92 protein-coding genes and 1 tRNA gene (1 of these 93 running past the window's edge) are annotated in these 115,343 nt (G+C 45.2%); 57 read left to right on the top strand and 36 right to left on the bottom strand.

What is annotated here, in order from left to right:
* Positions 1-247: 247 nt before the first annotated feature.
* From HQM11_09110 to HQM11_09120, 3 genes are all read right to left on the bottom strand, one after another.
* Positions 248-2,341 (bottom strand): hypothetical protein, encoded by a 2,094-nt coding sequence (locus tag HQM11_09110; protein MBF0351181.1) that lies wholly within the window; start codon positions 2,339-2,341, stop codon positions 248-250.
* Positions 2,342-2,680: 339 nt separating this feature from the next.
* A complete protein-coding gene (locus HQM11_09115) occupies positions 2,681-3,688 on the bottom strand; it encodes a helix-turn-helix domain-containing protein (protein MBF0351182.1) in 1,008 nt (335 codons plus the stop codon).
* A gap of 36 nt (positions 3,689-3,724) precedes the next feature.
* Positions 3,725-4,501, bottom strand: a complete 777-nt coding sequence (locus tag HQM11_09120) for a 16S rRNA (uracil(1498)-N(3))-methyltransferase (GenBank protein MBF0351183.1) — start codon at positions 4,499-4,501, stop codon at positions 3,725-3,727.
* 111 nt (positions 4,502-4,612) lie between these two features.
* Here HQM11_09120 and aroQ point away from each other — a divergent pair, with 111 nt between their 5' ends.
* From aroQ to HQM11_09180, 12 genes are all read left to right on the top strand, one after another.
* The gene (aroQ, locus tag HQM11_09125) at positions 4,613-5,053 is read left to right on the top strand and encodes a type II 3-dehydroquinate dehydratase (protein ID MBF0351184.1); all 441 of its coding nucleotides are present in this window, start codon (positions 4,613-4,615) and stop codon (positions 5,051-5,053) included.
* A gap of 184 nt (positions 5,054-5,237) precedes the next feature.
* On the top strand, positions 5,238-6,206 hold the full coding sequence (locus HQM11_09130) for a PDZ domain-containing protein (protein MBF0351185.1): 969 nt from the start codon (positions 5,238-5,240) through the stop codon (positions 6,204-6,206).
* A gap of 157 nt (positions 6,207-6,363) precedes the next feature.
* Positions 6,364-6,990 (top strand): nucleoside 2-deoxyribosyltransferase, encoded by a 627-nt coding sequence (locus tag HQM11_09135; GenBank protein ID MBF0351186.1) that lies wholly within the window; start codon positions 6,364-6,366, stop codon positions 6,988-6,990.
* Between the two features lie 223 nt (positions 6,991-7,213).
* Positions 7,214-10,075 (top strand): Hpt domain-containing protein, encoded by a 2,862-nt coding sequence (locus HQM11_09140; protein MBF0351187.1) that lies wholly within the window; start codon positions 7,214-7,216, stop codon positions 10,073-10,075.
* A 28-nt stretch (positions 10,076-10,103) separates the two neighbouring features.
* The gene (locus tag HQM11_09145) at positions 10,104-12,398 is read left to right on the top strand and encodes an MMPL family transporter (GenBank protein MBF0351188.1); all 2,295 of its coding nucleotides are present in this window, start codon (positions 10,104-10,106) and stop codon (positions 12,396-12,398) included.
* Between the two features lie 23 nt (positions 12,399-12,421).
* Positions 12,422-14,203, top strand: coding sequence for a cation:proton antiporter (locus tag HQM11_09150; GenBank protein MBF0351189.1), 1,782 nt, complete (start codon positions 12,422-12,424; stop codon positions 14,201-14,203).
* Positions 14,204-14,265: 62 nt separating this feature from the next.
* Positions 14,266-18,741 carry a hypothetical protein gene (locus HQM11_09155; GenBank protein MBF0351190.1) on the top strand — a complete coding sequence of 1,492 codons (4,476 nt, stop codon included), beginning with the start codon at positions 14,266-14,268 and terminating at the stop codon, positions 18,739-18,741.
* Positions 18,742-18,986: 245 nt separating this feature from the next.
* A complete protein-coding gene (rfbD, locus tag HQM11_09160) occupies positions 18,987-19,868 on the top strand; it encodes a dTDP-4-dehydrorhamnose reductase (GenBank protein ID MBF0351191.1) in 882 nt (293 codons plus the stop codon).
* Positions 19,869-19,964: 96 nt separating this feature from the next.
* Positions 19,965-20,684 (top strand): ABC transporter permease, encoded by a 720-nt coding sequence (locus HQM11_09165; GenBank protein MBF0351192.1) that lies wholly within the window; start codon positions 19,965-19,967, stop codon positions 20,682-20,684.
* A gap of 6 nt (positions 20,685-20,690) precedes the next feature.
* The gene (locus HQM11_09170) at positions 20,691-22,061 is read left to right on the top strand and encodes an ABC transporter ATP-binding protein (protein ID MBF0351193.1); all 1,371 of its coding nucleotides are present in this window, start codon (positions 20,691-20,693) and stop codon (positions 22,059-22,061) included.
* A 55-nt stretch (positions 22,062-22,116) separates the two neighbouring features.
* A complete protein-coding gene (locus tag HQM11_09175) occupies positions 22,117-25,941 on the top strand; it encodes a glycosyltransferase (GenBank protein ID MBF0351194.1) in 3,825 nt (1,274 codons plus the stop codon).
* Between the two features lie 5 nt (positions 25,942-25,946).
* Entirely contained in the window at positions 25,947-28,340 is a 2,394-nt protein-coding gene (locus HQM11_09180; protein ID MBF0351195.1) for a hypothetical protein, read from the top strand.
* Between the two features lie 2 nt (positions 28,341-28,342).
* On the opposite strand, the gene HQM11_09185 is transcribed toward HQM11_09180, so the two are convergent.
* Both HQM11_09185 and HQM11_09190 read right to left on the bottom strand, forming a co-directional pair.
* Entirely contained in the window at positions 28,343-29,497 is a 1,155-nt protein-coding gene (locus HQM11_09185; GenBank protein ID MBF0351196.1) for a hypothetical protein, read from the bottom strand.
* A 43-nt stretch (positions 29,498-29,540) separates the two neighbouring features.
* Entirely contained in the window at positions 29,541-30,302 is a 762-nt protein-coding gene (locus HQM11_09190; protein ID MBF0351197.1) for a Uma2 family endonuclease, read from the bottom strand.
* Positions 30,303-30,489: 187 nt separating this feature from the next.
* Between HQM11_09190 and HQM11_09195 the strand changes: the two genes are divergently transcribed.
* The 4 genes from HQM11_09195 (at position 30,490) to HQM11_09210 (ending at position 34,834) form a co-directional block, all read left to right on the top strand.
* On the top strand, positions 30,490-31,437 hold the full coding sequence (locus HQM11_09195) for a hypothetical protein (protein MBF0351198.1): 948 nt from the start codon (positions 30,490-30,492) through the stop codon (positions 31,435-31,437).
* A 3-nt stretch (positions 31,438-31,440) separates the two neighbouring features.
* A complete protein-coding gene (locus HQM11_09200) occupies positions 31,441-32,412 on the top strand; it encodes a polyprenyl synthetase family protein (protein MBF0351199.1) in 972 nt (323 codons plus the stop codon).
* 244 nt (positions 32,413-32,656) lie between these two features.
* Positions 32,657-33,610 carry a TerB family tellurite resistance protein gene (locus HQM11_09205; GenBank protein ID MBF0351200.1) on the top strand — a complete coding sequence of 318 codons (954 nt, stop codon included), beginning with the start codon at positions 32,657-32,659 and terminating at the stop codon, positions 33,608-33,610.
* 57 nt (positions 33,611-33,667) lie between these two features.
* Positions 33,668-34,834 carry a fused response regulator/phosphatase gene (locus HQM11_09210; protein MBF0351201.1) on the top strand — a complete coding sequence of 389 codons (1,167 nt, stop codon included), beginning with the start codon at positions 33,668-33,670 and terminating at the stop codon, positions 34,832-34,834.
* An 80-nt stretch (positions 34,835-34,914) separates the two neighbouring features.
* Here the strand turns inward: HQM11_09210 and HQM11_09215 are convergent, their stop codons facing one another.
* Entirely contained in the window at positions 34,915-36,411 is a 1,497-nt protein-coding gene (locus HQM11_09215) for an outer membrane protein transport protein (GenBank protein MBF0351202.1), read from the bottom strand.
* A gap of 233 nt (positions 36,412-36,644) precedes the next feature.
* Between HQM11_09215 and HQM11_09220 the strand changes: the two genes are divergently transcribed.
* The 4 genes from HQM11_09220 to HQM11_09235 all read left to right on the top strand — a co-directional run bounded on the left by HQM11_09220 (position 36,645) and on the right by HQM11_09235 (position 40,723).
* Complete coding sequence (locus HQM11_09220) at positions 36,645-37,256, top strand: hypothetical protein (protein ID MBF0351203.1); 612 nt, start codon at positions 36,645-36,647, stop codon at positions 37,254-37,256.
* Between the two features lie 11 nt (positions 37,257-37,267).
* Entirely contained in the window at positions 37,268-38,437 is a 1,170-nt protein-coding gene (locus tag HQM11_09225) for a pyridoxal phosphate-dependent aminotransferase (GenBank protein MBF0351204.1), read from the top strand.
* 822 nt (positions 38,438-39,259) lie between these two features.
* Positions 39,260-39,619 (top strand): PilZ domain-containing protein, encoded by a 360-nt coding sequence (locus tag HQM11_09230; protein MBF0351205.1) that lies wholly within the window; start codon positions 39,260-39,262, stop codon positions 39,617-39,619.
* A gap of 9 nt (positions 39,620-39,628) precedes the next feature.
* On the top strand, positions 39,629-40,723 hold the full coding sequence (locus HQM11_09235; GenBank protein ID MBF0351206.1) for a hypothetical protein: 1,095 nt from the start codon (positions 39,629-39,631) through the stop codon (positions 40,721-40,723).
* 2 nt (positions 40,724-40,725) lie between these two features.
* On the opposite strand, the gene HQM11_09240 is transcribed toward HQM11_09235, so the two are convergent.
* Together HQM11_09240 and HQM11_09245 are read right to left on the bottom strand one after the other, a co-directional pair.
* Positions 40,726-42,186 (bottom strand): sigma-54-dependent Fis family transcriptional regulator, encoded by a 1,461-nt coding sequence (locus HQM11_09240; GenBank protein MBF0351207.1) that lies wholly within the window; start codon positions 42,184-42,186, stop codon positions 40,726-40,728.
* Positions 42,187-42,191: 5 nt separating this feature from the next.
* Entirely contained in the window at positions 42,192-43,433 is a 1,242-nt protein-coding gene (locus HQM11_09245) for an S-layer homology domain-containing protein (GenBank protein MBF0351208.1), read from the bottom strand.
* A gap of 245 nt (positions 43,434-43,678) precedes the next feature.
* Here HQM11_09245 and HQM11_09250 point away from each other — a divergent pair, with 245 nt between their 5' ends.
* Both HQM11_09250 and HQM11_09255 read left to right on the top strand, forming a co-directional pair.
* The gene (locus HQM11_09250; protein MBF0351209.1) at positions 43,679-44,656 is read left to right on the top strand and encodes a metallophosphoesterase; all 978 of its coding nucleotides are present in this window, start codon (positions 43,679-43,681) and stop codon (positions 44,654-44,656) included.
* Positions 44,657-44,675: 19 nt separating this feature from the next.
* The gene (locus tag HQM11_09255) at positions 44,676-46,232 is read left to right on the top strand and encodes a response regulator (GenBank protein MBF0351210.1); all 1,557 of its coding nucleotides are present in this window, start codon (positions 44,676-44,678) and stop codon (positions 46,230-46,232) included.
* On the opposite strand, the gene HQM11_09260 is transcribed toward HQM11_09255, so the two are convergent.
* The gene (locus HQM11_09260) at positions 46,220-47,047 is read right to left on the bottom strand and encodes a hypothetical protein (GenBank protein MBF0351211.1); all 828 of its coding nucleotides are present in this window, start codon (positions 47,045-47,047) and stop codon (positions 46,220-46,222) included. The two genes, HQM11_09255 and HQM11_09260, sit on opposite strands and share 13 nt — an antisense overlap.
* A gap of 156 nt (positions 47,048-47,203) precedes the next feature.
* On the opposite strand from HQM11_09260, the gene HQM11_09265 reads away from it, so the two are divergent.
* Complete coding sequence (locus tag HQM11_09265; GenBank protein MBF0351212.1) at positions 47,204-47,692, top strand: DUF3015 family protein; 489 nt, start codon at positions 47,204-47,206, stop codon at positions 47,690-47,692.
* 88 nt (positions 47,693-47,780) lie between these two features.
* On the opposite strand, the gene HQM11_09270 is transcribed toward HQM11_09265, so the two are convergent.
* A complete protein-coding gene (locus HQM11_09270) occupies positions 47,781-48,809 on the bottom strand; it encodes a glycosyltransferase (protein ID MBF0351213.1) in 1,029 nt (342 codons plus the stop codon).
* A gap of 342 nt (positions 48,810-49,151) precedes the next feature.
* Between HQM11_09270 and HQM11_09275 the strand changes: the two genes are divergently transcribed.
* The 5 genes from HQM11_09275 (at position 49,152) to HQM11_09295 (ending at position 52,807) form a co-directional block, all read left to right on the top strand.
* Positions 49,152-49,424 carry a hypothetical protein gene (locus HQM11_09275; protein ID MBF0351214.1) on the top strand — a complete coding sequence of 91 codons (273 nt, stop codon included), beginning with the start codon at positions 49,152-49,154 and terminating at the stop codon, positions 49,422-49,424.
* Between the two features lie 131 nt (positions 49,425-49,555).
* Positions 49,556-50,287: a response regulator gene (locus tag HQM11_09280; protein ID MBF0351215.1), complete on the top strand. Its 732-nt coding sequence runs from the start codon at positions 49,556-49,558 to the stop codon at positions 50,285-50,287.
* Between the two features lie 22 nt (positions 50,288-50,309).
* The gene (locus HQM11_09285; GenBank protein ID MBF0351216.1) at positions 50,310-50,684 is read left to right on the top strand and encodes an FxsA family protein; all 375 of its coding nucleotides are present in this window, start codon (positions 50,310-50,312) and stop codon (positions 50,682-50,684) included.
* 121 nt (positions 50,685-50,805) lie between these two features.
* Positions 50,806-51,426, top strand: coding sequence for a riboflavin synthase subunit alpha (locus tag HQM11_09290; GenBank protein ID MBF0351217.1), 621 nt, complete (start codon positions 50,806-50,808; stop codon positions 51,424-51,426).
* Between the two features lie 163 nt (positions 51,427-51,589).
* Complete coding sequence (locus HQM11_09295; GenBank protein ID MBF0351218.1) at positions 51,590-52,807, top strand: MltA domain-containing protein; 1,218 nt, start codon at positions 51,590-51,592, stop codon at positions 52,805-52,807.
* 12 nt (positions 52,808-52,819) lie between these two features.
* On the opposite strand, the gene HQM11_09300 is transcribed toward HQM11_09295, so the two are convergent.
* From HQM11_09300 to HQM11_09320, 5 genes are all read right to left on the bottom strand, one after another.
* Positions 52,820-53,461 (bottom strand): flagellar motor protein MotB, encoded by a 642-nt coding sequence (locus tag HQM11_09300; GenBank protein ID MBF0351219.1) that lies wholly within the window; start codon positions 53,459-53,461, stop codon positions 52,820-52,822.
* Positions 53,462-53,476: 15 nt separating this feature from the next.
* A complete protein-coding gene (locus HQM11_09305) occupies positions 53,477-54,136 on the bottom strand; it encodes an OmpA family protein (GenBank protein ID MBF0351220.1) in 660 nt (219 codons plus the stop codon).
* 27 nt (positions 54,137-54,163) lie between these two features.
* Positions 54,164-55,000, bottom strand: coding sequence for a MotA/TolQ/ExbB proton channel family protein (locus HQM11_09310; protein ID MBF0351221.1), 837 nt, complete (start codon positions 54,998-55,000; stop codon positions 54,164-54,166).
* Complete coding sequence (gene nadE, locus HQM11_09315) at positions 54,997-57,024, bottom strand: NAD(+) synthase (protein ID MBF0351222.1); 2,028 nt, start codon at positions 57,022-57,024, stop codon at positions 54,997-54,999. Before nadE ends, HQM11_09310 begins: the two co-directional genes overlap by 4 nt.
* A 179-nt stretch (positions 57,025-57,203) precedes the next feature.
* The gene (locus HQM11_09320; protein ID MBF0351223.1) at positions 57,204-57,986 is read right to left on the bottom strand and encodes a TatD family hydrolase; all 783 of its coding nucleotides are present in this window, start codon (positions 57,984-57,986) and stop codon (positions 57,204-57,206) included.
* A gap of 196 nt (positions 57,987-58,182) precedes the next feature.
* Here HQM11_09320 and HQM11_09325 point away from each other — a divergent pair, with 196 nt between their 5' ends.
* The 11 genes from HQM11_09325 (at position 58,183) to HQM11_09375 (ending at position 69,420) form a co-directional block, all read left to right on the top strand.
* Complete coding sequence (locus HQM11_09325; protein MBF0351224.1) at positions 58,183-58,500, top strand: hypothetical protein; 318 nt, start codon at positions 58,183-58,185, stop codon at positions 58,498-58,500.
* A 21-nt stretch (positions 58,501-58,521) separates the two neighbouring features.
* Entirely contained in the window at positions 58,522-59,235 is a 714-nt protein-coding gene (rnc, locus tag HQM11_09330) for a ribonuclease III (GenBank protein MBF0351225.1), read from the top strand.
* Positions 59,232-59,975, top strand: coding sequence for an rRNA pseudouridine synthase (locus HQM11_09335; GenBank protein ID MBF0351226.1), 744 nt, complete (start codon positions 59,232-59,234; stop codon positions 59,973-59,975). The genes rnc and HQM11_09335 overlap by 4 nt, the downstream gene beginning before the upstream one ends.
* A gap of 16 nt (positions 59,976-59,991) precedes the next feature.
* Positions 59,992-61,614, top strand: a complete 1,623-nt coding sequence (locus tag HQM11_09340) for a DUF342 domain-containing protein (GenBank protein MBF0351227.1) — start codon at positions 59,992-59,994, stop codon at positions 61,612-61,614.
* 27 nt (positions 61,615-61,641) lie between these two features.
* Positions 61,642-62,481: a pentapeptide repeat-containing protein gene (locus HQM11_09345; protein MBF0351228.1), complete on the top strand. Its 840-nt coding sequence runs from the start codon at positions 61,642-61,644 to the stop codon at positions 62,479-62,481.
* Complete coding sequence (locus HQM11_09350; protein MBF0351229.1) at positions 62,478-62,936, top strand: hypothetical protein; 459 nt, start codon at positions 62,478-62,480, stop codon at positions 62,934-62,936. Before HQM11_09345 ends, HQM11_09350 begins: the two co-directional genes overlap by 4 nt.
* A 351-nt stretch (positions 62,937-63,287) precedes the next feature.
* Positions 63,288-65,015 (top strand): Na/Pi cotransporter family protein, encoded by a 1,728-nt coding sequence (locus HQM11_09355; GenBank protein MBF0351230.1) that lies wholly within the window; start codon positions 63,288-63,290, stop codon positions 65,013-65,015.
* A 23-nt stretch (positions 65,016-65,038) separates the two neighbouring features.
* Entirely contained in the window at positions 65,039-65,806 is a 768-nt protein-coding gene (locus HQM11_09360; GenBank protein ID MBF0351231.1) for an SDR family NAD(P)-dependent oxidoreductase, read from the top strand.
* 21 nt (positions 65,807-65,827) lie between these two features.
* Complete coding sequence (gene xth, locus HQM11_09365; GenBank protein MBF0351232.1) at positions 65,828-66,601, top strand: exodeoxyribonuclease III; 774 nt, start codon at positions 65,828-65,830, stop codon at positions 66,599-66,601.
* Between the two features lie 213 nt (positions 66,602-66,814).
* A complete protein-coding gene (glmS, locus tag HQM11_09370) occupies positions 66,815-68,659 on the top strand; it encodes a glutamine--fructose-6-phosphate transaminase (isomerizing) (GenBank protein MBF0351233.1) in 1,845 nt (614 codons plus the stop codon).
* Positions 68,660-68,733: 74 nt separating this feature from the next.
* A complete protein-coding gene (locus tag HQM11_09375) occupies positions 68,734-69,420 on the top strand; it encodes an enoyl-CoA hydratase/isomerase family protein (protein ID MBF0351234.1) in 687 nt (228 codons plus the stop codon).
* A gap of 189 nt (positions 69,421-69,609) precedes the next feature.
* Here HQM11_09375 and HQM11_09380 read toward each other — a convergent pair whose 3' ends face one another.
* Positions 69,610-70,887, bottom strand: coding sequence for a nitronate monooxygenase (locus tag HQM11_09380; protein MBF0351235.1), 1,278 nt, complete (start codon positions 70,885-70,887; stop codon positions 69,610-69,612).
* A gap of 158 nt (positions 70,888-71,045) precedes the next feature.
* Positions 71,046-71,825: an SDR family oxidoreductase gene (locus HQM11_09385; protein ID MBF0351236.1), complete on the bottom strand. Its 780-nt coding sequence runs from the start codon at positions 71,823-71,825 to the stop codon at positions 71,046-71,048.
* A 64-nt stretch (positions 71,826-71,889) separates the two neighbouring features.
* Between HQM11_09385 and folB the strand changes: the two genes are divergently transcribed.
* Positions 71,890-72,261 (top strand): dihydroneopterin aldolase, encoded by a 372-nt coding sequence (gene folB / locus HQM11_09390; GenBank protein ID MBF0351237.1) that lies wholly within the window; start codon positions 71,890-71,892, stop codon positions 72,259-72,261.
* On the opposite strand, the gene psd is transcribed toward folB, so the two are convergent.
* From psd to HQM11_09430, 8 genes are all read right to left on the bottom strand, one after another.
* Positions 72,251-73,111 carry a phosphatidylserine decarboxylase gene (gene psd, locus HQM11_09395; protein ID MBF0351238.1) on the bottom strand — a complete coding sequence of 287 codons (861 nt, stop codon included), beginning with the start codon at positions 73,109-73,111 and terminating at the stop codon, positions 72,251-72,253. The two genes, folB and psd, sit on opposite strands and share 11 nt — an antisense overlap.
* Before the next feature lie 5 nt (positions 73,112-73,116).
* Positions 73,117-74,928 carry an ATP-dependent zinc metalloprotease FtsH gene (gene ftsH, locus HQM11_09400; GenBank protein ID MBF0351239.1) on the bottom strand — a complete coding sequence of 604 codons (1,812 nt, stop codon included), beginning with the start codon at positions 74,926-74,928 and terminating at the stop codon, positions 73,117-73,119.
* 282 nt (positions 74,929-75,210) lie between these two features.
* On the bottom strand, positions 75,211-76,059 hold the full coding sequence (locus HQM11_09405; protein MBF0351240.1) for an indole-3-glycerol-phosphate synthase: 849 nt from the start codon (positions 76,057-76,059) through the stop codon (positions 75,211-75,213).
* 20 nt (positions 76,060-76,079) lie between these two features.
* Positions 76,080-76,451 (bottom strand): response regulator, encoded by a 372-nt coding sequence (locus HQM11_09410; protein MBF0351241.1) that lies wholly within the window; start codon positions 76,449-76,451, stop codon positions 76,080-76,082.
* Positions 76,452-76,845: 394 nt separating this feature from the next.
* On the bottom strand, positions 76,846-77,895 hold the full coding sequence (locus HQM11_09415) for a hypothetical protein (protein MBF0351242.1): 1,050 nt from the start codon (positions 77,893-77,895) through the stop codon (positions 76,846-76,848).
* Between the two features lie 399 nt (positions 77,896-78,294).
* The gene (locus tag HQM11_09420; GenBank protein MBF0351243.1) at positions 78,295-79,194 is read right to left on the bottom strand and encodes an ROK family protein; all 900 of its coding nucleotides are present in this window, start codon (positions 79,192-79,194) and stop codon (positions 78,295-78,297) included.
* A gap of 21 nt (positions 79,195-79,215) precedes the next feature.
* The gene (locus HQM11_09425) at positions 79,216-80,991 is read right to left on the bottom strand and encodes a DHH family phosphoesterase (protein MBF0351244.1); all 1,776 of its coding nucleotides are present in this window, start codon (positions 80,989-80,991) and stop codon (positions 79,216-79,218) included.
* Between the two features lie 5 nt (positions 80,992-80,996).
* Positions 80,997-83,267 carry a PAS domain S-box protein gene (locus HQM11_09430; protein MBF0351245.1) on the bottom strand — a complete coding sequence of 757 codons (2,271 nt, stop codon included), beginning with the start codon at positions 83,265-83,267 and terminating at the stop codon, positions 80,997-80,999.
* 295 nt (positions 83,268-83,562) lie between these two features.
* Between HQM11_09430 and HQM11_09435 the strand changes: the two genes are divergently transcribed.
* The 3 genes from HQM11_09435 to bamA are packed head-to-tail and all read left to right on the top strand — an operon-like array spanning position 83,563 to position 87,969.
* A complete protein-coding gene (locus tag HQM11_09435) occupies positions 83,563-84,822 on the top strand; it encodes a 6-phosphofructokinase (GenBank protein MBF0351246.1) in 1,260 nt (419 codons plus the stop codon).
* 9 nt (positions 84,823-84,831) lie between these two features.
* Positions 84,832-85,506 (top strand): ABC transporter ATP-binding protein, encoded by a 675-nt coding sequence (locus HQM11_09440; GenBank protein MBF0351247.1) that lies wholly within the window; start codon positions 84,832-84,834, stop codon positions 85,504-85,506.
* 60 nt (positions 85,507-85,566) lie between these two features.
* The gene (bamA, locus tag HQM11_09445; protein ID MBF0351248.1) at positions 85,567-87,969 is read left to right on the top strand and encodes an outer membrane protein assembly factor BamA; all 2,403 of its coding nucleotides are present in this window, start codon (positions 85,567-85,569) and stop codon (positions 87,967-87,969) included.
* On the opposite strand, the gene HQM11_09450 is transcribed toward bamA, so the two are convergent.
* Positions 87,966-89,975: a PAS domain S-box protein gene (locus HQM11_09450; GenBank protein ID MBF0351249.1), complete on the bottom strand. Its 2,010-nt coding sequence runs from the start codon at positions 89,973-89,975 to the stop codon at positions 87,966-87,968. The two genes, bamA and HQM11_09450, sit on opposite strands and share 4 nt — an antisense overlap.
* A gap of 422 nt (positions 89,976-90,397) precedes the next feature.
* On the opposite strand from HQM11_09450, the gene HQM11_09455 reads away from it, so the two are divergent.
* From HQM11_09455 to HQM11_09490, 8 genes are all read left to right on the top strand, one after another.
* Positions 90,398-90,910, top strand: a complete 513-nt coding sequence (locus HQM11_09455) for an alpha/beta hydrolase (protein MBF0351250.1) — start codon at positions 90,398-90,400, stop codon at positions 90,908-90,910.
* 134 nt (positions 90,911-91,044) lie between these two features.
* Complete coding sequence (locus HQM11_09460; protein ID MBF0351251.1) at positions 91,045-91,485, top strand: hypothetical protein; 441 nt, start codon at positions 91,045-91,047, stop codon at positions 91,483-91,485.
* A gap of 32 nt (positions 91,486-91,517) precedes the next feature.
* The gene (locus HQM11_09465) at positions 91,518-93,032 is read left to right on the top strand and encodes an NADH-quinone oxidoreductase subunit C (GenBank protein ID MBF0351252.1); all 1,515 of its coding nucleotides are present in this window, start codon (positions 91,518-91,520) and stop codon (positions 93,030-93,032) included.
* Positions 93,033-93,041: 9 nt separating this feature from the next.
* Positions 93,042-93,794, top strand: coding sequence for an NADH-quinone oxidoreductase subunit NuoB (gene nuoB / locus HQM11_09470; GenBank protein MBF0351253.1), 753 nt, complete (start codon positions 93,042-93,044; stop codon positions 93,792-93,794).
* Positions 93,795-93,813: 19 nt separating this feature from the next.
* Entirely contained in the window at positions 93,814-94,728 is a 915-nt protein-coding gene (locus HQM11_09475; GenBank protein MBF0351254.1) for an NADH-quinone oxidoreductase subunit H, read from the top strand.
* Positions 94,725-95,366, top strand: coding sequence for a hypothetical protein (locus tag HQM11_09480; protein MBF0351255.1), 642 nt, complete (start codon positions 94,725-94,727; stop codon positions 95,364-95,366). Before HQM11_09475 ends, HQM11_09480 begins: the two co-directional genes overlap by 4 nt.
* A gap of 34 nt (positions 95,367-95,400) precedes the next feature.
* Entirely contained in the window at positions 95,401-96,858 is a 1,458-nt protein-coding gene (locus HQM11_09485) for a hypothetical protein (protein MBF0351256.1), read from the top strand.
* A gap of 26 nt (positions 96,859-96,884) precedes the next feature.
* A complete protein-coding gene (locus tag HQM11_09490) occupies positions 96,885-98,894 on the top strand; it encodes a hydrogenase (protein ID MBF0351257.1) in 2,010 nt (669 codons plus the stop codon).
* Between the two features lie 293 nt (positions 98,895-99,187).
* Here the strand turns inward: HQM11_09490 and HQM11_09495 are convergent, their stop codons facing one another.
* The 5 genes from HQM11_09495 to HQM11_09515 all read right to left on the bottom strand — a co-directional run bounded on the left by HQM11_09495 (position 99,188) and on the right by HQM11_09515 (position 104,871).
* Entirely contained in the window at positions 99,188-100,312 is a 1,125-nt protein-coding gene (locus tag HQM11_09495; protein MBF0351258.1) for a DUF3187 family protein, read from the bottom strand.
* Between the two features lie 208 nt (positions 100,313-100,520).
* Positions 100,521-101,504: a hypothetical protein gene (locus HQM11_09500; protein ID MBF0351259.1), complete on the bottom strand. Its 984-nt coding sequence runs from the start codon at positions 101,502-101,504 to the stop codon at positions 100,521-100,523.
* Between the two features lie 63 nt (positions 101,505-101,567).
* Positions 101,568-102,869, bottom strand: coding sequence for a hypothetical protein (locus HQM11_09505; GenBank protein MBF0351260.1), 1,302 nt, complete (start codon positions 102,867-102,869; stop codon positions 101,568-101,570).
* A 40-nt stretch (positions 102,870-102,909) separates the two neighbouring features.
* Entirely contained in the window at positions 102,910-104,304 is a 1,395-nt protein-coding gene (locus HQM11_09510) for a FecR domain-containing protein (GenBank protein ID MBF0351261.1), read from the bottom strand.
* A 485-nt stretch (positions 104,305-104,789) separates the two neighbouring features.
* Positions 104,790-104,871 (bottom strand) — tRNA-Leu (locus HQM11_09515).
* A 442-nt stretch (positions 104,872-105,313) separates the two neighbouring features.
* On the opposite strand from HQM11_09515, the gene HQM11_09520 reads away from it, so the two are divergent.
* The 5 genes from HQM11_09520 to HQM11_09540 all read left to right on the top strand — a co-directional run bounded on the left by HQM11_09520 (position 105,314) and on the right by HQM11_09540 (position 109,701).
* Positions 105,314-106,282 (top strand): AAA family ATPase, encoded by a 969-nt coding sequence (locus tag HQM11_09520; GenBank protein MBF0351262.1) that lies wholly within the window; start codon positions 105,314-105,316, stop codon positions 106,280-106,282.
* A gap of 285 nt (positions 106,283-106,567) precedes the next feature.
* Positions 106,568-108,208, top strand: a complete 1,641-nt coding sequence (locus HQM11_09525) for a c-type cytochrome (GenBank protein ID MBF0351263.1) — start codon at positions 106,568-106,570, stop codon at positions 108,206-108,208.
* Positions 108,209-108,316: 108 nt separating this feature from the next.
* On the top strand, positions 108,317-108,760 hold the full coding sequence (locus tag HQM11_09530) for a c-type cytochrome (protein MBF0351264.1): 444 nt from the start codon (positions 108,317-108,319) through the stop codon (positions 108,758-108,760).
* A 29-nt stretch (positions 108,761-108,789) separates the two neighbouring features.
* A complete protein-coding gene (locus HQM11_09535; protein ID MBF0351265.1) occupies positions 108,790-109,227 on the top strand; it encodes a hypothetical protein in 438 nt (145 codons plus the stop codon).
* A gap of 30 nt (positions 109,228-109,257) precedes the next feature.
* Entirely contained in the window at positions 109,258-109,701 is a 444-nt protein-coding gene (locus tag HQM11_09540) for a cytochrome c (GenBank protein ID MBF0351266.1), read from the top strand.
* Positions 109,702-109,722: 21 nt separating this feature from the next.
* On the opposite strand, the gene HQM11_09545 is transcribed toward HQM11_09540, so the two are convergent.
* Genes HQM11_09545 through HQM11_09560 form a run of 4 tightly spaced genes read right to left on the bottom strand, consistent with a single transcriptional unit; the run spans position 109,723 to position 113,556 of the window.
* Positions 109,723-111,162, bottom strand: a complete 1,440-nt coding sequence (locus HQM11_09545) for a c-type cytochrome (GenBank protein MBF0351267.1) — start codon at positions 111,160-111,162, stop codon at positions 109,723-109,725.
* A gap of 14 nt (positions 111,163-111,176) precedes the next feature.
* Positions 111,177-111,980 (bottom strand): uroporphyrinogen-III C-methyltransferase, encoded by an 804-nt coding sequence (gene cobA / locus HQM11_09550; GenBank protein MBF0351268.1) that lies wholly within the window; start codon positions 111,978-111,980, stop codon positions 111,177-111,179.
* 28 nt (positions 111,981-112,008) lie between these two features.
* A complete protein-coding gene (locus HQM11_09555; GenBank protein ID MBF0351269.1) occupies positions 112,009-113,205 on the bottom strand; it encodes a protein nirF in 1,197 nt (398 codons plus the stop codon).
* Positions 113,206-113,211: 6 nt separating this feature from the next.
* Positions 113,212-113,556 (bottom strand): cytochrome c, encoded by a 345-nt coding sequence (locus tag HQM11_09560; protein ID MBF0351270.1) that lies wholly within the window; start codon positions 113,554-113,556, stop codon positions 113,212-113,214.
* A 115-nt stretch (positions 113,557-113,671) separates the two neighbouring features.
* On the opposite strand from HQM11_09560, the gene HQM11_09565 reads away from it, so the two are divergent.
* On the top strand, positions 113,672-114,427 hold the full coding sequence (locus tag HQM11_09565; protein ID MBF0351271.1) for a Crp/Fnr family transcriptional regulator: 756 nt from the start codon (positions 113,672-113,674) through the stop codon (positions 114,425-114,427).
* Here the strand turns inward: HQM11_09565 and nirJ are convergent.
* Positions 114,393-115,343 carry the 3' portion of a heme d1 biosynthesis radical SAM protein NirJ gene (gene nirJ / locus HQM11_09570; protein MBF0351272.1) on the bottom strand. The gene runs 243 nt beyond the window's last position, so only the last 951 of its 1,194 coding nucleotides appear in the window; its start codon lies beyond the right edge, outside the window; it ends in the stop codon at positions 114,393-114,395. The two genes, HQM11_09565 and nirJ, sit on opposite strands and share 35 nt — an antisense overlap.

The raw sequence follows: 115,343 nt of genomic DNA on the forward strand, positions 1-115,343 counted from the left end.
CATGAGCTTGGGGTAAGGCAGCATCAATGATTTCAGCGATACGCATACGGTTTAGCCAATGCAACACTAAGGGCTCGTGCGTAAATAACCTGTATAGTTTGAGAGATTCAGTCCTGATCATGTCCACAGGGGATATGGGACGAGATCCCTCCTGACGACACCATAGTGTAAATCTTATTCTTGCACGAGCCCTTAATTCAAAAACAGTCTCAAAAATAAGCGAAAGGACTGCTGAACGCTTACGTTTTTATTTCTTACTCAAACACAATTCACAGCGTTGAATATAGATCTGACATGCCCGATCTTCTGGCAATTGAAGGGCGCATTCCCTGAAGATGTTCAACGCCTCTTCAAAGTTGTTCAAATAATATAGAGAAACCGCGGTTTCAAAAGGCTTAATGATCTTCTGTTTGCTGATACGAATCAGTTCAGGATCGCCATCAAAGACTTCCCAGAGTGTGACAGGTTCTGATTTTCCTTTGACATTCACTCGATCAATCACCCGCAAACAATAGTCACCGGGATTTTTTAACCGATAGAAGGTGTATTCACTGATCAAAAGCGAAATTCCATACTGTTTTGTTAAACTTTCAACCCTTGACGCCAGATTCACCGCATCACTGATGACAGTGCTTTCCATGTGTCCATGCTCTCCGATAATCCCCAGCATCAAATCCCCGGAGTTGAGTCCAATCCCGATCTGGATGGGACTGCGACTGGTTTGAATACGCATCGTGTTATAGTCATGCAAGGCCTTCAGCATCCCGATTGCGGCGCTTAAAGCAGAATCAGCGTCTTCGCCAAACAGTGCCATGATGGCATCACCAATGTATTTGTCGATGAATCCGCCGTGCTGTCGGATCACCGGCCCCATCACCTGTAGGTAGGAATTGATGAACCGAAAATTATCACGAGGTTCCATGGTTTCTGAAATAGTCGTGAATCCCCTGATATCTGAAAACAGGATCGTCATATCCCGTTGTACGCCATCACCAAGATTCACTTCTGTGATACTCGATTTGTTGAGATATTTCACAAAATCGTGCGGAACAAATTTTCTGAAAATATCACTCATACGCACAAGGCGTTGGGATTCTTCCAACTGAAGCTGTAAGGCCATTTCCCGTTCTTCTTTGAGAATGCGCATACGATGTGCCAACCCTACAGAGAGAATCAGCACTTCGAGAAACGCGCCCATATAAATGCCGTATTCTGTAAAAAAACTGGTTTTTACCCACCCGACGTAGCGCAAGATAAAGGGTGGGGTACTCGCCAGCAAAGTGATCCACGCTATGACAAAATATTTTGACGCGATTCCACTTTCAGGCTGTCTCAGACAATGAACTCCGGCACTCAATAAAAAATAGGCTCCTGTGGGAATCACGACCATAAGCAATATTAAGGATTCCCGGTAGGATGTGAACCATAAGGTAACCATCCCTCCCAGACATAAAATGATCATTGTTTGGATAACTTTATCCCATTTAGGCGCATACCTGGCTGTTTCCAGAAAATGTTTGCTGAAAAGGAGGACAAACATGCAGGTCAAAATAGTTATTTCAAGGAATATCCGATGGGTATAATAGAGGTTGTTCCAGATCAGAAGTTCACTAAAAAAACCGTTCAACAGAGTGCTTTCCGTCAGCAGAAACACAAGATACAGCACATAAAACAAATAAGTTTTGTCTCGTATGGCAAAAAACATAAAAAAATTGAACACCCCAATGATAAGCAAACTTCCAAAGTAGAATCCCCACAGCATTTGTGAATGCCGATCTGTTTCAATAAAATGGATGGGTGACCATAATTGAAAAAATAACAGGATAGGGTGTTCAGATTCAATTCTTACATAATACGTTTGATCGGACTTCGGCGGAACTTCAATGGAAAACAGGTTCAGACGGTGTTTAATGTCACGTTTGCTGAAGGGGTAGGCAAATCCGGATTTTTTTATATTCCAGGAACCATCTGTTTGAGGCAGATATAAGTGAATGCTGTCATGCTCTGTATTCATTTCCCACAGCAGACTTTGGGTGAACCCTGTCGGATTTTGAAGCTGGACCCGAATCCATAAGGCGTTATCCATAAAACCAAAACTTGGCACATCGTCATGGTTTGCCTGGAATTGTTTCTGATGTTCTTCTGCAAGAATATCGTTCAAGGTCCAATGGAGTGGAGATTCCATAACCTCCAGAAAGGGTCCCAAAACATACTTTTGCTGATCCTGTCCAAGAACCAGAGGTGCGCTCCAAACTTCAATGCTTGAGCAAAAAAAAGAGAGGAATCCCAAGAAATAGGCCAGATTCCATAAACAGAAGGGATGTTTCTGATAAAGTTTCATAATGATCTGCTGTGCTTATTCATTTTATTGGTAAGGAATACTCAAAAAATAACTTCCATAACTTTTCAAAAGACATTTCCTGCCGGGCATGCGTAGAGACGTGCTATAGCGCGTCTCTACAGACCCGGGCAAGGGGGTGTGTTAAAAAACTTTGGGCGGTTATTCTTTTGTCGTTCCTAAAATAACGTGAGTTCGGGATAAGAATTATCCTGAAATAGACATCCCCCTAACCCCCTTCCAATGGGGAATTATGAAGCAATCCACCGAGAGAATCCCGCTTTGAGGGGGCTTGGGGGGTGTCAATGCGGATTGAATCCGCTTTAGTTTCTTATCCCGAACTTACGTTAAAATAGGAGCAAGATTCGAAATCTGGCGATTTTTTAATTTTTGTCGGTAATGGTTGGGCGATAAACCCGTGTAGCGTTTGAATAGTTTACGAAAGAATCCGATATTTTCATAGCCGAGAGCATACCCGATTTCCTCAATACTTTTTTGAAAGTTTTCCAGTTCTTTTTTTGCGGCATCGACCCTCAATCGTTGAAGATAGACAACAAGCGAATCACCCGTGGCTTTTTTGAAACGCCTCTTGAAATTCCGGGTACTCATTGCCGCACGATTTGCCACTTCCTCCAACGTGATAATGTTCGCGTAATGAACTTCCAACCACTCCTGAACCGCTAGAATTTCCTGATCTTTGTGAGACTTTTGGGCACGAAAAATCACATACGGGTTTTGGGACGTTCTGTCGAGATCCAGCACAAAAGTTTTGGCACAGGACGCGGCTGTTTCATAACCGCAAAATTTTTCAATCAGATAAAAAGCCAGATCAAAACACGCGTAGTTTCCTCCGGAACAAAAAAGTCTGCCGGCATCCGTCATGATTCTTTCCGGGTGGAGTCTGACCTGTGGATACCTTTCCTGAAATTGTTGCGCACAGGCCCAGTGGGTTGTCGCGTCTTTACCATCCAACAATCCTGTTTCAGCCAGAATAAAACTTCCGGTACACAAGCCGGCAATGCTGGCACCTTTTTCAAAATGCTCATGCAACCATGGCAGGACATATTGGGAGACTTGAGAATCTCGCCGTAAATGCAATCCCATGCTGGGTATGAAAATTAAATCTGTATCAGAAATTTCCCCCAAAGAACAATGAGGAATAATGGGCATCCGGTTGATACATTTGACGGGTTGACCATCCAGGGAAACAATTTTCACATCAAATGCGGATTTTTGCATGAACTGTTGTGGCAGGTTCCAGTCAATTCCAGTAGCACACAGAACATCCATGAGTCCGGTAATGCATGAAGACAGCGAATAAGGTAACGCCAGAATTGTCGCTTGGTACATGAAGCCTCGAGAAATATGGAATTGTTGCTCAATTCGCTAACTTGTCAGTGTCCCATAGCGGCTTGAACGTTCATGAAAATTCAAATCACCCAACCAGAACTGAAAAATCGAGACGGCGGCAATAGCCGCGGTTTCAGCTCTTAAAATTCGTGGTCCCAATGGAATCGGCTGAACATGGAACTGCTCTGCCAGTACGTATTCCTCAGGATGAAAACCACCTTCGGGTCCAACAAAAATTCGATGAGGCGTGGAATGCAGACTCTCAATTGAAAGGGATTGTGGCTTCCAGAGAGGAACATCTGGTTTGAGAATCCATGTCTGTGCCTGGCCCAATCCGGTGTTCAAGGCATTTTCCAGGGAGGATGCCCACAATATTTCAGGAGGAGATGTTCTGCCGCATTGTTTACAGGCTTCCTGCACGATTTTTCTCCAGCGTTCCAGGGCCTGCCCGGGGCTGGAAACCAGAGCTTTGGGGGTATGACAGGAATGGAATATCAAAATTCTGGAAACACCCAGTTCGGTAGTTTTCTGCAAAATCAGATCGAGTGCTTTTTCTTTCACCAACGCTTGAACCAGTTCCAGATCAAGCGGTGAGTCATCAGGCGTTTTGATGGATGAAAGAACTTGAAATTCAAAACTTTTTCTATCCACCGATGTGACTCGCACCAGAAAGCGTCGTTGGCGGATATCCTGAAGTTCCAGCATTTCATGCACCCGAACCCGGCGGACAGTCAAAATGTGATGGGCTTCTTCTCCTGATAAAATATATGTTTTTCCCTCTTCCAATTCCTGATCAAATAAGAAATAAGACATAATGTGATCCTGAAACTTGACTGAAACCTTTAAGATGTTTATTGAAATAAAACAGAGCGCAATGTTTCACAACTGACGGATCTTCCGCAATACATAAAAGAGACACGATTTATGGAAAAAACGGTTTTGCTGTTAAATGGCCCCAATCTGAATTTATTAGGAACCCGGGAACCTGAAGTTTATGGACACACAACCCTTAAAGAAATTGAACAGCATATCAATGGAATTTTTTTAGCCCATCAGATTCAATGCCAGACCTACCAGTCCAATATTGAAGGAGAAATGATCAATTGGCTGCATGCGCATCGCACTGCGGATTTTCTGATCATCAATCCGGGCGGCTATACCCATACCAGCATTGCCCTGCGCGATGCCATCCTGGGAATTGCGGTTCCGTGTGTGGAAATTCATATTTCCAATATTTTCAAAAGAGAGTCGTTTCGCCACCATTCCTATATTTCAGACATTGCGGTTGGCTGCGTGATGGGACTGGGAGTCTATGGTTATGAATTGGCGGCACAATATGCTTTAAAACATCTTCAATCTCCATAGGAACGTTCAAAAAATAACAGGGAAAACTTTCTGGTTACGAACGGGACGTTCGTAACGGTTCCATGACCCACCTCCGGTGGGTGCGAAGCAGAGCTTCGCCTGGTGAATAACGTGCCCCACGGGACGTAGGGCACGAGCAAACTTTTACAACTTATTCTTTTGCCATTCCATAGGTACTGTTTTTATGCGATTTTCACCCACACTGATTTTGAATTATACTCTGTTGCTTCTGAGTGTCCTGACGTGTCATTCTCTGGGAAGTTTGTCGGGGAACATCATTCGCCAGCAAATTCTCAACCGTCCCTATCAGAAAACATTCGCGCCCAGGGTTTCTGCCCCACCGGCAATCAGAGACACTGTTTTGGAAAAAGCCGAATTTGAACCGATACTGAACAGAAACATGTTCGGTGCGCAACGAGCTGCTGTAGCTGTGGCCAGCACTACGGAAAGCATGACATCGCTCAAAATATCCCTGGTGGGAACCATGCTTTATCCCAGCATATCGTTTGCGTTTATCAGTCTTCAGGGACGTGAGCAGGATTATTCTGTGTTTCCGGAAGGAAGCTGTTTTGATCCATCTTCCATGCAGATCGCTGAACTATGTGAAATCAACCATGTCATGATCATGAAGATTGAAAATCGTAAAGTCACCCTGACATATCATGGCAAGACAGAAATCCTGATCATGCCTGACGCTCAGGAAACCAGCTTTGCCGCAGTGTCCGCAGCGGCGGCGGTTTCATCGGAGTTTGAACCCAAAAATATCACTTCGACCGGCAATAGTGTCGCACCGCCACCCATAGCGTCCGGCGAATCAGCGGCACCGGATGACGAACAGACCGTATTTCATTTCAAACGGGAATGGGTGGATGAGCAACTGGCAAATTTTGACAGCCTGTTGCGTGACGCCCGGGTGGTGCCGACCACAAAAGATAGCAAAACATTATTTATGTTCAAATTCATCAAGCCCAAAAGCCTGTATGAAACCCTCGGCTTAAAAAAAGGAGATGTCATTCTTGAAATCAACGGACATTCCATTGACAATATCTCGAAGGCTCTCAGTTTGCTGGAAGTTTTACGCTCAGAACGGGAAATTGTTCTGACCGTCGAACGGGATGGTCAGCCCCGAACCTTCAATTACTATATTGATTAACCCCGGGTTGGCCATTTTGTTTTCCAGAATTCCATGACGCATAGGAGGGATCCCTTATAATTCTCATTTGGCTGCAAACCGCCGCATCGCAGCTTAGTTCAACAACGTGAGGGATCTTTACAAACTAAAGTTTTCAGATTCTAACCATGAGCGAAGTATGCCACAAAAAACCATGATTTACTGTTCAGGTCCTTTGTTTTCACCTGAGGAAATTGCCAGCATGACAGCCATTTCCCGGATTCTGGAACAACATGGTTATGACACCTTTCTGCCTCACAGGGATGGCTTTGAACCTTATGTGCTCCCCAAACTGGGAAAGGCCTTAGGATTGCTTCCGGAGGCGGTCAGTTCCGCCATTGATCAGGCGATATTCGCATTGGATGTGTATCAGATTGTCGAACGTTGTGATGTTCTGGTGTTCAATATGAATGGTCGTGTTCCCGATGAAGGCGGAGCGGTGGAAGCTGGAATCGCCTTTGCCTGCGGAAAGCCGGTGGTGCTGTTCAAACAGGATTATCGCACGGTGTTTCATGGCAGAGATAATTCGATGATCACAGGACTATCCCACAAGCCACCGGTATCAGACCTGCAAAGGCTTCCTGAACTCATCCGGGCTCTCCCGGAAAACAGGCCCACCTCGACACCTCAGTTATCTTCAACATTGATGAAAACCGTTCAAACAGGAAAAAAACTTTGGACCATCCGGTCAAAACTCACTCCGAAGCAAAATTTGCATGACCGCGAGCTGATGGATGAAATCCTCAAAATCTGTGAAGAAAAATAGTAATCGTTGAGCTATCAGTATTCAGCTATCAGTGTTTATCCATTTCGGAAGCATTATGACTCAATAGCCGAAAATATCGATTGGCTTCCAGGCTTTGAGAATTCTTGAAAACTAATAACTGACGGCTGAACGCTTACGAAAAATAAGGGTTGATCAAGCCGGATTAAAACGATAGGGGATAAAAAAGGGGAATTGCATAATTCGTGTGAAAATAAGGGGAAATATGAAAATCAAACTGATCCTTGTGACATGGTTGTCACTATTCATCGCACTGACTGACGCATGGGCGCTACCTCAGAGTGAATCAAAATGTGATTCCTGTCTGATCAAAGTCCATTCACTGGAAAAACCGGTCGATCTGGCCGGCAACTGGCTGTTTACCCGGGAGGATCGTGAAACCAACAAGGATGTGGAAATCGACACGTCCGACTGGGTGCTTGTCAAGGCTCCGGGCCCCTGGAAAAAAGCCTATAACGACCATGAGGTTTATCGTGTCGGCTGGTATCGTGGCGTGCTGGAATTCGATCCCGCGTTGATCGGAAAAGAAGTTGTTTTCCTGGTGGATAGCTACATGTCAGCCTTGACGTTCTATCTGGATGGTCAACAGATTTTTCATCGCGGTGAACGAAAAACCAGTGAACGCTACTACGCCATCCAACCGATTCCAATTGCCTTCAAAGTGACGCGAACTCACCATGTGATCACCTTCCGGATTGATACGATTTTAATGGTTGGTGTTTACCAACTGCCGTTTCAGCTTCGGGAATTCAAGGACTTTGATTTTTTAATTTCATTCCTGCATTTCTGGGAAGGCGATTTCCGTCAGTTTGCGGCCAGTATCATTCTGGTATTCAGTCTGTTTTTCATGCTGATCTGGGCCAAAACCCGCTTCAACCTGTATCTGGTCACAGCCCTGATGGGGTTCTTTCAGTATCCGTTTTATGCGGCACCGGGAGATGTCTGGGCCACATTTTTCAATCCGGAAACATTACTGCTGATTCATTATCTGGGTATCACCACCGGTGCGGCATTGCATCATTATTTTGTGCAACATTTTTATAAATTTTATCCCCGTGTGACCCGGATCAACGGTATTTTTGTGATGCTTCAATTTTGTGCTTTTGTATTTTTTATCTTCCATATGAATCTGGAAGTGTTCCAGAAACTCAGGGTTATCTGGCTCCTGAATACTTTTTTTCTGGGTGTTCACATGGTGTATATGCTGATCCGGAGCGTGTTGCAGAAACGTGAAGGCGCGGTCATCATTCTGATTGGTGAAACCATTCTGGTGCTGTCAGGTACCCAGGACATGCTACTGGCGCTGGGAAAAATTGAATCCTTCATGATGATGTTCGCGGGGTCCCTGTTTGCGACCATGTGTATTCTCTGGTATTGTAGCAACCTGTTCGCCAACACCTTTGTGCAGAACAAAAAGTTGCTCACCGACATGAAAAAAATGAACACCGTACTGGAAGAGATGAATGATCATCTGGAAGAACTCGTGCTGGATCGAACCGCTCAACTGCGTGAAAAATCCAATGACATTCTCACCATGCTGCAACATCTTCCCGAAGGCGTTCTCACCGTAATGCAGGATAATAAAATCCACCATGAATATTCAGCCTATCTGGAAACCATTCTGGGCACAAAAGACATCGCGGACCGGGATGTCATGGACGTGTTGTTTAGCAATACAAACCTTGGTGTTGATGCCCTTGCCAGTCTGGACACCGTGTTTGGCGCCTGCCTGGGAGAATTCGAACTTAATTTCTTAATGAATTCACACTTGATGATCAGGGAACTGGACAAAACCCTGGCCGATGGCACCACCAAACATCTGGAACTCACCTGGTCGCCAATTGTCAATGAAGAAACTGAAGAGATCGACAAGATCCTGATCTGTGTCAGGGATATCACGGAACTTAGAATCCTCCAGACTGCGGCCAATCTGCAGAAACGTGAACTGGAAATTATTGGCCAGATCCTGTCTGTGCCGCAGGAAAAATTTCAGGATTTCCTGGAATCCTCCAGAAATTTCATCATGGAAAATGAAAAAATTATCCGGCAAACAACCCGAAAAGACAATGAAATCCTTCAGGAGCTTTTCAGAAACATGCACACCATCAAAGGCAATGCCAGAACCTATGGTCTCGTGCATCTCACCAACATCGTGCATGAAGCAGAGCAGGAATATGATGATCTGAGAAAGCATCCCGACCGGGAATGGAAGCCTGAACTTCTGCTGCAACAACTGGCTTCCTCCTCACGAATGCTGGATGAATATGCCTTGATCAATGAAAAGAAACTCGGACGGAAAGGTCCGGGACGCAGAGGTTCTGCGGATAAATTTCTGATGATTGAGAAAGAGCGGATCACCAAATCCATTGAACTTCTGGAAAATGTAGACTCGCTGGAACCTCTGAAACTGATTCAGGCACTTGACCGGATTCGGGCCACCCTTAAAATTCTGGGAACAACGCCCACCCGTGAAATTGTGTCAGACATTGTGGACTCCCTGCCCTCACTGGCCAGCGAACTGGGCAAGGAAACGCCTGAAGTCACCATCAATGACCATAATATTTTTATCAAAAACCAGGCCACAGGTTTGTTGAAAAACGCGTTCATGCATATTTTCAGAAACTCGCTGGATCATGGCATCGAAACCCCTGCAGAGCGGTTGAAACACGGCAAGGTTTCGCAGGGCAATATCCAGCTTGATGTCCTGATCGACCACGGTCAGTTGCTCATGCATTATCATGACGATGGCCGCGGACTCGCCCTCAGCAGGATTCGACAAAAAGCACTGGAACAGGGCATGATCTTCGAAGGGGATGAGTTGCCACTGGAAGACCTTGCCAATCTGATTTTTCAATCAGGATTTTCTACGGCGGAAAAGGTCACTGAAGTTTCAGGTCGGGGAGTGGGTCTGGACGCTGTTAAAAAATTCTTCCAGAAAAACAAGGGCGATATCATGATTGAACTGCTGGATACCAGCCAGCCTGACGCTGATTTCATTCCCTTTCAATTCACACTCCAGTTGCCCGAAAACCTGGCTGTCCAAGTGAACGAGCTTGAATTGATTTAACACAATTTTCCATATTTTATAAGGTTGTATGCAAAATTTCATTCGTTATCGCTGGCTGTGGTTCGGGTTGATGATCCTGATTATGGCACCCTTGCTGAAGTGGATCGGACCGGCACTCATTCCTGATAATTCGTTGTCGGTGTGGTTTCTTAAAACAGATCCATTGCTGGTGTCCTATCATGAATTTCATGAACATTTCGGCAACGACGAAGTGATCCTGACCGTTCTTGAAGAAGAAAACGGGATCTTCAATCAGGCAACACTCCTGAAGCTTCAGGCCATGTCTGAAAAGATCAAAGCCATTGACGGAGTGGACCGGATCACCTCCATCCTGACCGTTCAGGACGCCTTTGACACGCCGGGCGGCATACGCTTTGAAAAACTGGTGCCCTCCCCGATTCCAGGCGATCCTGCCGAACTTCAGGCCATTGAGACCCGGGCCAGAAACAATATTCTCATTGAAGACAGGTTTGTCAGCAAAGATGGCAAAAAAGCCATGATTTCGATCCAGATGACCACCGGAAATTTTGATGCCATCCGGGACAGGGTTGTGGCGGAAGTCAAACAGGTGATCGATGAAGATCTCAAAGACACGCCCCACCCCATTGGCGGACTTGGTGTGATTTACTCCGCACTGAACATTCTGACCCAACAGGATTTTGGAACCTTCCTGAGTTTATGCTATCTGTTCATGTTTTCTGCCATGTGGTGGGTTTTCCGGAGCGCCCGGTTGCTCATTGGCGGCATGGGCGTGATCCTGTATGGCTGTTTATTCACGCTGTCTATCTATGGTTTGGCCGGACGTCAGCTCAACATGGTCACAGCGGCCCTGCCGACCTTGATCATTGTGTTGGGAATTGGCGATGCCATTCATTTTCCGTCAACGTTCATTCATCTGCGACATGAATATCCCAATCTCACACGCCCACAGATTGTTGAAAAAGGATTGCGTCAGGTTTTTATGCCCTGTGTGCTGACTTCGATGACCACCATTGCCGGCTTTTTATCGCTGGTAACTTCGCCAATGTCCGTCATCAAGGATATGGGAATTTATGCGGCCATCGGTTTGGTGGGAACCCTTGCGGCCAGTATGGTATTCATGACCATCGCGTTTCTCAGTCTTCCGGAAAATGTCCGGTTGCCACGACCGAAATGGATGGGAACTGTGCTCAACTGGTGTGAACAGGCTGTGATTCTTCATCCCTGGAAAGTGCTATCGGCCTTTGTTGTGGTCGCCTTACTCAGTTTCGGGGGGGCGTCCATGGTCAAAGTGGATACCTACACCATCGGATATCTGCCCAAAAGTGACAGGGCCGTGGTGGATCATCATGACCTTGAACAACGCTGGGGCTATTACAATGTCATGGAATTTCTGATCAAACCCAAAGGGAGCCTGCGGGCGGACAGCCCTGAAATTCTGAATGGCATGGAATCGTTTATTGACGAAGTGAAGCAATTCCCCCAGATCCGTGACGGCTCCAGCCAGCATCTGGTCTATCGTCGTCTTGAAACTGTTTTCCGTGGAACCGAACCCCCACCCGGTCCGATGTCGCCGGAACTCATTGCGCAGATGCGTATGATCATCGGTGTTGATTCGATGTCCTGGGACAAATCAGAAGAAGCGTATGATGACAATTTTGTGGCACCGTTCATGATGGAAGACGGTTCGCTGGGAAGAGTCACCTTGATCGGGGCCATGATGAGCGCCTCGGAAGTGTCTGAGCTGATCGGAAAGGTTCAACTCATTGCCCAACGCCACCTTGGTGTCTATGCGGAGGTGGTCAGTTCAGGCTATGTGCCGATGTATGTGACCATCATTGACTATGTGATGCGTTCCCAGATCAACAGTTTTTTTCTGGCACTGGGATTGATTTTTCTGATGATGCTTTTATGGCTCAGGTCTTTCCGATTAGCCCTGCTCAGCCTGATTCCCAATGTGTATCCTGTGCTGGTCATGATGGGTTGCATGGGTGCCGCCGGAATTGATCTGGATGTCACCACCGCCATCATTGCGGCTATTGTGATCGGTGTGGCCATTGATGATACCATCCATTTTCTGTATCACTGGAACGAAGCGGAAAAAGCCCACAAAACTTGGGAACAGGCCTTGAAGTGGACCTTTGATCATTCTGGAAGAGCCGCGATCACCACCACGGTTCTGCTGATGATTGGCTACCCTGTGATGATGTTTGCCAGTGTGAAATCTGTCGTTTATTTTGGCTTTCTGACCACCATTGCGGCATTCACCGCCTTGCTCGCGGACCTGTTGCTCACTCCACTGATGATGCGGCTCTGGCCCCCTAAATCAGTCACTTCCAAATAATCGCTCAACCAAGAGAAGTTTTTATGGAAATTCCATTACTACAGGATATTGCCATAATTTTTGGTTTGTCCATCATTGTGCTCTTCATTTTTGAAAAGATCCGTTTGCCGCCAATCATCGGGTTTCTGCTGACAGGAACCCTGGTGGGGCCTCATGGATTACACATGATCGAAGCCATGCATGAAGTGGAAATGCTGGCGGAAATCGGGGTGGTCCTGTTGTTGTTCACCATTGGACTCGAACTCTCCATCAGGGAACTGGTGCATAACAAAAAAGCGGTGCTGTTGGGCGGCTCCCTTCAGGTATTCCTCACCGTCCTGATTGTTTTTGGTCTATCCCGATCTTTGGGGATCACGCCGGGAACCGCAATTTTCATGGGGTGTCTGGTTTCTTTGAGCAGCACGGCCATTGTGCTCGGGGTGTTGCAGGAAAAAGGCAAGGTTCACTCGTCTCATGGAAAAATGATGGTCGCCATCCTGATTTTTCAGGACATCATCTCCGTGGTGATGATGCTACTCACCCCGCTTCTCCAACAAGGCGACCAGCAGGTGGATATCACCAACGCGCTATTGATTCTGCTGGTCAAGGCGGTCGTGATCATCGGCCTGGTGATTGTGTCTTCCCGCTATATCATTCCCCGTTTGATGTACCAGATTGCCAACACGAAAAATCAGGATCTGTTTCTGTTAAGCATCGTGGGTGTCTGTCTGCTGATCGCCTGGGGTGCGGCCAGTATTGGACTTTCACTTGGACTCGGCGCGTTTCTGGCAGGATTGATCATTTCCGAATCCGAATACAGCCTCCGTGCCCTGGGCAGTGTACTGCCATTCCGGAGTGTTTTTCTGAGCTTCTTTTTTGTATCGATTGGAATCTTGTTCAATGGGCTGTTCCTGCTTGAAAATCTGTTATTGATTCTCATGCTGACCCTCTGTGTGATCGGCATCAAAGCGCTGGTTCTTATGCTGGTAGGCGTTGTGTTGCGATCTGATCTGAAAACAACCCTCCTTGTGGGCCTCTCCCTCAGTCAGATTGGAGAGTTTTCCTTTTTGCTGTCAAATATCGGCCTTGGTTCCGGTGTTCTCAGCCAGCATCATTATCAGTTGTTTTTATCCATCGCGGTGTTGACGATGGGATTGACGCCCTTATTGATGTATCTGGCGCCGCTGTTGGCTGGCAGTCTGATCAAAGCGCAAACAGCGGTACGCTTCAGAAAAGGCCCTGTCAAAGTGAAAGATTCCACACAGGAAGTGGATCTGAAAATGGAATACCATCTGGTCATCATCGGCTATGGACTGCATGGAAAACTGCTGGCTAAAACCGCCCGTGAAACAGCGATTCCCTATATCATTCTGGAAATGGACGCTGAAATTGTGAAAGAAGAAAAACTCAAAGGCGAACCGATTCTGTATGGCGATGCCCGACATGAAAATTTTCTAAATCACGCCTACATCAAAAACGCGTTCATGGTGGTCATTGCCACCTCGGATATCACCACATCCCGTCAAATCGTAGCCCTTGTCCGGCAACTCAATCCCAAAGTCCATATTCTGGTGCGAACCCGATTTATTCTGGAAGTGGATCATCTGACACGAATGGGGGCCAACAGCGTGATTCCGGTTGAATTCGAAGCGGCGCTGGCAATTCAGCGTCAAACCCTGTCCCATTTCCTGATTCCACCCGATGAGATTGAGCGGTTCATGGACAGAATCAGGCAGGATGGCTATCGCAAATTCATTGCGGATGCGGTCTCAGGCAATTTTGAACAGTCTGAGATTGACAAAATGTTCAGTCACCCTGTCAGATGAGAAATATTTCCCCTGAAAGTCGATGCTGATTCCATCACAAACCTCATGAACCATTAACCCGCATGTCAACACCGTTATTTCATTGGGATCTTTTCTGGCCTTATGGCATTCCTCCGCTGTTGACGGTGATCAGCGCCTTTTTTCTTTCCACACTCACCATGAGAGGTGCCAGACACAGTCAGGAACATCAGGTGTTCAGCCTGTTCTGCGCGTTACAGGGCGTGGGCTATTTGCTCGTGACAATGGATGTCCTTCTGGTTTCGCCTGAACTCTCACTGACCGCGTCCCGCATCAACGCGCTGGTCTATAATTTCATCATCCCTGCCGGAATCCATCTGACCCATGCCCTTCTCGGAATCCATACCCGCAAATGGCTCACCAGAGGGGGGTATCTTGTAATCCTGCTGTTGCTTCCGTTCACGCAGGGCGACTTACACATCCTTGAAAAATATCGTACCTTCTGGGGGTTTGTTCCAAGAGGGGGCGTGGTTTATCTGACCTTTTATTCACTGGCCTTGCTGGCATTGATTTATTGCGGAGTGATGCTCCTTCAGGGAATCCTCCGAACGCCCTCAGGTGAACAGAAACTCAAAATCAAACTGCTGTTCAGCGGCCTGTTTTTAAGCGCGTTTCTGAGTCTGGTGGATGGCCTCGTTTCCATGACGCACATCACCTGGTACCCGCTGGGAAATCTGGGCTTTATTCCGTTGGGTATCATGGCTTATGGCGTGCTCCGGCAAGATCTGGTCGATACCGCACGGACATGGTTGTCGCAAGGATACATCTCGAAATTGCTGGCAATGATGGTGTGGGTACCGTTGATCATGGCCGTGGTGTTCTATTTCACAGCCACTGAAGGAACCTTTTATCCAAAGGTGTCAGAGCGAATATTTCCCTATGCCATTCCGTCCGCCATCTCCTTCATGGTGTGTTATTTTCTGGCCTCGTTTTCCTTTTTGAAGGGCAGTCGAAAAATTGAGACGCTCCTGTTTGGAACCCTGTGCTGGCTGTGGGGAAATATGAACCTGGATATCACGCTGATCTCCATGGTGATCCACGAATCCGTGGCCCTGACGATTTCAAGGATGGATCATTTTTTACTGGTGTTGCAGCCTGCGGTTTACGCATGGTTCATTTTCTATCTGATCCGGGCGCCGAAAGTCTTTGTTTTTGGAACCACCCTGATCGGTTTATGCCTCATGCCACTCACCCAGACGGATCTTTATTTTCGGGGAATGTTCCACTTTTACTGGGGATTTTTCGGTAAAAAAAATGTGCTCTTTGATGTTTTCAGTGTCTTAACGACTGTTTCCGCACTGTATGTGATTTTCACCCTGATCACTGAAATCCGTCACACTGAAAACAAAAAAAAGAAAAAATCCTACGAATATTTTCTGGCCGGAGGAGTGGTTTCCGCCTTGTTGTCCATTGGCAACATTCCCGCGGTGTACGGCCTTGAAATATATCCTGTGGGAAATTTTGTATTTATTCCCATCCTGATCATGGCGTATGGCATGTTTCGTCATGATATCATTGAAATCAGTGATTACGCCAAACAGCGAGCCACGCGCCGCATGGCCCAGATGTTCCTGCTGATGGTCTATGTCTCCATTGGTCTGGCGTTCTGGATGGCTGGTGCCGGTCACACGCCCTCACAGGTGTTGCTGCACCTTGTTCCTTATGGCATTCCGCCGTTTTTATCGCTTCTGACCTGCCTGTTTTTTTCATTTGCGGCGATTCGTGTAGGCCGGTTGCGAACCGAACTGGTTTTGTTCAGTCTGATTTGCATCGTCTGGGCCTTCCTCAATGCGGATATCATGCTGCTGGGGGTGGTGGATACCGCGGAGCAGGCACTTCAGATCAGCAGACTGGATCATTTTTTTCTGGTCATGGGACCCGCGTTGTTCCTGCATCTGTTCATGACTGTCGCCGGAGATGTGCGCAAAGCCTGGATGTATTCCTTTTATCTGGCCGGTCTGGTGTTCATGCCCTTGACCCGCTCGGATTATTACCTGAACGGAATGTCGCGATATTACTGGGGATATTATGCCACCAAAGGGATTTTGTTTGATATCTTCGGGGCGTTGTTTCTATTTGCGGTATTCCTGGGATTTTATGTTTTAATCAAGGACTGGAGACAAACCACCGCGCCCCTGAAAAAACAAACGCTGAAATATATTCTTCTCGGATTGACTGCCACCGTGATTTTGAATCTGGGAAATTTCCCGGCGCTGTATGGTTATGAAATTTATCCTGCCGGCAATTTCACCTTCATTCCCATTCTGCTGATTGGTTACGGGTTGTTACGCCGCTATTTCAACTCTGTGAGCATATTCTTCCGCCAGATCCTGCATTACACCTTGCTGTTAGCCGTTATTGGCGCAATGAGTTTTCTGATTTCTCCCTCGCTGTTGACTATGGCAGGTCTGGCCCTGGCCACAGGTCTGTTTTTCAGGACAATCAATCGCTGGATTGAAATCATGCTCAATCTGGTGTTTCAAACCGACACCCAGGACTGGCCAAAACTGCTGCAACAGGCCAACAATAGACTGTCCATTTCCATCAGCGTGGACTCCATCCGGCAAGCCCTGATTCCCTACTTTCTGAAACATCTCTCCTGCCAGAAATGCTGGCTTTTTTTCGAACAGGACCATGCCCTTTATTTTGAAGGTGACAGCGTTGTTTATGCAAAACATAATGATCCGGCAGAGTTTACTTATCAGCTACAGGATCATGTCCGGTTCAGCGCGGAACATCCGGTCGTTCAGATGTTGTATGAATTACAGGATCAGGTGTTGGCAGAGCAGTTGGATGAATGGATGCGCTCCCGCTCACTGCGACTTTCCCCTGAAGACCTGTTCACCCGGGGGGTTGTACTCCAACCCGTGTTTTTCCATGGTGCGCTGGTGGGTATCATCGTGCTTGAAGAAAAACTCAATGAACAGTTGTATTCTTTTGAAGAACTGAGATTCATCCGTCATATCAGTTCGTCCCTGGGGCCCATCATTGAAAATGTGAAACTGGTCAGCACCCTGGAACAACGAATTCAGGACCGTACCCGGGATTTACAGAAGGCTCACCAGGAAATCAGTCATCTGAACGAAGTGACCCAGGCGGTGAATTCCTCGCTGATTCTGGAGGATGTTCTGAAATCTTTCATGGGCGTGATGCTCGAGATCTTTTTCTTTGACCAGTTGGGAGTGGTCTTTTTACAACCCGATGAACATCTGCATTTTGTCAGCTTTTCTATTGGTTTTACAGAAGAGCAATTGAAAGCCTTCATGGCTATCCGGATTCCGATCAAAACCAGTTTAAGTGTGTACGCCTCAACCGTGCTGCATAATGAACCGAGTTATTTTCCACAAATTGATGAAAGCATGCAAAAACTGTTGGTGGAGGATGACCGCATCCTGTTCGAAATCAGCCCGGTCAAAAGTATTTTGCTGTATCCTGTCGTAGTGCGAGGTAAGGTCATTGGTCTGCTTCATTTCGGCAACACGAAAGCGTATTATGATCTACAGGAAGCGGACATTGAAAAAATTCAGCGTTATGTGAGTCAGATCGCGTCTGCCATCAACAACGCCAGACTTTTTGAAGAGTTGAAAACCACACGGATCCAACTTGCTGAAAGCGAAAAAGTGGCCGCCATGACCAAGACCTTTGAGAAATTTGTGCCCAAGCCGTTTCTGCTGCGGATTGCCCGTGAAGGACTCGAAAATATCGAACTCGGGAAAGGTCAAAGCGACAACATCACGATTCTATTTTCGGACATCCGCATGTTCACGGCCCTGTCTGAAAGCATGACGGCACAGGAATTGATGAACTTCCTCAATTCCTACCTGCAACGCATGAGTATCCCGATCCATGAGTTTGGCGGATTCATTGACAAGTTCATTGGCGATGCGATCATGGCGTTGTTTGATTTTCCCGACAGGAATGATTCGGAAGAAGCCGAATCCGCCGTCAAAGCGGCGATTGCCATGCAGAACGCGCTCAAATTATACAACCAGCATCGAAGTTCGCATGGATATCGCGCCATCACGAATGGCATCGGGATCCATAGCGGTCAGGTCGTCATTGGAACTGTCGGTTCAGAAAGCCGGATGGATTCCACCGTGATTGGCGACAGCGTCAATCTGGCCTCCCGCATTGAAGGCCTGACCAAATTTTATGGAGCCGATATTCTGATCAGCTCCCAAACCCTGGAGCTGATCCGGGATAAAAGCTGGCTGAAACTCCGGGAACTGGACAAGGTAAAAGTTCAGGGCAAGAGCAAATCCGTGGGAATCTATGAAGTTCTCAATCATTATTCCACCGAAATTCAGGAACTCAAACGTGCGTCCGGCCAAATGATTCTCAAGGGATTGGTGTATAGAAATCTTCAGGACTGGAACACTGTGCAGAAGTGCTTTGAGCAGGCCTTGAAATGGTATCCTGAAGACAAAGCCGCTCATTTTCTTATGGAACAAACCCGTCAAATGCAAACCATGCAACTCCCTGAAGATTGGGATGGATCACTCATTCTGGAACAGAAGTGATTCCCTGTTATCCAGCCCACAGCAGTTGACAGGTAAAAATAGCTCTATAAGGAGACAAGGGAGGAGTTTGCTCAAAAACCAGTGTCTCGCTAATAAAAACCATCAATTTTAGTACTTGACACATAGTAGGTCGATATTTTGTTTAGGAATTGACTCTATCCGGAATAGTCTGTTAATTCTTTTTCCCTTTAATCATTGCCATTAACATAGATCGTTAAGATTTAATCTTTTCAGTGATTCCGTATATGAAAATCATTATTGCTGGCGCAAACGGAATGCTAGCTCAAGATATCATCAAAATATTACACAGCTATCCTGAATTCAATGTCTATCCTCACAATGAATTTGAACTTGATATCACTTCTGTTGAATCCATACACAATGCACTGAAGCGTATTGAACCGGATGTGTTGATTAATTGTGCGGCATATACCCAGGTTGATGTCGCCGAAAATGACGAAAAAAAGGCCTTTCTGATCAATGAAACCGGAGTTGAGTATCTTGCGAAAGAATGTTCAGAATTCCACTGTAAACTGATTCATTTTTCCACTGATTTTGTGTTTGATGGGACGGCCTCAACTCCATATAAAGAAAATGACATTGCCGGGCCACTAAGTGTTTATGGGAAATCAAAACTGGCTGGAGAAATAAAAATTCAGCAATTTGCAAATAGTTATTTGATTATCCGTACATCATGGTTGTACGGCGTGAATGGCAACAATTTTGTAAAAACAATGCTACGGTTAGCACGTGATAGGGATCTCCTTAAAGTGGTGCATGACCAGACGGGTTGTCCAACCTGGAGTGCTGATCTGGCTGAAGCGACACTCGAATTGATCAAGGTGGATGCCACGGGGATTGTACATTTTTCTAATTCAGGGCCCTGCACCTGGTATGATTTGGCCAGAAATACCATTGATATGGCTTATGAGTCTTCGATAATTTCTCGAGTCACAACCATTCATGCCATTCCATCAAAAGAATATCCTACGCCGGCCAGGCGTCCTGCCTATTCGGTTTTGGATTGCAGTCAATACAAGCAATTAACAGGAAAAAATCCACCCTTCTGGAAAGACAGTTTGAAACAGATGCTTCTTGAATTCAAAAGTCACTCAAAAGTCTTTTGAAATATTTAGCCTTAGGTTGGTGATATGTTCGAACTGATCAAAAATATTATGAGATCTCGTTCACTCATAGTGGTTATGGGGGTTCGTGAGATCAAAATGAGATATACTCAATCCGCTTTAGGGGTGGTTTGGGCATTTCTGCATCCAGCAGTCATGACTTTTTTATATTGGTTTGTATTTTCATTTGGACTCAAACTGCAACCCGCAGGAAATGCGCCCTTTTTGATATGGTTTTTTTGCGGTTTTATTCCATGGATTTCTTTCAGTGAGATGATCACCATGATCACTCCGTCCGTGGTCAATCATCCAGCCTTGATCAAACGCACACTGTTCCCCAGTGAGATTTTTCCGGTAATATATGCCCTTGTTTCCGGATTTGGACACATCATCATGATGGTTATTCTTCTGCTTTTACTTTTGCTCAGCCATATCCCAGTCACATGGTATGCCCTCCAGTTTTTTTATTACAGTGCCGGATTAATCCTGTTGACCATTGGTTTGGGATGGCTGTTTTCGTCACTCAATGTTCTGTCTCGTGATATAGGCCAACTCGTGGCAATTCTGCTTCAGGTATGGTTCTGGGCAACACCGATTATTTATGGACCTGAATTGGTTCCGCATTTTCTGCATTGGGTCCTGCAAATCAATCCTCTGTATTATGTGGTGCATGGCTATCGAAATACTTTCGTCTATTTCCAACCATTTTGGAATGATGGGGTCACTGCGATTATTTTCTGGGGGGAGGTTTTGACAATTTTAATTTTGGGTGGATTTGTGTTTAAGCGCTTTAAACCTGAATTTGCGGATATTCTTTAGAGGCTTATGGCAAACAGTAACGCAGTCGTTGTGGAGAGCCTAAGTAAAAAATACAAACTTTATCCTTCCCCTCAGGCAAGGCTCAAGGAGTTTCTTCATCCATTTCATAAACGATACCATAAGGAATTCTGGGCATTGAATGATGTTTCATTTCAGGTTCCTCAAGGGCATACTTTTGGCGTAATCGGACGAAATGGTTCAGGAAAATCTACTTTGTTGCAATTGATCACAGGCGTGATTCAACCAACGAATGGAATGATTGTCAGTCATGGAAAAATCTCGGCATTACTTGAATTAGGATCAGGTTTTAATCCTGAGTTTTCCGGACGGGAAAATGTGATGGTTCAGGCCAGTGTGATGGGTCTCACAACTGAAGAAATCAAGTCACAGATGGCAGAAATCGAGGCCTTTGCAGACTTGGGTGGGTTTATTGATCAACCTGTCAAAACCTATTCTTCAGGAATGTATGTGCGCCTGGCTTTTTCCACCGCAATTCATGTCAATCCTGATATTTTAATTGTAGATGAGGCGTTGGCGGTTGGAGATGCCAAGTTTCAGTCCAAATGTTTCCGTAAGTTTGAACAGTTTCGCAAGGATGGAAAAACCATTATTCTGGTAACCCATGATCCCAATGCGATAGTGCGATATTGTGATACCGCACTCCTGTTGGACAATGGATCTCTGGTCGAAATGGGAACTCCCAAAACGATTGTCAATCACTACATGGAATTGCTCAATACCGGTTCTCTTTCTTCGAAAAAAAATGACAAGAAAGACGAAAAACCGGAAGAAGTCGCACATGCGGGCTATCAGTTACCTGACGCAACACGCCTCAACACCCCTCTTGGAGAATTTCTTAAGGAGTTTCATACAGAGGATCGATGTCCGTTACGCAACTCCTATAATCCCAATGAACACAGATATGGAACTCGGCAAGCGGAAATCATTGATTACATGATTGTGAATAAGGAGGAGTATGATCCTGCAGGAATCCGCTCACACGATGAAATCGAAATATATCTTAAAATCAAATTCAATGAGGATGTGGAATTTCCAATTTATGGTGTCACTCTGAAAACATTGGATGGTATTGAAGTCTATGGCAACAACTCATGGTTTTCAGAGTCAATTGTTCATCCTCATTCTGCAGGTAGCTTGGTTTTGGTACAGATGCGGTTGAACATGATTGTTGCCGGTGGTGATTATTTTTTAAATCTTGGGGTTGCCTGCAAACCACCTATTGGCGATTCAATTGCCTTGGATCGACGTTATGATCTGGTGCATCTTAAAGTTCTGCAAGAAAGTCGAAGTCTGGGGTTTGTCGATCTGGACGCAACGATCACTGAATACAAAACACTGTCAACGGTTGTTTCCTGAACAAACCCGGTTTATCCAGCCTAACCTGCTATAATATCTCTATGGATGAAAACTCATGAAATTCCCTGAAAATTTTGAGAAATTTCCGGAAATTCCCCTGTGGAGTTCCTCGCTTCACGCTCAATCAAGCAACTTTCAATACTCAGATGGAGACGATGCTGAAAATTACATGTTGCAGGCTGTCAGGGATGCCAGGGATTTAGGACCGCATTCGATCGAACTCCAGCAAAAAATAAAAGATTGGTCCTCAGAATATCATTTTTCATTCAAACGTAGCAATTTGCTGAGACCCTTTAACCTGTCAAGGGAAGATACCGTCCTTGAATTGGGTTGCGGATGTGGTGCAATCACACGCTATTTGGGGGAAACCTGTGGCGAAGTGGTTGCTGTTGAAGGCAGTTTGAGACGTGCAGAGATCGCCGCACAACGATGCCGGAACTTGAATAATGTAACGGTTATTCAATGTAATTTTCAGGAACTGGAGTTAAACCGGACTTTTGATGTAGTCACCCTGATTGGTGTACTCGAATACAGTGGAATGTTTCTGAATGGTGAGAACCCTTACCTTCAATGTCTGGAAATGGCCGGCCGATATCTATCGCCTGAAGGGATTCTGGTGATCGCCATAGAAAACAAACTGGGATTGAAATATCTGGCTGGTTGCTCGGAGGAACACACATCAAAACGATATCGTGGAATTGAGGGGTACTCTACAGATTCAAAAGTCTCGACGTTTGGTAAGGACGAACTTCATCGTTTGTTAAGAAAATCCGGTTTGATAGAACATGAATTATTCATTCCTTTTCCAGATTATAAATTGCCTGACGGAATGATGGCGTTTTCCAGAATTAAACCCCAACCTGAAGCTCCATTTTTATATCAATGGTTTTCTTATGAACGGTCACGTGATTATTCACTGATTCAACAACCTGGCTTTAATGAATTTCTGGTGGCTCGGGAATTTGAAGCGAACGGTCTGTTAGAAGAAATCGCCAATTCTTTCGTGGTGATTGCTGGAAAAAATCCGGAAGCACTGAAAAGAATCACCGAGGCATCATGGTGGATAAACAAATATAATGTGTCCCGAGCAAAACCATACATGACTTCGTTAAGCATGGAACCACAGTCTGATCGTCTGGTGATCAAAAAACAACCAATTTATCCTGAAATACGGCAAACCTTTACGTTTCCGGACGGGTTGAATCATGATGCTGAAGAAATAGCTGATTTTATACCTGGAACACCTTTAATTGAAAAACTGCTGAGAGATTTTGCTTCAGGAACCTATTCGCTAATAACTTTTTTGCGAGACTGGCTTGAGTTTCTAAATGCGGAATCCAGAAGATTGAATTGTGCTGAGGGCGAACTGCCAGGAAACTATATTGATTGTGTTCCCTGGAACATCATGGAACAACCGGATGGAACCCAAGTCTATTTTGACCGTGAGTGGAAATATGGGGAAACTCTTTCTGTCAAATTCATATTCACACGGGGACTTATTTTTATTTATCATTGGTTCCATCGCAAAATATATCAGGAATTGTTTCCACAACTGAATACATATTCTTTCCATCATTTTTATCATTATTGTTTCAATGAGCTTTCGCTTGGGACCTCTGAGGAAGAGTTTGAGTCTCTTATGAAACTGGAATGGACTTTTCAGAAGATGGTGAATCCTGAAGTATTGGTTACCCTTGTTAGTTTTATTCAACAATTCAAACAGGAGCAATGGAATCGCTATGGTAATCTGGATTATTACCTAGAACATGCGAAAGAAAACATCCAACAACTGAATACTCAAATAGAACAGTTGAATACTCAAATAGAACATTTGCATACTCAAATGGATAAATCCAATGCCAGATTGCTGGAATACCATTATCTTGTCAAACGCATGGAAGCAACACTCGCATGGAGAACGCATGTACTATTGCGAACAATGATCAAACAAGTCCCAAGACAAACACTACAATTCCTGAAAAAGAAAACGCCTTTAGCCAGACATTTGGTTCAGCAACATGGATGGAAATATTTTATTGTGTATTCGATCAAATGGTTTGCCAGGAAAATACATATAAAAACACGCTCTAAATGGAGGACATTGCAGTGGAAAACTCATTACCGTCTGAGTCACATTGATTTTTTGCATTCCTATCTTCCCCAGTTATTACCCTACAGTCCTGATCCTGCCTATTATTCCTGGCTAATTCATAATTATCCCCAGAATAATAAATTGAAGGATATGCAGGAAACAATGAAAAATTGGCAATATCATCCATTGATCAGCATTATTGTTCCAACCTACAATTCTCCAGAAAAATTTTTAAGAGAAATGATACAGTCTGTACGGAGTCAGCTTTATTCCAATTGGGAACTATGCATTGCCGATGATGCGTCGCCTAATGCGCATATTCGAACAATTCTTGAGGACTATCGTAAACAGGATTCACGAATCAAGATCTGTTATCGTGAACAAAATGGTCATATTTGCCATGCCTCAAATTCAGCTCTCGAATTGGCAACAGGGGAATACATAGCCCTGCTGGATCATGATGATTTGTTAACGCCTCACGCCTTGTATAAAGTTGTCGAATTGCTGAACAAGCACTCTGACGTGGATATGATTTACAGTGATGAGGACAAGGTGGACGAATCAGGCTATTTGAAAGATCCCTATTTCAAGGCAGATTGGAGTCCTGATACATTTTTGAGCAGGATGTATACCTGCCATCTTGGGGTTTACAGACGTTCCCTCATTGATAAAATTGGTGGATTCCGTCCGGGGTTTGAAGGTGCTCAGGACTATGATCTGGTACTTCGGTTAACGGAACAAACCAACCAGATTTTTCATATTCCAGATATTTTATATCATTGGAGAATTCACAGTGGTTCCACGGCAATGGGGGGGCAGCAAATTAAACCATATGCCTATGTCGCCGCTGAAAAAGCGTTGAAAGAAGCATTGGAACGACGTGGCGAACCTGGAACAGTCAAAGGTGTTGAACAATTACTTGGAAGTTATGAAGTCCGTTATCAGATCCAACAGAATGATTTGGTGAGCATCATTATTCCGACACGAGATTTGTCTTCAATTCTTGAACGATGTTTGCGTTCTATCGTTGAAAAAACACTGTATCCAAATTATGAAATCATTCTCCTGGATAATGGTAGCCGCGAACAGGAAACACTGGATTTATTTGATCGCTGGAAAATAAATTATCCTACGCAATTTCATGTTGTCCGCCATGATGTGCCCTTCAATTATTCCATCATCAATAATCACGCTGTTCGGCATAGTAAGGGCAAATATCTTTTGTTTTTGAATAATGACACAGAAGTGATTACTCCCGACTGGATTTCTGCAATGCTTGAACAGGCACAGCGTCCCTCCATTGGGGCGGTGGGCGCAATGTTGCTTTATCCTGACGATACCATTCAACACGGAGGCGTCGTGCTGGGACTTGGTGGTGCCGCGGCCCATAGTCATCGATGTTTCCCCTCAACCAGTCCCGGATATGTGGGGCACCTCTGGTGTGTGACCAATTATTCAGCGGTGACTGCGGCTTGTTTGATGTGCCGCAGGGATGTTTTTGAGGAAATTGGTGGTTTTGAAGAAACACTGGCAGGAAACTATAATGATGTGGATTTATGTCTGAAAATGGTGGCCAAGGGATATCGAAATGTTTATTTACCGCATGTAAAATTGTACCATCACGAATCAAAAAGCCGGGGCAAAGACACGACTCCAGAAAAACAGGCAAGGTTCCTTCAGGAATTTGATTATTTACGCAATAAATGGCCCGAATTCATTGAGCACGATCCGTGCTACAATCCACACCTCACCCGAAATCATGAAGATTATAGTATTCGCACTCAATGAGTTTCATGCAAACGATAAAAAAATATAAACATATTATTCTGCTCATACTTCTGGTTTTATCATTACATTCCTGGTTCACCCAGATTACCTTCAGTGAGTTGTACGCGGTCAAAGAAAGTCCATTGTTCAAAACACTGAAACTTAAAATTTATTCTCATAATATTTTTCGTACAGATGACACCTATATCGGAGCACCACTTCATCATTTGTTTTCAGGTGAGTTTCTAAAATCATTTGTATTGGATGGTGGATTTACACCTTATATTGGTTTCGGATCCATTGAGCATAATCAGCGGAATCAGGCATTTTCTCTGTACAATGCTGGATTCTGGTTTTTTGGGCCTCAAACAGGGCGGAACTATCTCTATTTTCTTGTCTTGATGACCGGAGTGGTTGGAATGTATCTCCTGTCGGGTTTTTTAACAGAAAGCCGTACAGCACGATTGAGCATGGGTGTGTCCTATGGTTTTTCAGCCCATTTTATGGTTTGGCTGGTTGGCGCTCACAGCATAGCGTTGACCGGAAGTTTGATACCGATTTTGATTTATGGCGTAATTCAGATTTTTGAAAGACAGAAACTCCGTGATCTTGCTTTATTTGTATGGGCATCATGGGAATTTATTCAGGCTCATTATCCTCCCAGCCAGATCATTGCCGCATATTTTATCATGGTGGTGCTCAGTATCTATTTATTGAGCCGGTTAATTGAACAACGAAAAAATAATCAAATCATATCTCGAATTATTAAACCCTCTGGTTTGTTTCTGAGTTTGGCTATTTTCGCTGTAATCGCATCGGTCCTTGTGTGGTTTCCACGTGTTGAATTTTTGAAAAATACCCAAATAGCTGAGCGCGTGTATTCTCCGTTTGGCTTTCAAGCCATTCTGAATTCTGATCTTCTGCTTTTGAGTGTTTTTCCCAGATTTTTTGGTGCAGGAACCTACTGGAACTATGCGGCCAACACCTGTGAAATGGCTTATGGTGTGAACGCAATTATTGCCGGGTTTGCTTTATTGTCAATATTCCGGTTGCCGTGGGAGTTATCAAAAATACGAAGGCTCATTCATGAGATGAGTACAGCACAGAAAACTTTATGGGTCAGTGCGGGCATTTCTCTTTGGATTTTGACAGGTATTTTCTTTAATAGAGGTATTTTTCCGCTTAGCTTTCTGCCTTTCATGAATAATTTTAATCCAAGAAGAATTTTTTTACTATGTAGTTGGGGCCTTGTTCTGTTGGGCGGTCTGGAAATTTCAAGAATGTTGAAAAACCCCGGTCATCCACGTTATGTGATTGCAGGATTTTTTGCTCTTTCATTGAGTACCGCCATGCTCATGATTTGGGGCCTGTTCAAACAGAATCCACCCTTTGCTTATCCTGAAGATGTTTTGATTGGTTTACTTGGGTTTTCATTTATTTGTCTTACAGCTTATTTCAAGGGTAATTCCAGATATCTCAATGTTGCGATTGTCGGTGTTGTATTTGTGGTCTCAGTTTTCTGGGTGCTGGAATTCACTCCACGTGTGAGTCAATTCAAAGTTGATAACATGCATCCTGTGATTAAGCGTCTCAAACATGAATTAAAGGATGATTTTTTCTATGTTGTTTTTGGCGATCAGACAGCAACCTGGAATTTGGCAGGATTTTTTGGTATTCCTACTCTTGATGAATATGATCTAATTGGAGAAAAAACACAACAATGGTTTGGTGCGTTGAGCGGAACCCCTGTTTCTCCAAATCCAGGTGGTATCATATTCACCACCGATCCTACACAGCAACTGCTGAATAACAACCTGTTTCAATTAGGGCGTAACACACGACTGTTGGAGCATTTCAATGTTAAATATGTTCTGTTGAGAACTCCTCTTGAAAATCCAGACTTTGAACTTTCAGAAAAATATAATGACATCTGGCTGTATCGGTTCAAACACTATCGTCCAAGAATTTACGCACCATCATCCGTAGAAATTCTGACTGACCTGCAATGGACAGATCAATTAGCATCCTATCAACATGAAGTGAAGGATCCCCGAGTGCTGGTCAAGCAGAGTGAACTGGGCAAAGAAAACATCAACTCATGTCCAGAAGTTTTTACCTGGAAACCAGACAATCTGGGCGAAGGAGATTTAAATTTTGAGCAACCTGTAGCAGAAGATTGTTTTTTATTTGTTGCGGCCAAATATTCTATCAATTATGAATTTGAGGGGGATGCCGACGCAATTCAAAAGATATCTGCCAATGATTTATTCACGGGCTTGGTTATTCCTGCTGGCACAAAAACATTCAGTATGGAATATGTGCATGAGGATTACAGACGATTTGGGCTATTCTGGTTGATTGGAACAGCGGGGATTTTAGGAATAATATGGCAACTGCGCAAAAAGGGCTGGGAGTGGTGATCTTATTTCAAACCGGATTGGATGGTTTTTAAATTCAACTGATCCTGTTCTGTGTATTCCTGTTTTTGTTTTAATTCTCCACGTCCGTTGGATACCCCAAAAATTTGTTGGGGGTGGTTGACATTATCCAACACAATCGCACCGTTTTCTCCTAGTACCCCTCCTGAAACCAGAGATATTCCACTTATATTTTTTCGACCAATTTCATTTTCCAGAATTTGAGAGTTTCGGAAAATAGCGGACACGACTCCATCAAGTGCGGCGGTGATATCCGTGCGGTAAATTTCAATCTGGTGTTGCTGACAGAGATCAATGGCTTCGGCAGTCAAAGTACCTTTTCCCACATCCACCACATATCCATTTTTTTTCATTACAGAAACCATATCAGCGTCAATCACCGAGGGTTCGTTGCTGCAACCGATAACAGCATCCACCATCAGACAGGCGTTGACACCGCAAGATGTATAGTTGGCGGAAGCAATGGTAGAGAATGGTTTGAGTATATTCAGTGTATTGGCCAGTTGCATCCCCAGATTTGCATCCCGACGAACGACATTCACCGAGGCTCCGCTTTCCAGAAGTCTGAGCGCGACCTTGAATCCAATATTACCGAATCCAATGATCGCAAAGCTTTTTCCGGAAAGAACCCGGAGTTTTCTGGAAATAAAATACCACACCGCATCGGCGGTCAGATCATTGGGTTTGAATTCGTAAAAATGACTTTTATTGATTGTTTCGAAACAAACGGACGTCAGATATCCCGATTCTGTATTCAAAACAGTTTGGGAACGTTTAAGGATTATTTCCTGTTGTTGTGGTGATAATAATCTCAGATCAGGATCAATCAACACAGGAATTTTTTTTTCGGCATCGACCAGAATACAGCTCACCAGACCATCTACTTTTTGACAAAGCGCAATGGCCTGAGATTGTGTATAAACAACGGCACCTGAGAAAATTGCCGTACTATTCTGACGCAATGGAGTGAGATAAGGCCGAAATCCCGAAGTGGGTTTGGCCGTGCTGCTTATGGTAAATACAGAATATTTTTCTTGTAGTTCAGCAAGTTTAGCAACTTCTGTTGCTCTCTGCCGAGCTTGCTCCATCCATTCCAGAATATAAGTCAGGTCTTCCTGAAATCCTGTTTCAAAAGGCATTGATCTCCATTTTTATTTTTTGGAAAAAACATCACCTGTTTTTTTATATCGCTCTTGAATCAATGCCCGCTGAGGATAGCAATGCTTTCAGACGCTCAATTTCGGATAGCGCCGCATCAGCCCGTTGAGCTTCCTGTTCAGCCCGTTGAGCTTCCTGTTCAGCTCGTTGAGCTTCCTGTTCAGCCCGTTGAGCTTCCTGTTCAGCCCGTTGAGCTTCCTGTTCAGCTCTTAGCGTTTCCAGCGAGGCCCATTCCGCTGTACTTAAAACCGGAATACCGTCGATGTTAAACAGTCGTAGTTGATTGTGTTGTTCGATTGCCAGATAAATTTGGAGGTCTTCGAGAAAGTATCGGCCATCTTCTTCAGATTCGATTAATTGATAGGATTCATTCTTCAGTTGGAACACATTCAGATAGGTCATGTGCGGATCAAAAATCACATAATACGGAACTTTAAGGATATTTTCATAAATCTGTTTTTTTTTGTGGTGATCCATTCGTTTGGTTGAAAAGGAACTGAATTCCATCACCATGTCCAGTTGCGCATTTGTTTCCCATGCCAAATACACCCGTTTTTGATGGGGGGGTTGGGATCGACAGAGCAATGAATCTGGTGAAATCATTTTTTGAGGGTTTCCTTGTTCATAATACAAACAGATATTTCCCGAAACATAAGCTTCGGGGAACGCACGCTGAAGCATATCGACCATGCCCAGCAATAAATTGCGGTGAACGTCAGTTTCTGCCATAGGTTTGCCATCGCTTTCAGGATAAAAGATGTCATTGTTTTTATAGGGCGCCAGCATAAGCGGTATCTTTATTAAAATTGAATTTTTAAAATGGTGTGAAAAACATAATGTATGTAACGCTATATAACACAAATACGCTTACTTCAAGGCATTCCTGATCACCCAATTTATCTTGTGAATCCGGAATGATTACAGGTTGACAGGAATGCTGAAGCCGTTTATGTTCCTGTTTGAAAGGACAAAAATGGCCGATTTTCTATGTTATCTGTGTAGCAAACAACTTCCCCCCGGACAATCCTGGTATGAGGATCATCAAGTTAAAGTTTGCCTGGATTGTTTTAAAAAAACAACACGTTGTCAGCGTTGCAAATTTCCGTCAAATTCACTCAAAATGTATCCCGGCATCGGACGTGTCTGTGAATTCTGCCAGCAGGAATTACAACTGGAAAGTGGGATGGAATGCTATCTTTGCCACAAACAGATTCCAACCTGGGCGTCCTTCTACCATGACTACGACAGATATGTCTGTCAGGATTGTTTCAGAGATGCCAAACGTTGTTTTGTTTGCAGATTTCCACAGGGGATTGAAAAAATTCAGGGATTGGGACATCTCTGTGGATTTTGTCAACCGACGGTGATTCGTAAAGATGTGGATGTGGTTAAGAGCATCGAACCCTTGAGACAGTTTCTGTCAGGGTTTCGTCATACAATTCCTCAAGCATTGTCGTTGCAATGGATTGATTGGAATATTCTGGTAGGAATGCAGCTTCAGGGTGTTCCCCCTGAATTTAAAATTGCGTTTCTGGATGAGTTTTTGCATTATTGTTACCCGATTTATTACTTTCGAAGCAATATGTATTTGATTCCCTGTCTTCCCAGGGAACAATTCATGGTTCACATGGCCGGACAGCTTGCCGCAGCCGATATTTGTAAGACTTTTGGCCAGACGCATCTTGTGGGTGATAATCCTTTTTTCAATCTTGCCCGTGGATGGTGCCACTGGGTATCCTACATGACAGCAAAAAGGTTGAAATATACTTCAATCCAGAAACAACTGGAACGATATCCAATGGAACCGGTTTCTGGCGATTTTTCTAAATTTCTGGCGATGCTGGAATTCCGAACACCCAAGGCAATAGTTGAATTCACCCATAAAACACTCAATGAATACTCACAACGATATCTGAAATAATCCATGACCATTCATGAAATATTAGCGTCTGTGTCACCTTACATGCAGAAAACAGAAGCCATGATTCTGGAAGATATACAGCATCATGTTCCACTGATCACTCATGTGTCGGACCATATTCTTCAATCAGGAGGAAAGCGCATCCGTCCAGCGATGCTGATTCTAAGTGCCCAGGCGTTTGGTGCTATTCACAAACCTGTCTTGAGAGCGGCCCAGGTGGTGGAATATATCCATACTGCCACATTGTTGCATGATGATGTAGTGGACAACGCGACATTACGCAGATCCCGTAAAACAGCGCGTAATATCTGGGGCAATGAAGCGAGTGTGCTGGTCGGTGATTATCTCTTTTCGATGGCATTTCACATGCTGGTCCAGTTGAAGGAAATATCCGTGCTGAATTTAATGTCAGAAACCACGACTTTGATGGCTAGAGGCGAAATCAGTCAACTTTTGAGAAACAATGAGGCTGCGACAGAACAGGAATATCTGGATATCATTTTTAAAAAAACCGCGTGCCTGTTTGCCGCTTCCACCAAAATGGGCGCAATCCTGAATCAGGCCTCTCCTGAAGCACAACAGGCCATGTATGACTATGGAATGGCTGTTGGTATGGCGTTTCAGATTGTGGATGATACACTGGACTATGTGGATAATGAAACGCAGACAGGCAAAGCTCCTGGAATTGATTTGAGAGAACGCAAGATCACACTCCCGCTCAGACATTTGCTGGATACTGCATCAGAAATGGAAAAAGAACATCTGAAGGAGATTCTCCAATCTCCGGAAATAACAGAAAAAGAAGTCAAGGAGGTTATTTCTCTCATGAAGCAACATGCTTCTTTGGAATACTCACTCAAGGTCGCTGAAAATTATATCGATCAGGCCTGTTTATCGCTTGAGGTTATTACTGATTCTTCGATAAGGAAAACATTATCAGGATTGGCCAGGTTTGTGGTTTCAAGGAATGGCTAGTTTTTATTAAAGAATTGTGTTTTTTGGAGTGATCCAATCCCTTTTTTCCTGAAGGAAACCGTCTTATGGAAAGCGTTCGTTGTGCCTGTTGTCATCAAGCAATTACACGTTCAGAAGCCATTAAATGCAATCGCTGCAAGGAACTGGTCTGTCGGCATTGTATGGCTCAGACAGTCCAAAAAGAAGGGCGTGTCTGTAGAAAATGCGCATGAATGATATCTGAAAAATTTCTCAATTAACTGTTATGAAAAATGATTTTTTATTGATCAATCAGATTCTGAAACGCTCAGGCAAGGTCATTGATAATGGTTACTTGCTTGATCTTGGCAAGATACTGTTGATCGCGGCCGGGGCCGATGGGGTCATCGCGCCTGAAGAAATGAAATTTTATCTGGAACTATTTGAGGATCTTCATGCTCCTGCTCGCGTCATTGATGAGTTGAAAAATTTTGATTGGAAAGAGGCCAAACTGGGTACTTATTTATCCCGAGTGACGCAGTTTGATGTGTCTCAGCGACGATGGTTGCTCTATCAGTCAATACGTATTGTGTGCGCTGATAAAATTTTTGAAGTCAGGGAACGAAAATCAACCAGGACTATCGGTGAAACACTGGGGCTTGATGTGCAGACCATCAATGCTATTGAAAATCTGGCTAAGTTGGAACATTTTCTGTTAAAAACACGACTCCAACTGTTTGGATCTTCAGCAATGGATTATTCCAAACCAACAGAACCATGTTGTGAAATCAGCGTCAAGAATGAACTTTTGCTGGGAATAAAATATATCTCACGTTTCACTCTCATGAATATTGGTAAAACGATGCTGATTGCGGCTGGCGCTGATGGTGAGATCGCTGCTGAGGAGTTAGCAACGCTTCTGTCCTTTTTCAGAGGACTTGGAGGGACACCGGACATGATAGAAGAATTAAAAAACTTCAATTGGGTTGATGAAAACATTGAACCTTATTGTCAGGCTCTGGCGGGAATGGATCTGACCTTCAGACACCGTATGTTTTATATCACACTGAAGGTGACTCATGCTGATCGTGACTACTCCGCCATTGAAAAAATTGCGACGGAATGGATAGGTGAACAGTTAGGAATGATTTCCTCCAATATTTCAGCAATTCAGGGAATGGTGAATATTGAGCACGCCTTTTATGACATGATAGAAAATGTTTTTTTAAAAACTGTTTAGTGTTCCTCATTTCACAATGCTGACAGTTTTGATGCTCACAAATTTTAAAAAGGGATCATGCATCACTATCCTGAAACAATCCTGCTGATAGAACGTAGTCCTTTTCAAACTCGATTGATCAAAAAGCTCCTCCAGACCGCATTACCGCATTCCTGTCAGATACTCAACGTCCGAAGCCTGGCGGATGCCCTCAAACAATTGGAACAACAACCGGTTGATATCATTCTGACTGATCTTAACCTTCCCGATTATCTACCTGAAAAAATAGTTAGTTTTCTGAATAAGCATGTTCCGGAAATGCCTATTGTGATCATTACTGGTGACAGCAATGAAGAAACAGCAATTCGCAGTTTACAGCAGGGTGCCCAAGATTACTTGATCAAAAAAGAAATGACCGGACCCTTGCTGATAAAGATGCTGGGCTATGCGATTGAGCGAAAACGGATTCAGTTGGAACTACAAAGATCACTTCAACTCATCAATGAACAAAACACGCAAATGCGTGATGAACTCGAATTGGCTGCTCAAACTCAAAACTATATTTTATCAGGGGTCACACATCCAACGTTTCTTCAAACAACTTTTTATTATCATCCATTTGGAACAATTTCAGGTGATACCTATGATATTCGCTTGAACCGTGAGGGGGCTATTGTCGTATTTCTTGGCGATGGGACAGGGCATGGTATTCCTGCGTCCCTGATTACCATGATGGTGCATATGGGGTTGAAGACCATCAATATGTCATTGCCGGTTAGCGAAATCATGAATCAACTGAATCAACATATGGGAACCTGTCTTCCTCCAGATCAATTCATGACAGGGATTTTTGTCAGGATTTCGGCCAATGGAAATATGGAAATATGCAATGCGGGACATCCTACGCTTGTGAGTCTGCCAGCAAATTCACAAAATGAACTGTGCTTATTCAATGCCGATGGTCCACCTCTGGGAATGATCGAAGACGTAACTTACAAAGAAAGAACACATCATCTTGATCCCGGCGATCGCTTTTTTATGTTTACGGATGGCCTTACTGAGTGGGCCAACCCCGATGCAGTATTGTTTTCAGAAGAACAAGTCATGTCCTGTCTTCTTCATCACAGACATGAAAATCTGAATGCCATGATGTCTGGATTGTTGAACGCGGTTCAGGAATTTGCGGAAGGCGTTGTCTGCAATGATGATATGACCATTCTCGGATTTGAATTTGCAGGAGAATAATCTATTCCAGATCTTCTCCAAATTTCCCGACAATCATTGTGACATCATCGTGGTCAGTATATTGGTGGAAATTTCGCTACTCAAAACTGATGATGAACGGTTGCGAGCCCAAAAACTGCTCCTCCGGAATATTTCCCTGTGAAAGGATCTTCATAGATTGGCTGCTGGATCGTGTCATTGGTTTCAATTTCCTGAAAGATCCAAACTGCGGCGGCTCCACTCACACTTGTTTGTTCATTGAGTTTATATTCTACGCCTCCGCTCAACGAGGTCACGCCTCCAAGGGGTACAATGGGTCCCAGAGAATTTTTCTGGTTCAGACTGCTGCTTATCTCCGCGCCACCCCTGAAAATGAAATTCTCCCAGTGATAATTGGCACCTGCCCGATAACTTTGGGTATCGATGAAATTCAAAGGAAGCACAACCAGATCTTTTTCATAACCAACCAGTGGCAGTGCGGTGCTGTCTTTACTCATTTGAACCGCAAATTTGTCTGTCACTGAATACCCCATTTTGGCATATCCCAACTCAACCTCAACGGTGGGGTTCAGGTCATCATCCTTCCATCCGATTGCGGTCTCCAAGTGCCAGGGTAAGGTGGCATTGATGGTTGCGGCACTTTCCTGTTGCAAGGATAAATCCACCAGTGGACCTCCGATAGTGGATAATAAAAACAGCATGGTTGTCGCCATTGGCGGGACAAAAAAACCGATTTTCCCCCGAAGTTTCAAGGGGACAGAAGAGTGATAATTTGCGGCAAGATAGATAGGTCCGATATTTCCAAGATAGGCCAGGTTGTAGTTGCTTGTAGTTCCGGCACCCTCAACCCTTACTTTTTCAGACATTTTTGTTTTGCCTATCGTGCCACCAAGGGTCGTGCCAATGGTGTCAAAAATATTGTCCAGGGTTTCCTCACTAAGCAGAGTACTTGTCAGCCCCTTGGTCAGGCCGTTCACATAATCCTTGAGAGAATCTTTGACATATTCATTGTTCAGATCGAGTGATGGCCCTTCACGCTGATAATCCATCAAGGCCACATACAGGGTGCCACCAATAGCTACGGAATGATTGCCCATGGATGTGGAAAGGATCTGTTTTGCATAACTGGCATTGAAACCAACCACATATAAATCAATGTATTCAACCAGCCCATCTCCTACCCAATTTTTATCCCAGGCGATTGATGACGCAAAACGTGGGAGGAATGAAAATCCGAGTGCGGTTTTTTCTTTGACATTGGCGTATTGAAACGTGGGAGCCGGAATTAATCCCGGGAGTGATTCCTCCGAACGGGAGGGGCCGTCAATGCGTTCGCCATCATTGCTACGGGTTCCTTCCCATTTAATGCTCAAAGAGGCTAAGGCTCCACCGGCACTGATATATTTTCCGGGTAAAAGACGCATCATCCCGGCAGGATTGAATGCCGCGGTATCCGCATGACTCGGCATGGTCATCACCGCATTGGACTGAGCAAATTGATCAGCACTGAACAGTGGTGTATAAAACCCTGCGCCCCATGCTGTTGGAACAAATAAACTGCTTATCCACAATCCGATTCCTGCAAGTTTCCATCGCATGTTCCCCATTTCAATTAGATGGTTTTTTATTTTCAGAAACATTGAGCGTCCCTGATGAATCATCGTTCCATGTATTGCTCCTAAAACACGGGATGACAGGTTGTCAAGCCTCAAATATATCATGAACCCTGATGAAATACTGTGGCATCATTTTTTACTTGAATCTCATGCGGGATACTCCCATCTTTTCTTTCGGTTATTCGTGCTGTTCAAGTGTCTTTCTTGTTGTTGATATGAAACCATTGAAAGAATTCCAGAATATTGAAATAGCGGTTGAACTGGATAAAGGTTTGACGGTTGCCAGTATTGCCAGACAATTTTCGGTTTCAGAATCGTTTGTTCGCAAAATCGCCACACAGGCTGGGATTCGCGAACGACGACAAAAGATTCCTTTACCAAAGGTTTCACCTGAACAGGATCTCATCACCGAAGTGCTGGAACAGGTTCAGGATGGAGTCTCTCTCAAGGAATTATCTCACTCTTATCAGATTTCAATCACACAGATTCAGGAATGGTTTCTCGCAAGAGAAATACAAATTCCGATTGATTTTAAGGAATTGACTGAATCTGAAAAAGCAGAAGTTCTTGACTTGCTGATGGAAAATGAACTGAGTGAACTTGCTGAAATTTATAATTTTTCCATTAAAAGTTTTTATGAACTGTCAGGCCCGCATTACTCAGTGCTTGAGCCACAAAAATTAGCGGTACTGATGGAAATCCTGATGGACAATCCGGGGGTATCTCCTGTGAAAATACAGAGTATCGCTCGTAAGTCGGGATATGATATAGGTCTTTTCGCCATTGTGACCTACAAGAAACGTCTTCAACAACTCAATCGATTATAAGGTCCTCAAACATGTTTTCAACACGAACAGAATGGAAATTAACCGCAAACCGATTTTCAGAAATTCTAGACTTGAAAAAACAACAGCAGGCTGTGCTTACGGATCTGACTATTTCAAATCCGACTGAGGCAGGTTTTGTTTTTGATGAGACTTTAATATCTCAGTCGATGTCAAAACAGGAAAATCTGAAATATCATCCGGAACCCCAGGGACTGTTACAGGCAAGGGACGCTATTTCAGCGTATTATCGGGCAAAAGGTAGCCATGTGTCTTCTGATTCAATTTTTTTAACGTCAGGAACCAGTGAAGCCTATGCGTTTCTGTTCAAGTTGCTCATGAATCCTGATGATGAGGTTCTTGTGCCTCAACCCGGATATCCTCTTCTGAATTATCTGGGAATGCTGGAGTGCGTCAGGCTCATCCGATATCCATCACGCTATCATTCAGGGTCGGGATGGTCCATTGATCTCGAACTACTCGATGCGTTGCTTTATGGCTCCGCAAAAGCCCTCGTTCTGGTAAATCCAAACAATCCGACGGGTTCCTTTCTTAAACAGAATGAGTTGGAATTTATCAATCAGTCAAAGCATGATTTCTCGATTATCTGTGATGAGGTGTTCAATGACTATCCTCTGGGTTCCCCGGAATCTCAGGTGCCGACCCTGGTAGAAAATCATGAAAGACTCACGTTTGTGCTGAGTGGACTTTCCAAAATATGTGGACTTCCACAGATGAAGCTTTCCTGGATTGTGGTTGCGGGGCCTGCTGATCTGAAAAAAGAGGCGATAAAGCGGCTAGAGGTGATTGCGGATACGTTTCTGTCTGTGGGAACACCTGTTCAACAAGGTCTGATGGCATTACTTGACACCAGACAACAGATTCAGACGCAGATCCATCATAGAATCCAAACAAATTTTGAAAAATTGGGGAACTTGCTGAAAAATTCAGGATTTTTACCACCCCTCATTTGTGAAGGTGGATGGTATGCTGTTTTGCTGTTATCCTGGGATCAGGATGAGGAATTGATTTCAGAAGACCTACTTCTCAGACATAACATTTGTCTGCATCCTGGATATTTTTATGATTTTGATAATTCGCATACGCTTGTCATCAGTCTTTTAACACCTCCAGCTATTTTTGAGAGCGGTGTGAAAGGTTTGATAACCTACCTTTCGGAATAATCAAAACCGTATCAATTATTTGTCCCACAAATCCGGATAATCCAGAAAATCGTTCCATTCTTGCCGGTAATCCTCATGTTCTTCCAATCGTGTCTGAAATTCTTCCATTGTTCCTGAGGTCATTGATTCAAATTCTTTTTCATTCATATTACTCCTTGTTAATCATCATGTTTTGAAAACTGTTAGTCCTTTGACATTTGGAATTCGTGTTGTCAATAGGGAAAAAGCAAAGCAATTCTTGCGCCAGCAGTTTACAAATAAAGCATTCTGATTTTGTTAAGAGTTATTCATTTTTTTGTTAGAGATGTTCATGCTGTGATTATGGCAAGTGAAAAACGCACCTCTGTGGCAGTCGAAAAACGCACCCCCTCCGTGAGGAAAAATCGGCAAAATATTTTTCTTACAATCAGAGTATATCAAAGACCAAACTACTCCAAAATTGCTCCAAAATTGCTCCAATTGCTGTTAAAAACTTGCCATAATTGAGGATAACAGGCAAAAGATGAAAGTGGTTAACGTATTGTTTTAACTATCTCTGATTATCCTGAATAATCCTGTAATATCATATATTTATGATTTCGATTCCAAGGGCCGGAGGTTCGAACCCTTCCAGGCGCGCCACTCTCAAAGCCTATTCGTCTGAGGGATACAGTGCCCTACGGAACGAATGGCACAAGTAAACTTTTACAACTTACTCTTTTGTAGTTTCTTTACGATAAAGGCCTTCGAGTTTTTCCTGAAACTGTATTGCTTTATTCAGGTGAATCCGTTATCAACCACACAAAATACTTTTTTATCCAAACATCATTGAGAGGAGGCGTTGTGGGAGAACATCGACAGTTCAGTCGTGTGGATTTTGGTACAAAAATTCGAATCTACTTCAAAGGACAGCATCTTGATGCTCAATTACTGGATATTTCCCTGAAAGGTGCCTTGATTGAGATCAAGAAAAGTTTTGATATCCATTTGCGGGATATTCTGAACCTGGAATTTGAACTTGGCGGGTCCGATGTCACCCTGGAAATTGAAACGGAACTCGTACATCTTAACGAAAATCTGTTGGGGCTCAAATTCAAGGCCATGGATGTAGAAAGTCTGACTCATCTCCGGAGATTGATGGAATTGAATATTGGTGATTCTGATCAGGTTGGACGTGAATTGGAATTTTTGTCAGGCCAGTAATTCTACGCTATGACACATATTGCTGTTTTCATCTCGCCTCATGGTTTTGGTCATGCAGCCAGAGTTTCTGCCATCATGACAGCTCTGGCCGAGATTGAGCCTCAACTTGAATTTGATATTTTCACCCTGGTTCCTGAATGGTTTTTCAGGGATTTTGCCGCCTTCCAGTTCAATTATTTTCCCCTCAACACGGATATCGGTTTCATTCAGTCGTCAGCCTTTGTCGAAGATATTCCACAAACGTTGACCGCAATTGACGCACTGATTCCCTTCAGACAGGAACAGGTCTCAGTCCTGGCAAACCTCATTTTATCACGAGACTGCCGGCTGGTTCTTTGTGATATTGCGCCCTTAGGAATTCAGGTTGCGGAAACCGCAAACATCCCTTCCGTTCTGATTGAAAATTTCACATGGGACTGGATCTATCAGGGATATCTCCAGGAGGCTCCGGAACTGAAAAAAAGCATTGATTATCTGTCAGGTATTTTTTCCAGAGCAACCCACCACATCCAGACAGAACCCGCGCATTCACAATGGAAATATTCCCTCCGGACAAATCCTGTCAGCAATAAACCACGCACAGCGCCAGAGCAAATCCGGAATCAACTGGGAATTTTACCTGATAAAAAATGGGTTTTGATCAGTATGGGTGGGATTCTTCAAAACATTCCTCATGTGGAACGTCTGACAGAATTGGAAAATATTCAGGTAGTAATGCTCTGCGCCCTTGAGGAGCAGAAAAGGGAAGGGAATCTGATTCTTTATCCGCATCACACCTCCATTTACCATCCGGATCTGGTTCATGCCGCAGACGCGGTCATCGGCAAAGTCGGCTACAGCACTGTGGCAGAGGTCTATCATGCGGGTGTGCCATTCGGGTGTGTCCTGCGTCCCCGTTTCCCTGAAAATGAGATACTCCGGCAATTTTTGGCTCAGAACACCCCGGTTGAGTTTTTTTCCCCGGAAACCTTTGAGTCCGGTCAATGGATTGACAGGATTCCAGCACTGGTTCAACGCCCCAAAGTTCCGCGATCGAATATCATCAATGGCAGTCGACAGGCCGCGGAATACTTGTATCGGGTACTGCTCGATACGGCTGAGTGATGCTATGATTCTTCGGAGTCATTGTGATTATCATTCTTGCGGATGCCAAGAACTTCCACTTTTTTTCTGAGAGTGTTTCGGTTGATACCAAGAATTTTTGAAGCTTTCTGTTGATTGCCGCGGGTATGTTCCAGCAATATTTTCAGCAAAGGACGTTCCACCTGTTGAAGAATTTCGTCCATGAGGTTTTCACCGTCTGTTTCCAGATATTGCTTCACCATGGGCCTTAGTTGTTCATAGACCATGTCTTCCAGATTTTGATTTGCCGGGGTTATTTGTGATTTTTTCAAAATTCCCTGTGGCAGGGATTCCTTGGTGATCAAATCCATGACATTGGTGATCATCAGGCTTTTGATCACATTTTCCAGTTCACGGATGTTGCCGGGCCATTGATACAGCGAAAGTTCTTCCATGGCTTCCTGACTCATGGTTTTTGCGCACACAGCCAGTTCCTTCTGCCCTTTTTCCAGAAAGTGTTCAATCAACACTTGAATATCTTCCGCACGTTCCCTTAAAGGCGCCGCATAGATCGGAAACACGTTTAGTCGGTAAAACAGATCCGCCCTGAAACGCCCCGCCTCAATGAGTTCATCCAGATTGCAATGCGTTGCGGCAATCACACGCATATTGGTTTTGAGCAAAGTCTGCCCGCCTACCCGTTCAAAGGATTTTTCCTGAAGCACACGAAGCAGTTTGCTTTGCAGTTCCAGCGGCATATCCCCGATCTCATCCAGAAACAGAGTTCCCTGGCTGGCCAGTTCAAATTTGCCTTTTTTCTGGTCTGTCGCTCCGGTGAACGACCCTTTTTCGTGGCCGAAGAGTTCTGACTCCAGCAATTCTTTGGGAATCGCCGCGCAATTGATGGCAATGAAGGGTTGATTGGCCCGTGTAGAATGCTGATGGATGGAACGTGCGATCAATTCTTTCCCTGTTCCACTTTCACCCTGAATCAGTACGGTCAGATCTGTGGCCGCAACCCGACCTATGGCTTTATAAATGGTGCGCATGGAATCGCTGACCCCCACCAGCAGGTCGGCTTTGTCAGACTTCAGACTGGAGGGAATAAACTGCTCGCGTCGGGCACCACTTAATATTTTCAGAACCTGAGCAATGATCCGCTCAATATCTTCAATATCAAACGGTTTGGAAATATAATCATACGCGCCGATTTTCATGGCTTCCACGGTATTGTGCATCGAACTTTGCCCGGTCATGATCACGACAATCATGTGTGGATATTGTTTCAGCAGTTCCCGGGTAAACTGAAGGCCATCCTGCTGAGGCAGGTTAATATCCACAAAGGCCATGTCGATGGGATGTTTTTTGAGGACATCCCAGGTTTCTTCAGCGGAAGTCACAGGATGGGGAATATGATTCATGCGGGAAATGGTTTTTTCCAGCACCCAGCGGATGCTTTTTTCATCATCCACAATCATGATATGCGTGGGTTCATCAGCAGACATAAACTCTAGTTTTCAAGGGTTCTCATAGTGCGGGTCAATTCTTCCCGGAAGAGCCTGATGCCGAGCAGTGCGTCAGCACCGTTCACGGTTTTTTCAGGGCCGAATTCCCCTCGTATTTTATTCACGACTTCCATGATGTTTCTGGAAACAAGGGTTCTGGCCGCATTGTAATAAAAAGCATCAGGACGAACATCAATCCAAGGGGAGGGTTCCCCGACAAATTTCGTGGAAAGCCTGGAATCCTGGGTCACACGCACCAGAATATCTTCCATCATCACCGCATATTCCGCACGGGTTATGGGCTGGTCCGGATAAAAAAGTTTCTGGGGATTTGCTTCGAGGCCTCTGACTTTCAGGGATAACACGGTTTCCATGTCATTTCTCAACGGGTGATCCATGATATCGGTAGCGTTCTGGACCGGCGTTTCCTGATTCTGGAAGGGTTTGTAGGGCGACTTGAAGGATAGATCCCGGGATTGTGGATTTCGTCCCTGATACAATTCAGCCAGATTCAGTTCTTCAATCAGCAAAGCGGCCATGTCAGCCCGGGTGATGGCGGGATTTAAAGAAATTTGTTTTCCGTGTCTGCTGGCAGGCTGAGCCCGGATGATTTTATCCAGCAATACCATTGCCTGATTTGCTTCCTGGATAAAATTCTGATTCAGTTCCAGAACCGTTCTGAAATGCTGGGACGCTTTTTCCATGTTCAGTGCCTGTTGATAAGCCTGCGCCATGTAAAATTCCGGTTCGCCCAGATAGGCATGCAGTTTGGGGGCGTTTTGATAGATATCCACGGCCCGTTCATAGTGTTTTTCAGCATCCTCCAGCCAGTCCTCATGCTGCAAGAATGTTCTGACACGAATCCCATAGGTGTTGACCGAAGCCTTGTCTTCATCTGTTTTTGCGGCCTCCAGGGCCTGTTCCAGATAGTTAAGGCTTTCCTGTGTTTCCCTGTTCTTTTGTTCCGTTGGTTTTCCCGGCAACTGGGCAGAATGAGCTACCAGCAAAGCCATTCCTGCCAGTCCAGGCGCATATTCCTGTTGTAAACCGAGCGCCAGTTGAAATTCACGACGTGCTTCAATCCAACGTTCCTGACGGATCATGTCCCGTCCCCGCATGCCATGATGCATGGGTGTATCCAGCGTGGATTGCTGTGGTCTGGGTGCTGGCCCGGAACTACATGCCACCATAATTAAACCAAACAGGATGATTGCTGAGACATTCAGCCATTTTTTTGAATTTCGCATGAGACCCCCTCAAAAAGGCGTTTTGATTTGCAGAACGTTAAACCTGATCAGGAAAAGCACAAGTAATACCAAACGTCTTCCTGAAAAAAGGATCATTGTTGAAAGGAGTGCACAGATTATCCCGAGCAACAATGCATAGCTGTTGAAATAGATAAAAAAATTATGGCTTGCCAGAAATGAATGCGTCTTGCAAAGTATTTATACAGAATTCCAATAATTGTCAGCACCTTCATCACAACCACGCTATGCTCAATATCCGACTCATGCGCCTGTTATCACGAATTATCCGTTCCTACTGGTTATGGTTGCTGATATTTGCCCTATCCGGCGTTTATGCGGGCTTCAATCTCAGAGATTTTGCCTGGAACAAAGGCTGTGTGCGGCTGGCTCATGATCTTGAACCGGCCCTGAACATTCCTGAAAAGCAGGACCATATCTTCTTTCTGGCCATCGGTGATACCGGCACAGGGGATGAAAACCAGCAAGCAGTGGCAAACAGCATGCAAAAGCTATGTGAGGCGCAAACCTGTGATTTTATCCTGCTACTTGGAGATAACTTTTATGAAAAGGGAATAAAATCCATCCGGGATAAAAAATTTAAACGTCTGTTTGAACAACCTTATCGCAACCTCAACCTGCCATTTCTGGTGACGCTGGGAAATCATGATGTGAAGGGCGATGCCATGGCCCAGGTCCTGAAAACTTTGAGCAGTGATAAATGGAATATGCCCAATATTCATTATCAGACCTCAGCGGGTCCCGCGCAGATTTATTCCGTCAATGGGATATGCCATCTTTCAGGAATGCAGTGGTTGTGGCAACATTTGAGACAAGACCGTCCCTGGAATATCGTATTTTCACATTATCCCATTTATTCCAGTGGCGCTCATGGGGATCATGATTTCAGTATCCGTACCTTGTGGCAGGCTCTTTTCGCCAACAACGTGGATGTTTATGTTTCAGGACATGATCATTATCTGGCCCATCTGCAACAAAACGGCGATCGCACGGAATATGTTGTGAGTGGTGCCGGGGGGCAGTCTTATGCGAAGAATATGAACAAAAGTATAAAACTGCCGACATCCTCAGCGGCTGAAACCCGTTTTTACGCAATGGGACCAGGCTTCACTTCGTTTGAAGTGGAACCAGACCATTTAACCCTGCGGTTTTATGACCGGGAGGGCCATCAAATTTATGAATATCTGAAACAACGAACTCAATAAACCCCGTCAAACGGTTTCTATGGCTATAAAAATTCTGTTTGTGGATGACGAACCAGACTGGAGGTTTCTGATTAACGCCAATTTCCAGAATCGTATCAAAAATCATGAATATGAATTCCTGTTCGCGGAGGACGGTGTGGACGCGCTGGAGAAGATTCAGAAAAATTCAGATCTGGATCTGGTTGTGACGGATATCCGCATGCCCAGGATGGATGGTCTCACGCTGATGTCGCATCTTCATCAGATGGAATTGCCGTTGCGGACCATCATTGTTTCAGCCAATGATGAAATTAAAAATATTCGCTTTGCCATGAATCAGGGGGCCTATGATTTTCTTGTCAAACCCCTGGATTTTGAAGACATGGCCCGAACCATCCAGAAATGCGCGGCAGATGTCAGACGTGAAAAATTACAGCGCTCCCTGATTGCGCAGGCGGAAACGTCGATCATGGAAGAAGAAGAGCGATACCGCTCACTGATTGAACAATTGCCCGATGGCATCATCATCAAAGACAAAGAAATCACCTATGTCAATCAGGCTGGCATGCGGATCCTTCATACGGCTTCTCCTGAAATGCTCATCGGCAAACATTTTTCAGAATTATGTGATGACGCCACCAAACAAGTCATGAGAGAGCGTCTTCAAAAAATCCAGGGTCCCGGAGAAGTGGCCTTTTATGACAATGTTCCGCTGAAATGCGTGGATGGGATTTTTATCACAACCAATGTCCGCATTATTCCTTTTTTTTACAAGGGAAACCTTCAAAAAATGATCATCTTCACCGATATTACTGAACTTAAAAAAACCGAAGCGATGCTCAAACGTGAAGAGATCGCCAGAGAAGCCGCTGAACAGGCCGGACAATTGAAAGATGAATTCATGGGTTATCTGGCACACGAACTCCGCACGCCACTGAACACGGTGCTGGCCAATGTCAGTTTTCTGGAACTTTCGCTGGATGATGATGAATTTCTTCAGGAAGAAGGATTGACTCAGACAGATCTGATTCACCGGATCAAACAAGGCGGAGAGATTCTGCATAAACTGATTCAGAACATTCTTGAACTGCAGAAACTGGAATCAGGCAAGATTCCAATGCGCTTTAGAACAACCGATTTGAATCCGCTAGTGCGGAATGTTGTGGATAGTTTTGCCACCATGTCCCGGCAAAAAGGACTTCAACTGCATTTTGAAAGCACTGTGGCCAATTGCGCGACGGTGCTGGATGAATCTCATTTTGCCCAGGTCATCAGGAATCTTGTGGGGAATGCCATAAAATTCACCCGTTTCGGTAAAGTGGAAGTCACCTTGAGTTGTACGGAAAATGAGGTGCTGGTTGCCGTTAAAGATACCGGTTGCGGCGTACCTCAGGCTGATTTGAAAAATATTTTCAACCGGTTTGAACAGGTGCGACGCAAACAGCACGAACAGCAGGGAGTGGGACTTGGTTTAACTTACTGCCGGCATGTGATCAGTCTGCATCAGGGAACCATTGATTTGCAGAGTGAAGAAAACAGGGGAAGCACTTTCACCATAAGAATTCCCCGTGATTTAGCGGCAACTCACCCTGAATGAACTTCTTTTAATTTCTCAATCCAGTTGGAAATCTTGTGAATGACCTGCTGTTTTTGCTCGCTGTTTAAAATATCTGGCAACGACAATACCAGGATTTTTATCGGTGCCATCACCTCCGGCAGAGGTTCATAACGACGGTTGATAAAAACTTCTGTTAAATCATTTCTGAGTTCCTCAGCAGAAGCATGATTACGCAACAGTTGAACCATAGCCTGTTGGTTTTTCTGAAGTTGATTCAACCAGATATCATAGTGATCAGGCACAGCACGGATCAGGCTTTCAATTTTATTATGCTGCTCCCGATCCAGAGAATCCACCCAATCTTCCATGATTTCAAAAAACTTTTCTACGCGATAGTCCATTCTTTCTTCAGGAGTTTTTTCCATAATTTCCAGATACTCCTCGTTGTTTTTGACCAATTCTTTTTCAAAATAATCCACCTGTTCCGGATTCAGCATGACCATCAATTGAACCGAATCATCAAGGATTCTGGAATAGATCATGGTGATCTGGGTGTGCCATTCCTCCATAAACCAGCCGATATCCTCTTCAGCAATTCCAGCTTCAAGGCGTTGTTTGACCTGTTCCAGAAACTCAATGTTCAGGGGAATAGCTTCCTGTCGATGCCAAATCAAATGCGTCCTGATTCGAGGTTCCAGAAAATCTTTCTGTTCGCGGGTTAAATCAAAATAATCATCAATCCGCCACATCAACAGATGATCGGCCTGACCATACCACCAATAATTGGAACACCCGGCAATCAATCCTGCCGCTATGAATAAAAAAACAAATACACGTAATTTTCTGAGACGCATGGGCCAATTCCTCAAAAATATTTAAAAAAGCGGGACACTATCATGTTTGATGCCGAACTAACTTGAGAGTCTTAAACATAAAATGCTAGTTCAGAACTGTCGATACCGTTCACAATCATGATGAACAATTTTTATAAACTGCAGATGGAGGTCCTTATGAAAAAGACAGGAATGTTGATGATTGCTGGTTTATTGATGTCAAGTCTGGTCTATGCCAATTCACCAACAGGATGTGGTATCCCCTCTCATGTGTTATCAAAGGATAAAGGAATCAGTGGCGCATTGAACTTTATCATCAACATCACAACATCCTTCCCGCTCTATGCTTCAAGCACCCTGTTTGGAACATCCAACTGTCAGGGCCTGGCCATCAATGACTATCGTGAAGACTACGTTCGACAAAACTATGTGGTTCTCATGGAAGAAGCTTCACAAGGGAGCGGTTACCATTGGGAAGCCCTGTCACAACTTGCGGGTTGTCAAAAAGGAGCGGTTCAACCACTCCTGATTCAGGCACACGAATCGTTTGAACAACTCTTTGTGGAAACCGCAGAAATGAGCAGGGAATCTCTGTTTTTGAATAAACTCAAACAGGTGATCGAGCAACATCCTCAACTTTCAGGTCAATGCCAATGGGTGTCCTGAGTTGTTTTTGGTAAGCGTTCAGTCGTCAGCTTTTGAGGGGGAGTACTGTGTCTTTTCTACTCCCCGGAACTTACGATTGACGAGTATTTCAGATCATCTGAAAATACTCCCTGTTTTCTTGAAGCCCCTGTTTTCTCAACTCAGATTTGATGAGTTCAATGGATTCGCTCGACAATGCCAGCAGGATCCTGACGCGATGTTTGTCTTCAGGCATCCAGGAAGCGATCGGTTCCTGCTGGTGACTGGCAGGAATTCCCATGACTGTCCGGTCAGGCGGTCCCTGCAGATTATCCACAAACCGTTGCACAGCAATTCCTGAAGCTATGAGACTTCGGGCAAGTTCCCTGCCGGAGGGGCCGGTTCCAAAAATGACTGGATAGTGATCCTGTGAGACAAGTCCGCTTTGAAGAAGATAGTGGACTTTGGCGTTGAACATGGCTGGACGCTTGTATTCTGCTCTGACCCGGGACAGTCGTTCGGGAGAATCACGTTTATCAACCAGAACTTCAGGAATTTTGCCAAACTTCGAGCCTGCAAGAAAAGCCCTGAGCAGGAAATCATAATCTTCTGCCCAGCCATGGTCTTCATAGCCCTTCAGCGATTCAAACAGTTCACGCCGCCCGAGAAAAGTCGGATGCATGATGGGAGATTCCATAAAAATGGATGCGCAAATATCTTCATGAGATTGCAACTGGTTGCTCCAGTTCATGTATTTCAATGCATTTGCTGAAAGAGTGCCTGCTTCACAAAACAGCGCCACCAAACTGCCGCACAAATCAACATGGGGATTTGTTTCCATGAAGTGGACCTGTTTTTCCAGACGATCAGGTCGCATCAGGTCGTCACCATCCATCCGGGCAATCAAAGTCCCATGGCATTGAGACAGTCCCGCATTGAGGGCATTGACAATTCCTCCATTTTTTTCAATGGATACAACAATCAACCTTGAATCATTCTGATTTCCAAGCAATTCAGGGGTGGAATCATTGGAACCATCATCCACAACAACCAGTTCAAAGTCATGGAATGTCTGCTTCCAGATACTGTTCAGGCAAGCAGTCAGTGTGGTTTCATCGTTATACACCGGCATCACAATTGAAACTGCGGGTTGATTCATCGGAATTCCAAGGGAGAATAGAAATGTGTGTAATCAGGATTGGAGACGTCTGTTGTCAGATGTGGTCTGATAAACCGTAGCCGCTGTTTTTTGGCAAGTTGAAAGTAGATACCCCCGGAATGACACTATGCGATGGATTGAACCGGTTGCTGTCACCAGAAAATTCACAGCAGGAAAAAAAATGACTTCAGTAACATTGACCCTGAGCTTCATTTACTATATTGCTATTGGGCGTCGCTAACTGATAAAAGAAGGTTAACTTTGGACGATTTTAAATTTTGACTGGAACTTGTTATGCATAAGTAACATTTTTTCCAAAGAATTTATTTTTTGAGAAATGCTATGTCAGCTCATGGAAGAGTTATTTTCGCTAATTTAATTGATGCCAATGGAGATGGCGCCATTGATATGGTGTCGTTTCTGGATGAAAAAGGCAGCATTGGTCTGGCTGTTGACAGTACGGGGAATGGAAAAATTGATAAGGTTTATGTTTTCCAGGATGTTACCGGTGATGGCAAGATGGATTCGGATGATGAAGTTCTGCTGCTCAACAAGGCCAATGAACTCGTGGCTGACACGGCAAATCCACAAAATCCAAGACTCATAAGTTTTTAATTTCATGTATTTTTATTAAGTTACAGCTCATGTTGAATGCCATCAAAATAACGGTTATTTCCGATCAGCGAGAAATACAGAATGAGCTTGTTTCCATGATGGAAACGATGCCCTATTCTCTGGAGCCACCCATGGACGTGGAGGACTTCGTTGGTGGAAAAGTGATCCGATCTCATATTCTGCTGATCCATCTCACTAAAGATAATTACACCGCCGCAATCGCAAGCTCCGGAACATTTCTTGATAATACAGGAAATGCTATTTTATTTCTGACTGATCAATTTGATCAGGAGGTGATTAGCCGTGCCCGATCGGCCACTCATTCAGGGTTTCTGATATTTCCATTACACTCACAGCAACTTCAGGCATCTCTTGAAACCATCATCCATGCGAATCCCCAATTCACACAACAGAACAAATCCTTGAACACGGCTCCACCGGTTCATGACATCTACGAAAAAAGTATTGCTGAAAACTCATCTTTCAGGGCGTTGAAACACAAAACGATCCTGCTGGTTGAAGATGATGAAAACAATGCGTTCACCTTGAAAGTCATCCTTGAATCGCATGGCATGACGGTTCATAGCCGATCCAATGGGAAGGAAGCACTTCAGTTTCTGAGGGAACAGGGCCTTGTGGATCTGGTGTTGATGGATATCATGATGCCTGTCATGGATGGATATGAGGCCATGCGTGAGATCCGTAAACAAACCATATTTCAAAAAATGCCCATCATCGCACTGACCGCCAAAATCATGAAATCTGAAGTTTCCAGATGCATTGAATCTGGCGCAAGCGATTATTTCCCCAAACCCATTGATGTGGATCGACTGCTTTCCCGTCTCAAAATCTGGCTTTATTAGTCAGTGCTCACAAATTACTGCCGTGAAGTTGCTCATCACTTTTTTTTTACTGATTGTCCCACTGATTGAAATTGGTTTATTAATCCAGTTATCCAGAATCATGCCGGTTGTCAGCATTTTTTTGGTCTGTGGTATCACTGCGCTTCTGGGATTATGGCTGATGCGCAACGAAAATTACACCATCTGGACGTTGATTGAGTCAGATATTCAAAATCAGCGACTTCCGTCTGAAGAAATACTGAATGATTTTCTGGTATGGTTCAGTGGACTGATTTTGCTGTTACCCGGTTTGCTCACAGACGGCCTTGGTATCATGCTGATTTTTCCTGAAATCAGAAAAACGCTCATTGAAGCCACCAGAAAATTTCTGAAAAACAAATTTCAGATGTCGCAATAATAATGACCTGGTTAAGAACCGGGTGGAAACCCTTGTGGACGCATGTAGAGACTGGTTTGAAACCCGTCTCTACTGGTTATTTCTTTATACCCCCTAACCACTTTTTTATTTAAGGATATTTATGTTTACAGGAATCGTACAGGGAACCCGCCAGGTTTCAGAGGTTAAGCATCACTCAGGGATATGCCGCTTGACCATCCACTTGGAGGATCTGTCTGACCAGATCCGTAGAGGTGCCAGTGTTTCCGTCAACGGGGTCTGTCTGACGGTCGTGGATATCAGACAGAAGCATGTGGATTTTGATGTCATTCAGGAAACACTGAGTCGAACTGGACTTGGAACCCTGCAAAATGGCGACAGAGTCAACATTGAACGGGCCTGCCATTATGGTGATGAAGTCGGTGGACATCAAGTTACAGGACACATTGACACTGTCGGGACAATCCATCACATCATCCATACGCCGAATAACCGTGAGGTTTTTATCGCTATGGGCACACAATGGCAGAAATTTCTGATTCCCAAAGGCTGGATCTCGATTGATGGCATCAGCCTCACAGTGGTGCAGGTAGAAGCTGACCGGTTTTCAGTCTGCCTGATTCCTGAAACCCTGGAACGAACCACCCTGGGCTTCAAGAAAGAAGGGGATTCTGTGAATCTGGAGTTTGACCATACCACCAAAGTGATTGTCCAGACGTTGGAAAGAATCCTGCCTCAATACCTCTCAGGAGCTACTTCCTGAGTTTATTTGTAAGCGTTCAGCTTTTACAGCTTTCAGTGTTTATGTGCCTCAGAAGCCTTATGACTCAATAGCAGAAAATATCGTTTGACTTCCAGGCCTTGAGAATTCCTGAAAACTGATAGCTGACGGCTGAACGCTTACGTTAAATTTTTGAGAGAGCCTTATGCGTTTTGCTGCACCCCTTGTATTTCTGTTCATGCTTCTGATTGGAATATCAGGCTGTACCGTGTCTCCGCAACCCGGGATTTATGCCTTGACGGATGAGGAGGTGGAGACACTCCTGTTGACGGATGAACTGAATTTTGAAAGTCTCAGTCATGGGATTGAACGATCCATTCAATATTTTGACCGTCTTCCAGCGACCTCAACCTTTGACTATGGAGAGTTGCAATATTCGGCTCAGGAAATGAAAGCGTCGATGCGACTGTTTCTGAATATCCTTGAAAATCAAAGCGATGATGAACGAATTGCCGGGATTAAGGAAAAATTTTTGTTTTTTGAAAGCCGGAATAACTCAGGAAACGCGTTTTTTACAGGTTATTATGAACCCTTACTGACAGGAAGTCTGGTGCCGTCAGAACAATACCCCGTGCCGATTTATGGGGTTCCAACTGATTTGATTACTGTGGATCTTGGCAAATTCAGCGATGAACTCAAAGGCAAACAGATTGTGGGCCGGCTGTCTCAGAACCAACTGATTCCGTTTGATGAACGTAAAGAAATTTCCTATCGTAACTCCTTGAATAACCGGGCCACCATTCTTGGCTATACGTTCAATCACATTGAGCTGTTCTTTTTACAGATTCAAGGTTCCGGTGTGTTGTTGCTGGATGATGGCTCGAAAGTCAGATTGAACTATGCGGGTCAGAATGGACGATCCTACAAAGCAATCGGGGCCTTGCTCAAAGAAAAAATTCCTCCTGAAGAAATGTCGTTGCAATCATTAAAAAAATATTTGTATGAACATCCTGAGGAAGTGCCAAAAATTCTGTCCTTTAATCCCAGTTATACATTTTTCAGGATTGTGGAAGAAGGCCCTCTCGGAAATATTCAGGTGCCGCTGACCCCCGGACGCTCTGTAGCCATGGATCATCGACTCATCCCCAAAGGGAGTCTGGCGTTTATCGCAACCACCTATCCCGCCAAATATCTGGAAGGAACCGTAGCCGGCACAGCGGGACTGCGAGCCTTGCATCGTTACGTACTGGTGCAGGATACCGGAGGTGCGATCCGGGGCTATGGCAGAGCTGACATTTTTTGGGGGAATGGTGAAACCGCCGAAAAAATTGCGGGTTATATGCAAAATGAGGGAAGGATCATTCTGCTGGTCGCGCGGAAAGAATTTCTGAATTCTGAGCCGTTTCCCCTTGCACAGCGATGACTTTGGGACGACTCATTCAGGGACCAGAATCACTTCCACCCGATTATTCAGGGCACGTTGCTGCGGAGTGTCATTCGCAGCCTTGGGACGTTGCCAGCCAAACCCCTTGACCGTAATTTTTTTTCCATTGATTCCGGCAGTCGTCAGGAAATTCCCCACAACAGCCGCTCGTGCGCCTGAAATTTCCCATTGATTGCGCCATTGGGTTGATTCCACCTGATCAGTGTGTCCTTCTACCTGAATTTTGTTAGGCAGAATATACAGCAGTTTGGCAAACCGTTCGAGTTCCTCCCGTGCCTGAGCATTCAACTCTGTGGAATCCTGATCAAAAAAAGCATTGGCACTGAAGGAAACCACAACCCCCCGTTCATCCACATTGATCTGGGTATCTTCGGCAAGCTCACTGTCTTCAAGTTCTTTGGCCAGTTGTTCCACCACAGAATCCTGCCCTTCCGTGATGAAGGGACTTCCGGAGGGCATGGGTTTAAAACTTTGTGCCACATCCTTGAATTTTGAATTGTCCATCTTGCACATGGAAAACAGCAAAATGAAGAAACACAGCAACAGTGTGACCAGATCTCCATAGGTGAAAATCCATTCCTGATCAAACGGTTCACAATGCGGACAGTCTTCCTCATCAATCATTTGTCCCATCGGACACTCCTGTTCTCAACGTGTGTAATCTTCAGGAAGCAAAATCACTTCTACCCGGCGGTTCAATGCCCGTTTATAGGCAGTGTCATTATAAAATCTGGGTCGGGTGTCCCCATAACCCGCGATCTGAATTCGTTTGGGCGACAATCCGGATTTTTCAAGTTCATCGGCGACAGACGCGGCTCTTGCTGTGGAAAGTGCCCAGGGGGAAGGATAATCCGTCAGCGTGTCGGCTTCACTGTCCGCATGTCCGGCCACAAGCACCTGGTTGGAAAAACTGGAAATGATCGGAATCATGTTTTTCAAAGCGACCCGTGCCACTTCAGTCAATTCCACAGAGTTGGTTTCAAACGCCACGTTTTCCTTGAAGGTCACTTCCACCCCCTTGTTGGAAACATTCACGGTGACGTCATCGGGCATTTCCAGTTTTTCCAGTTTCTGGGCAGCATTTTCCATCACAGAACTTTTGCCTGAAAAAACAAACGGACTTCCCATCGGCATGGACTTGAAACTCATCGAAACCTGTTCGATTTTCTGATCATCCATCTTGCACATGGAAAACAGCAAAATGAAGAAACACAGCAACAGTGTGACCAGATCTCCATAGGTGAAAATCCATTCCTGATCAAACGGGACACATACTTCGCACTCTTCTTCATCAATCAATTGACCCATAATGTCTTCTCCCAAACGTATTGTTGGTTATTCACCACCACCACCACCACTTCCGCCTTTTTGTTCATTTTCAAATTTGAGTTGTTCATACATTTGTTTTTGGGAGGAGGGCAAATAATTCATCAAATCCCCTTCAATGAAATCCGGACGCTCTCCACGTTCAATGTAAAGCACACCGTCGCGGATCATTTCCATGAGCAGTTTTTCATCCCCTTTGAAGCCTCCGAGTTTTGTGGCAGTAGGCGCAAAAATAACGTTTGCGAACAAGGATCCATACAACGTTGTGATCAACGCCACGGCCATCGCAGGACCAATTTTGGAAGGGTCATCCAGGTTCTGGAGCAGAATCACAAGCCCGACCAGCGTTCCGAGCATTCCCCAGGCAGGTGCGAGTGATGCCAGGGTTTTGATCACGGCGATGTCGCCATCGGACTGTGCCTCGGTATATTTCATTTCATGCGCCAGCATGTCCACAATCAGTTGCCGGTCAACCCGGTCCACCACCAACCGGAGTCCACCACGCAGGAATTCATTTTCAATGCTTGGCAGCGCGTCTTCAATCGCCAAAATATTTTTTCTCGCGATCTTGGACACATCGACAATCAATGTCAGGGTTTCAACCAACTGCACATTGGGTTCCTTCCAGGCTTTACCGATCAGTTTACCAAAGGTCTTTGCCTGGTCCATGGGATAACTGATAAAGGTTGAGGCAATCGCCCCCCCCAAGACGATCAGCAGGGAGGGAAAATCGATGAAGTACTTGATCGCTGAAGGTGTCAGTGTGAAGGTATTAAAATCGAACATGATGGCCATTAATAACAGAAATAGCGCCAGTATGTTTCCGACCAGTGTTCCTGTATTCATATGTTTTCTCCCGCGGTGAGTTTATTGAGATATTCAACCACAACTTTTTTTAATTGACTGAGTTCTTCGGTGAATCCCCCGGATAAAATGGGGAAGCGGCACCATGTTTTGGGATCAAGGTTTTCATCATCCAGATGAAATGAAGGGGCATAGCGTTCGCGTTTCCATTGATTTCTGCTCCACAATAGAAAAAATTTTTCAACATACTTATATAATTGAAGTGGTGTGTAGGTTTTCCACTCTGCGACATCTCTCAATTCCAGCCAAACTTCCAGCGGTGATTTCCGGTCACGGATCGCCAGTTTTTCGATCCGGTCCAGCAACGGATAGGGCATCAGATCGGCTTCATCGGACTGCTCCGATTCCAACGGTCGCAACTCCGCGGTGGGACGTTGGGCAGTCACCAGTTTCAATATATGAAGTGGTCCTGTTTCCGCAAGTCCTTCTTGTTCCATCCAGCAAAGCCAGGAGATGATAAAAGCTTTGTCAATACCCGCGATCGGACTCAAGCCTCCACAGGTATCGCCATCCATGGTGGCATACCCCACAGCGGCTTCACTCCGGTTGCTTGTGGAAAGCAGCAAGGCACCATACACATTGGCCAGCATCCAAACGCCGGGCCCCCTGACCCTGGCCTGAATGTTCTGCAAGGCCAGATCATCCTGTTCCCAGGTCAGTGGACGTTCCAGCATTTGTTCTACCCATTGCGTATAGGTCTGTACCAGTCCGGAAATTTCAAAATTAAAAAATTTTCCATGCAGACTTTCACACAAACTTTTCGCGGCGTCCAACGTGGTTTCTGAAGAATGTTTGCTGGCTTGATAAACTCCGGTCAGGAGTTGTGGCATAAGCGTTTTCCAATCTTCCGAACCCGTATCATTGGTGTTAATCCAAGGTAACTTTTTCTGGATGTCAGTCCATTTCAGTTCCTTGAGCACCAGTCTGCACATGAGCCAGATCAGCACAGCAACCGTAGAGGAATCCGCGCCTCCGCTCATGGATAGCACAAATCCACGACTGCGGCTTTTGCGCATATAATCCCAGAGTCCGAGAGAAACAGCCCTCGCAAACTCTTCCTTTCGATTTCCGGCAACCGGATTGATGATCACACTGGCAACCGGAATTTTTTCAGGGATGGGAAATTGCCAGGGGCAGTCAATGGTGTATTTCTGCTGATCAGGATGATTGGGACGATAGTTTGTATTTTTCCGGCGATAAAGGCGATTGAGTGAAATATCCGCTACGGCAGTGGTCATCAGCACATCACGAAACGAAAACCGTGTTCCGCTCGCAATCAATCCCCGGTTTCCTGACGCGATTAAAACGGTGCCATCATAAATAATCCGTCCGGCTTCACAACCGATCAAATTGCTGTAAACATACACACTGTTTGTAACCCGGGCACCTTCCCTGACGATCTGACAGCGAGTCTGATATTGATCAAAGGCAAAATGGCTGGCACTTGCGTTTAATATGACATCAACGCCAAGATCCGCCAACTTGGTTCCCGGACGCTGAATGACCCATGCGTCTTCACAAATCTCGAAGCCAACCTTGACACCATCCATATCAAACAGCAAATCCCCGACAGGAATAGTTTGCCCCTTGTGTTCAATGGTGGTCTGGAATGCGCTAGGCCATGGTTTGAACCAACGGGTCTCATAATACAGATCCTGCCCCGCCAGAAACTGTTTGGGCACAATGCCGCAAAGCTTTCCGTTCACCAGCCAGGCAATGGCATTATACATCACCTGACTCACCAGCACAGGAAGTCCCACAGCCACCCCGATTCCAACAGTGTGGGGCAAAATCTCATCGAGAATTTCCAGCGATCGCTCAGCGACACTCGCAGAATGAAAGGCATCTTCGCAACCATAACCTGAAATGCACAACTCTGGCAGGCATAACAGGTCAACACCGGCTGATTTTGCCTGTTGAATTGCAGAAAGAATGTTGGTCAGGTTGTTTTTCCAGTCAAGTGGCGTCTGGTTGAGTGCGGCGCCCCCGACTTTGACAAATGAAATAGTGGTCATGACCTGGTTTTGAAGGGGTTCATTAAATAATTCGTAAGCGTTCAGCCGTCAGTTTTCAGGAATTCTCAAAGCCTGGAAGCCAAACGATATTTTCTGCTATTGAGTCATAAGGCTTCTGAGGCGCATAAACACTGAAAGCTGAATACTGAAAGCTGAACGCTTACAAAAAATCAATCAGGTTTGTTTTCAGGCAAACGGAACAATTGACCTGCGTTATGGGTTGTCTGTTCGGCAATTTCATCCAGACTCACATTCAATTCCTGTGCAATAAATTGTGCGATTACGGGAATTCGTGAAGGATCGTTGGATTTTCCCCTGAATGGCATGGGACTCAGAAATGGCGCATCGGTTTCCAGCAGGATTCTGTCCAATGGGGTTTGCCGGAGCACAATTCTCAAGTCCTCAGCACTTTTAAACGTAACAATACCATTGAAACCGATATACCATCCCATCTCGAGCAGAGTCTGGGCCATCCTCAAGGATCCTGTGAAACTGTGTGCCACACCTTTGCGGGTGAGTGGGGTTTCACGGAGTATCTCAAGTGTGTCCTCTTCAGCCTCACGCGTATGTAAAACCAGTGGCAATTGGACTTTTTCCGCAAATTTCAGATGCTCCCGAAAAGAGTGTTTTTGGGTTTCCAGGGGAGATTTCATGTAGTGATAATCCAGACCTGTTTCGCCAACTGCTACAATATCAGGGTTGGTGTGGAGAATGTTTTGCATTCTGCTCAGGATCTCGTCAGAAAACTGGCTGGAATCATGAGGATGTATGCCAACACTGCCATAGATGCCCGCATGCTTTCGTGTGAATTGATCAACAAATTCCATAGAAGCTTCATCAATGGAAATAGTGATCAACTGAACCACCCTGGCGGCTCTGGACAGTGCAACAGATTCTTCAGGTTGAACAGGCAACATATCCAGATGGCAATGGGTATCAATAAAACTTGTCATAATTTTTACGGATAAGTAAGAATGCCACTGATTTCAGGGGTTATGCTGTGACAGGTATTTGGATATACAAATAAAAAGCGTTCCACTTTTCGATTTTTTGATTACTGGTAATGTTTTTCGATGAAGTCTTTGAAATAAACAAACTCCTTTTCATTTTCAATCTGAAACTCAATCATCTTTCATTAATAACACCTTTATGAAATCATGGCATTTCCTGTTATTCAGCTTAGGAATCAATTTATTGACAGGAGGATGTTATTCATTATCTTTCTATCATGATGTTGCCCAACTGCGTGCGATGCCTGATGGTGAACTGGAACAAATCAACACTGTTTTTGCCTCCAGAGAATTGACAAAGCCTCCGTCACTGCGGAGGATTTGTCCAAGTGGTGTTTCCAAAGTGGAAATTCTGCAAAGCTTTGACAATGGAATGCTGCATTATCTGACTCTGGGATTTTACAGTCCCATGTCCATCAAAGTCTGGTGTGATACTCCTCCGATGGATATTCCCTGAATATTATTTAAATCGATTATTATGTTTGAATCCTTGTCTGAGGCCTTAGGTTATCAGTTTCGGAATCCTGAAATTCTGAAACTCGCACTGACCCATAAATCATGGTCTTCCGAAAAACTCTTGAACAATGAACGTCTGGAATTTCTGGGTGATGCGATTCTGGATCTGGTGATCACAGAATGCCTGATGACACTCTTTCCTGAAGCCTCAGAAGGAATTCTTTCGAAGCTCAGGTCAACCCTGGTGAATGAACAGGGACTGAACCGGGTTGCGATAAATTTGAATCTCGGCCAGTTTCTTTTTCTGGGAAAAGGAGAAGAAATGACTGGCGGACGTTCCAAACCATCTTTGTTATCCAATGCCCTGGAAGCTGTGTTTGCCGCAATTTATATTGATAGCAAGACAGATTCAGGTTTGTCACGGATGGCGGAAGTGATTGAACGATTATTTGAGCCGTTTATTCCCAGAACCATGGATTCCAACCAGCACAAGGATCCTAAAACAGAACTTCAGGAATTGGTACAGAAGCAGTTCCGTGCTCTCGTCCATTATGAATTGCTGGAGGAATCAGGGCCGGATCATCAGAAACTCTTTGAAATCGCGGTCATGATGGATAGCAAAGAACTGGGCCGCGGAAAAGGCTCCAGTAAAAAACAGGCAGAACAGGCAGCGGCAGGCTCAGCACTGATCCATCTGCATGAATTCTCATCCTCAACAACGAAAAGCACCCTATGACATCAACACCCTCAGAACAAATACGTATTCATAAATATATGGCCCAGGCCGGCATCTGTTCACGCCGGGAAGCGGAGCAAATCATTGTCCGTGGTTCCGTCACCCTCAACGGTCAGGTTGTCACAGAACCCGGAGCCAAAATGACCCCCGGAGCTGATAAATTGGAAGTGGATGGGGAGCTTGTCCGCTTTAAACCCGTCATTCAAACTTCCGTGTATGCATTGTATAAACCCAAAAACTGCGTCACCACGCTGAAGGATCCTGAAGGCCGAATGACCATCAAACACTTTTTCCCCCCTGAAAACAAACGGTTTTACCCGGTGGGGCGGTTGGATTATGATGCTGAGGGATTGCTGCTGATCACCAATGATGGCGATTTCTGCAACAAGATCACCCACCCCAAATTTAAAATCTGGAAAAGTTATTTTGTCAAAGTGAAAGGAATCGTCACCCCGGAACACCTTCGAGGTCTGAAAAAAGGTCCGGTGATCAACAAAAAGAAACACCTTCCCGTCAAGGCAAAGATTCTGCATAACGTCAATAACAATACCTGGCTCGAAGTCACCCTTCAACAGGGCACCAACCATCAGATCAAAAATATGTTTTTACAAATGGGATTTCTGGTAGAGAAAATCAAACGATTCAGTATCGGGAATATCCATCTGGGGGAAATGAACCCCGGTGAATACCGCAAACTGTCTCCTGAAGAAATTGCCGATTTGTTGAAGTTAGTTACCTGATATTCCGGAATTTGACATGGCTATGCGCACCAAAACCTCCTTGTTTCAGATCAGAATCAAAGACGAAAAGATTCTTCTCAGGGTGGTATTGTCTGACACTGGAGAAAAAGCTTCTCTGGATGATATTCAGGATAAACTGCATGAAATGGATGTCGATTATCTTCCTGAAACGCTGTTGGAAATTTATGAAAAGGCCTCTGGAAAATTTGAAGTGCTGTGTGATGAACTCAGTTCAGAATATCAACTGCTGATTGAAATTTCAGACAATGAACTGAAAGCCTACCTCACGATCCATCCACCAAATTCCGGCGAAGATTTTCTTTCAGTGGATCGCATTGTTCATTCCCTCAGTCAGTCAGGGGTGTATGAAGGCATCAATCGAACAGCAATTCAAACGATGCTGGATGACATGATCGAATATGATCCTGTTGTCGTTGCTGAAGGCCGCATGCCCGTCAATGGCAAGGATGGCACATTTGAAGTGGTCTGCCTTCCTGAGGAACCCCGGAAAGATCCCCTGCACAAAGACCCCCGTGACATGCATTTCATCCATAATGTCGCTGAAGGAGAGACTTTGGTCAAGATTGTGCCACCAAGTCCCGGTGAAAATGGATTCACTGTGACTGGCAAGGCTCTTCACGCGCAACCCGGGAAAAAAGCCGCAATTTTTCCAGGCCGCAATACCCAATACAATTCTGACCGGACTCAAATTATTTCAACACATTCAGGCTTTGTCTGTTTTGCGGGCAACCGGGTTTCTGTCGATAATCTGCTTGAAATTTCAGCGGTGAATGGTGCTTCGGGGCATGTACGCTTTGATGGGATCCTGAGAATTTTCGGTGATGTGGAAGATGGCTTTTCCGTGGAAGCCAGTTCAAAAATAGAAATATGGGGTACGGTGGGCAAGGCGAATGTCCTGTGTCATGGGGATATTGAAATCAGGCAGGGGATCATGGGGAGCAATATCAAATCAGGCGGAACCATTCAGGCTGGTTTTATTTCTGAAGCCCAGGTGGAAGCTGGAGAACATTTGATAGTGGAGGAATACATTCTCAATTCCAAGGTTTCAGCAGGGAAAACCCTGCTCATTGCCAATGCGCAGGGATACTTTGCCGGAGGCGAAGGCTATGCCGGAAATTTTATCAAAGTTCCCAATGCGGGTTCGGCCAAAACCCAGAAGCAAACAACGCTGGAAGTCGGCATCGCCATCAATACCCGTAAATATTACAATGAACTTGAAGCCACCCTTGAGCGGGAATTTGAAAATTTACAGAAGCTGAAAAAGAACATGCTCATTCTCCAGAATGCCCGTGAAAAAAGGAACGGGGTGCTTCCGGAAGAACATGAAGACGTCTTTAACAAAATGGGAGTTGCACTGGATTCATCCTTAGTCACCTTGAAATCCGGCATCAGTCAATGGCGAAAAATCAAGGAGACCCTCTGGATTGATCATGAAACCAATGGCGGGGCAATTTTTGTAGAACATGATGTTCACCCCGGTGTCGTGATCAAGGTTCTACGGGTCAAACTCAATGTTCCATCGGGCATTGCCAATGCCGCGTTTGTTTTTACCAGAGAAGGAATCCAGGTCTCACCTTTTGATTCAGTGTATCAAAAATACAAACGACATTTTCCATGAATTCACCTTTAATGACTGAGCAATGACATGGCGGCCCTGGCAAAAAATGATTTAATTCGAAAAGTTCAGCGTGGAGAAACGTTGTTTCGAATGGATCTGAAAAACATGAATCTGGAAAATGCCATGCTCAAAGGCGCGATTTTAAGGGAGTGTTCCTTCAACAACAGTTGTATGAACGGCATCAATCTGGATTGCGCCATACTGGATAAATGTGATTTTACCGACTGTGAACTCAGGGAATCATCATTTCAGGAAGCATCCCTGGTGGAATGTGATTTCCGCGAAGCCTCTCTGAAAAATTCAAATTTTATTGAAGCCAATCTCCGGGAAGCCAGGCTTTTCCAAACAGAGATGAGTCAATGTAATCTGGATGGTACTATCATGATCAAGATCCAGGCTCATCTGGCGGATTTTACCAATTCCAGTTTTTTTGGAAGCAACATGTCTGAAGCCAGTATGCTGTTGTGCGACTTCACCGCCTGTGACGCGGATACGCTCACAGCGACCGATGCTGATTTTTCCGGTTCAATCTTCAATGGAACCAAAATGGACAGGGCAAAGCTGGAAAACAGCAATTTTACCTACTGCGAATTTGCCTCATCCATGTTGCGAGGATGCCATGCTCCAAAAGCAAATTTTTTCAAAGCCACATTCATCAATACTTACCTGACCAAAACAAATCTCGAACAGGCCAGATTTATGCGGGCCAACCTGAAAAAATCGTTTCTGGCCGCGGCACATCTGGGCGAAGCCAATCTGATTGAAGCCAGTTTTTCTCATTGCAGATTTGACAGTGCCATCATGACAGGCGTGATTGAAACAGGCACCAGTTATGAACAGGTGATTTTCAAGGATGTCAAGCGATGACCCGTAAAATCCTGTTGTGTGGACTTCCTATTTATTTTTGGGTTTGCCTGTCTATAGCTCTTGCTGAATATCGAGCCTATGAACTGGAGGTGTTTGACAGGATTCAGATGAAAAAAGAAATTGTCATTACCTCTTTTTCTCCGAGTGACTACATCCTGAGTCACGGTGGGCCACAGCGTATCGGGATCATCATTCGCGCTTCATGGATGTGCTATGGCGATACCTCCCAATATGGTAAAGTCTGTCCGCAACCTCCAGCGATCAATCCCCGATTCAAGGTGGGAGAACGGATTCAGGTGATATTGAACAAACATCTCACCGATGGCTGGCTTGGCGTTGTAGAAAACAGTTTTTATCGTCCGGATCTGCGCAGTAATGTGTATGGGGTACGTTTTCCGGAACGCAAGGATCTTTACACCCGCTATTACGAAGCCAATCTCCAGAAAGCACCCTGATGTTCTTCAAGTCTAGGCTGTTGAGTTAAGGCTGTAACACGGGTTCCCAGGCTCTGCGTTAAGGTTTTTTAAGAAATTTCGAGCGAGAAAATCCCCCTTTTCAAAGGGGGCATGGGAGATTTAACGCTCAGAATAACATCCCCCTAACCCCCTTCAACCAAGGGGGAATTGGTGCCAGTGCCTTCACAGTGCTTAACTTAACAGACTTGATGTTCTGCGTGGCAACCCTGGATCGCACAGATTGATCCTTAAATATTCGCTGTTCGACATTCGCATTGTTTTTAAATCAGGATTCGCGTGTTCTCTAAAAATCTACCAAGCAAAAGGCCTCCTTTGTTACTGGCAGGATCAATGCTTCTGCTGGTTCTGTCCCCCATTGCCAGTTTATATGCCGCTGAACCAGTACCCAGGCAAAATATTGAATGGTTTGCCTTGTTCAGTGGACTTCTGGGGGGCCTGGCCTTGTTTCTGTTTGGCATTGAGAAAATGAGCAATGCCCTCGAGATGGTCGCCGGAGATCAAATGAAAACCATTCTGGCCCGTATTTCTCAAAACAGGTTTATGGGCATGCTGACAGGAGCGCTGGTCACCGCGATTATTCAATCCAGTTCTGTAACCACAGTCATGCTGGTGGGGTTTGTGTCGGCCAATCTGATGACCTTCACCCAAACCATTGGTGTGATTTTCGGTGCGAACATCGGCACAACCATCACCACCCAGATCATCGCTTTCAAAGTTACAAAAGCCGCCTTACTGTTGATTGCGCTGGGGGTTGCCATGATATTCACAGGCAAGCGGGAACTGATTCGACAATATGGTTATGTGATTCTGGGCATGGGGTTGTTGTTTCAGGGAATGGTAATCATGGGAGACAGCGTCCACCCGCTGAGAACGTATCAGCCGTTCATTCAGTTGATGGCTCAAATGGAAAATCCGGTATTGGGAATTCTGGCTGCGGCAGTTTTCACCGCAATGGTACAGGCCAGTTCCGCGACACTGGGGGTCGTGGTTGTGCTGGCCTCACATGGATTGGTATCGCTGGACGGTGGAATCGCCATGATGCTGGGATCGAATATCGGCACCTGCATCACAGCCGGATTCGCGTCCATTGGCCGTTCACGAGAAGCCATCAGGGTTTCGGTTGCGCATATTCTGTTCAATGTTTTAGGCGTTTTGCTTCTATTGCCATTTTTGACACCTTATGCGGAATTTATTCAATGGGTTTCTCCAGCAGACGCAGGCTTGGATGTCCGTCAATATATTCCAAGACAAATTGCCAACTCGCATACGTTTTTCAATATTGGAGCTTCTCTGCTCTTTATATTTTTTGTGCCGGTATTTGACCGCTTTGTATGCTGGCTGGTGCCTGAAAAGAAAGCTGGCGGTGATGCTGGTTTTAAAACACGTCATCTGGATTATTCCATCATCAAAACACCTGCTCTGGGGTTGACGGCCGTCCGTCATGAAATTGCCAGAATGGGTGTCAGAGTGACAGAAATGTATCAAAAAATTCTCCCCGCGATCTTTGAACGTGATGAAGAGACTCTCACTAAAACAAGAGATATGGATAATTATGTGGATTATCTTTATGGAGAAATCATCAAATATCTTGGACAGATGAGCAAACAGACTTCGTCAGAAATTCACACCCGTGAGATTGTTCTGCTGATGTCCGCGGTCAATGATCTGGAAAATATCGGCGACAGTATTGAAACCACCATGGTTGGCTTGGGAATTGACGGCATCAAGGACCACATCGTCATCAGTGATGTAACCCGGGATATTATTCTAAAAATCTACCGACTTGTGTCAGAGGCACTTGATTCATCCATCAGGGCCGTGGTGGAGCAGAGTATGGTTGATGCAGGCAAGGTCGTTGGACTGAAAGCCGCGATTGATGAAATATTTGAGCAGGCGCAAACGCACCAACAACGGCGATTGATTGCCGACAATAGTGGTGGACTTGCCGCCTATCGTCTGGAAATGGATTTGATTCAGCAACTCAAACGTGTTTATTATCACGCCAAACGTATCGCTAAAAGTGTCATAAATCCCGGAGAAATGCTCAAAGATGAGTGAACCCGCATCATAACGAAACCTTCATGACAAAATTTCGACTTAAGGGCAAAGTCGCCATTGTGGCAGGAGCCTCTCAAGGGTTGGGACGAGAAATTTCCCTGAAACTGGCAGAAAATGGAACCCATCTGGTACTGGCCGCACGCAATCAGGAAAATCTCGAACGTGTTGCTGGTGAGTGCATAGGCCGTGGTGTCAGAGTGTTGGCTTTTCCCATGGATGTTTCGGATAAGGAGCAGTGTCAACAATTGATTGAGGCCTCGTTGAAGCACTTTCATTATCAGGTGGATATGCTGATTCATTGCGCTGGCGTCCAGGAAAACCTTCCTTTATCAGCACCTGATTCTCTCGTATCGCTGGAATATCTGATGGCCGTCAATTACTTCGGCTGTGTTTACCTCACCAACTATGCTATGCCTCACCTGATACGAAATCGGGGAGTGATTGTCGGCGTGATCGGGTTGCAGGGAAGATTCGGTGGTCTGAATCAAGCCGGTTTCGCTGCCAGCAAACACGCGTTGGCCGGTTTCTTTGAATCCTTACGCTATGAACTTGAAGCCTCCAGAGTTGGGGTGACCATGGCCTTTCCCGGAGATTGGGATTCTTATGCACAGTCTGCTGGAAATGAAACTTCTTCCATGAATGTCCGCGAGGTGTGGGCTCAGATCATTATTGAAGGCATTCAGAAACGACGCCACAATCTTTACATGGAACGCAAAACCGTAGTGAACCGTATGCTCCAGTTTTTCTCACCCCGATTGGCCAATCAGCTATTGCGTCGCTTTCTGGACTGACTTCATTATCGGAGTATCCTCATGAAAATCATCACTATGAATCTGAATGGCATTCGTTCCGCCACTGAAAAGGGCTTTTTGGAATGGATGACATCTCAGCAGGCGGATGTGGTTTGTTTACAGGAAATCAGGGTGCAACCGGAACAATTGACCCCTGCCATGAGAAACCCCAAAGGTTATGAGAGTTTTTTTCTTTCTGCCCGGAAAAAAGGTTATGCGGGTGTCGGTGTGTATTTTAAAAAAATGCCTGACCGGTTTCACACTCGCTTTGGATGGGCCGAAATGGATGATGACGGCCGTTATCTTCAGATAGATTATGGAAATCTCAGCATCATTTCGCTATATCTGCATTCAGGCAGTAGCGGTGAAATCCGACAGTCTCTCAAATTTCAGGCAATGGATCAATTGACAAACTGGTTGAAAGAAAAACGGCAGGATGGCCGGGAATATATCGTTTGTGGCGACTGGAACATCGCACATCAGCCGATTGATCTTAAAAATTGGAAAGCCAATCAGAATTATTCAGGCTTTTTACCCGAAGAAAGACAATGGCTGACCATGCTTTTCGAAGAGTTGGGGTTTGTGGATATTTTCAGAAAACTCAATCCCCACCCTGATCAATATACATGGTGGTCAAACCGTGGTCAGGCCTGGTCCAAAAATGTGGGCTGGCGGATTGACTACCAGATAGGAACACCTGGAATCGCAGGTAAGGCCAATCATGAAACCATCTTCAGGGAACAAAAATTTTCCGATCATGCTCCCCTGATCATTGGTTATGATTTCGAGATTTGATTGCGTGATTTTGAAAATGAAAAAAAAGGGGATGAGACGTCAATCCTGAATTTAATCACTTGTTTTAAAGGATTGAATCAGGAATAAATGCGTTAATTTTAGAGTTGAATCCATTTTTTGCTGTTGATTTAATGAGAAACAGCGATTCTCTACCTGCCACAATAAATTAAATAGAAAGTGGTCTTTTTAAAACCAAGGAGTCAGGAGTCACATATGTGTGGAATTGTTGGATTTGTAGGAAATGGTGTGATCCCGGGACGGTTGCTTCAAGGGTTGCAGCGTCTGGAATATCGGGGTTATGATTCTGCCGGAATGGCGTTATGTACAGAAGATAGCCATCTTCATATCTTGAGAAGAGTCGGCAAGTTGGCAAACCTAAAAAATGACACACCTGAATTTCTGGAAACAATACACTCCCCAATTCGTGGCGGCATCGCCCACACCCGCTGGGCAACCCATGGAAAACCTAGCGAAGCAAACGCGCATCCCCATCTCAGCCAGAATGGGACTATTGCGGTTGTCCACAATGGAATCATTGAAAATTACCAGACACTGAAAGATCAGTTGATTCGGCAGGGATTTGAATTCAAAAGTGAAACGGATACCGAAGTCCTGGCGCATTTGATTGAATATCATTATCAGGGAAATCTGTTTTCAGCCGTATTGTCCGCCTTGCACCTTGTGGAAGGTACTTATGGGATTGCGGTCCTCAACGCTTTGGAACCCAATGTTCTGGTAGCCGCCAGAAAATCAAGTCCGCTGGTTGTCGGCCTGGCAACTGAAGGAAATTATGTGGCGTCAGACATGGTCGCCATGGTCCAGGAAACACAGCGGGTGATTCATCTTGATGACTATGATGTGGTGCTTTTATCCGAAGATCCACCTGTAATCACCAATCTGAAGAATAGAATCCGTGAATATGAGGTATCAACGGTTGATTTCCATCTGGATGATGTCAGTAAGGGGAATTTTGAACATTTCATGTTGAAAGAAATTCATGAACAACCCGATACCATTCGGAATGCGACACGGGGAAGAATGGATTATGAAACAGGAAACGCCAAACTCAATGGCCTTGGATGCACGGCCTATGACATTGCCCAAATCCGTCATGTCACCATTGTCGCCTGTGGTACTTCACGTTATGCGGGACTGGTCGGGGAGTATCTGATTGAAACGCTGGCAGGCATCACCGTGGATGTGGAATATGCCAGCGAGTTTCGCTACAGAAATCCAGTCATCATGCCTGGAACTGTGGTCCTGGCAATCAGTCAGTCCGGCGAAACCGCAGATACACTTGCGGCTCTGATGGAAGCCAAATTGAAGGGTGCGACGGTGTTTGGTATTGTCAACTCCGTTTCCAGTGCCATTGCCCGTGAAGCCGGACGAGGCATTTATCTTCATGCGGGTCCGGAGATCAGTGTCGCCTCTACCAAAGCCTTCACGAGTCAGGTGATGGTTCTCACTTTGCTGGGACTTCTGTTGGGTCGAAGCAGTCGCCATTCATTGACCGAAGGACAAAATCTTATCCGTGAAATAGAGGCATTGCCTGAAAAGATCGAATATATTTTAAAAAACGAACGACCCAAAATTTATCAGGCGGCGCAATATCTCAAGGATTTCGAGAATGTATTTTATATTGGTAGAAGTTTCAATTATCCTGTGGCCCTGGAAGGAGCCCTCAAGTTGAAGGAAATTTCCTATATTCATGCCGAAGGATATGAATCCGCTGAATTGAAACATGGTCCAATTGCTTTACTGGATTCGCGCAAGCCAGTTCTGGCGATCATGTCAAATCAGGCAGGTTATGAAAAAATAGTGGGCTCTGTAAAGGAAGTGATGGCACGTGACGCCCCTGTGATTTGTCTCGGAACCGAGGGCAACACCACATTGTCACAGTATTCACCCTATGTATTGAGTATTCCGGAGTGTCCGGAGTTGTTGTCACCTGTACTCAATACTGTGGTGCTTCAGTTGCTGGCCTATGAAGTGGCTGTAGCCAAGGGCCTTAGCGTTGATCAACCGCGTAATCTGGCTAAAAGTGTGACGGTCGAATGACACACGTTCTGTAGAGAGACGTAATAGGTTACGTCTCAGCTTAATAGAGAATGATAACCACATAGAGATGTAACATGTTACGTCTCTATAACCTGGAGGATAGTATGGAAACAATGGCATTGAGCAAAGAAGGATCTGTCTATGTATTGACCTTGACCAATAATGCGACAGGCAATGCGTTCACACTTAAAGCTCTTGAAGAATATCATGCGGTGTTTGATCAAATTGAACAATCTGGAGAGAATTGCTCTCTGGTGGTGACCAGCAGCGATCCTAAATCATGGTGTACAGGAATTGATCTGGAATGGATGAAAACCCAGCCGGAAAATTATTTTCCTGAATTCGGTCAATTGCTGGATAAATTTTTTATTCGACTGGCTCTCCTTCCAGTACCAACGATTGGATGTCTTACCGGACACACATTTGCCGGGGGAGCAATCATGGCCGCATGTTTTGATTTTAAACTCATGAGAAAAGACAAAGGCTGGTTCTGCCTGCCAGAAGTGGACATCAATATTCCATTCACACCGGTAATGCATCAGATTATTAGCCTGTTTCCTAATCAGCAAGCATTGAAAGAACTGGTGTTGACGGGAAAACGAATAGGAGGACAGGAAGCCGCGGATTCAAAGCTGGTGGATTCCTCATGGCCGGACGCAGAACTGAAAACCAAAACCATGGAACTGGCCCAGATACTTGCAGGAAAAAATCGAAAGGTTTATGCCAGTATTAAACGAGGATTGAAGTCAAATTTAAAATGAAAGGGCCAAGGAAAATCCAGTGGGTAATCCCCGCTGGATTCTCGCTTGAGCCCAAGGCAGTTCGCTTCTCTGGTAGGACTGGACTACGTGCCCGTCAAAAATACGATTTTTGGCGTTTGCGGGGCATGTAATCCCCGCCTACCATCCTCAAAATCAGAAGAACTGAACAGACCTGGATTGATCCCAATTTCATGCCGACATTCGTTCAAGCATGGGGGTTTCAGGGAAGGTCGGCAACGCAATCTTGTGATCAACGCTATAAAGGTAGTCATTGAACACATGTTCCGCAGTGAGAATTTGCCAGGAACCATCAGGACGGCGAATTGTCGTATCTTTCAGACGGTAAACATAATGGCCGCAAGTCCAGACCTTATAATTTTTCATGCCAGTACACAGGCACGTTTTGTCTTTGACTGAAATCATTTTGGAAGTGGATTGTGCCACTGTATCCGTGTAGGCCTTGATATAGGCACAGTTGCTATTGCCATCGAGGAGATAACCCAATTCTTCACAATTCGGACGAATTCCCACACCAATTGCCGGCGATGATTTGAGCATTCGCATCGGATAACCCGTAGGGGAGATGGTGTTGACTTCCACATCCTCTTCATTGGATTTGAAATATTCCTGCTTGACGTTGGTGGGCAAGCCACATTCCTCTGTGACGGTAAAACGTGTCGCCACCTGCACCGCCGCATTACCCGATTCAAGATATTCCATGGCATCCGTTCCCGTAAAAATCCCTCCAGCCGGAATCACCGGGATCTTAAGATTTTCCTGTTCCAGAAATTGATGGACTTCCTGCACAATGGTTTTCAGGTCATATTCAGCCCAGTCCATTCCAAATCCGAGATGACCTCCGGCCAGGGGACCTTCTACAACGATATAATCCGGCATCCGGTTTACACGTGCGGCTTTTTTCAGAAAAGGTCTGAGTGCCCGGACTGAAGAAACAATAATTCCGAGCATGGTATCACGGAATCGGGGATGGTCCTGAATCAACTCAAAAGATCCCAGATGCAATCCAGCACTCAGTGTGATTCCGTCAATGCCTGCATCCATGGCCGCAGTCAACCGGACTTTGAGTGTCCCCTTGGGGTTATTCATGGTCAGTTTTTCCATGCAGTTGACAAACACTGCACCAGAGCCTTTTTTCTGATCCATGGTTTTTCCCGCATGATTTCGGGTTGCCTCGGCTAATTCTTCCAAATTGAACTGGACGCTTGATTTGTCGAGATTGTCGGCATTGTCCTTGTGCTGAAGATATTTATTTTTGCTGAAAGTGGTCTTGAAACGCTTGTCAGCCACGCCAAGCACCATTGCGTCTGAAATATGCCCGATTCCACCCAGACGGGCGATTTCCAGGGCGAGATCTGCTGTGGATATGTCTACGCCCATGCCGCCAATCATGATTGGCACATATTCTTTGTTTCCAAGTTTTAACCTGAAATCATCAACTCGTTTCATTGTTACCTTTTCCTGGTACAGGGTTTCAGGAACAGGGGACATCACCCCTTTGTGTAGTCAGGTTGCAATCGTATCGGATATAGTGGATGAAGTATATCGAGATGGACAAAGTATCGCATGTCGAGGCTTAAAGTATATGAGAGCTATTCCCCGGCCACCTAATTTGCCATGATCGAATAACCGCAATCCACATAAATCACTTGTCCAGTGATTGCGGTTGCCAGATCACTGCACAGAAATGCAGTGGTATTGGCAACTTCCTGTTGCCGGGTTGTCCTGTTGAGCGCTGAGTGTTCTCCAGCGACTTTCAACATTTCACCAAAATTTTTAATTCCTGAGGCCGACAGCGTTTTGATGGCACCGGCTGAAATAGCGTTCACCCTGATTTGATCAGGACCAAGTTCTCGAGCCAGGTATCGGACGGATGATTCAAGAGCCGCTTTGGCTGGACCCATCACATTGTAATGCGGAACAGCCAGTTTGGCACCAATATAACTCATGGTGACAATACTTCCACCCGTTTCACGCATCAAGGGGGCCAATCCTGAGGCCAGCGGCAACAGCGAAAACGCACTGATTTCCATGGCTTTCAGAAATCCTTGCCGACTGGTTTGTGAAAAAGGTTTGCCCAAATCATTACTATCGGCAAACGCCAGGCTGTGTACAATAAAATCCAGAGAACCCCAGGTTTCTTTCAGGGTATCATTCAATTGCTGAATATCCGCATCCTGAGCCATATCACAGGAACAGATGATTCTTGCGTTGATTTTTTCTCCAAGCTCACGGACATTGGCCTCAAAACGTCCTTTACTTTCTGGAAGATAGGTCAGCGCTATTTCCGCTCCCAGTTGATGGAGCGTTTGTGCGACAGACCAGGCAATACTGCGCTGATTACCAACGCCCAGGATGACTCCTTTTTTTCCGGAAAAATCAATCATGGCTTTTCTTTCAAGTTGAAGGTTAAAAGTTTTTGCTCAATTAAAACAATTTTCATGAGCGGTTATGGCAATCACCATTAAACTCCGGAACATGATTTTCTTTGCTTATCATGGAGCTTTTCCGGAAGAGAATACTCTTGGACAAAGGTTTGAAATTGATTTGGAATATGTTTTTTTTGGACAAGAAGCCATCGCTTCCGATCAATTGAAGGATACGATTTCTTATGTGGATATTTATCAGATCATTCGGGAAACCATTGAACAACAGCAGTTCCGGTTACTTGAAAAACTGGGCGATACCATTATGGATGAAATTTATCAGGCATTTCCCCGGATTCAGCGCATCCAGATCAGAATCAGAAAACCTTCCGCCCCCATCCCGGGAGTCCTCGATCATGTGGAAATTGAAATGAACCGGGAAAAGTCTATTGTTTGAAAAATCCCAGCACATTGCCCATTCGAACTGTTTTTCCGATATAGACATTGTCCCACTTGATCTGGTCCCGTTTGTAAAGACAGACAACGGTGGAGCCCATCTCAAAGAGGCCGAGTTCTTCGCCGCGTCGAACAGGATAGGGATCATTCAGTTTCCATGACCCGGGTGATACTCCGGGTGTGTTTGACTCAACCTCAGAATACCGCACTTTAATTTTACCGACAATGGTTGCTCCCACTTTGACCAGTGCGCATTCGCCAGACTTCATCTGAATGTAGGAAATGATCCGTTCATTGCGCGCAAACAAGCCTGGAATATGCTTGACGCCCACGGCGCTGACGGTCCAGAGTGCTCCGGGAATATAAGTGAAATGAAGGATCTCACCATCAGCCATACTGTGAATTCGATGATAATTATGGGGTGCCAGATAAATGGTCATGAATTTGCCACCCTCATATTCACTGGCTTTTTCATGATCATTCAACAGATCCGACAAGGTGTAGGAAATGCCTTTGGCCTGAAGGAGAATCCCTTGCACAATGTCTCCGTATTCACCAATGGTTCCATCCACGGGTGATATCAGTGCATCCCTTCGTGGATCAATGGTTCTGGCATCCGGTTTGAGTTGTCTGGTAAAAAACTCATTAAAGGTCCGGTATTCTTCCACGCCCTTGATGTATTCGCTCATATCAATTTTGAAGGCCCTGATGAAGGCCCTGATCAGAAATTGCAGCATCCGTGGGGGGAGTTCCAGATTGGCAATGGTGCCGCATAAACGACTGAACAGATTTTTGGGCAGCAACCAGAGCAGATAGTAGGACAGTGGGCGTAGTTTAAATTCAGAATTCATGGGGATTATACTGGCTTCAGAGTGGTGATGTCACGTCCCAGCATGTCGAGAATGCGGGAACCGTCAATGGTTTCTTCCTCCATCAGAATTTTGGCAATCTGATGCATGGTTTCAAGATTATCCTGCAAGAGTTGTTTCGCTTTCTGATAATGGAAATTGATCATTTGCCGCATTTCACGGTCAATTTTAACAGCGGTGTCTTCGCTATATTCCCGTTCTTTGCCAATATCCCGTCCCAATACATGATGCTGTTCCTCAGTTTCCATCACAATTGGCCCCAGAGATTCACTCATCCCCCAACGACAGATCATATTGCGTATGGTGTCGGTGGCTTGCTGGATGTCATTGCTGGCACCCGTGGTCAAGGCATCAAAAATGATTTCTTCCGCGGCTCGTCCACCAAGAGAAATGGTGATTTTATTGGACAGGTATTCCACATCATAAGACCGATGGTCCGATTCCGGAAGAAACGATGTGATACCTAGCGCACGTCCCCGTGGTACAACCGTGACTTTATGAACCGGGTCTGTTTTCGGTAACAATGCTGAAACCAGGGCATGACCGGCTTCATGATAGGCGGTACTCAATTTTTCTGCTTCAGACATGACCATGGATCGACGTTCAGGGCCCATCAGGATTTTGTCACGTGCCCAGTCAAAATCCTCCCGGGTGACAGAACTTTTATTATGGCGTGCGGCCCCAAGCGCGGCTTCATTCACCAGATTTTTTAAATCAGCTCCAGAAAAGCCGGGTGTGCCCTTGGCAACAACGCTGAAATCCACAGTGTCAGCCAGAACCACTTTTTGCGCATGGACTTTCAAAATTGCTTCCCGTCCCCGGATATCAGGCAGGGGAACACTCACCTGTCTGTCAAACCGACCTGGACGGAGCAGGGCTGGATCAAGGACATCCGGACGGTTGGTGGACGCAATAATAATAATCCCTTCTGAGGTATCAAAGCCATCCATTTCCACCAGCAACTGGTTCAAGGTTTGTTCACGTTCATCATTACTGCTACCCAGACCACTTCCCCGGTGTCGGCCCACAGCATCAATCTCATCAATAAACAGAATGCAGGGCGCATTGCGTCGGCCTTCGTCAAACAGGTCTCGAACCCGACTTGCTCCTACGCCCACAAACATTTCAACAAAATCCGATCCACTGATACTGAAAAAAGGAACTTCGGCCTCACCTGAAACGGCTTTGGCCAACATGGTTTTTCCTGTTCCGGGAGGTCCTGACATCAGCACCCCTTTGGGAATGCGGCCACCCAGTTTACGGAATTTTGCGGGATCTCTGAGAAATTCAATGATTTCGACGAGTTCTTCCTTGGATTCATCAACACCAGCCACATCCTTGAAGGTGATTTGATGCTGATTGGGATCAACACGCTGTGCCTTGTTGCGACCCAGAGAAAAAATTTTTCCAGCGCCCCCCTGCATCCGTCTCATGAGGAAAAACCAGATGGCAAATATCAGCAGGAATGGACCCCATTGGATCAATAGATTGATATACCAGGGAGGACCCATATCCGGGATATAATTGACCTGAATCTGTTGTTCCATCAACTGGTCAATCAGTCCGGGATAATTTGCCGGAACCTGAGCCATATAGGGTGTGCCATCATTGAGGATGCCCTGTACAATAGAATCCCCATTGATTTCCGCATTCATGACATGACCTGTTTTCAGTTGATTCAGAAAATCACTGTATGCCAGTTCCCGTATGTTATTGGGAACAGATCCACTGAACAGGTTCACAAGGAGAACAGCCATGATCAGGATGACTAAACCAATCAACAAGTTTTCATTTTTCATGAGACTATCTATCAAGAGTGTGTGTCAGAAAGGCCGAGGCCTTCAGGAATGGGTCATCTTTCCATTACTTTTTAATTCATGCAAGACTGTATTTTTAATAAAATCGTCTCATATTGTTGATTTTCGGGGAAAATTCGCATTTCCCTTAAAATAAGGCTGGAACCAGAGTGTCATTCAACAACCCCGATGGGTAGACTCATGAGTGTACGGACGAGGGCAATTTAAAGAGAAAGCCGTATAGAAAATATTTTTTGCACAGGCAGGGGAATTGGAAAAACAGGTTCAGGCTTTGAATCCGGCCTGTTTGAGTTCCTGTAAAAAATGAACCCGGTCCGGTGCGCTCATAACAGAATTTCCGATCAGAACCGCGTCAAAGGGTAATTCGGCAATTCGGCGCATATCTTCCGGCCTGCTGATACAACTGGCACTGATCAGAACCTTATGTTCCTGAGCTTTCCACTCTCTCAATTCCTGATATTTTTCCCACCAGTTGAGACTTACATCGACACTGCCTTCATGATACTGACGAGTGGGGTTTGCCGGAATAGACGCAATGGGACGGTTATTGATCAACAGGATGTCTGGATTCACACTCAACGCTCTTGGAAGCTCGCTTTCCAACGAACATTCAACGACTGCGTCCAGTCCAAGATCCTGGCAGGTTTTGATCATGGTTTTCAAGGCGGATTCATTGAAATAATACACAAGGATCAACGCGGCATTAGCGCCTCTCAAACAGCCTTCTTCAAGTTGACAGGGATCAATAATAAATTCTTTATGCAATAGCGGGAGCGTTGTGAGAGACCTTGCCTGATCCATGACTTCAAGAGAGCCACCAAAATAATGTCCGTCTGTCAGGACAGAAATGGCATTTACACCGGCAAGAGTATAGTCCTTGATCACTTGACCAACATCAAGAGTCTCAACATTTTGACGACCCGGTGCTTTGGTTTTTACTTCCGCAATCAATGATAAACCTTGATCTGTGTGGCGTTCCAGCGATTTTTTGAATGAAATTTGAGCAGGACGTTGTTCAAGGGCGGTCTGTGAGAATAAATGGGACATGGAACTTTTCTTTTCAGCAATCTCCTGCTGTTTGATGGCTTTCATCTGGTCAAGAAATGTTTCCATGAATTGAATTCCAGGCGAGATCACTGGGGGTTGAGAAGATTCCTGATGATTTTGATCAAATCTGATATTAAAAATGGTTTTGACAAACAATGGACTGCTCCGAATTCTTCGGCCATTTTCAGCACAGTCTCTTTGGTCATGATGCCGCCGCCGGTAATGGCGATGATTTTAGAGTCAGGATTGACAGACAATAATTCCAGCATCACTTCAAAACCTTCTTTTTCAGGCATGAAAATATCCGTGATAACAAGGTCAAACGTTTGCCTGGTGTATAAGCGTTCAGCCTCTTTTCCGTTTGCGGTAATAGTAACCTGATAACCGGCATTGACCAAGGCTTCCTGCATCATAAACCGGATATTTTCTTCGTCATCAATCACAAGGATGTGTTGCATTTTATTTTTGGGGCAAAGTTTATAAAAATTGGTGCGTTCATAGCAGATGTCAATGTCTCACACAAGTGATTCATTGGATTTAAAAAAACAAATTTTTCACTTTATTTTCTTAAAAGACCTGTGCTAAGACTCCGCCAGTAACAAGGTCTGTCACACAGACCTGTAAGCGCCAGGCGCTTTTGTGATCCGGGAACATATTCAATTTGCCATAACACAAGACTCATTGGAAAAGTAATTTTTCAGGGACATCGTCCTTGCAGTCAACAGTAACGGTAGGGGGGAATATTTTCAAAAACAGGTATCACGCCGAAGGATGATGTTCAACGAACATCGGAATTCACTATGCAAGCAATCGCCTTCTGTTGAAAATGCGACGGAAGGCGCCTGATTATCCCTAAAACGAATACCCGCCTGTTAAAGTTATTCCGGTTGCGGTAGCCATCCTTTCATCCAGTAAATCCTTGAACGATGTCTGATCCATTGCCAGTGTCACACTGGAACTGTCTGTTGGAACAAATTTGACAGAGGCGCCCCAGCCACCTGTTTTTTCTTCAGGGCTGTTCACCACCGTAAAGCCTCCCGTCACAGCATATACCTGACTACCGCCCCAGACAAAGCCACTGAAGGTCCAACTTCCGGTATACCATGACAACGCTTCTTTCAAGGAAATCCAGGTGTCCTCATCCAGACCTGAATCGCTTCCGAGCATGATATAGTTGAGTTGTGTTTCAGAATAAAGGTATGCGTCAAAAAAGCTCAAGCCCAGGGTTGGCGTGATCTGAGTAACTGTGAAATCCACAGTTTCTGTGGTTTGAATCAACACAGGCTCCAGCAATCGGGGTTGTCCCGCGGGGCCAGGTTGCTGTGCTGGCGGTGGTGTGTTGGGAGGTGGAAGTGGATTTGTAGTTGTCGTTGTAGTGCTGGTTCCTGTTGTTCCGCTTGTGGTTGTCCCTGAGGTTGTGGCTGTAGTAGCGCTGGTGGTCACCTCAAAATTGGGATAGACACTCTGATAAACATCGACCCCGAAGTTCCATTGGAGGGGGACATAATAATTGGCACCTGTGAATAACACATACCCACCATCGGTAGCGTCATGGGATGTGTCAATGTAATGCGCTCCAACCCTGATTTTAACAGAATTGATGCCATAATTGTTATAGGCAAAGGAATAATCTGTTTGAGTCAGATCGTCCTGAGCATATTCAACACCACCGACTGTAACCGGGAGATTGGACTGGCTGTAATAATCGACAGCGCCTTCAAAAACATTATTAAGTCCTTGCCCCACATAAAGATAAACTCCGGTCTGAATTGCCGAGTCTTTTAACAGAGAATTATCAAAGGTCATGGAACTCACATAAGCCGTTGCGCTTATGGCGGTATTACTTTGGGCAAAACCACTGAGGGGAATCAAAAACATTGCTAATAACAGATAAATTTTCATTAAAACCTCAATTAAAAATATTACGATTTAATAAAATTAGGCACCTTTCATTTTCCTGTTTACAGTTTGTCCTCTCGACGAAGGAGAGATCCGGTTAGCCACGCGTTAAGATCCCTCGTCGCTCGTACCTCGCTCTGTCGGGATGACACAGGCAAACTGTAAAGTACTTTTGACTGATTTTGAAAGGTGCCTAAAATTATTGCTGGAATTCGCTCTCTATCAGTTCATTAAGCATAGCACAAGCAATAATATCAGGGTTGTTTAATTTTCAGTTTGGCATGGTGGGTAGGTTGGGTAGGGCCTTAGTGAAACCCAACAAAACTCGAGGGGTTTCGCTAAGGCTCTACCCATCCTACGCATCCTTTTTGGGAAAATTAAACGACCCTGCATTAATATTAATCATAGAGTGTTTCCCGCCAGCAATGCCGCCCCGTAAACACCGCTTGAATCGCCCAGTTCATTCTTGACAATGGGGGTCTGTAATTCAGGATTAAACAATTGCGCCGCCGTTTGCCTCACGCCGTCACTGTAAAGAACCTCAAGATTGGAAATACCTCCACCGATCACGATAATGTTCGGATCTAAGGTGTCGATCAGATTGGCCATTGCTCTGCCAAAATAAAACATGGTTTCCTGAATCACTTTGGTGGCGGCCTGGTCGGTGTGGTGTTCATACGACTCATAGATTTCCCGCACATTTTTAAAAAACCCGGTTTTTTCCTGATATCGATGCTGGATTCCAGTTCCTGAAAGATAAAGTTCCATGCAACCTTTTTGTCCGCACCAGCAGGATGGCCCATCCACATTGATACTCGAATGTCCCCATTCGCCTGCAATGCCATGCTGTCCTTTCCAGAGTTTTCCTTCATAGATGATGCCTCCACCCATCCCGGTTCCCATGATCACACCAGCCACCATGGTATGGTTTTTACCTGCTCCCAGCAAGGCTTCACTCAAGGCAAAACAATTGGCGTCATTTTCGATGGTCACAGGACTGTTAACGAGTTTTTCCAGATCTTTTTTGAGGGGCTTTCCAATCAGACACTGAGTATTGGCGTTACGGACCAGTCCGGTTTGGGGAAACAAGGACCCCGGAATTCCCATACCAATCACAGGCGGTTCGTCACACATATTCTGAAACTCTGACACAAGTTCAGCAATTTGTTCGATAATGAATACATATCCGCGTTCCTGTTGTGTTGGAACCCGGCGGCGACGAACCTCTTGAAGAACATTTTCTTCAGTCAGAATAACTTCTGTCTTGGTTCCTCCCAGATCTATTCCAATTCTTCGGCTCATGTTGACCTTTTTCAAATCAGGTTAAGAGGTGAATGATACGTTGTTAATAGACGATAAGGTCTTGATGCGCAACTGTAAATGTTCTTTTCGCAGATACACATTTTTGGCCATTTCAAAAACACAGTTGATGGCGTCTCCAGATTGACAATGCACTGGATCATGTTCATGTTCCAGTGCATTGAACCAGATGGCCTTAAACCTGAAAGAACTCCCTGAAAGCAAGAGTGATAAATGAACTTTGGGATTTCCCACCGGGTAAAGTGATTCCACCACAAATTCACCTTCAAACAAGGGCGATTCAAATTCCCGACCAAAAGGCTGCAATTGCTGAAGTTCATTCAATGTGGCAAAATTGATTTGTGCATGAGACAACTTGCCATCGGTCCAGATCATCGGTTCAGGCGGTTGTGTCATTTGTCGACGGACTGCCATTTCAAACTTTTCTGAAAACAGCTCCAGATTGGCGGATTCCAGACTGAAACCTGCCGCACCCCGGTGCCCACCAAACTTGTAAAAAAAACCGGGAGATTCCTCTTCGATCCATTGCAGGGCATTTTTCACATGAACCCCGGGAATGCTCCGGACAGAAGCGCTGAGCAGGTTGTCTTTCATCGGACTAAGCACCACAGTGGGTCGACCATACAACTCAAGCAATCTTGACGCGACAATCCCCTGAACACCAAGGTGGAACCCCGGATGAAATACGCACAGAGAGTGTGTATGCTTTTCCAAGGCGGCAACGGCCTGTTTCTTTGCTACGGACAGCATGCTTTTTTCAGTGTATCGACGGTCTTTATTATCATTTTCCAGAATATCCAGAAAATGATTGGCGTCATTCAAATCCGGTGCTGTTAAAAAGCGGTATGCCGCAAAGGGGTCTGCCATGCGCCCCCTGGCATTGATCCTTGGACCAATCAGAAAGCCAAGGTCTTCCGGCATGAAGGGTTCCTCAGGTTTCAATCTGTTTTTCAGGGATTGCCAGCATGGTCGTTGGAGTTGATTTATCTGCTTCAGTCCTGCCAGCACCACAGATCGATTGACTGGCGTACACATTGAAACCGCGTCAGCCATTGTGCCGAGGCTCACAAAATCCAGATAACCTGTCAATTTGGGCGCGTCTGCATTCAGACTGCCAAGTGTGATCAATTCATTACGAATCTGACAAAATAAAAGAAACATCACCATGCAACCCGCAATGGTTTTATCAGGGTATAGACAATCCTCCTGTTGGGGATTGACGGTCGCAAAGGCAGATTGGGGAACACCCTGCTGTGGAATGGCATGATGGTCTGTAACGATCACCTGAATTCCAGCTTGTCGCAATCGAGCAATCCGTGGTTCATCGGATGATCCGCAATCGGCTGTGATGATCCATTGTGGCGGTTCAGGATGAGCGAGTATCCGCTCAACCAGTCCATCGCTGAGACCATACCCTTCTGTCAGTCGATGCCCAATCCAGATGCTCAACAGTGATGATGGATAGCCCATATTTTTGGTTAAAATCATCGAACTCAACGTCCCGCTGGTAACGCCATCGACATCATAATCAAACAACAGTCCGATTCGCTTTTGATCCCGTATGGCCCGGGCCATGCGTTCCGCGGCAAACGCGCAGTTTTTTAACAGATCCGGAGAAGCCAGAATTTTAAGGGTTGGATTCAATAATGATGCTATCGGGCCTGAATAATCCTGGATCCTTGCCGCAAGAATTCTTGATTGAATGGGCGATAAATTATATTTTTTGAGTGACTCCAGAGCTTCAGGGTCGAAGGTTCGTGATTTAATGACAGGAAACATGATTTTCAGGATTTTTCAGATTCAGACTGAGAATGATGCATGAGCTGAAAAATGGTTTCAGACAGTTTCTGCATCGTGAACGGTTTTTGTAGAAAGGCACTGATCCCATGTTCTTTCAGGGATTGTTCTTCAATGGCATAACTGAAGCCCGTCATCAGGATCACAGGCATCGTCAGCTTCATGGCGTGAATCTGACGAGCCAGTTCAAGTCCTGTGATTTGCGGCATTGTCTGGTCTGTCAGAACCAGATCAAACCGGTCAGGATTTCGGCGAATCCAGTCGATTGCCTCTTCGCCGTTGTCGGTACACGTCACAACATACCCCAGCCGTTGCAGAATGGAATGGGTCATTTCCCGAATAGAAAGTTCATCGTCTATCAACAGAATATGTCCGATCCCTGTAACAGGTACAACTTCCTGTTCGGATGTCTGTGGTTGCGTTTCGCTGACGGATAGCACAGGAAAAAATAAATAAAAGGAAGTTCCTTTTCCCATTTCACTTTCAATCTGGATCCCGCCACCCAGTTTTTTTATAATTCCAAGAACAACCGAAAGCCCAAGTCCAGTGCCTTGCCCAACCGGTTTGGTGGTAAAGAAGGGGTCAAAAATCCGATCCAGATATTCACGTGGAATCCCTGTCCCTGTATCCGTAATGGTGAGTTTAAGATATTGGCCCGCCAGCAGATTGAGCTGGAGAGCCTCCTCAAGCGCCAATGAAATTTCGGACAATTCAATGGTCAGGGTTCCGCCTTGTTCCCGCATGGCATATTCCGCATTCACACTCAGATTCAATATCACCTGATGCAATTGGGTCGGATCGGCGAAAATCATATAACTGGTATTGGCGATGTTTGATTTGATTTCAATGGTGCTTGGCAGACTGGAACGCAAAAAAACCGTGATTTCCTTCAACAGAATACGAATATCCATAGGAATTTTGGCGGCATCCTGCTGACGGCTGAATGTCAGAATCTGACGGATCAGTTCTTTGGCTCGTATGCCAGCCTTTGTGGCCTGCTGTAAATAGGGGAGGATTTCATGATCTTCTTCCAGAAATTCCTGACTAAGCTCAATATTTCCCAAAATGGCAAACAGAAGATTATTGAAATCATGTGCGATCCCTCCGGCCATTGTGCCCAGGGCCTCCATTTTCTGGGATTGACGAAGCTGATTTTCGAGCTTCAATTTTTCCGCTTCCGCTTGTATCCGGTAAGTGATGTCAAGGACGGATGCCACCCGGAGATCCTGATCTTTCCAGTTGGTGTTTTTTCCGATAATTTCAGCCGGAAACGTTGTTCCATCTTTTCTCAAAAGAATGGCTTCATAGGATTCAGAAGATCTGAGCGCAATATTATGGTTCAAGGTATCAATGCTTTGTGGCGCGACCAGTTTCAGATAGGAAGTTTCAATCAGTTCATGGCGTTCATACCCCAACATCCGGCAAAACGTTGTATTCACATCAATGATAATTCCGTTGCTGTGCAGAATGATGCCTTCATGGGTTAACTCTGAAAGTCTGGTGTAGCGTTCCTCACTTTCCCGAAGGGCGGCTTCCGTTTGTTTCAGATCAGTGATGTCATGTACAATTCCGACAAATTGTCGTTGTTCATCCCCCCAAATTTCGGCCACCGAGAGACGAATCGGGAATTCATCTCCATTGATTCTGAGTCCCATGGCTTCTTTACCCAGTCCGATAACTCTGGGTCGGCCTGTTATTAAGTAGTGCTTGAACGAACTTTCATGGGTTTCCTGAAATCTGGGGGGCATAAGAATTTTGACATGTTGTCCCAATAATGTTTTTTCAGAGTAACCAAAAAGTCGTAAGGCCGCCGGATTAACGGATTTGATGTAGCCTTGATCATCAATGGTCACAATCCCATCCGGTGCGGTATTGAAGATCGAGCGGAATCTTGCTTCGCTGCTACGTAATTCCTGCTCCATGAGGATCTGCTTCGTAATATCACGGCCTATGGCATAAATCTGACGTTCCTGTGTGTGGAGGGAAAAATTCCAGGAAAACCAGAAAATAGTGCCATCTTTTCCTGTCAAACGGTTATTGAAGCATTGCGTGCCTTCATCCCGATCAAACAGCAGGTTGAGTTCCCACAGTGTCATGGGTCTGTCATCCACATGAACACAGTCAATGAAGGGCCTCAAGTGAAGTTCATCCATTGCCCGGTTCAGGGTTTGACACCAGGAATCGTTCCATTGTGTAATATTGCCATCCACATTGATGACACACATCAAATCCCGGGAAATATTAAAAAATTGATCCATCTCAATCTCAAAGGAGAACAATAAACGGTTGTGTTTATCATGTTAAATACAGGTTCAGAAAAAAACTAATGTAAGAATTGATGAAACTCAAATCAAACCTCATCCGGATCTTATTCAGAATGATCTAAACCTCCGGAAAATCCACAAATTGCTCAGTGTGATCTCCTGTCGAAAGGCCTGTAGATTGATGTTGAAAGAATGCTTGTATTATTCGTTTAATTCAGTAGGATGCGCCCTTTGGCTCATGAGCTTGATATCATAATATGATTGAAACAACACATTTTGTGAGACGGCTATGAAAAAAGGTAATGCGGTTTATGCACAATCAGGTGGAGTTACCAGCGTCATCAATGCGTCAGCCTTTGGTGTGATTACCGAAGCCATGCAATCTGAATGGATTGAAACCATTTATGGCGGTTTTCAGGGGATCAATGGAATTCTGGATGAATCCCTGGTAAATCTGGGGGAGGAAGATCTCGAGATGATTCAGTTGCTACGCTACAGCCCGGGAGCCGCATTGGGATCCTGCCGAAAAAAATTGCCTGACATGCATAAAAACAGAACCGAATATGAACGCATTATCCAGGTTTGCGAAGCTCACAATATCCGCTATTTTTTTTATAACGGTGGGAATGATTCCATGGACACTGCCTGGAAAATCAGTCAGTTTGCGGAAGAGATGGGCTATGACATGATTTGTGTGGGAGTTCCCAAAACAGTGGACAATGATCTGCCCGTCACGGACAATTCCCCGGGCTTTGGTTCCGCGGCCAAATACAACGCTGTCTCCATTCTGGAAGGCGCCTATGATGTGGCTTCGATGTATCGTGATTCCACCAAGGTGTTTGTTCTTGAAACCATGGGACGACATGCCGGATGGATCGCGGCCTCAACGACGCTCGCCCGAAAAAATCCGGATGATCCGCCCCATATCGTGCTGTTGCCTGAAACAATGTTTAACCTTGATAAATTTCTGGTAAAAGTAGAAACCGCCATTGCCCGTCATGGCTATGCTGTGATCGCTGTCTCAGAAGGGTTACGCAACGAAGATGGTAGCTTTGTCGCTGAAACCGGCACAACAGATTCTTTTGGCCATGCCCAGCTTGGTGGTGTGGTGCATGCCATTCAATCGATGCTCAAGCGTTTTCTTAAATTAAAAACACATGGAGCCATGCTGGATTATTGCCAGCGATCAGGACGTCATCTGTCTTCCAGAGTTGATGTGGAACAGGCGATTGCCTGTGGACAACATGCGGTTCGACTGGCGGAACAAGGTCAGAATGGCCAGATGGTTACGATTGTCAGAGAAAGCAATGACCCCTATCGCTGGACTGTTGGCCAAACAAGTGCAAGCAATATTGCCAATCACGAAAAAATCATGCCCGCAGAATATATTTCTGAAGATGGCATGGATGTGACTCAAGCTTTCTATCAGTATGCCAGACCTCTGATCTCGGGCGAAGATTATCCGGCATATTTACACGGCATTCCACAATATAGCCGCTTGTCTTTGAATCTGGTTGACAGGAAACTGCCGCCCTTTGTCAAGTCCTGAACGGCCTCTATGCGCATCGAAGTCAAACAACTGAATAAAAGCTATCATGATGGCGAGGGACAACGCCTGCATATTCTCAGAGGCGTCACGTTCGCGGCACAATCCGGGTCAACCACCGCTATTGTGGGAGCTTCAGGAACCGGAAAGAGCACCTTTTTACATTTATTGGGAGGACTGGATTCTGCGGATACAGGACAAATTCTGGTTGGCGATCAGGATTTATCAACCATGAACCGTAACCAATGCGCCCTGTTCCGCAACCGGAAAGTTGGTTTTATTTTTCAGTTCCATCATCTTCTCCAGGATTTCAATGCTCTGGAAAATGTGATGATGCCTCTTATTATCGGTGGAAAATCATACCCTGAAGCAAGTCAGCAGGCGATGGCGATTCTGAAAGAGGTCGGACTTGGTGACCGTCATTCTCACAAACCATCACAACTGTCCGGTGGTGAACAGCAACGTGTGGCCATTGCCCGCGCGATTGCCCATAAACCGTCGATTTTGCTGGCGGATGAGCCTACGGGCAATCTGGATCAGAATAATGGCGAACATGTCATGGAACTCCTGCTCCGGTTGAATCAGGAACTCGGGCTCACGCTGATCATGATCACTCATAACCCGTCATTGGCTCAAGCCTTGTCTCAGTGTTATGAAATGAGAGAAGGACAGCTTCATCTTCAATGACAAGACCAGACATTTATTATTTTTTATTTAAAACCTTTTCAGGGGAAGCTCCCATTGTGTATGGCTTTAATTCGCCGATGCCTGTTTATTATGCTGATGATTTCAATGCTTCAGCCACTCCAGACCCATGCCCAGGAAAACCGGATTGTCAATATTGAGGTCACTGGAACTTCAGAACTCGAAGTTGCCCAGATCCTGTTCGCGTTGGAAACCCAGGTCAATGCTCCGGTAGATCAACGTAGCATTCGCCGGGATATCCACACGATTTACGATATGGGGCTGTTTCAGGATGTTCAGGTGGAAGTCGAACAAACGGCCGAAGGTTACGTCCTGCGAATCCATGTGACTGAAAGCCCCCGAGTGGTGCGGATTATTCTGGAGGGCCGAACTCTGGTTTCCCAGAAAGATCTTCAGGAAAAAATGACCCTTAAAAAAATGGACATTTATGACCCTGTCGCGGTGACTGAAAATATCAAAATTATTGAGGATCAATACCGCAAGGATGGCTACGCCCGGGTCTATGTGGAAAGCCGTATTGAAGAAAAAACGGAGCAGGAATATTATCTGTATTTCTCGATCAACGAAGCCCCCAGATCCTATCTGACCGATATTATTGTCAAGGGAGCCTATGTTTATTCTGAACTGGACATCAAACGCTTTATCCTCAGTTCGGAAGTCGATTGTTTTTCCTGGATCAACGAATCAGGTATTTTTCAGGAGGAAAAAGTCAATCAGGATATGGCGCTGATTGCCCAGCACTATCTCAAACTGGGATACATCAAAGTATTCATCAACAAACCACGGGTGATTCTGTATCGAAATCCTGATTACAGTCGCCTTGAAATCAATATGGATATTAAGGAAGGTCCCCAGTATTTTGCGGGAAAAATTGACATCAGTGGTGATATTCTGGGCGAAAAAGAAAAACTCATGGAACTTCTCGCACTCAAGGAAGGTGATGTTTACAATCCATTCCTGCAGAACACAGACCGTGCAGGCCTCAATGAAGTGTATCAGGAACAGGGCTACGCTTTCGCTCGAATCATTCCCCGGACCAATATCCATGAAGAAAACCGCACTGTGGATGTCACCTATCACATTGTGAAAAAAGAAAAAGCCTACATTGGACGTCTGGACATCGCAGGGAATGCTGAAACCAGGGACTATGTGATCCGTCGCGAGTTTGAAATTCAGGAAGATGAACTGTATAACGGAAAAAAACTCCAGGAAGGCCAGCAGAATCTGGAACGACTCGGATTTTTTGAAGCCGGCATGGGACTGGAAAAAAACGCCCGGGATGATGAAGACAATATTCTGGATATCGTCACCCGCTTGAGAGAAACCCAGACAGGCTCGTTTCAGGCACAGTTGGGCTATAGCGATCAATCCCGGTTTACCGGTGGGGTCCAACTTTCCAAGGGAAACCTGTTTGGCCGGGGACAAACCCTGCGACTCAGTGCGCAATTCAGTGAACGCGATGTTCAAAACGATTACAATATCACCTTCATCGAACCACGCCTGTTTGATTCCAGAACATCAACCTCGATTTCATTTTCTCACCGTCGTCTGACCGACAATACGGATTTGAATCGTGGAGAAATCAACGAAAACACCTATGGTATCGGTTTTGGCCATCCCATTTACCGGATGTGGCGTTTTGCCCTGAGATTCAATGCAACCGATCGCTTGTTCCAAAAGGATTATCCCAACATCATCAAACGCTCCATTTCCCCCTCGATCACGTATAATACGGTCAACCACCCGGTTTTTCCCTCCGATGGTCTGAAAAACACTTTTACTGTCACGCACACAGGGACACCTTTTGGCGGAAATACCCGGTTCCGGGAATATGAATACCATTATCAGCAATTCTGGTCCCTGAATGAAAACCGGACCCTGATTGTCATGGGGCAGGCACGTTTGGGCTATTTACAAAAACTGGATGATTTCCCCATTCCCTCTGAAGACAGATTCAGGGTTGGTGGAATCAATTCCTTGCGGGGTTTCGAATTTTATGAGGTTTCAGGCCCCTTTGGACCTTATGAACGCGACAGACATCAGAAACAAACTTCCATTATCAATCCACTGGGACTCCAACAGACAACGACAGTGGATGACCGGACAGAAAATTTGACACCGGATCAACTGAAAAATCTGGAAAGTGGTGGAATCTCACAACGGATTTTTAATCTGGAACTACTGTTTCCGCTCAGTCAGGATGAACGCAGTTTTGTCCGGGGCGTGATTTTCATGGAGGCGGGAAATGTGAACGCGGAATCGATTCAATACGAGCTTTTAGACGTGGAAGAACCAAAGTTTCTGGATTTAAGACGAAGTGCCGGGGTTGGTGCCAGATTGATCACGCCTGTTGGGGTTTTGCGGTTTGAATATGGATTTAAATTGGACAAGCGGTCTAAAGAATCCCCGGATAAATTTGAGTTCAATATCAGCGGATTGTTCTAACGGGAGTGTTGGTCTTTGTTTGAAAGAACATCACGGATGGTTTGTGCCATGTGATTTTTTTCAATAGGCTTCATGATAAAGGCCCGGATTCCGCTGGCTTTTGCCGCAGTCTGGGTCACAGACTGGTTATAGCCTGAAATGAGAATGACAGGAATATCAGGGCGGATTGCCAGAATTTTCTCAGCAAGTTGAACACCTGTCATGAGTGGCATCGTATGATCAGTGATCACCACATCAAAATTTTGCGGAGCATCCGTAAAAAATTGAAGAGCTTCCAGTGAATTGGTGGTGCTGGTCACCTGATATCCGTAATTCTCGAGCATTTCCCGGCTCATCTCTGTAATGACTTTCTCATCATCAACCAGAAGAATCCGCTCATTTCCCTGATGTTTTATATCCTCAACGGCTTCTTGCAACGGAAATGACTTTTCAGCGACTGGTATCAGGACCGTAAAAGTGGAACCTTTTCCCACTTCACTTTTTATGGTGATGCTTCCCCCATGATTCTTGACCGTTCCCTGCACCACTGATAATCCTAGACCAGTGCCTTCACCCTGTGGTTTTGTCGTAAAAAAAGGATCAAACACACGGTCCAGATTTTCCTCTGGAATACCAACACCTGTATCCTCTACTTTTAAACACATGTAAGTTCCCGGCGACAACGACAGATCCGGTTCATAACAAGTCAAGGTGCAGAGTTCCAGACAGACAGTCAGCACCCCGCCAGATTCTCGCATTGCGTAGCCTGCGTTAGTGCATAAATTAACAATCACCTGATGCAGTTGGGCAATATTGCCATAAACCAGAGGACAATTTTCTGTGATAGATGCATTGATCTCAATGGTGGATGGAAGCGTGGCGCGAATCATTTTAAGAACTTCATGAACAACAATATCCAGCGATAACAGATTGAACACGCCTTCATCCCGTCGGCTGAAGGTCATGATCTGCTTGACCAGATCAGAGCCACGTTTGCCCAATGTCAGTATCTGGTTGAGGTAATCGGTGGCTGGAGTTCCTTTGGGAAGGTAGGTCATGGCCATTTCAACAGAGATAAAGATTCCTTGGAGAATATTGTTGAAATCGTGGGCAACACCACCCGCCAGCGTGCCAATGGCTTCAACTTTCTGGTAATGCCTTAACTGTTTTTCCAGCAAAATTTCGTTGGTGATGTCTCGTTTGATGCAGACATAATGGGTCACATCTTTTTTATAATTCCGAACTGGCGAAATACTCAGTTCTTCTTCATACAAACTGCCATCTTTTTTTTTGTTGGTGATAATCCCTTTCCAGGTTTCTCCGATTGTGAGTGTGTCCCACATTTCTTTAAAAAAAACCGGTTCATGTCTGTCACTTTTAAAAATACTGGTGGGCTGGCCAAGGACTTCTTCAGCGGTGAATCCCGTGATCTTTTCGAAGGAGGTGTTCACATATTCAATGATCCCATTCACATCGGTGATCATGAAAATTTCTGAAGCCTGATCAATGGCCTGAAACAGGAGCGCTTTTTCTTCCACCAGCAACTCTTTTTCAATTTCTATCTGATGAAAACTCGAAATGTCTTTGAGCATCACAAAAAAACCATCAATGGTTTTCCGGGTTTGCCAGGGAATAATGGAAATTTCCATACAGGGTGATCCTTCCCTGTGATCCAGTTCACATTCTATGATGGTTTGGGCTCCGCTCAAGGCGGCCATAGCGGGTTTTTCCATGAATTTATAAAGTGCCCCCCAAACTTGCTCAAGCAGATGTCCCCGGACTGGATCAGGTTTAACAGCAAGCATTGTCAAATACGCTGAATTGGCATACATGCACTGCAATCGCACGTTGTATAGAGCCAATGGAACAGGCAATTCATCAATTGGCAGGCATTGATGTGAGTCGGTTGTTACAGGTTCCCGCGTTACAGGGCAAACGCCCGCACCTTGATCAAGATCCCTGATCTGCTGTCGCAATTGCCGTATTTCTTCCAGAAGTTCTGTTCTGGATAAGTCAGACTCTTTCATGGTGCTCATAGGGTTGGTCACAGTTTCAGTCACAAAACGTCAGGGTCGTTTAATTTGCCAACAAAGGATGCGTAGGATGGGTAGAGCTTTAGCGAAACCCATCGAGTTTTGTTGGGTTTCACTTCGTTCTACCCAACCTACCCACCATGCCAAACTGAAAATTAAACAACCCTGGAAAACGTAGAGGCGAACCTGAGTGTTCACCCTGCTTCCGGGCAGACACACAGGTCAACTCCTACAAGATAAAGCCCACATTGGGAATCAACGCAAAGACACGGTTTTTGATACCTGACCGAAAATATGTTCAATCCTGTGAACTTTGAAGGAATGATTTGAGTTTATTTGACTAAACTATTAACACCAAGCAAATACACAAGATGGAGAGATGAATCAATAAAGAAATTTCATCAATAGGGAGATATATGTCAGACAAGGTATTTTTTGCGCACGGAATGGAAAGTGGCCCCTGGGGAACAAAAATTGTGTTCATGGCAGAGATTGCGAGAAAATTGGGATTTGATGTGGAAAGCCCTGATTACTCTGAAACAAAAAATCCGGATGAACGTGTCAAAAAACTATTGAGTCTCAAACCCACAGCAGAAGGAAAACTGGTGCTGGTGGGTTCCAGTATGGGCGCCTGGGTTTCCCTCGAAGCCTCACAATCCATTCAGCCTGACGGAATTTTTCTGCTGGCACCAGCAGTTTATATTGGTGAACACTACAGTCAGTCAGCACCGACTCCCCATGCAAAAGTCATCGACCTTGTTCATGGCTGGAATGATGCTGCTGTGCCTGTAGAAAACGCGATTCGCTATGCCCGTGAACATCAACTCAGATTGCATCTCCTCGCTGACGGTCATCGTCTGGTGGATCAACTTTCTGTGGTTGGAACCCTGTTTGACTCGTTTTTAAGAGAAATTCAGTCCCTTGGTTAACAAACTTAATCGTAAGCGTTCCAGCGTCAGCTATCAGTTTTCAAGAATTCTCAAGGCCAGGAAGCCAAACGATATTTTCTGCTATTGAGTCATAATGCTTCTGAAGCTCATAAACACTGAAAGCTGAATACTTAATGCTGAACGCTTACCTTAATCTTCCAAAAAATATGTATCGGGGAAAACGCAATTTAATCCAGCTTCTTGCCTCTTTAACAGGCCTTGTGCTATTGGCTGTGGGTTGTGCCTCATCCCGTGAAAATTATGCCTATCCTACTGAGATTGAAATCAAGGTCAATGAAACCTGCACCCGGATATATGATCCTGCAAATCGGGGGATTATCGCGGTTTCCAGGCATACAAGAGTCATAAAGTTCGTAGTGGTTTCTGAAGGCATTCTGACGTTTTTTGCTGACGGAAAAAGTTATGTGCTTCCGCTTCAGACTGGTCTGGACGATGGCGAAGAGTATTATTGTGGCTCAAACAAAAAATCTACAACCCCCTGTTTATCCACCAATGACTGGGACACCCATTGCAAGCGCTCCCGTCCTATTCGGCCGGATAAATTTAAATATTAACTGTTGTGATTCAATAGTCATCGAGAAAACGCATGAAACAACACTGGCTTCAGACCGGCAATGGTAAGGCTGTCTCATGTAAGCAAATTCCATCTCTACCCTCTCTTGAATTCAATTCAGCCTTGGCTGAAGCCCTGGAAAACAAAAAAAGGGTCGTTTCCTGGTTTGGCATGGAATCCGGCTCTGATATTCGGGTTTTTGCGGTTTGCTCCGACACTTCGCACTCCGCGCTGTGGGTGACAGCCACCATGTTTGAAGCCGAGCAACGGTCCTTCCCCTCCCTTGCTTCCCGCTTTCCCGCTGTTCATTTATTCGAATGTGAATTGTATGAGCAACATGGTTTGCTGCCGGAAAATCATCCCTGGCTCAAACCCGTTCGTTTTGAACATGGCCGCAAACATTCCCTCGGAATGCACGATTATCCTTTTTTCCCTATGGATGGCGCCGAAGTCCATGAAGTCGGTGTGGGTCCTGTGCATGCCGGTGTCATCGAGCCTGGACATTTCAGGTTCCAGTGTCATGGAGAAACAGTATTTCATCTGGAAATTCAACTCGGCTATCAACATCGCGGCCTTGAATCCCTGTTTTTGCAAAAACCTTTATTGCGACAAGCCGCACTGGCGGAATCCATCACAGGTGATACCTCTATCGGTCATGTCTGGGCGTATGCTCAAGCCATGGAAGGTCTCACAGGCGTTACCCCGCCGGAGAGAGCACAATGGCTGAGAGTGATCGCTCTGGAACTCGAACGGTTAGCCATGCACATTGGCGATTTGGGTGCGCTCTCAGGAGATATTGCGTTTTTACCGGGATTATCGGTTTATGGACGCTTGCGCACCGAGGTGATCAACACCTCCATGGCCTTGAGCGGAAGCAGATTTGGCCGCGGACTCATTCGCCCCGGTGGCGTGGTTTATGATGTGGACTCTCAATTTTTGGCAGAATACCTGCCCCGCATGCTGACCCATGTGGAAAAAGACATGGATGGCATCAATGAAATGCTGATTGAAAGCCCCAGTGTCATTCCCAGGCTCGAACACACAGGTTTGTTGAGTACTGCTGTCGCCTCAGAAATTGGTGTGGTTGGATTTGTTGCCAGAAGTTCCGGCATCGCCATGGATTCAAGGCATGATCATCCGTATGGTGGTTATGTTTTCCTGAAATCAAGAATGGGGGCCATTCCCACTTTTCGCTGGGGAGATGTGGAGGCGCGCACCAAGTTGAGAATCGCTGAAGCAAAACAGTCCATTCAATTGATCTGGCTGTCGCTGATCCATCTAAATGACCAATCTTCGATTTCCATGCCCTGCACGACTGATCAGATCCAGCCGGATTCCCTGGTGGTGTCGATGGTTGAAGGCTGGCGTGGCGAAGTGGTGCATTGTGTGGTCACTGGCCCCAACCGAGAAACGTTGCGTTACAAAATCAAGGACCCCTCTTTTCATAACTGGTTCGGACTGGCTCAGGCTTTGCGCAACAACGGGATTTCTGATTTTCCGCTGTGCAACAAAAGCTTCAATTTATCCTATAGTGGCTTTGATTTATAAGGAAAAAGAATGTTAAACGCGCTTAAAGTCCGTTGGGCCCAGGGCTATCAAACGGTCGATCATATCCGCCAGGTTGAGTTGAATCAGCGCTTCAGGGGATTGCCTGTGATTGAATCCCGGGCCTGTCCGGAGGATTGCCAGGCCTGTGTGGAGGTGTGTCCCTCTCAGGCAATCCAGCTTTCACCGGTCAGGATTGATCTGGGAAAATGTATCTTTTGTCCGGATTGCAGCAAGGTGTGCCCTGCTGAAAAAATTCATTTTACTCCGGATTATCATCTTTCCTGCAATGAACGGGAAGGACTGGTGGTTGGATCACAGACCCAACATCCGGCAGTGAAAACGGAAGAAAGAATCAAACAGATTTTCGGCAGGTCACTCAAACTGAGATCCGTTTCCGCAGGTGGTTGTAATGGCTGTGAAATGGAATTGAACGCCCTGGCCAATGTGAATTTTGATATGGGACGTTTCGGTATCGAATTCACCGCGTCGCCCCGTCATGCGGATGGACTGGTTTTGACCGGACCCATTTCTGAAAATATGGCGCCTGCCCTGCAGGCCACCTTTGACGCCATTCCTTCACCTAAAATCGTGATCGCTGTTGGTGCCTGTGGAATCAGCGGAGGCGTGTTTGCCGCATCGCCTGCCCTGGACCGTAGATTTCTGGAAAAAATCCCTGTGGATTTGTATATCCCGGGTTGCCCGCCTCATCCACTTACATTTCTCAATGGCCTTCTGGATCTATTGGGAAAAAAATATTCATGAAAAAGGGTGTATGTTGTCTGTGATCAATATCATGCTTCATTTGGTGCTTCTGCTGGTTTTCCCACTTCTGTTTCCGAGCCTCATCAATCGTGTGAAGGCCCGAATTGCAGGTCGTCAAGGGCCTTCTCTGCGGCAATTCGGCTGGGATCTGCGGCGTCTGTTCAGGAAGGGACAGGTGATCAGCCATGATACCACCTGGATTTTTCAGGTTGCGCCCACCGTCAATCTGGCAACTGTCCTGTTTGCGGGATTGCTGGTTCCGATGGGCAAACAACCGCCTCTGGTTTCATTTCCCCTCGATTTTGTGTTTTTTGCTTATTTACTGGGGTTCGGAAAATTTTTTATGATCCTTGCGGCGCTTGATACCGGCAGTCCGTTTGAGGGGATGGGCGCAAGCCGTGAAGCGACCTTTTCAGCGCTGATTGAACCCTCTTTTTTTATTTTGATCGGAACCTTGACCCTGGGTTCAGGTCAGACTTCCTTTGCCCGGTTGTTTGAACTACACACCATTGCCGGGCCTCAGGTCCTTCTGATTTATGGCTTGGCACTGGTTGTTCTGTTTCTGATTATTCTGACCGAAGGCAGTCGTGTTCCTGTGGACGATCCGAATACCCATCTGGAATTAACCATGATCCATGAGGTGATGATTCTGGATCACAGCGGACCGGATCTCGGATTCATCTTTTACGCAAACGCCCTGAAACTGGTTGTATATTCTTCGCTGGTTTCCTGTTTTCTCGTACCGTCCAACCAGGACTGGCCGCTGGCCTATGCGGTCACAATCGGCACTTTTATTTTGATAGCCATAAGCATCGGTTTTGTCGAATCAATCATGGCACGTTTGAGAATGACCCATGTGCCCATGTTTTTGATTTCCTCATCTGTATTGAGTCTGCTGGTATTGGTGGTGATGACCATGGAAGGAAGCTTGTGAGTAATGTGCTGTTGATTTTTCTGGGATTGACCTTACTGCCATTTTGTGTGGCAAGACATCTCATGTTGATGATCCGTCTGTTGGTCTTGCAGGGATTGATACTGTTTGGCATCGCCTTGCTCAATCTGGACTTTGGTGATTGGGCGCATCTTCTGTTGGTCTTGCTGGAAACACTGGTGCTTAAAATGGCATTGATTCCCTGGTTTCTTCAAAAAACAATCATCTTCAATCACATGCGGCGTGATGTGGAATCCTATGTTCCAGATCTGGTTTCTCTTTTGGCTGGACTGGTTCTCCTCCTGGGAGGTTTTTTCTTTGCGAATTGGGTACATCAACGTGCGGAGTATGTCCACCCCCTCCATTTCGGTTTGGCCTTTTCAGCCATTGGCGTCGGCTTTTTTCTAATGTTGAGCCGTAAAAAACTCCTCACCCACCTGATTGGCTACATGGTCATGGAGAATGGCATTTTTCTATTGTCGCTGGCTGTTGTAGCAGAGTTGCCCTTTCTTGTCAGTCTGGGGGTCTTGCTGGATATTTTCATGATGATCTTATTGAGCAGTCTGTTCATCAATCGTATCCATTCCACCTTTGAAGACGAACAATTGAATATCGAACATCTGACATCGTTGAAACATTAAGTTTATTAATATCTCATTGGAGAGAGACGGGCCTATGTCCGAGGCGGAAATATTTTATGTCACATTGTTTGCGTTGCCCTTACTGGCCGGAATCCTGATTTATCTGGCGCTGTTTTTTAAAATCAGGATCCCGCATCAATATATGTTATCAGTGATGACAGTTTTACATCTGGCACTGGTTATGAGCATCTGGAGCAGACCGTTTCCTGAAACCCACTGGTTTCGACTGGATGAGGTCAGCCTGTTGTTCCTCACAATTCTCTCCTTCGCGTTTTTTGCGGTGGCCCTTTTTTCCATAGACTTTTTGCGGCAGTTTGAGCGTGGATCTCAAACCAAAATTTTTGTGGCAAATCTGTGTTTTTCACTGTTATGCGGCAGTGTCGCGCTGACCAGCAATCACCTTGGTCTGACCTGGGTGTTTATTGAAGGCACAACCCTGACGCTGGTAACAGCCATTGGTTATTACCGCCAGGAAGATTCCCTCGAAGGCGCATGGAAATACCTGTTCATCTGCTCGGTGGGAATCGCGCTGGCGTTTGTGGGAATTTTGTTGCTGGCTCTGGCAATTGCCGGAAAGATGGAACTTCAGGATGCCATGTTTTATACCAGTTTACAGCACATTGCGCCCCAGTTGCCTACCTTCTGGCTTAAAATCTCCTTCACTTTTTTGTTTGTGGGCTATTCCACCAAAATTGGCGTGATTCCCTTTTATTCTGCGGATATTGACGCCAAAGATGTCGCTCCGGCACAGATTGGCGGGCTGATTTCGAGCAGTCTGGGACTCATCGGACTGTTTGCTGTGCTAAAATATTATCAGGTACTGGTGGATGACAGTCGTTTGTTTGCGTCGCATCTGTTTATTCTCACCGGAATAGCCTCTGTGATTCTGGCCGCGGCCTACATGCTCCGGGTGCAAAATTACAAACGGATGCTGGCCTATTCCAGCATGGAACATTACGGACTCATCCTGATCTGCTTTGGCAGTGGAATTCCCGCCACGGCAATTCTTCATGTCGTTGGTCATTCCCTGACCAAGCTTTCCCTGTTTTTTACCGCGGGATTTTTTGTCCGCAAATATGCCACCAAAAATATCGCCGATCTCAGTGGCTTGTGTGCTCGCGAACCCGTTTTGGGGTGGCTCTGGATGGCAGGTTGTGCCAGCAGTATCGGACTCCCGCCCTTCAGCATTTTTTTCAGCGAATTTCAGTTATTCCATCATCTGGTGCTTGAGAAAAACTGGATTCTGCTGATTTTGCTTCTCGTATTCATGACAGTGATCCTCAAGGGAATGGCAGGAAATTTTTTCAGCATGTCCTGGGGGATACCCGTGAAAGCCGCACGATTACCATTGTTTTATTATGGAAAACTGACGGTGCTACTCCAGATTTTATGTCTGATTGGCGTTTTATTGCTCGGCTTTCAAATTCTGGTTTCAGGAGTGTTTGTTGAAAATTTCCTAACTCGTGCTGGGGCTCTGTTCAGCAATTTGTGAAAATTGAACAATACGGAAGGTATCAAATGGAAATCCTCATGTTCCAGACCGGTTGCGGTTTGATTTTTTTCAGCGGAATCCTTGCTTTGTTTGTGCCAGAGCCTTGGGCCGGGAAAATCGCCGTTACAGGATTGTTGCCGGGAAATATTCTGCTGTTTGCGGTGGGATTACACCGACTGGTGGAAGGCGGCCTCATGACTTTTTCCGATGTTGAAGCGGCATCGAAGCATTCCTGGCTGATACTGGATGGGTTGTCCGCTTTTTTTATGGTCGGAATCACCCTGATGAGTGGTTTGTGTGGAATTTATGGCTTAGGCTATCTGAGGCCGTGGTTGAATCAACGGAAGACCATGGGATTGCACTGGTGCGCCTGGAACTGGCTGACACTGGCCATGATTGGTGTGGTTACAATGCAACACCTGCCGGGATTTCTGGTGAGTTGGGAACTCATGCTGGTTTTCACCTTATTGCTGTTAGGGTTTGAGCAGGAAAAAACTGAAGTTTTTCAAGCATCTATTCTGTATCTGGTGTCAATGCACGTGAGTTTTATCCTGTTGCTAGCCGGGTTCATGGTGTTAGCGGATCATTCCGGATCATGGTATTTCAACGATTTTCATCTGGATGCTACGGTTTCCCCCCAGACCAGAGCCACTCTGTTTATGTTGCTGGTTGTGGGATTTGGCATCAAAGCTGGATTTGTTCCATTACATACCTGGTTGCCTCATGCGCATCCAGTCGCTCCCAGTCATGTGTCGGCAATGATGTCCAGTGTGGTCATCAAAATGGGAATTTATGGTATTCTCAGAACCTTGAGGTGGATTGAACTTCCTGAGGTGTCATGGAGTGTGGGGATCCTTACGCTGGGAGTGCTCAGCGCGCTATTCGGAATTTCCTATGCCCTGGCCCAACGGGATATCAAACGGATGCTGGCCTATTCCAGTGTAGAAAACATTGGCATCATCATGATCGGCATCGGCCTTGGTATGCTTGGGAAGTCACTGGAAAGTCCACTATTGAGCCTGTTTGGATTTGCGGGTGCCTTGTTGCATCTCTGGAATCACACACTGTTCAAGGGGGTGCTGTTTTTGAGTGCCGGTTCAGTGTATCACTCAGTCCATACCCGTGACATGGAGCAACTGGGTGGACTCGCCAAAACGATGCCAAAAACAGCGGTTCTCTTTCTCTTCGGGGCCATCGCCATTTGCGGATTTCCACCCTTGAACGGTTTCATCAGTGAATTTGTGCTGTATCATGGACTGGTCAACCTGCTTGGTCTCAGCAACGGCTTGTGGGCCCAACTCTGGGCTGTTCTCGGGCTGGCCGGTTTAGCTCTTGTTGGTGGCTTGGCGTTAGCTTGTTTTGCCAGAGCATATGGCATTATTTTTTCAGGAAAACCAAGAAGCGAAAAGGCCCGGAAATCCCATGAAATCACTGTCAGCATGTGGGGTGCTTCAGCCTTTCTTGGGGCAGTAATGCTATTGATCGGCGGCTTTCCGGTTTATGTCCTGTCCTTGTTGAAAGCACCACTTGCGCTTCTGGGAATTGACCCAACCATCCTGAAAAATATGACCTTGTCCTTTTCACCACTTCAATCGTTGGTATATGCGGAATTGCTATGCCTGGCACTGGGATTGGGATTGTGGGTCTGGAAACAGAAATTTTTGGTCAGGCCTTCAGGAATGACTGTCAGAGACACGTCTGAGTTTCCAACATGGGGTTGTGGTTATGGCGCCGATTCTCCCCGTTTGCAATATACCTCCTCTTCCTTTGTAAATCCGCTGTTGAGCCTGAACAAAACAACAATTCTTGAGGTGGAACAGCATTTACCGGAAGGTGTTTTTCCCACCGGAAGTTCACTGCGTACAAGAACTACGGATGTTGTCGAAAAAAAGCTGATCGGCTGGCCCTGGCAGGGATTTCGTTATCTACTGGGCTGGTTGGCAACCACACAGTTTGGTAGCACCAATATTTATCTGCTTTATGGCCTGCTCTATCTGGGAATCATAGGATTATTGGCTGGATGGGGGGTGTTGTGATGGACGTATTTCATGATTCTCCGTGACAAAGTGGACTGCCTTAGGTGTTCTGTCGCAAAGTTTTTTTGAGCAAGAACATCCCCCTTACACAGTTTTTCTGTAAGCGTTCAGCCGTCAGCTATCAGTTTTCAGGAATTCTCAAGGCCTGGAAGCCAAACGATATTTTCTGCTATTGAGTCATAAGGCTTCTGAGGCGCATAAACACTGAAAGCTGAATACTGAAAGCTGAACGCTTACGTTTTTCTAATGATATGTTTCATCTGTAAATGCGGCTATTAGGAGAGTTATTAAGATTAAAATAATGTAACATTCATTGCCCATTTTAAGAAAAATACCGCATCCGTTTCCAACGGACTATAATTCATCGTATCGGTTATTCCAAATTCAATGATTTGGAAATTTTTCATTTGTTTTCTAAAAGCAATCGTTGCATCAAACAGTCCTTCTGACAGATTTTCCCGTTCATCATTCCTGAAGAGACTTTCGTAGTAAAGGATCTGTATTGGCATATTCCATGTTTCAGATAAAGGGAGAACTCCCCCAATAAAATGTGTAATCCATTGTTTCTTCGTATTTGCGAAAACGGGTTGAGACATGATGGTTTGAGCCGTTGCCAAATGTAAAGCATACCCACCTTCCTGAAAAGAATAAACCAGCGATATATTGTAATCGTCGAAATCTTTGACTGGTTCAGACGGCGGTAGTTGATTGAGATGATATTCCAAAAGATGGTCCTGAAAATTAGAGGTCCATTTTACAGCTAAGGCATGTTGGGCGTTAGCCAATATTTTCCATTTAAGCGCAATACCATGTGATTCTGGAAGATGCTGTTCCATGGGAGTTTTGAAGGAAAACACCAGATTTTCATGTTGATTGTCAAACACCAATATATTGAAGTCGTTACGGGGATAGGTAACGCGCTTGGCATTATTACGACCTGTATTTTCGTGAAATCTTTCTATCCATCTATCCAGATTTCCCTCAAAAAAACGGATGTGACGCGTCATTAACTGGAGTTCTAATCCATAACCAATTCCCAATGAAAACCCGCCTGCAATTCTGTCAAACTCTCCATCGTGATAAATCGAATATCCTTCTGATTTGCAATCCCAATTATAATTAGGAGGATCTCCTGGTTGTAAATCAATGCAATGTTTGAAACTGACATGAGCATCAATGGATACTCCATCGACACCAGTATTCACACTATATTGAGAAAAATTTCCTCGTAACCAGCCTAGTTCAATATTCATTTTCCCGGTTTCAAGTGAAAATGCCGTATCGGGTTCATACAAAGTTCTCATAAAATAAAATACCACGGGTGTGCTATTATGAACAGGATGCACAGGAGGACTGCTCATCAACAATGAAGTGGACCATGAGAAGACACAACTGACTAAAGCAACACGCTTAATCATGCATGTTATTCTCACACCATACCTTGGATATCTAATCGACCGGGCAAGGAAAAATTCACATCCAATCATCCTTTTTCCATTTTTTGATAAGCTGAACGGATAAGATACGAATTGATAAATTGGCAAATGAGGAGAGAAATGAAAAGAAGAAGCAAAAGGAGGTTCCACTCCCCGTGCAAACCATGATTGCACGGGGAGGAAAAAAACATCAGTAATTGTATATATATGATTGAAATTCACAACTTGTGTAAGTGCCTGCTTTGCATGCAGTTGTTTCTGCAGGGTTCAGCATGTGTGTGACTTTTGTAGTCAACTTTTTGATGTTTGTATCACCATAGGTTGATTTGTATTCATCGACAAGTGATTGCAACTGCGTTGTTGCATCTTCCTTGGTAATTTGACCTGAATCTGGTGCGTTACGAACAACAAGTGGTGTTGAAAAAGTAGTGACATATTCACCTGTTGAATGAGTAACTGTCACAGAATGTATTTCAACACCATTACTGACTACCGGTTTTTTCTTGCCATTGTAGGTTGCACAACCTTTGGGCACTGGATCTGACAGACAAGCTCTCTTTAGCTGTATAGAAACGGCTTCAAATTGTGAGGCCAAATCCTGAGCTGAGTTGAATGCTTTTTTGGAGAAGCCATAATAAACGACACTTTCCTTTTTTTCAGGTGGAGCATTATCACCAATATCGTCCAGTGATTTCAGCACAGCCTTGGAGGCAATCGCCACCACTTGCCATGAAGTGTTGGCTCTTGCTGGAACGGGAAACTCAATATAGTCTTGGGCTTTTATTTCAGCATTAGTCAGATCAATAAACGATATATAGTCCATAGTATTCCCAATATCATTTTTGATATTATCTGAAATTTCGTCAGTGACAGGAGCATCTGGATCATAAACTTGAGGAACTCCATTGACTAGATTATTGGAATGTGTCAACGGAGCCACTATCAAAGTTTTAATGGGATCCACACCTTCATTAGTGCTATTGTCTACCCATCCATTCACTCTGGATTGTGATTGAACAATACCCACCTGTTTCAATAAATCGCCCAAATCAATAGAGGCTTGCCCCGGTTTGTTTTCTGGTGCTTCATTGCCACATCCACTGATTGTGATCAACATTGAAGTTACCAGCAATGATCCAATTTTTTTCATAAACTGCTGATATGTTTTTTTCATAACGTACCTTAAATAATTTTGTTTCAGAAAAAGGGTTAAAAAAACCAACGATTTCAGGAATGTTTAAAAGGATCCATCAATGGATAATCCGTGAACAGTTTTTTGATACAAGGATTTATTGGAAACATTAATTTTGTAATTGTAACCGTATTTAACGGACCAAGCCGGGAGAAATTGCCATCCTAATGCTGTTGAAAGTCTTATAGGCACATCCGTCCGTGTATCTCCCAGCAATTCTGCGCTTAAGGGGGTTACATTGGGATAATTGCGATAATGCATGCCAAAGCCGATATCAAACAATAGTCCCATTTCCCATTTGTTAAACCAATCAAAATCAAACGTCAGGAAGGAGTACTCTGATTCAGAGGTTCCATCACTATTCAAACCATAGGAAAACACAGTTTTGTGAGAATCAAGCTGTTCCTTATCAATATTGTTATATTCATATTTCAGTTTCTGTTCACTGCCGGTATCAGCTTCATTGCTGGCCAACAATTTCAAGGTGTAACCTAAAGACAAAATATGTCGGCTGACATCTTCTTTTTTATTGGCATGACCAAACTGGTATCCCACATCAAATCCGTGGTTTTGACCATAGTTTTCTCCGCCCAGATTGATATCCAAAAACAAGTAATTAAATACCATTCCATTCTCAGTAGGCGTAGGTGTCATCCCAGCTCCCAATATCAAAGCAGTGGATGAGAGGCTCTCATAGATGCTTTTGGTATAACTCGAATTACTGGCACCAACGAAGGCAGTCCATTTGTCATACATGAATAATACCATAGCATTCAAGGATGTCCGGATATCTTCCTGTTCAGCATCATCAATCACACCGGTGAGTTCAATATCACCAATTTTAACTGGGAGCCCCACATCATTGCTTGGATTCGTGTCTGTCTCATATTTTGCACCAACCACAACCATCCAATTCAATTTTTTCTCATCTTTTTTATCACTTCCTGTGTCTTCTTCCAGAAGTCCCAGTTGTTTTTCCTCTTCCTGTGTTAATTCCTTATCATCCTTATAGGAGACCAGATAACGTTTTTCTCTTTGATTTCCTGCTTCATCCACCGCTACAATCTGGATGAGGTTTTTTCCCTGACTGAGTTTGATGGACTGATTGACCACTACGGTTTCCGCGGGTTGAAAACTGACGGGTTGTTCATTGACCAGCACCTGTGAAACCTTGTCGGTATCATATATCACAAAACTCACGTTCAGAATTTCCGTTGAGGATTTTTGACGTCTTAACAAATCGGTAGTGGCAATTTGCGGTGCGTCAGGATTGCTTTGGGCCCAGGCAGAAATTCCTGGCAGGGTTACCAGCATCAACATACAAAACCAATTTTTCCATTTTTTCATACAAAACCTTCAGTTACTTGGTTATTCATGGTGTCAATAATTATTTTTCAATGGATACTTTAATTTTTGCTTTCACTTGTGAAGATGCTTCAACCGCACTGGCACCTGAATTTTGTACCGCTTGACCGGCTGAATTGGCTACTTCATTTGCGATACTACTAGTTGGTGGAACTACAGGCGTTGGTGCGGTTTGTGGCGCTACCGGAGCTTCCGTAGGTTTTGTTTCAGTTTTTGGTGCTGTGGGTGCTTCAGATGGTTTGAATTCTGTTCCGGTTTGAGTAACTTGTGGAACAACAGTGGCTTCATTGGGTTTTACTTCCTGAATGGTTGACATTTCAGTGTTCGTAACACCTAACGTTGGTCCTTCTGATTTGATGTCCGAAGTATTCAGTTGTTGAGAATCCACTGCGACAGTGATGATTTGGATATTAGTAGACCCATTGTCCACACTGGTCAAGGTTTGACCAACAGGAATTACACTAGAAGAGGCTGAACTTCCGGTTCCTGTAGATGGCGGAATACTGCCAGTTCCAGTTCCAGTGGATGCTGAAGTTCCAGTCCCAGTACCGGTTCCAGTGGATGCTGAAGTTCCAGTCCCAGTACCGGTTCCAGTGGATGCTGAAGTTCCAGTCCCAGTACCGGTTCCAGTGGATGCTGAAGTCCCCGTGCCGGTGCCGGTTCCACTTCCTGATTCTGTTGATGTTGCAGAACCTGTTCCAGTTCCACCACCTTCGTCACCACCACTTGTTGCAGAACCTGTTCCAGTTCCACCACCTTCGTCACCTCCGCTAGTTGAACCAGTTCCGGTTCCACCACCTTCGTCACCTCCGCTAGTTGAACCATTGTTTCCTTCTTGAGAGTCACCACCGTTTTGATCGTCCTCTGTGTTTCCAGATCCTGAATTTCCATCTTGTTCAGTTTGGGTTGATTCCAGATTGATTGCGGTATTGTTATACCCGACTATAGTTCCACTCAATGCGGCTACACTGGTTGAGGCCCCTGTCGTGTGAACAAGTGCTTCCGAACCTTTCACTCCGACAGTCACTGTAGTGGTAAGAATATTGAGATCTTTTTTATCTAGGCGGTCTTCTTTTGTTTTTGCTAAAAATTTTCCAAACAAACTTCGTAAAACGCCAGATGCCTTTGGATTCTTCCAGGGTTTTGCCTGAAGGATAGAATTTCCTCCAGCGGTTATCTGAGATTCATCTTCGGTAAGAATGATCACGACTTTAGATTCCGGAGCTGTACGTATCACATCGTTTACATTAACATCTATCTCATTTTGAGGTGATGCATAACGCAAGCTTTGTCCACCACGAATGATGGTCATGCTCCCTTGTTCCACATTGGCTTTACCATAGGATGCGCCATAAACTGTTGATGCGCTCAATCCGATAAAACATATCATTGACAAAGTTGATTTATTCTTTTTCATAAGTTTATCCTGCTTAAATGAATGGTGGGCAAAAACATCAATTCGACCATATATGAGGCGATGAACAAGTGTCAATTAATAAATGTAACAATTTATGGGATTGGTCACATTTTAGGCCATGTGTCAAAACCGGGGATTTGATGTGTTTCCCGCTTTGGGTTTTGTTTTGTAGGGGTAGACCTATGTCTCTGCCCGGGAGTTGAACAAGCACACGGGTTCGCCGGTAGTGGTTCCGTGTTAACTGACGGAGAGCGACGTTATGGCAATTTACTGTTTGAAATCTGTCGACAGCAACTTCATTCAGAAAAACCGGGACGTCCAAAACAAAAAACGGAACCACTGCCCACCGGAAGGTCACTTAAGATAAGAGGAAGCCATATAACCTCAACATTGACTATGAACATTGATTAATGTCAAAAACAGTCAAAATTGAGCAATATGCTGGTTTTAGTCTATTGAAATGATTGAAATATTATGGGAGGGAATGCGAGAGAAGGGACTCGAACCCCCATACCTTTCGGCACCAGATCCTAAATCTGGCGTGTCTACCAATTTCACCACTCTCGCATTGCAAAACAGCCCGACCTATTACCACCCAGATGTTCCGATGTCGAGATTTTTTTTTAGATCATTTAAAAACATGTTGTGGTCTCATAATGCGAATTATGGGTTGAAGCAATCCATGTTTTTCTGTGTTATATTAGTGAATAACCACAAACACTAATCACAACGCACAAGGAGGAATCATGAATTGGGAAGTACCATTAATAAGGCTTTACGGGCGACTTCCAATAAGGGACGAGGAGTTTTAGAGCGACAATACGGTCAGCGTAGATCTGACGTGCCGGAAAGACATCCGCGATCTCATTCTCCCCAATTTTTTCAATAAGTTCGTAATCGGCATTCAGAGGGGGATCTTCCACCGGAAAGGAAAGGATTCTCTGTTTCAAAGGAGTCAACGGTTCCATCTGTACCCAATCTTCCCATTGGCACTCAGTCTTTTGAGGTTTTGAGAACCAATCAAAATGTGTATGTGGACAAGACCCGGTTTCTGTATGACCTCATTACAACCGGACGGGTTTACTTTCTCTCCCACCCCAGACGTTTTGGGAAATCGCTGCTGGTCACCACCCTTCAGGCTTTGTTTCTGGGGAAAAAAGAATTGTTTGAAAATTTATGGATCACACAAAACACGGATTACGGTTTTGTGGAATATCCGGTTTTGTTGATTGATATGTCATTGGGGAGTATCCAGGAAAGTGACCAGTTGCAGAAAAAACTTACAAATCACATAAACACCCTGGCATCTCAATATGGAATCCCGCTGGAAATCGAAGAATATGACCAGCACTTTAGAGAGTTGATTCGGAAACTGAAAGAAAAAACCGGCAAGCCTGTGGTGATCCTTGTTGACGAATATGACAAACCAATTCTGGACAACATCAACAATCCGGAAGTGGGAGCGATCAGGGACACTCTTCGTCAATTCTACACCATCATCAAAGCTTCTGATGCACACCTGCATTTTGTGTTTTTGACCGGCGTGAGCAAGTTTTCCAGAGTCTCGGTGTTTTCCAGACTGAATAACCTGTTTGATATTTCCATGATGGGGCAATATGCGGCGATTTGCGGATACACCCAGGAAGAGTTGGAACGTACTTTTGAAGACTGGATTCTGGACTTGGCAGAGGAGCAGGAATTCGATAAGGCGCAGACGTTGAACAAAATTCGGGAGTGGTACAATGGGTATCGTTTTTCCACCAAAGAGATCAAAGTGTATAATCCTTTTTCCACGCTGTTGCTCTTTCAGCAAAAACAATTCAAAGCCCACTGGTTTGAAACCGGCACGCCCTCCATGTTGATTCGACTTTTGGAAAGCAAAAACTATCCTCTGAGCAACCTGGAACAGCTAACCGCAACTGAAGAAATGTTTTCCGTATTCGATGTTGCCTGTTTTCATACTTGTCTTCGTCGATGAGTGATGCAGCTATGCCCAACTTGGAACCAGCGCCTGGTTTGGTTTACAAAAAACAAGCCTGAGCCAGATTCAACACAATTCTCAAAAATAACTGGAACATCGAGTAAAACAGAAGAGTTATGACATTTATCATAATTCATCCGCTCTCCTTTTCGTTACATTGCATCCTGATTCTTTTAATGAATCTCAGACAGGCCGTCAGACCTTGAATCATGGAAGGAAAGATTTCCTGTTTGTACTTCTTTCAAACGTTTTTCAGGAGAAATAACTATGACCCAAAAATCAATGTATCAGGCGGGACTATGGATTGTGGCGCTTGTATGGACCATGCTCATCATGGGATGTAACCAGGCATCACAAAGCACAGAACCCAAAAAGGACGGCAATATGGCCATGGCTCCAGCTCTCAATGAGCAGGAACTTGTCAAAGGCAAACAGATCTATTTTGACCGCTGTGCCGGTTGTCACGGAACCTTGAGAAAAGGCGCGACAGGACCTGATATTACCGATGAGAAGATGTTGAAAAAAACGCTTGCCAAACTTGAAGAAGTCATTTTTGAAGGAACCAAAGCCGGAATGCCAGGCTGGGGACGAACCGGCGAAATGACCCGTGAAGAATCCCAACTGATGGCAAAATACATTCAAAATCCCGCGCCGATTCCACCTGAAATGGGCATGAAAGAAATCCTGGCGACTCACAAGTTGATCGTAGCTCCTGAACAACGGCCAAAAACCCAGCAACACTCACGAGATATTGACAACTACATGGGGTTGATCCTGCGTGATGTCGGCAAAGGCGCAATTCTGGACGCCACCACACGTGAATTGGTGGATGTGGTCAACACAGGCTTTGCGGTGCATATTTTTCGTGCCTCAGCCAGTGGACGATATTTCTACACCGTGGGACGTGACGGCAAAGTCACCATGATAGATATGTTCACCGATAAACCCAAAGTTGTTGCCGAAGTGAAAACCTGTGCGGACGCACGATCCATCGAGGTTTCAAAGTACAATGGTCCCAAAGGTAATTTTGTGGACAACCTGGCAATCGTGGGTTGCTACTGGCCTCCTCAACTCGTGATTCTGGATGGTCAAACACTGGAACCGAAAAAAATTATCTCCACACGATCCAACACCTATGACACCAATGAATACCATCCTGAACCTCGTGTTGCCTCCATTGTCGCGTCACATTTTGACACGGAATGGGTTGTTGCCATCAAGGAAACCGGAATGGTCTGGCTGGTGGATTATGCTGATCTTAAAAACCTGAAAATCACTCAGCTTGAAACCGAGCGATTTTTGCATGATGGCGGTTTTGACGCGTCCAAACGTTATTTTCTGGTAGCGGCAAACATGCGTGATCAGATGGTTGTGGTTGATACCAAAGAGAAAAAATTTGTGACCAAATTTGAAACCGGAATAAAACCACATCCCGGACGTGGCGCAAACTGGAATGATCCACAATATGGCCCTGTCACAGCCACCACACACCTTGGTGAAGGAAAAATCACAGTCTATGGTTCTGATCCACAGGGGCATCCGGATCAGGCCTGGAAAGTACTTCGTACCGCAAAAACAGACGGTCCCGGACTGTTTTTGAAAACACATCCGAACAGCAATCATATCTGGACAGACTCAACCCTGGCCAAGGACGGAACAAAAAACCAGAATATTTGTGTGTTCAAAAAAGACAACTTTGAGGCTGGAGCAACATGCTTCAAGGCCGCTGATCATGGGAAAGTGGTTCACTTTGAATACAATAAGGAAGGAACTGAGGTATGGGCCTCTGTTTGGGACGTAAAAGGTGAAATCATCATTTATGATGACAAAACACTGAAAGAAATCAAACGGATCTCCGGTGACTGGCTGGTCACACCTACAGGTAAATGGAATATGTACAATACGGTCAGGGATATTTTCTAATCGTTTGTCACTCTTCCACAATTCAGGGTTTGGGAGCGCTGCGACCAAACCCTTTTTTGTTTGTAACAACCAACATAAAAACTATGCTTTTGAAAGGTGTTTATGGCTATGAAACTGACAAAAAAGTTCTGGGTCTCTTTACTGGGATGCGTTTTGGTCCTGTTGCCAGTTATGATTTCCTGTTCAGAAACAAAAACAACGCCTCAACCTGCGACTGACAAATACAAAGTTCCTGACGCTCCCGCAGAATATCTGAGCATGACTAATCCCTACACCTCTCAGGAAGATGTCACAAAGGGTGGTGAGCTGTATCAGGGGAAATGCTCAGACTGTCATGGGGAAATAGGTGAAGGGGATGAGGATGGCGACGATGTGGCGTTCAATGACACTGAATGGATGAAAACACGTACTGATGGGCAATTGTTTTATATTGCCAGAAATGGTGCCGGCCCAGATATGGAAATGGAAGCATACGGCCCGGGAAGTGACGCTGACATGAGTGAAAAAAAAATATGGCAGATCGTTTCCTATATCCGGACGTTGGCTAAATAATCACGATAATGATCTTTGAAAAGCGACGTATGCAATCATCTCAATCACACGCAGAGAGTGTTACCGCAAGGTTTCTCATAAATGCTGAAACAGGTATTTTTAATATTTGTACAAATATTTTTCGCTCAATAAACATCTGTTTGAGCTTTGGTTTTGTGCTGTTGAGTTTGTCCAGTAAGGCATGGGGACTTCCGGAAAAAATTATCCCCGGCCATTCCTATTATTCCAATGAATACCTGGAAAATGACGGCTGTTATGATCTCGGTGAGGAAAAAAATCTGGAAGAAGTGTATCAGAATTACAATTATTACGAGGCCCAGTATAATATCAATCAGCAGGTAATTATATTCAAAGCCTACAAACAGGGAGAACTGGAATGGAAAATGACCTGTGATTATCGTGCGGGACGTCTCTCAAAAACAATAACAGAATTTCCCGGGCAACCTGTCTCAATAAAAAACTATTAGCTTCTGAGATCTAGGCCTATGAAACACCGAATGAAATTTACGTTGATTTACGGCATGGCTGGTGCCGGTATGCTTTTCACCGCCTGTGTTACAGCAACTGGTCCGCTCAACAAACCAGGTCGAATCAGTGACGCACCGGAAAAATATATGCGGATGATAAATCCTGAAATTCTGACAGCGGAAAAATTATCCTATTATCAGAACCAGTTTCTGACAAAATGCGCCCGATGTCATGGAGAAAAAGGCGATGGCGTTGGTCAGGATTCAGGACTGATGGGTGTTCCAATGCCAAACTTCAGTGATCCTGAATTCATGAAGCAAATCATGGATGGAGAAATCTATTATCAAATTGAAAATGGCGGAGAGGACAAATCCGCAATGCCCGCCTTCGGCCTGGATTCCGCACAGGGCTGGAGTGAAGAAAAAATCTGGAATATGGTGGCCTATGTCCGGAGTCTGGCCGCCAGCCCCTGACTATCTGCTGAAATCCTCGGCTTACAACGGAAAAAATGTTTTGTTGTAGGCGTTGTATTTGCCAATCGGCATGTTGAACGGAATTCGCTGTTTTTCCTGCAATGTCCGCGCGTCATAAATCACCACAGCCCCCGCAGGGTCCCAGATACTCACAAAGGCTTCCTTCCCGTCAGCAGTGAACTCAATATGCATCGCTTTTTTTCCGGATTGGGGCTGTAGCTCGACCGTGTGCAGTTCAAAATTATCCTTGCGGATCAATTGAATGGTGTCGGTGTTTGAATCCAGCCACAACCAGGGATTGTTGGCGTGGGTTCGGATGAAGAATCCTGATCCTTTGACGCCGACCTGTTTGACGACTTCAAACGGTTCCAGCGTGATGAGCGAGATTTTGGCAAGGCCAATGTGATTGAGTGCCGCATGGATTTTGTGATCTTTCATGAAAAAGGCCGCGGAAAATAAATGCGGCAACCCTTCTGTCTTAATCTCTCCCAGAATTTTCCGTTGTTCCAGATCATAAAGATTCACCCGGTTCCCCTCTCTCAAACTGGCCAGAATCCATGGTTTTTCCGGAATCAGTGAAAGATCCTGAAACGGCTCGGGCAACGGAATGGATTCTGTCTGGATTTCAGTTTGGTTGTATGTGATCAGCAACAGGCTGGGCAGATCTGTGAAAGCGACCAGAAATGCCGGACGATGATGGAGGTGATAAATTGCCGCCGGTTTGCCTTCCAGTGGCAGTGTTTTTACCAGCTTCAGGTTCCTATCCAGAAACACAAGATTTTGCGGCAGAAGATTGGCCGCGACAACCCATTGGTTATCGGGAGAAATCGCGATATTCCGGGTATTCTGCGCGACCTGTACCATACTGCGCATCTGCCAGTTTTTCAGATCATACCCGGCAATAATCCCATCCCGGGTCACTGCATAGATGCTTTCATAATGATCATCAAATTTGGGACCGCCATGAATGTTGCCCACAAAAAACTGATCAAGACGATTCATGGTCTTGCCATCATAAATGTGGATACTGCCACTGCCACGTTCCACAATCAGCAGGATTTCTTCCCGGGAGGTCAACGAAACCTTCAATGGTTCCCTGGCTGGATAGGTCTGATGACTTTCCCGGATTTCCCTGTCGCCCCATTCGGTGACCTGCACCGGAGTTTGAAGCCACGTTGCCAGTGATTGAATCTCAGCCGGTTTGAGTTTTTGTTGAAATTCAGGCATCTGAGTCGATGGAAGACCTGCTGTCATGATCCTGATTAAATCCTGAGAATTGTGGCGACTTATCGCATTTGGTACCAACGGAGGCGCATAACCACCATACCGCTGAGATCCATGACAGGTGGCACAATGCTGGTTGTAAAGGGTGACAGCCTCAGCTTTGGCCTGTTCAGTCAGCACGGTTTGAAACAAAAACAGGGCTGAAATCCATACAATTTTTGGGGCAAAAGAACGCATAAGTACCAAATTTATTAGAGAGCTAAAGTCGACATTCCGGAAGCAACCGAAACCATGTCCGCTTCTGAAAGCTGTTCAAACCATTGAAGTTCTTCACGCAACGCAACGACTTGCCCCACGACAATGAGACACGGTGACTGAACATGGGCACGTTCCACTTCATGAGAAATGAGGTCCAGCGTTGCCACCACAGTTCGTTGGCGATCCAGTGTGCCATTTTCGATCACCGCGATGGGTGTCTGAGGGGATAGTCCATGGCCGGTCAGGCGTTCTACAATCTGGGGCAGGGTGCTGAGCGCCATGTAAAATACCAGTGTCTGATTCGGTGAGGTGAATTGACTCCAGTTCAAATCAGGAAGTTGTTCTCCCTGCTGAATGTGGCCAGTGATGAGGGTCAGGCATTGACTGATTCCACGATGGGTTAGGGGAATTCCGGCATAAGCGGCAACGGCATTGGCGGCTGTGATTCCCGGAATAATTTCAAAGGGAATTCCAGCGTTTTTGCAAGCCAGGGCTTCCTCGCCGCCTCGTCCGAAAATAAACGGATCACCACCTTTCAACCTCACCACCTGTTTTCCTTCCTGAGCTTTTTCGATGAGAACCTGATTGATGGATTCCTGTGGAAGCGTGTGGCGTCCTGAGGTTTTTCCGACAAAAATCATTTCCTTGTCCGGGCTGACGAATTCCAGGATTTCTTCTCCGACCAGACGATCGTACACAATCACCTCGGCGGACCGTATCAGCCTCAACGCCTTGAGTGTGAGCAATTCGGGGTCTCCCGGTCCGGCGCCTACCAGAAATACTTTTCCTGATTTCATATCCATATTTCTCCAAAAACAGGGTTGGTTAAAGTCCGATTCTATGGGCACGAGGGACCATGAAAATTCCGCTGGGGCCATTGATTTCAAGCGTTTCCTGAATTTCATGGGTATAGGCGTCCAGCACCATCAATTTGTTTTCTGTTCTGACTGAAACATAGGCCATGTCACCTTTGGGCGTAAAATGGATGTGAGAAATGCCTCGTCCCAGTTTGATGGTTTCACGAATCTGGAATGTCGCAACATCAATGATCTGCAATGTGTCGTTTTTTGGACCGGCGAAGGTGAGCCACAATTCACGTTCATCAGGTCGCGGCACCGCAAACACAACGGTTCCATAGACGGCAATCGACTGGAGCTGAGACCAGGTTTTCAACTCATAAACCATGAGTCGTTCTTCACTGATCACAGGCGTGAAGGCCTTGCCATCCGCCATTCCCCATCCGGAAAGATGCGGAACTTTATACATCGGAACCTTCGGTGATTCAAGGTTTGCATCCAGGGTGGAAACAGGTTGAGGTCCGGCTTCCATATTCCATAAATCCAGACGAACCACCTGATTGGATTTCAGAAAGCCCGCCAGATAATAGCGTCCTTCTGAAGTGAGGAACGCGTCATACGGATAATTCCCGACCTGTTTCCATTGTTTGAGGATTTTGAAATCGGGAGGACGGGAGGACACCACCCAGATTTCACCGCCGTCCATCAATGAAAAAATAAACCGGTGTTCGGGCGCGTCCACCAGTCCCACGGTTCTGGAAGTCTGTGTTTTTCCCTCAGCATCCGTATACTCGGCAGAAATAATTTTAAGAATTTCAAGCGACTGACTGTCAAGAATGCGGACATCTCCGGGTTCGTAATTGCTCACAGCCAGATATTTTCCATCCTGGCTGATCGCTCCGCCAATGGAGTTTTTCCCGGCCTGAATACTGGCCATTTTCTTTCCGGAAAGCAGATCCACCTTGTGGACCCAGCCATCGCGTTGAAATGTATAGGCAAACTGCTCATTTCTGGAGAAAACAACGGTGGCATGTGACAAATCGCCCAAGTGTTCGACACGTCTCAGGATTTTGCGATATTCTGTATCCAGGATGACCAGTCCGCCAGTATTTCTTTCAATCACAACCCCGAGTGTGCCGGTTCCCTGTCCATAAATCGGAGTGCTCCATAGTAAAACCATTACGAGGCAATCCATGAACCTGATTTTTATTTTATGATCACGCATAAGACTTCACGGTTTAAGTGCGGGTTGAATCTGTGGTTTTTCAGGAACAACAGTTAACAGATAATTTGCCAGGAATTGAATTTCCTCGGTGGATAAAACACCCTCCCAGGGTGGCATGAATTTGTCTGGACGCCCGAAGCGGATCACTGTTGCCAGGGCCTCTGGCGTCCATTTATTAAGAGAAGAAGGATCCAGTGCCGGTCCCAAACCGCCATTGCGATACATTCCATGACAGTTTCCGCAATCTTCTCTCAAAGTGGTCAGGACTCGTTCTGACAGCGTTTGAGCCACTACAGATTGATGGAACAACCCGATGGCGAACACCAGTAAAAACCATTTCAACTTGGACATCAGTCTCCATATTTTGCTTGATGCGTCAAAAAAAGAACATCTTGACACTCAGGCGTTTCCGTTTATTTTTCAAAAACTTTACTCTTTTATTGGCAGATACCTCAGGAGTTTTTTTATGCAAACAAAACCCAGTTCGGCGATTCCGCCCAAACTACTCTATAATTTTCAGACTCTCAAAAACTTTCCTCCCCATGTTCTGGATGAGATGAATGATCTGATTGAGCTGAAAATGGTGGAACGCCGGGAAATCATTTTCAACCAGGGCGATCTACCAGATTACTTATTTGGAATTATTCAGGGACGAGTAAAAATTGTTCATAATACAGTCTCAGGGAAAAATATTCTGTTTGCGATTCATGAAACTGGTCAAATCATTGCCGAAGCCCCTGCTATCGGCGGTTTTGCGTATCCTGCCACCGCAATCGCCATGACCTCTTCTGTGATCTTCCGGATGGAGCATCAAAAATTTACAGACATCTTGATGAAATATCCTGAACTGAGTCTGGAATTGCTCAAATGTCTGGGAAAACGTGTGGTTTATTTTGCAGACAAAATGAGCCAGATGGCAGTGTTGACAGTCCACCAGCGAATTGCCCAGGTTTTGCTCGAATTTGTGCAACAGTATGGTGTTGCTGAGGGCTCCTGTGTGCATCTTGAATTGTCGCTAACGCGTCAGGAGCTGGCTGATATTGTTGGAACCAGCATCGAAACCACCATCAGAGCATTGAGTCTGTTTAAAAAACAGAAAATTGTTAATTTTGATCACCAGCATATCATCATTGAAGATTGCAAACTTCTCGAACAGATTCTGGTTTCCGGAGGTGGCACCTGCCCTCTCAAATCGCGTGAACCCTGCCTTGAAGCGGTTTGATCCGGATACGTCCATGAGGTTCCAGGCCGATTTCTTCATTGGTCAAATAACAGCCGGGATCTTCGGCCCATGGATTCCCCGTCATTTGCCAGGCCCGCACCCGGGTGTTTCCTCCGCAAATTGAAAAAAAATCACAGGCGGCGCAACGCCCTTGAATGGCACGGGGAAAATGTTTCAATCCGGCCATGATAGGATCCGACACATCGGACCATATCTCGGAAAAAGGCCGTTCCAGAACATTGCCCAACGTATAGTCTGACCAGAAGGTGTCAGGATGCACGTTGCCCAGGTTGTCAATGTTGGCAATGTTCACTCCGGATGAATTTCCGCCCCATTGCTCCAGTTTGTCTGTGATATGTTCCAGCGACTCCGGAAAATTTCGTTTGATCCAATACAATAAATAGGCGCCATCGGCGTCATTGTTTCCGGTCACAAACTCTTTGTCTGTTCCCTGATTGACATATTCCCAGGCGGTATCAAACAACAGATCCATGGCAGAGCGGGTGATTTCAAAATATACATCGTCCTTCCGATTCTTCAATCCCCGGCCACCATAATTGAGGTGGGATAAATAGAATTTCTGCAGGTCTTCCTGCTCCATCAATTCCAGCAGTTGCGGCAGATTATGAGCGTTGTGGGTGGTCAGGGTGAAACGGATTCCAACCTTGATTCCCTGTTTTCTGCAACGGCGAATGCCCTGGAGCGCTTCTTCAAACGCGCCGATTTTGCGTCGAAAACGATCGTGCGTTATTCTGATTCCATCAAGGCTCACACCCACATAGTCATAACCCGCATCCGCGATGGACTGAATATTATTGTCTGTGATCAGGGTTCCATTGGAAGAGAGTCCCACATAAAATCCAAGATTCCGGGCATAAGCCGATATTTCAAAAATATCAGGTCTTAACAGAGGTTC

The organism is SAR324 cluster bacterium (genome assembly GCA_015232315.1).
Lineage (GTDB): Bacteria > SAR324 > SAR324 > SAR324 > NAC60-12 > JADFZZ01.

Excerpts from the sequence above, each read along its gene's own strand:
- HQM11_09170 (MBF0351193.1), top strand. The coding sequence starts at position 20,691 with ATGGCAAACAGTAACGCAGTCGTTGTGGAGAGCCTAAGTAAAAAATAC.
- HQM11_09425 (MBF0351244.1), bottom strand. The coding sequence starts at position 80,991 with ATGTTTCCTGTCATTAAATCACGAACCTTCGACCCTGAAGCTCTGGAG.
- HQM11_09430 (MBF0351245.1), bottom strand. The coding sequence starts at position 83,267 with ATGGATCAATTTTTTAATATTTCCCGGGATTTGATGTGTGTCATCAAT.
- HQM11_09490 (MBF0351257.1), top strand. The coding sequence starts at position 96,885 with ATGGAAATCCTCATGTTCCAGACCGGTTGCGGTTTGATTTTTTTCAGC.
- rnc (MBF0351225.1), top strand. The coding sequence starts at position 58,522 with ATGTTTGAATCCTTGTCTGAGGCCTTAGGTTATCAGTTTCGGAATCCT.
- HQM11_09280 (MBF0351215.1), top strand. The coding sequence starts at position 49,556 with ATGGACGTGGAGGACTTCGTTGGTGGAAAAGTGATCCGATCTCATATT.
- HQM11_09210 (MBF0351201.1), top strand. The coding sequence starts at position 33,668 with ATGCATCACTATCCTGAAACAATCCTGCTGATAGAACGTAGTCCTTTT.
- glmS (MBF0351233.1), top strand. The coding sequence starts at position 66,815 with ATGTGTGGAATTGTTGGATTTGTAGGAAATGGTGTGATCCCGGGACGG.
- HQM11_09380 (MBF0351235.1), bottom strand. The coding sequence starts at position 70,887 with ATGAAACGAGTTGATGATTTCAGGTTAAAACTTGGAAACAAAGAATAT.
- HQM11_09420 (MBF0351243.1), bottom strand. The coding sequence starts at position 79,194 with ATGAGCCGAAGAATTGGAATAGATCTGGGAGGAACCAAGACAGAAGTT.
- HQM11_09545 (MBF0351267.1), bottom strand. The coding sequence starts at position 111,162 with ATGCGTTCTTTTGCCCCAAAAATTGTATGGATTTCAGCCCTGTTTTTG.
- rfbD (MBF0351191.1), top strand. The coding sequence starts at position 18,987 with ATGAAAATCATTATTGCTGGCGCAAACGGAATGCTAGCTCAAGATATC.
- HQM11_09180 (MBF0351195.1), top strand. The coding sequence starts at position 25,947 with ATGCAAACGATAAAAAAATATAAACATATTATTCTGCTCATACTTCTG.
- HQM11_09355 (MBF0351230.1), top strand. The coding sequence starts at position 63,288 with ATGCTTCTGCTGGTTCTGTCCCCCATTGCCAGTTTATATGCCGCTGAA.
- HQM11_09555 (MBF0351269.1), bottom strand. The coding sequence starts at position 113,205 with ATGCGTGATCATAAAATAAAAATCAGGTTCATGGATTGCCTCGTAATG.
- HQM11_09195 (MBF0351198.1), top strand. The coding sequence starts at position 30,490 with ATGGCCGATTTTCTATGTTATCTGTGTAGCAAACAACTTCCCCCCGGA.
- HQM11_09345 (MBF0351228.1), top strand. The coding sequence starts at position 61,642 with ATGGCGGCCCTGGCAAAAAATGATTTAATTCGAAAAGTTCAGCGTGGA.
- HQM11_09165 (MBF0351192.1), top strand. The coding sequence starts at position 19,965 with ATGAGATATACTCAATCCGCTTTAGGGGTGGTTTGGGCATTTCTGCAT.
- nuoB (MBF0351253.1), top strand. The coding sequence starts at position 93,042 with ATGTTAAACGCGCTTAAAGTCCGTTGGGCCCAGGGCTATCAAACGGTC.
- HQM11_09435 (MBF0351246.1), top strand. The coding sequence starts at position 83,563 with ATGAAAAAAGGTAATGCGGTTTATGCACAATCAGGTGGAGTTACCAGC.
- HQM11_09385 (MBF0351236.1), bottom strand. The coding sequence starts at position 71,825 with ATGATTGATTTTTCCGGAAAAAAAGGAGTCATCCTGGGCGTTGGTAAT.
- bamA (MBF0351248.1), top strand. The coding sequence starts at position 85,567 with ATGGCTTTAATTCGCCGATGCCTGTTTATTATGCTGATGATTTCAATG.
- HQM11_09565 (MBF0351271.1), top strand. The coding sequence starts at position 113,672 with ATGCAAACAAAACCCAGTTCGGCGATTCCGCCCAAACTACTCTATAAT.
- HQM11_09320 (MBF0351223.1), bottom strand. The coding sequence starts at position 57,986 with ATGACAAGTTTTATTGATACCCATTGCCATCTGGATATGTTGCCTGTT.
- HQM11_09350 (MBF0351229.1), top strand. The coding sequence starts at position 62,478 with ATGACCCGTAAAATCCTGTTGTGTGGACTTCCTATTTATTTTTGGGTT.
- HQM11_09250 (MBF0351209.1), top strand. The coding sequence starts at position 43,679 with ATGCTCAATATCCGACTCATGCGCCTGTTATCACGAATTATCCGTTCC.
- HQM11_09115 (MBF0351182.1), bottom strand. The coding sequence starts at position 3,688 with ATGTACCAAGCGACAATTCTGGCGTTACCTTATTCGCTGTCTTCATGC.
- HQM11_09205 (MBF0351200.1), top strand. The coding sequence starts at position 32,657 with ATGAAAAATGATTTTTTATTGATCAATCAGATTCTGAAACGCTCAGGC.
- HQM11_09405 (MBF0351240.1), bottom strand. The coding sequence starts at position 76,059 with ATGGAAACATTTCTTGACCAGATGAAAGCCATCAAACAGCAGGAGATT.
- HQM11_09110 (MBF0351181.1), bottom strand. The coding sequence starts at position 2,341 with ATGAAACTTTATCAGAAACATCCCTTCTGTTTATGGAATCTGGCCTAT.
- HQM11_09130 (MBF0351185.1), top strand. The coding sequence starts at position 5,238 with ATGCGATTTTCACCCACACTGATTTTGAATTATACTCTGTTGCTTCTG.
- HQM11_09265 (MBF0351212.1), top strand. The coding sequence starts at position 47,204 with ATGAAAAAGACAGGAATGTTGATGATTGCTGGTTTATTGATGTCAAGT.
- HQM11_09325 (MBF0351224.1), top strand. The coding sequence starts at position 58,183 with ATGAAATCATGGCATTTCCTGTTATTCAGCTTAGGAATCAATTTATTG.
- HQM11_09540 (MBF0351266.1), top strand. The coding sequence starts at position 109,258 with ATGAAATTTACGTTGATTTACGGCATGGCTGGTGCCGGTATGCTTTTC.
- HQM11_09150 (MBF0351189.1), top strand. The coding sequence starts at position 12,422 with ATGGAAATTCCATTACTACAGGATATTGCCATAATTTTTGGTTTGTCC.
- HQM11_09525 (MBF0351263.1), top strand. The coding sequence starts at position 106,568 with ATGTATCAGGCGGGACTATGGATTGTGGCGCTTGTATGGACCATGCTC.
- aroQ (MBF0351184.1), top strand. The coding sequence starts at position 4,613 with ATGGAAAAAACGGTTTTGCTGTTAAATGGCCCCAATCTGAATTTATTA.
- HQM11_09360 (MBF0351231.1), top strand. The coding sequence starts at position 65,039 with ATGACAAAATTTCGACTTAAGGGCAAAGTCGCCATTGTGGCAGGAGCC.
- HQM11_09535 (MBF0351265.1), top strand. The coding sequence starts at position 108,790 with ATGCAATCATCTCAATCACACGCAGAGAGTGTTACCGCAAGGTTTCTC.
- folB (MBF0351237.1), top strand. The coding sequence starts at position 71,890 with ATGGCAATCACCATTAAACTCCGGAACATGATTTTCTTTGCTTATCAT.
- HQM11_09260 (MBF0351211.1), bottom strand. The coding sequence starts at position 47,047 with ATGCGTCTCAGAAAATTACGTGTATTTGTTTTTTTATTCATAGCGGCA.
- HQM11_09255 (MBF0351210.1), top strand. The coding sequence starts at position 44,676 with ATGGCTATAAAAATTCTGTTTGTGGATGACGAACCAGACTGGAGGTTT.
- HQM11_09175 (MBF0351194.1), top strand. The coding sequence starts at position 22,117 with ATGAAATTCCCTGAAAATTTTGAGAAATTTCCGGAAATTCCCCTGTGG.
- HQM11_09140 (MBF0351187.1), top strand. The coding sequence starts at position 7,214 with ATGAAAATCAAACTGATCCTTGTGACATGGTTGTCACTATTCATCGCA.
- xth (MBF0351232.1), top strand. The coding sequence starts at position 65,828 with ATGAAAATCATCACTATGAATCTGAATGGCATTCGTTCCGCCACTGAA.
- HQM11_09485 (MBF0351256.1), top strand. The coding sequence starts at position 95,401 with ATGTCCGAGGCGGAAATATTTTATGTCACATTGTTTGCGTTGCCCTTA.
- psd (MBF0351238.1), bottom strand. The coding sequence starts at position 73,111 with ATGAATTCTGAATTTAAACTACGCCCACTGTCCTACTATCTGCTCTGG.
- HQM11_09560 (MBF0351270.1), bottom strand. The coding sequence starts at position 113,556 with ATGTCCAAGTTGAAATGGTTTTTACTGGTGTTCGCCATCGGGTTGTTC.
- HQM11_09335 (MBF0351226.1), top strand. The coding sequence starts at position 59,232 with ATGACATCAACACCCTCAGAACAAATACGTATTCATAAATATATGGCC.
- HQM11_09225 (MBF0351204.1), top strand. The coding sequence starts at position 37,268 with ATGTTTTCAACACGAACAGAATGGAAATTAACCGCAAACCGATTTTCA.
- HQM11_09235 (MBF0351206.1), top strand. The coding sequence starts at position 39,629 with ATGACACATATTGCTGTTTTCATCTCGCCTCATGGTTTTGGTCATGCA.
- HQM11_09245 (MBF0351208.1), bottom strand. The coding sequence starts at position 43,433 with ATGCGAAATTCAAAAAAATGGCTGAATGTCTCAGCAATCATCCTGTTT.
- HQM11_09295 (MBF0351218.1), top strand. The coding sequence starts at position 51,590 with ATGCGTTTTGCTGCACCCCTTGTATTTCTGTTCATGCTTCTGATTGGA.
- HQM11_09465 (MBF0351252.1), top strand. The coding sequence starts at position 91,518 with ATGAAACAACACTGGCTTCAGACCGGCAATGGTAAGGCTGTCTCATGT.
- HQM11_09200 (MBF0351199.1), top strand. The coding sequence starts at position 31,441 with ATGACCATTCATGAAATATTAGCGTCTGTGTCACCTTACATGCAGAAA.
- HQM11_09450 (MBF0351249.1), bottom strand. The coding sequence starts at position 89,975 with ATGAAAGAGTCTGACTTATCCAGAACAGAACTTCTGGAAGAAATACGG.
- ftsH (MBF0351239.1), bottom strand. The coding sequence starts at position 74,928 with ATGAAAAATGAAAACTTGTTGATTGGTTTAGTCATCCTGATCATGGCT.
- HQM11_09310 (MBF0351221.1), bottom strand. The coding sequence starts at position 55,000 with ATGAATACAGGAACACTGGTCGGAAACATACTGGCGCTATTTCTGTTA.
- HQM11_09455 (MBF0351250.1), top strand. The coding sequence starts at position 90,398 with ATGTCAGACAAGGTATTTTTTGCGCACGGAATGGAAAGTGGCCCCTGG.
- HQM11_09410 (MBF0351241.1), bottom strand. The coding sequence starts at position 76,451 with ATGCAACACATCCTTGTGATTGATGACGAAGAAAATATCCGGTTTATG.
- HQM11_09290 (MBF0351217.1), top strand. The coding sequence starts at position 50,806 with ATGTTTACAGGAATCGTACAGGGAACCCGCCAGGTTTCAGAGGTTAAG.
- HQM11_09530 (MBF0351264.1), top strand. The coding sequence starts at position 108,317 with ATGAAACTGACAAAAAAGTTCTGGGTCTCTTTACTGGGATGCGTTTTG.
- HQM11_09215 (MBF0351202.1), bottom strand. The coding sequence starts at position 36,411 with ATGCGATGGAAACTTGCAGGAATCGGATTGTGGATAAGCAGTTTATTT.
- HQM11_09505 (MBF0351260.1), bottom strand. The coding sequence starts at position 102,869 with ATGAAAAAATGGAAAAATTGGTTTTGTATGTTGATGCTGGTAACCCTG.
- HQM11_09300 (MBF0351219.1), bottom strand. The coding sequence starts at position 53,461 with ATGGGACAAATGATTGATGAGGAAGACTGTCCGCATTGTGAACCGTTT.
- HQM11_09190 (MBF0351197.1), bottom strand. The coding sequence starts at position 30,302 with ATGCTGGCGCCCTATAAAAACAATGACATCTTTTATCCTGAAAGCGAT.
- HQM11_09220 (MBF0351203.1), top strand. The coding sequence starts at position 36,645 with ATGAAACCATTGAAAGAATTCCAGAATATTGAAATAGCGGTTGAACTG.
- HQM11_09440 (MBF0351247.1), top strand. The coding sequence starts at position 84,832 with ATGCGCATCGAAGTCAAACAACTGAATAAAAGCTATCATGATGGCGAG.
- HQM11_09495 (MBF0351258.1), bottom strand. The coding sequence starts at position 100,312 with ATGATTAAGCGTGTTGCTTTAGTCAGTTGTGTCTTCTCATGGTCCACT.
- HQM11_09500 (MBF0351259.1), bottom strand. The coding sequence starts at position 101,504 with ATGAAAAAAACATATCAGCAGTTTATGAAAAAAATTGGATCATTGCTG.
- HQM11_09275 (MBF0351214.1), top strand. The coding sequence starts at position 49,152 with ATGTCAGCTCATGGAAGAGTTATTTTCGCTAATTTAATTGATGCCAAT.
- HQM11_09145 (MBF0351188.1), top strand. The coding sequence starts at position 10,104 with ATGCAAAATTTCATTCGTTATCGCTGGCTGTGGTTCGGGTTGATGATC.
- HQM11_09510 (MBF0351261.1), bottom strand. The coding sequence starts at position 104,304 with ATGAAAAAGAATAAATCAACTTTGTCAATGATATGTTTTATCGGATTG.
- HQM11_09240 (MBF0351207.1), bottom strand. The coding sequence starts at position 42,186 with ATGTCTGCTGATGAACCCACGCATATCATGATTGTGGATGATGAAAAA.
- HQM11_09120 (MBF0351183.1), bottom strand. The coding sequence starts at position 4,501 with ATGTCTTATTTCTTATTTGATCAGGAATTGGAAGAGGGAAAAACATAT.
- HQM11_09415 (MBF0351242.1), bottom strand. The coding sequence starts at position 77,895 with ATGAAAATTTATCTGTTATTAGCAATGTTTTTGATTCCCCTCAGTGGT.
- HQM11_09340 (MBF0351227.1), top strand. The coding sequence starts at position 59,992 with ATGGCTATGCGCACCAAAACCTCCTTGTTTCAGATCAGAATCAAAGAC.
- HQM11_09135 (MBF0351186.1), top strand. The coding sequence starts at position 6,364 with ATGCCACAAAAAACCATGATTTACTGTTCAGGTCCTTTGTTTTCACCT.
- HQM11_09305 (MBF0351220.1), bottom strand. The coding sequence starts at position 54,136 with ATGGGTCAATTGATTGATGAAGAAGAGTGCGAAGTATGTGTCCCGTTT.
- HQM11_09460 (MBF0351251.1), top strand. The coding sequence starts at position 91,045 with ATGCTGAACGCTTACCTTAATCTTCCAAAAAATATGTATCGGGGAAAA.
- HQM11_09270 (MBF0351213.1), bottom strand. The coding sequence starts at position 48,809 with ATGAATCAACCCGCAGTTTCAATTGTGATGCCGGTGTATAACGATGAA.
- HQM11_09155 (MBF0351190.1), top strand. The coding sequence starts at position 14,266 with ATGTCAACACCGTTATTTCATTGGGATCTTTTCTGGCCTTATGGCATT.
- HQM11_09185 (MBF0351196.1), bottom strand. The coding sequence starts at position 29,497 with ATGCCTTTTGAAACAGGATTTCAGGAAGACCTGACTTATATTCTGGAA.
- HQM11_09375 (MBF0351234.1), top strand. The coding sequence starts at position 68,734 with ATGTTACGTCTCTATAACCTGGAGGATAGTATGGAAACAATGGCATTG.
- cobA (MBF0351268.1), bottom strand. The coding sequence starts at position 111,980 with ATGAAATCAGGAAAAGTATTTCTGGTAGGCGCCGGACCGGGAGACCCC.